Source organism: Peijinzhouia sedimentorum (assembly GCF_049340005.1).
In the GTDB taxonomy this organism is placed as follows: domain Bacteria; phylum Bacteroidota; class Bacteroidia; order Cytophagales; family Cyclobacteriaceae; genus CAXBDP01.
In genome coordinates, this window is sequence record NZ_JBMPIY010000014.1 from 1 (window position 1) to 101,505 (window position 101,505).

Consider the following 101,505-nt stretch of genomic DNA (forward strand, 5'->3'; position numbering starts at 1 on the left):
ACCGCCGTATACCGAACGGTACGTACGGTGGTGTGGGAGGTCGAAACGGGAACTAATCCCGTTTCTCCTACCCGATTTTTTTTTGGTTCAAATCCTCTAATCACTGAATTGTATAACTAACGATTTTTTTAAAAACTAAGATAATAATTGTATATTTCAAGTCATAATGACTTATCACTGATTACTTCATTTGGATTAATCCAATTCCTAATTTTTGATGGATGAAAAATATTTATTACCTAATTTTTATAATCTGTTCTTGTACACCTGAGCCAAGTGAAGTTAAAAGGCAAATCGAGATCGTGGATGCTCAATTCGAAATGCTTGAATTGCCTGTTGAGCCACCCTATATGAATTATTATTTTGAAGGGTATAAGACTACAACTATTGATAATATTGATTACTTGGTGGGATTAAACTTCATGAGAAATCAATTAGATTTTATTAATCTAACCAACCCTGGAGATAATTTTGGTATTCCAGTTAGAAGAGAGGGTCCAGATCAAGTAAAGTCTTATTTAACAAGTATTGAATTCAATGGCAATGAATTCGTAATAATTACTAGAAGTAATGTTTACTATGGTTTGGTCAATATAGCTGAAGAGAATTATAGAATAGTGAATGAATTTACGGTTTTGCCGGATTATCGGAATTCAGCAGTTTCCTCAAATATTCGTACTTTTCCTGCCTCTACTATTACTTGGTCTATGGATCAAGAAGATATATATATACCTATTTATCCAAATATTATAGTCACTGACAAGTCATTTGTGGATGGGAAGTCGCTTGTTAGAATTAATAAACGTTCAGGTGATTTTGAAATTATTGATATCGGGTTACCCAAATTATTGAGAGGAGAGGAAGGCTCTACCTTCCCATATTCCATACAAGCATATAATTATCAAAATTCGGAAAGAATTTTTATTTCTTACCCCTTCAATGATACAGTGTATGTCTATAATAAAAGCAATTACAGCTTAGCTGAAACATGGACAACTTCTCTTAAAGAATTTGAGAATCTTGTTGTGTTGCAGGATATTCCATATGAGAAATTGTACATGGGAGATCTTGACCAGCTTAGTGTATTTAGAAAATCAGGGATGTTTGGTCCTTTCAAGTATAATGAACAAAGTGAGGTGTATTATAGATTAGTAAAAGATCGCTATCCAATAGAAGGCTTAGAGACAAATGCCTACCAAATATCAAGATCTACCGCTAAGTGGTTAGTTGAGTATGACCTTGGTGGAGAGATATTAACTGTAAGAAAACTGCCCAAATCATTTGACTTAACCCCAGTCGTTGTGAATGGAGATTATTTGTTTCCTCTTATTGACGCCTTCAATAATAAAGAGGATACTATGCAATTAGCCAGAGTTAAAGGCTATTCAAAATAGGGATGGATGCTTAAGATTTTTTTGCTGCAAGAATTTAGATTTTAAAAAACATGAATAGCCAATCCAATTTATTTTGGATTGGTTACTCAGCTACACCAACCCAATTATTCCAGATAAATTTTCCTCAAATAGTTTGCCTTAAATTTGGGCTCTTTTCAGCCTTTGCTGAGCAAAGCCAAAAATTCCTCAATTCATTTATCTGAATATTTGGATATATTATTTTATTTAGGTTATTTCAAGTCCTTTTCCGTTCGGGCTAACCACCCGGCAGAACATTCTGAGTTTTTGACCTTAAGAATCCCGTTTAACCTGCGGGATTCTTTTTTTTTGCCAATTCTCAAAAAGATCAAATTTCAATCATGTTAGTATTTTAATTAAATAGATAATAAAGTAGGAACATAAGCAAAACTGTAATTAGCCCGATTAAATTAATTATTGCTGACTTCCCTGCTGGATTATCTTTTTCATTTATCTCCTACCAATTTAAAAAAATAGAATCAGAAGAATTATTAGAGCGAAAATTGCAGCAATAACCAGCTGAATTCTATATGCTTGTAAGAATTCATTATCATATTTATCTTTTTTCTCCATCCTTTTGATCTATTAAAATATTTTCTGTTATGTAAAATTTGCTTTCATTTCAGATCCCGCTCATTTACATTTTCATTAACAAATTCAAGCTCCAGCGGAGCGAAATATCCATAGCCCACGGTTTCAACCGTGGGATAAAGGAATAGCACAAATCATATTTACCGACCGAAGGTGAGCCTACCGCCTCAACCATCCAAAAATAGAATTAGCTCCCCATCAACTGCTCTCCAAACTCAACGACAACTCTTCTACATTCTCTTTTTTTGAATCATCTGCTTTCACCGTATTTGTCTGAACTGTGATTTTTGTGATTAAATGAATACTATGATTTCCAGCTCCAACGGAGCGAAACATCATTAACCCACGGTGCAGCCGTGGGATAAAGGAAAAGCACAAATCATTTTATCGACCGAAGGTGAGCCTCCCGCCTCAACCGCCCGAAAATAGAATTAGACCTCCATCAACTGCTCTCCAAATCCAACAACAGCTCTTCAACATTCTCTGCTTTTGAATTATCCAGCTTCACAGCATTTGTCTGAACTATGATTTTTGTGATTAAATGAATACGATGATTTCCACAGCTCATCGCAGAAACAGCCAGACCTTCAAGGTTTTCAAAACCTTGAAGGTCTTCGCAATAGACATCATTTATTTCTAACAAAATTCACCGCCTCTAATCAGCCGTCAACCCTTCTTCCTTCATCAACGTTTACTATATTCCGTTATTCAAAAATACGTCTCAATAAAACCTCAAAATCACCACCCAAAACAGTCCTGAATTTCCTTCAATTCCCAATGCCTAATCAGCTCATTATCCATGCACATTTTGCCCAGTTTCAGACCAAATTATGTCCAAATCAACCCACCTATTTGCAGAAAGTCACTTTTTCGGAAATATTCAAATACTATTATTTTGAATAAATATATTTAAAATATGAATTTTTTTCCACTCGATTTTAGCCCATTTTAGTGGGTGTTTACCTTAGGGTTTCCTTGTGCTTTCCTTGTCTTCCCATTGTGCTTTAATTGTACGGAACCTCGCAGAAAACGAATAAAGCGAATATTGCGCAGAAAGTAACATAAAACGAATATCACGAATATCACGAAAAATGTGCAATAAACGCATATTGCGAATAGAACGCACATTCATTTTTTTATCCCTAAAGGATTCACCAAATTAGTTCAAAGCCGAAGCAAACCACCCAAAATGGAGGGTGCAGCCAGGCCAAAAAAATACGATGATCATTAAGCGAAATTTGACTCAAAATCGCAAAATTTCGCCCAAAGATCAATGCCCAAAATATGTCCAATTTTTTTTAAAAAGACCCGCAAGGTTTTCGAAAACCTTGCGGGTCTCCCATCGCCACTGCAACTGTTCGACATTTGAAATGTCGTACTCCTGATATAGAGGATTTGCAATCCGACTTTCGATAATGAGAAAAGATCTACAGCAGCTGTAATTGTCCGAACCGGCCTGCTTGCCGAGGTAAGAATTTATAAAATTTCAGAATTATCAAAATTTTGAATCAACATCACAAGACCTAGAATGGGTCAAACGTTTATAGAAAAAGGATCCAAAATCAACATACGACCCTATATGGGTCGAACCAATACGCCATTAATAATGGCTATAAACATATGACCCTTTCTGGGTCGAAAAAAATATGATTCTAAGCTCCTACAGTGTCAACTCAAAACCCCTAATCCATCACTCATAACCTTCTTTCTCCAGCTCCAACGGAGCGAAATATCCATTGCCAATGTTCTCAACGTGGGATAATGGAAAAGCAAATGCTCAAAAATGATAATCCCAGCCTAAATTCAAGGTCATTAATGTAAATCTCGTGTCGATTTCAAAGCCTTGAGAAGGGATGGTGATTGAGCCTACATTCACCGCTGGGGTACGCAAATTAAAAGGTTCTGGCTTGGCCGTAAGGTACCTTGCTGTAAATCGAACTCCATGCCTGCCAACGAGTCCTTTTCTTACACCTACTTGCCCACCATATACGAATCCCATTCCTGTTTCGGAATTGATATCTGCAGAAAGTGGTCCCAAACTTACAGCAAGCTCAGGCGAATTGGCAATGACTAATCCCGCCAATGGTGATGCCGTAAACTGAAAATCATTGCCAAGCTCTTTTTGATATTGCAGACTCGCAAGTATCGAATGACTAGTCCATGCTCCAGAAGATAATGTAACACCGGGTACAAATACATTTAAGGATTCTAATTCCTCTTTATCAATAGGATTGCTGGCTAATTGATAAATAGCACCAACTCTAAAACTTTCATTGACTGGAATTAACAAACCTGCAGATATATTGTAGCCGGTAATTGCAAAGCCACCACCATCAACCAAATTGTCTGAGTAGCCTTGCATTGGGATAGCGGGTCCGAATTCCAGAAAAAATCTTTTCAAAGCCAAGCCATCGTCAACTTGTGCTTGACCTACAAAGCTCAGAGAGAAAAAAGAGAGAAGCAGTAAATATTTTTTCATCTTCTAATTTAAGCTTTTTTAAAGAAATTAGTTTACAGAATAGATCCTTAATGAATTGCCATCTACCAAATAGCCTCTTTGGTTGTGGATCACCGCTTGGGTGGCCTTTGATGGTAGAATAAGGCTCCTTTTTTCTAGGGAATATAGGTTTTGGAAAATAAGCGTATTAGCCATGAGATATTGGATTTCGTCCTTTTCAAAAGCTATCCAAGCTACACCTCCCGCTTCTATTTTTTGCTCGTAATTACCCATATTATCGAATATCAGAATACCTGAATTTTTATCTACCAAAAAAAGTCTGTTTTGATATTCTCTTAAAAATGTGAATTGATAATTTTCCAAATCCGCCATCAAATTCAAAGGCGTAATGATGGAAAACTCACCTGTATTGGGATTATATTTTTTTAAACTAAAATCACGGTCATCTACTAACCATATTTGCTGATCGGCACTGAGGCTCGCTATATTGACAAAACCGGCGGGAGGAATAATTTGCCGACGACCCGGCGTGGGTACTAGAAAGCGATCGAAAAGCTGATAAGCCTGAAATTCCTGATAGAAAGCAAATATTCGCTGAGTATTCCAGGCTTCTAATATCGATAGTTTGCCTTGGCGAGGAGGAGAGTAATAAACCTGTTCCAATCCAAGTGGACTGTATTGGTAAATATTTCCTTTTTGATCCGATAGATATAATTGCCCTTTACGGTCAAAACTCATCTTGTCCAAGCCTTCCAATCTTACTTCGGATTGAAGCATCCAAGTTTGTGCAAATGCATTGGAGCTTAGCAGAAGGAAGATAGCTATAGCGACCTTACGCTTGGAAATATTTAAGCTCCAGATTTTTTCCATCAAATTCGGCATAACTAAAGTTGGACAGCCATTCTCCTAAATTGATATAACGACTACCTTCTCCAACGGGCAAATCGAGCGGGAGGTGGCGGTGCCCAAAAATATAATAGTGATGTGGATCTTTTTTTTGTACACTCTTGCAATATTCCCAAAGCCATTCGTCATCACCTCTAAATTGCTGCTCTTGATTTTCAGATTTGCTACGGCTTTTTCCGGACCAGAATTTGGCCAATCCTATTCCAAAATTGGGATGTAATCTGGCAAATGCCCATTGGCAAATAGGGCTTTTGAATATCCTTTTGAGGAATTTGTAACTACGGTCTCCAGGTCCAAGTCCATCTCCATGTCCAATCAGAAATTTCTGATTATTGAGCATAAACGAAACAGGATTACGATAAACAGGGATACCAAGCTCTTTGGGAAAATAATCGAACATCCACATATCATGATTACCTGTAAACATGATAATTGGGATGCCACGGTCACGTAGCTCCGCCAATTTGCCTTGGAATCGAATAAAGCCTTTCGGAATGGCATGCTTGTATTCAAACCAAAAGTCAAATACATCGCCCATTAGAAAAATGGCTGCGGCTTCATCGGCAATTTGATCCAGCCAAGCAATAAGCTTCTTTTCCCTAATCAGACTTTTCTCTGCATTTGGAGCACCTAAATGAAAATCAGATGCGAAAAAGATTTTCTTTCCTGCTGCTAATTGTGGTGATAAATGAAAAGGATCTTGATTGGCCAATTTTTAAGATTTGCTGTAAAAATAAAAAGATCAAGCTTTTGGCCTGATCTTTTTACGAAATTAAAATTTTATTTACTTCTTGATAGACGATTCAGTATCCTCGTTTTTGGGCTTACCATTACTTGGTTTATCTTTAGAATCACTCTTGTTTTCAGCTTTAGCAGCATCTTTAGCTTTTTTCTCTTCAGCCATTTTCAAAGCCAAAGCTTTTTTAGCATCATCTGCTTCTTTTTCTTTTAGCTCTTTTGCTTCCGAGCGCTTAGTGTATGCCTCATAAGTAGTTTCTCTCTCAAAAGGCCTCTTACCAATCAATCTTTCCAAGTCAGATTGGAATATAATTTCCTTGTCCAAAAGTTCTTTAGCTAGAATCTCCAATTGAGGTCTTTTTTCAGTAAGCAAATCTTTAGCTCTTAAGTATGCAGAGGCAATTATTTTACGGACTTCCTCATCAATTGTCTTGGCAGTTTCTTCGGAATACGGTTTGTTAAAATTGTATTCCGATTGCTTAGAATCGTAGTAAGATATATTACCCAACTTCTCATTCATACCATAAACCGTTACTATACTGTAAGCCATTTTGGTAACTCTTTCCAAGTCACTCAATGCACCTGTAGATATTTTATTGAAGATGATTTCTTCAGCAGCTCTACCACCAAGTGTCATAGCCATTTCATCTATCAGTTGCTCTGTTTGATACAGGAATTGCTCTTTTGGCAAATACTGAGCATAGCCTAATGCAGCAACACCTCTTGGTACTATACTCACTTTCACCAATGGATCGGCATGTTCTAAGAACCAACCTGCCACTGCGTGACCAGCCTCGTGGTATGCAACAATTTCTTTTTCCTCCGGAGAGATGATTTTGTTTTTCTTTTCCAATCCACCAATCACTCTATCAATGGCATCTTGGAAATCATCTAAACCAATGGCTGATTTATTTCTTCTGGCTGCAATCAAGGCGGCTTCATTACAAACGTTGGCAATTTCAGCTCCGGCAAAGCCAGGAGTTTGAGCAGCAAGTTTTTTAGAATCTACATCGTCAGCTAATTTCAGTGGCTTAATATGCACTTTGAATATAGCCTCCCGCCCAGCAATATCAGGCTTGTCAATGCTAATCTGTCGATCGAAACGGCCTGCTCTGAGCAATGCACTGTCCAATACATCGGGACGGTTGGTCGCAGCAAGGATTATTACACCCGAGTCTGTGGCAAAACCATCCATTTCAACTAACAAGGAGTTAAGTGTATTCTCTCTTTCGTCATTGGAGCCCGGCATTTGGCCTTTGCCTCTAGAGCGACCAATTGCATCAATCTCATCTATAAATACGATACAAGGAGCTTTTTCTTTAGCCTGCTTAAACAAATCGCGCACACGAGCAGCACCTACACCCACAAACATTTCCACGAAATCGGAACCTGAAAGTGAGAAGAATGGAACGCCAGCTTCACCTGCTACTGCTTTTGCAAGCAAGGTTTTACCTGTACCTGGGGGGCCTATTAATAAGGCACCTTTAGGAATTTTACCGCCAAGCTTGGTGAATTTGCCGGGTGTTTTCAAGAATTCTACAATCTCAGCAACTTCTTCTTTGGCTTCATCCAATCCAGCTACATCGTTGAAAGTAATTTTTACTTTATTCTCTGCATCGAAAAGTGCAGCTTTAGATTTGCCAATATTGAAAATCTGACCGCCTGGGCCTCCGCCACCTGTCATACGACGCATCAAAATGAAGAAACCCAAAATAAGAAGGAAGAAAATACCCCAGCTGAAAAACACATTTGTGAAATCAGTACGCTCACTTACTTTCAGATCAATTTTAGCATCTTCTGGCATCTGAGTATTAAGCTCATTGATAAGCTTATCAAAGCCTTCAGGTGAAATTACTTTGAAAGCATAATGAGGACCACTGCTCAAGGCAAGTGGGTTGAAGCTTTCAAGTTCGTTTTTGTATTTGCTACGAGCTAATGCTTCGTTTGTCAGCGTGATTTCAACCAAATCTTGATTCTTGATAAAATCTACACGACGGACATCACCATCAAGCACCATTTGCTTGAATCTAGACTCACTTACATCTACCGTAGAACTTCTATTGAAAAAAGAAATTGCAAGGATTACAATCACTGCAGCGATAATCACCCAGAGTTGTATTCCAGGTTTTTGCGGCTTTTTAGGCAGCATGTTGTTTCCTCTTTTAGGATTCTTAATCGGATTTTCAGCCATTATATTTTAAGGGGGAATGTCAACAAATAATTGTCTGTAAAACGTTTTTAACCATAAGTAGTTCGATTCTACGAGAATCGTTTCTGTTCTGCGTCTCCCCACAAATCTTCAATAGCATAAAATTCCCTTTTATCCTTCTTGAAAACGTGAGCGACCACATCTACATAATCTATTAAAATCCACTCTTTGTTTCGTTTGCCTTCGTGGCTCCAGGGATTTTGCTTGGAGTTTTTAAAAACTTCCGCTTCTACAGATTCAGAAATAGCTTCCAACTGCGTGTCAGAGTTGCCAGAACAAATAATAAAAAAATCTGCAATTGCATTTTTAACCTTCCTCAAATCCAACATCACAATATCTGATGCTTTTTTTTCTTCCATACCTTGCACAACCAAGTTGGCTAACTCTTGTGAATTCATTCAATAAGTTTTTAATTGCGATGCTTTTATAAGCCCGCTAAATTACGAAATTTCTTTGCACAAATATTTCACCAATACACTATTTCTTGGAAAGGTGGCTCATTACATGCCATCTTGTCACTCCACCAACAGTTTGGTCATGGATTTTGTCCGTAATAGGCAGACGCATGAAGGCTTGGTCGTTTGGGCTGGACACCAAACGGCAGGTCGTGGGCAAATGGGAAATACGTGGGAAGATGCAGAAGGTAAAAACCTTTTGATATCTATTTTATTCAAGCCAATTTTTGTTCCAGTGATTGCTCAATTCCAACTTACAATGATGGTGTCATTGGCTGTTTATGACACGCTCTCGGCCTATCTGCCTGCGAATCCCGAAATCAAATGGCCTAATGATATTCTTTATTTTGGGCAGAAGGTGTGTGGAATATTAATTGAGAATACCATAAGTGGCGGGCAAATTGAAAACTCCATCGTGGGAATTGGTGTTAATGTAAATCAGCGTGATTTTTCCTTAGCAAAAGCGACTTCATTAGCAGAAATTTGTCAACAAGATTTTAAGATTGAAGAAATCGCTGAGTTCTTACTTATCAATTTGGAGAAAAGATATTTAGAGCTGAAGGCAGGGAAAATTAAATCGCTACAGGAAACTTATCATAGCAAATTGTACCAAAAAGACGAATGGCACAACTATGAAGAAAGCGGGAGGGTTTTCGCAGGAAAGCTAATTGGAGTATCGAGCGATGGTAAATTGAAGATGGAGCTAGAAGGAGGCTTGGAAAAAGAGTTTATTTTTAAGCAAATTTCCTTTCTTTAGTCAGATGCTTGATGTTCAACCACTTGTTTTTACTAGTCAAATGCGTAATTTTGCACATTATCCTATAAATTTTATAAAAAAATGATTGAAACACAGTTGAAGTACAAAGTAAAAGATATTTCACTCGCCGATTACGGGAGAAAAGAAATCAGACTTGCAGAAGCTGAAATGCCAGGTTTGATGGCTACAAGAGCTGAATTTGGCGAATCAAAGCCGCTAAAAGGAACTCGTATAGCAGGTTGTCTTCACATGACTATCCAAACGGCAGTACTTATCGAAACTTTAGTGGAGTTGGGAGCAGAAGTAAGTTGGTCGTCTTGCAATATATTCTCAACACAAGATCATGCTGCTGCTGCTATTGCTGCCGCTGGCATTCCGGTATTTGCTTGGAAAGGCCTAACTGAAGAAGAATATGAGTGGTGTATTGAGCAAACACTTTATGCATTTGAAGGTGGCAAACCTTTGAATATGATTTTAGATGATGGTGGTGACCTTACTAATGTGGTATTGGATAAATACCCTGAGATCGCTAAAGGCATCAAAGGTATTTCTGAAGAAACTACTACTGGGGTACTTCGCTTATACGAAAGAATGAAAAAAGGTACATTGCCTGTGCCTGCAATCAACGTAAATGATTCGGTTACAAAATCGAAATTTGATAATAAATATGGCTGTCGTGAGTCATTGGTAGATGCAATCCGTAGAGCTACCGATATCATGCTTGCTGGTAAAGTTGCAGTAGTAGCAGGTTATGGTGATGTGGGTAAAGGTTCTGCGCAGTCATTGCGTAGTGCTGGTGTTCGTGTTATTGTAACTGAAATTGATCCAATTTGTGCGCTTCAAGCTTCAATGGACGGTTATGAAGTAAAAAGAATGACAACTGCTATTCCAAGAGCAGACATTGTTGTGACAGCTACTGGTAACAAAGATATTATCCGTGCTGAGCATTTCAAATTGATGAGAGACAAGTCGATCCTTTGTAATATCGGTCACTTCGATAACGAAATCGATATGAAATGGCTAAACCAAAACTACGGACATACGAAAGACACGATCAAGCCTCAAGTGGACTTATACAATATCGAAGGAAACGAGATCATTGTATTAGCTGAAGGTCGTTTGGTAAACCTTGGTTGTGCAACGGGTCATCCATCTTTTGTGATGTCAAACTCATTTACAAACCAAGTAATGGCTCAAATGGAACTTTGGAACAATGCTGGTGAGTACGAAAATGCAGTTTATACATTGCCTAAGCATTTGGACGAAAAAGTTGCTGCTTTGCACCTTGATAAATTAGGTGTTGAGTTAGAAACTCTTTCAAACGATCAGGCAGAATATATTGGTGTGCCTGTTTCAGGTCCTTTCAAATCAGATCAATACAGATACTAATATTTCATATCATTGATATTAAAATAGCAGACCATTTGGCCTGCTATTTTTGTTTACGCTTGACTGAATACTGTAAAAGAAAAATCCCTATTCCAATTAATTTCAGAATAGGGATTTATTATTCATAAGAACAATTATTCTTAGCGTTGACCTCCCGCTGGTGCTGGAGTTGCTCTAGCTTTCATTTTATCCATATAGCTAATGCCGTCTGTGATCCATTTTGGAGCTGTTTTGCCAAGTACAAAATGATCAAACCATTCTTTAGTTTTGGTATAATAATCCATCTGATTCTCGCGTTTAGCTAAACCGTGGTTTTCTCCTTCATATACAAGCATTACATGTGGCTTTTCCATTCTACGCATTGTGCCGTACATCTCAATTCCTTGCTGCCAATCCACAGCACCATCTTTGTCGCCAAATGCTACAAGCAATGGAGTTTTGATATTTTGCGCTCCATATATGGGTGAGTTACGCTTATGCGCTTCGTACTGCTCATACCATGGGCCACTAAATCTACCTTGGCTTGTTTCAAAGATTTTCTGATCCGGCGTACCTGAGTTCCAGTATATGCTCAAGCTCATACTGATCATATCAGTAAGTGGAGCACCCGCAACCGCACCAGCAAAAAGATCAGTTTGGGTAATAAGGAAGCTGGTTTGGTAGGCACCCCATGAGTGTCCCATTAGCGCAACTTTATCCTTATCAATCATGCCTGTACCAATCATTTTTTCTACAGCTGGCACCACACATTTCACAGCCGACATTCCGGGATCATCAATGTCATACACAATGTCTGGCTTGAATACGAAGTAATCCTGCTGACTAAAATTAGTGGTATTGTATGCGCTACGCTCGCTCGGATTGCTATAGCCATGAACGGTATTCGAAAGAATTTCATAGATATAAACCACCATTGGATATTGCTTACCCGGCTCATAATTAGCAGGGTAGGTAAGTGCACCTTGCAATTCCTTGCCATCAGCATTGGTATATGTTACAAGCTCTGACTTGCCCCAGTTGTAGTTTTCTTGTTGCGGGTTAGTGCGAACTAATACACTTGGGTTGCTAAAACTATTGTCTGTTATATACATGGTTGGAGATACATCACCAGCCTGCTTTACAAATGTGAACTTATCAGCTTTTTTGGCTTTAGACAATCGTTGAATTGCCATGTTTTCATAAATAAGCTCAGAAACTCTTCCTCGTGAATCCATTCTGTAATAGCCGAAGTATTTCGTTCTGTCGCCATAAGCACTTAAATAAAGAGGTTGAGTGATATCGATATATGGCTCTTCATAATCTAATCTATTGATGCGAAATACTTTTTCGTCTGCTCTACCATCAGTTAATTTTCTACTTACTTTGCCATCGAGACTGATTGCATACACATCGAATTGATCATAGATCAAAATATCCTTATCATCTTTAGAAAATCCAGCCAATCCATATGGAGGAGGTGTGCCAGGACCATCGTAATTGATGTTGTAAAGTGGGAATTCTATATCCTCAGTTACATTTGTATGCATATTGGTGGCGATATTATAAACCCACCAGTTTTGATCTTTGAAGTAAGCAATAAACTTACCTGCAGCAGAGGTTCTTGCGCTATTGAAATTGCTTAACTGCTTATCAAGCATTTTTTTCTTCTCGCCAGTTGAGGTATTCACTACATAGTAATCTGCATAATCTTCTTTAAATGCAGGTTTGTAATCGTCAGGATTGTAAGCAACTGCATATTTATGATCTTCTGTAAGACTAGTGATTGGTTGAGCATTGTCTCCAATTCTTACAAATTTATTGTTTGCAGGCCACCATGCTGATAGATGAGTTCTGTTTTTATCTTGGTTGTAAGTTACTTTCTGGCGTGGCTGAATTTCTGTGTCTTCCCAATGCCATACATCTACACCCGGAAGTTTTTCATCCTTCTTTTTAGTCTTGGTAGTGTCCTTTGGCGTCCATTCTTGTAATCCAAAAAATACGGCATCCTCTGCTTTGGAGATGGCAATGTTAGAACTTGCCAATATGCGCATGTCCTTAGGGAAATTACTTATGGAAGTATGGTCAAAAGCTTTAAGGTTTGGAGTTCCATAAATGCCGGTATACAGCATTACTTGCTGAGATTCTTCATCGTAATCATCATGCTTCATTGTCTTGTAGAAAGCCAATGAACCGCCTTCTTTATGCCAAGTTAAATTAGAGAAACTCACAGTGTCACTAGCAATCACTAATTGGCTTTGGTTGGCCATGTTGATCATTTCCACAGATTTGAAAGCTTCATTCTCGGTGATAAATGCTAGACGATCGCCTTTTTTGTTGAAGCCATATTCGGTGACATTACCGATATTTCTTGTAGTGCCTTTTGCCAAATCTCTAAGCAATAAAGTACTGCCTTTTTCCTTGCTGTCTTTTGGTTTAGCTAGGTAGATCGCTAAGAATTTACCATCATCAGAAAAGCTAAATCTTGAAAGGCTATTGATAGTTTCAATATTGCCACTGTTCAAGTTCAATAAGCCGAGCTTGTATTCAATGGACTTTTTCTGTTCTTCTAGTTTTTGCGATTCGGCATAGGATACGCCAATTCTGTACGCATACCATTGATTGTCTGCAGAAAATGAACCGCCATTTGCAAATGGCAAACTATACATTTTGTCTGTACTTGTGTGTTTTACAAATACCGTATCGCTGTCTTCCTGACGGCTGATAGTGTAGGCATTCCAATTGCCATCATCAGAAAGGCTACTTCCGCCAAGGGAGTGCCATAATTTAAAATCTTCTGGCTGCAAGTTTTGCTTCTGTGCCATTGTGGGCATAGCCACGATCAGACAAAGAATTAAACTCAGCCAAATGCTTTGTTTACTGTTAGTCATCTTTAATAGTTAGAGTTTATTGTGATTTTACTTTAATGTTAGGAATTATAATTTTCCTAAACAAAAATTTTAGAATAGGGTGAGTTGGTCGGGTAATAGTTTGAAGCTCATTCGATGAATGGGCGATGGGCCAATTTCTGCAATTGCTTGTCTATGAGTACGGGTGGGGTAGCCGGCATTCTTTTCCCAGCCATAATGTGGAAATTGTTTTGCGTAATTTTCCATCAGTGCATCTCGGTGGGTTTTGGCCAGAATAGATGCTGCCGCAATGCTCAAGTATTTTCCATCACCTTTTATAATGCAGCAATGCTCAATCTCTTCATATCGGTTGAATCTATTGCCATCTACAAGAATGAAATTCGGTACTCTTTGCAACTGCTTCAATGCTCTATGCATAGCAAGGAATGAAGCATTTAAAATATTGATTTGATCAATTTCTTGTGGTTCCACTAAACCAATGGCCCAAGCAAGAGCAGTGGATTTGATTTTTGGGGCTAATTCCTCCCGCTTTTTCTTACTTAACTGCTTAGAGTCATTCAGGCCAATTAGCTCAATCTCGGGATTCCAGATTACTGCCGCAGCTACCACTGGGCCTGCTAAACATCCTCTGCCAGCCTCATCACACCCCGCTTCGATTTTCTCTTTATTCAAATAAGGTAATAGCATTCTTCACTCTTTTTTCAATTGGCAAATTAAGAAAAACAAGCTTCTCTATATTCAGTTCTGTTGCTATGAATTTCGATGATTATGTTATTGTATGGTTAAAGCGTGATTTGCGTTTGGTAGATCATGCTCCTTTTCGAGCGGCCATCGAGAGCGGCTACCCAATATTAATTATCTATATCCTAGAGGATTCCCTTGTTCAAGATCCTCATTATTCTGATCGCCATTGGCATTTCGTAGCAGATTCTTTGCTGGAAATGGACAATACATTAAAGTCGAAATTTGGAACAGGCTTAACTGTAATTCACTCGGAGGCTTTAGGTTTCTTTCAAAAGCTGAATGCTTGGAAAAAACCTAAGACAGTTTATTCTTATTGCGAAACGGGTTTGGGAATCACATTTAATAGAGATACGGCATTAGCTAAATTTTTTAATACGGAGACAATAGAATGGCTGGAATTTCAGCAAAATGGAGTGAAGCGTGGACTTGGAAACAGAAAAAACTGGCGGGAGGATTGGCATACATTTATGAAAATGTCTTTAGATACTCCCAATTGGGCCAAGTTTAAGGCTTTCTCGTTGCCAAAAGATGAGTTTGATGAAATGATTATTTCTGGCAAACTGCATTTGCAGAAGCGGAATTCAATTTTCCAAAAAGGAGGCGAATCTCAAGCTCAAAGGTATTTGCAGAGTTTTCTAAAAGATCGAGTAAGTCAATACAACAGCCATATTTCAAAGCCAGCTTTAAGTCGCAAAAGTTGTAGTCGATTATCTCCATATATTGCTTGGGGGAATTTGTCGATGCGTCAGGTTTTTCAGCAGATGGAACAATCAAAGCCTCAATCTCCATCACGTTGGCATTTAGCAAGTTTCGGTTCACGATTGCGTTGGCATTGCCACTTTATCCAAAAGTTCGAAATGGAATGCAGTATGGAATTCCAAAACATCAATAGCGGTTATGACACCATTCGCAAAGATTGGAATGACCCACATTTTGAAGCTTGGAAAAATGGCCAAACTGGTTATCCCTTAGTAGATGCTTCGATGCGCTGTGTCAGAGAAACAGGCTATTTGAATTTCCGAATGCGGGCAATGGTCGTATCATTTCTCACGCATCATTTGTGGCTGGATTGGCGCAAAGGCGCACAACATTTGGCTGCATGCTTTTTGGATTTCGAGCCCGGCATTCATTATCCGCAGTTTCAAATGCAATCAGGTGTAACGGGAATCAATACAGTGAGAATTTACAATCCTGTGAAGCAGTCGCTGGAAAATGATTCGGATGCGGTATTTATTAAGGAATGGGTTCCAGAAATAAGCCACCTCCCGCTGGTCTTCATTCATGAACCATGGAAAATGACCGATATGGAGCAAATGATTTACCATTGCCAATTAGCCGTTGATTATCCTCAGCGGATTGTCAATATTGAAGAAAGCGGGAGGAAAGCCAGAGATATTCTATTTTCTATGCAAAAGGAAGCTTCAGTCAAAGTAAGTAGTAATCGCATTTTGAAAAAGCATACTAATCCCAATAGAATGTCATGAGTAAAATGAAGAAAAAGGGCGACCTTCCAAGCAAGGTTTGCATAACTTGTGGAAGACCATTTACCTGGCGCAAAAAATGGGAAAAGGTATGGGACGAAGTAAAATATTGTAGCAAAAAATGCAGATCAGAAGCTAGATTTTAGCCTATGAATAACTCATTTATACACTCCAATAAAGAACAAGAGCCACAATAAGTAAAACAGCACATAAGAACAAAAAACGATTGCGTAGGCAACGGAAAGCTTCTTTTGTGCCGTCCAATGGATGCCATAAACGAGGATAAACCAATACGCAACTTCGAATAGATTGAGCGATTTAAGCGGATAAGCGTATTTCGGGTGAATAGACTCGTAATCGAAAAAGCTCATTAAGCTAAGTGGGTAGAAATTCTTGATATCCCAAATGGTGGCTTCAGCTTGAAAGAACATAAACCAAAATATTTTGAGGCCTTCTGCACCTAAGAATATTAGTTCAGCAAACATCACAATCTGCCAAACCTTATTGTAGTGAATGCGATAGCCAAACATAAAACTACCCACCCAAAGCGTAAAAGATATGCAGGTGAATTTGAGAAAATAGATAAGTGGAATACTCAAATATTGCAGCCCATTGATCAATTTGAATATGCCAAATTCCCCTCTTTCTTCCAGAATTTGAAATGCATAGGTTTCTGCTTCCACAAAATTCTTTTTGAGAAAAAGAACAAAAAAGGTAAGTAAACAAAGCACTACAAAAAAAAGTCTTTTGTCAACTTGGAACAATTCAGAAGCAGTACGCCTTATCCACATAGTTTTACTGGTATGACCTTTGCAATTTATTTCAAAACTTATTCATATACTCGCCTCGTTTAATAGAAGGCTAATAATTAGGATGGTCAATCAAATAGCAAGATTAAAAAATCTCACTCAGAATAATAGCTTGAAAAGCATTCGAATTTTCTCTCTAGCATTAATCTTTACAATAGGTAGTTTAAGCCATTCCTTGGCTCAAGGTAGTGGATATATTTATGCCGATAGTAGCAATAATAAAGAAATCTTGCTACTCAATGAATCGATTCAAATAGAGATTACCGAAGCTGTCAATAATATGTACAACTTCAAATTTCAAGATGCTGAGCGCGAATTTCGTTGGTTAAAATACCGCTATCCGAATCACCCCTTGCCAGATTTCCTCCTTGGCCTTAGTGAATGGTGGAAAATAATGCCCAATATAGAAAATGAGCAGTACGATAATAGATTCCTGATGTATATGGATTCGACCATTTACAAAGCCGAAAAGATGATGGATGTAAATGAGGAAGATAGAGAAGCTTCATTCTTTTTGGCAGGAGCTTATGGATTTAAAGGACGACTTTATAGTGAGCGTAAATCATGGCGAAAAGCGACCGTGGCTGGAAGCAGTGCTTTGAAATACCTTAACCTTAGCCGTGATGAAAATGCTGATTTCTTCAATCCTGAATTGATGTTCGGTGATGCACTTTACAATTACTACTCTGTCTGGATACCAGAAAATTACCCACTACTTAAGCCGATTTTAGTATTCTTCCGCAAAGGAGATAAGCAATTAGGGATAGACCAATTAAGAGAAGTTTCTCGAAATTCTTTCTACAGTCGTACTGAGGCGCAGTATTTCTTGATGAGAATTTTATATACCGAAGAAAAGGATATTGAAGGCGGCTATCAAATTGCAGAATATTTGTACGATACATATCCTGATAATGCCTATTTCCATCGCTACTTTACGATGCTTAACTATTTGAGGGGGAGAACAGCTGAAACTGAAAAACTGTCTCTCAGAATACTTGAAAATCTTGATGCTGGAATGCCAGGATATGAAGCAATAAGCGGGAGGTATGCGTCTTTTTTCCTAGGGCACATTAACGAAACGCGTAATAACAAGGTGAAGGCCATGGAGTATTATAGTAGAGCGATCAGTTTTGGAGAGGAGTCTGAATCGCAGGAATCAGGTTATTATATCTATTCGCTACTTAATTTGGGTAAAATACAAGCTGGGCTTGGCAATAGAAAAGAAGCTAAAAACTACTTCAGTCAAGTAAGAAAATTTGCAAAAAGAAAGCACCCAGCGCACAAGGAAGCAAGAGATTTTTTGAAGGAGAATAAACTTTGACAAAAAGGTAATAATACCTTTAAATAAAAATAATTTTTGTCGATAGGTAGAATTTTTAATAATCCTATTAACTTTGAACGAAATTTTATTTTGAATTAACATTAACTAGATGAGTGCCATAAAACTGGATAAAATAGATCGAAAGATTCTCGAGATTTTACAAGCAAACGCAAAAATTACAAACGCCCAATTATCGAAAGAAATTGGCCTTTCTCCAGCACCAACATTGGAGAGAGTGAAAAAATTAGAAGTTTCAGGCATTATAAAAAGTTATCATGCAAAGTTAGACCCCGCTGCTATTGGCTTGGGTGTGACAACTTTCGTACATGTAACCTTAATAGGCCACAATAAGCGCAATATTGAAGCTTTTCTGGAAGAGATTAATAAAGTAGATGAGATCATCGAATGTCATCATATAACAGGTTCAGGTGATTTCATTTTGAAAGTTATTGCCAAAGATATTACAGCTTATCAGAATTTGATGCTTGATAAGGTAAGTGAAATCAAAGAAGTAGATAATATGCAATCAATGGTGATTCTATCGACCTTCAAAGATTCTAAAGTGCTTCCGGTTCCTTAGGATTTGATTACCAAAACCTCAAAATCCCTTTCACAATTGATAGGGATTTTTCATTTATACCTCCCGCAGTTTGGCTATTGACTCGTTCGGGTTAATTTTGTTGATAATAAAGCCATCATCCATGAGCCTAGCACAAAACAAAATACTTGATAAGCTACAAATGCTGCAAAAAATCCGCAGGATCGCTTATCAGATTTATGAAAACCACTACCTCGAGCCGGCAATTTATATGGCTGGTATAGATGGCTCAGGCTACTTATTAGCCGAAATGATTTGCAAAGAACTAGAAACTATTTCGGCCAATGAGGTTCATCTAATAAAAATCTCAGTAGATAAGGATGCTTCTACCCAACCTAAAATAGACTTGGATATTGACCTTGCGAGCCTGAATGGAAAAGTTGTTATCATGGTAGATGATGTGCTAAATTCAGGTAGAACACTCGCATTTTCATTCCAACCATTTCTTTCACAATCAATCAAAAAATTAGAAGTAGCCGTCTTGGTCAATCGCAGTCACAAGAGATATCCTGTGAGCGTAGATTATACTGGATATGAACTTGCCACCACATTGAGTGAGCATATCCATGTAGTTCTCGATTCAGATAAAATGGCTGTATATCTTCAATAAACATATCTTATGTCAATTCACAAATCCAATATCAAGCTTATTACCACGCATCAATTGCAAGAGATGAAAACACGTGGAGAAAAAATTTCGATGCTTACTTCCTACGATTTTTCGATGGCGAGAATTTTAGATGAAGCTGGTGTAGATGTGATTTTAGTTGGCGATTCAGCTTCCAATGTAATGGCCGGACATGAAACGACTTTGCCTATTACTTTGGATCAAATGATCTACCATGCAAGTAGTGTGGTGCGAGCTGTGCAGAGAGCATTTGTTGTCGTGGATATTCCATTTGGTTCATACCAAGGCAATTCAAATGAAGCATTGCGTTCTGCGATTCGGATTATGAAAGAATCCGGGGCACATGGAGTGAAAATGGAAGGGGGAAGTGAAATAAAGGAATCAATCACTAGAGTACTAAGTGCTGGAGTACCTGTGATGGGCCATTTGGGCCTTACACCACAGTCGATTTACAAATTTGGTACTTACACCGTAAGAGCAAAGGAAAAAGACGAAGCAAATAAGTTGATTGAGGATGCACAGCTTTTAGAAGAGTGTGGTTGCTTCTCATTGGTCCTTGAGAAAATTCCAGCAGAATTGGCTAAAAAAGTGGCTGAAACAGTGAGTATTCCAGTAATTGGTATTGGAGCTGGTCCTGATGTAGATGGACAAGTGCTGGTAGTACATGATATGCTGGGTATTACCAAGGAATTTAAACCGCGCTTTTTGCGTAGATATGCAGACCTCGGAAGCATCATGGATGAAGCAGTCAAAAACTACATCAAAGATGTGAAAGGTCGTAACTTCCCAACAAGCGAAGAGAGTTATTAATAGAATATTAACATAAATAAATACATAATGACAGGAGAAAAAATTACGATTTCGAATGGAGTACTAAATGTACCGGATTTTCCAATTGTGCCATTTATCGAAGGAGATGGTACAGGTGTAGATATATGGCCAGCTGCCAAATTGGTGTTGGACGCAGCAGTTGAAAAAGCGTATAATGGCAGTAAGAAAATAGTTTGGAAAGAAGTATTGGCAGGCGAAAAGGCATTTAACCAAACTGGCGAATGGCTTCCAAAAGAAACACTTGATGTATTCAAGGAATATTTAGTTGGCATCAAAGGCCCATTGACAACTCCTGTTGGCGGTGGTATTAGATCGTTGAATGTGGCTCTACGTCAAGAATTAGATCTATACGCTTGCGTGCGTCCTGTAAGATGGTTCGAAGGTGTGCCATCTCCCGTAAAGGAGCCAGGTAATACAGATATGGTTATTTTCCGTGAGAATACAGAGGATATATACGCAGGTATAGAATTCCAAAACGGAACAGAAGAAGCTACAAAATTCTCGAAATTACTTCAGGATAATTTCCCGGATAAATTCAAGAAAGTACGATTCCCAAATACAGCTTCGTTTGGCATCAAGCCAGTTTCTAAAGAAGGAACTGAAAGACTCGTGAAAGCTGCCATTGACTATGCTTTTGCCCAGAAACGTGACTCAGTTACGCTTGTGCACAAAGGCAATATCATGAAATTCACAGAAGGCTCTTTTATGGAATGGGGGTATGCGCTTGCTAAAAATGAATACGGTGCAAAAGATTACCAAGGAGGACCTTGGCAGGTAATCGAGAAGGACGGACACAGCGTAATTATCAAAGATGTGATCGCTGATGCCTTCTTGCAACAAATTTTACTTCGCCCGGCAGAGTATTCTGTAATTGCTACGCTAAACTTAAATGGCGATTATATTTCTGATGCATTGGCAGCACAAGTTGGTGGTATTGGAATAGCACCTGGCGCGAATATCAACTACATCACCGGTACGGCTATATTTGAAGCTACTCATGGTACTGCTCCAAAATATGCTGGTCAAGATAAAGTGAACCCTGGTTCAGTGATTTTGTCCGGAGCAATGATGCTTGAGTTCTTCGGCTGGAACGAAGCTTCAGCTTTGATCTACAAGGGAATTGAAGCTTCAATTGATGCTAAACGAGTTACTTATGATTTCGAGCGCTTAATGGAAGGAGCAACACTATTGAAATGCTCTGAATTCGGCGAAGAGATTGTAAAAAATATGTAATCATAATTTATTTTCAGTAAAAGCCTTGCCCATCAGCAGGGCTTTTTCGTTATAATGATTTGTCTTAATTTGCTTTCAAATGCTCAAATCAAAAATTTCATTTCTTTTACTGGTATTAATTATTGCAGTATATGTTTCGAGCTGTAATAAAATTGAGCCTGAAGGCCCCAGTCAAACATTACTGGACTCATCATTAGTAGTCCCAGTGTCAACAATTACAATTCCAGTATCTTATGAAGTTCGAAATTTAGAAGACCTAGTAAATAAAAAATTAGAGGGGGTATTCTTTAAGAAATGGCTAAAGCTGAATAGTGGAGGTGATAGTCTATTTTTAGAGTTGGAGAGAACCTCTCGCGTTCAATTAAGCTGGGCAAATCAAGCCTTACAAATTGAGTTTCCAATCCATGTGTCTGGAAATTTCATCAAGAAGTTTATGGGAATGAGCTTGAAAAATCAAGCTCCTATAGAGGCAGAAATGGTTTTGCATCTTACGACAGGTGTCGAGGTAAATCCAGATTGGAGTTTAAATACCAATACTAAATTAGAAAAGATCGATTGGATCAAGAATCCAGAGCTAAAAATAGCAATGGTGAAATTGGATATAAAAGAACCGATCGAAGATCAGCTATTTGCAAATCAAGAAACTTTGCTTGAGGAATTGGATAAAGTGCTACGGGAGGAAATAAAAACACGGGATGAAGTAGCGAAAATTTGGAATGATATTCAAAAGGAAATTGTCATAAACAAAGAAGAACCCAGGATATACATGATTGCAGAAGGCGAGTCACTGGCTGCTAAATTTTTAAACGATGATCCTGCGTACTTAACATTACTTGTGCAAATGAAAGCTTTTGCAGAAACAAAAGAAGGTGAATCACCACCATTTGTTGAGAAACCATTGCCAACATATTCGGATCAGATTAATAATGATGATAGTGTCCAAATATTTGTATTGGCCAAACTGCCCTTTAGCCGTGCAAATGAGTTGCTAAGGAAGGAGCTTATTGATAAAAAAATCGCTTTCAATAATGTAGCACTTAATATAAAAGACTTGGATATCTATGCCACAGACCAAGGATTAGCAGTGAGATTAGATGTGAAAGGAGCTGTAAACGGGCATTTGTATTTGGTTGGAGAACCAGCTTTTGATGAAGCAACTAGTACTTTTTGGGTGGATAAACTTGAATATGATATTCAAACAGAAAATGTTATTGTCAATTCTATGGATGGAATGTTCCATGACAATTTCTTAGAATTCATTTCGGAGTACCTAACGTTCGACGCGGCTCCATTGATAAACGACTTACCTAATATGATTGAGACAGCGCTTGATAAAGGAAAAAGTGGTGAGAAAATAGATATAGAGATAAGCCACATGCACGCAAGACCTTACTCTATTGTACTAACTAGAAACGATATCCAAGTGATCCTTGAAACGCGAGCAAGTGCAGATTTGCAATTGAAAGGATTAAAGAGTTCAGCAAAACCAGTAAGAGTAAACTAATCACTGCTTTTTAGGTTTTATAAAAAAGAAAATTGACAAATGAAATTAGCTTTATTCCCACTAAACTTAGTTCCATTTCCAAAAGAAAAACTCAACCTACATATATTTGAGCCACGATATAAGCAGCTAATTGGTGAATGCTTAGACAAAGGTTTGAATTTTGGTATTCCCTCTTACATTGACAATAAAATTGAATATGGTACAGAAGTGCAAATTGCCAAAGTAGAGAAATTATATGACGACGGCCGTATGGATATTAGTGTAGAAGGCCTGCGCGTTTTTAAAGTTTTGTCATTTAATCCGCATGCTACGGAAAAATTGTATCCTTCAGGCATTGTTTCTTATTTGCACAATATCGAAGACACTTCCGCCGAATCACAAAAAGTTTTTTATAATGCATTATTGGAATTGTTTTCATTGATGAATCTTGAAGGCAAGGTTACGCTCCATGAAAATATAAAGTCCTTTGAGATTGCTCATAAAATGGGCTTAACTTTAAATCAAGAATATGAATTACTTTTGATCGAAAGTGAGCGTGAAAGGCAAGATTATCTATTGACTCATATTCGTGTGGCTCTGCCCATCCTTCAACAAATGCAAAGAGCGCAAGAGATAATTAAAATGAATGGGCATTTCCGATATTTTAACCCATTAAAACTGTAGAAATGGAAACACATTTATCCTCATTCGGAGCAGCTATAATTTTCATGATTGGTGGAGCCTTATTTGTAATTGCGGGTCTATTTACTTCGTCCCTTTTGAGGCCAAACCGCCCGAACGCAGAGAAATTAACAATTTACGAATCAGGTGAAGATACTATAGGCTCAGCTTGGGGGCAGTTCAATGCACGGTTTTATGTAATTGCACTCGTATTCATTTTATTCGATGTGGAGATCGTATTCCTTTTCCCTTGGGCAACCGTATTTGGCAATGCCGTTCTCAATAATGTAACTGATGGACTGTGGGGCAACATTGCCATTTTTGAGATGTTTCTTTTCCTAGTCATTTTGGTACTTGGCTTGGCGTATGTCTGGGCCAAAGGCTATCTGGATTGGGCATCTGACAAGGGAAATAAGGTGGCAACTGTAAAATCAGAAAGTGCTATTCCAATGGAGGCATACAGCAAATACTTAGACTAATGGGCGGATATTTAGATCAGAAATTTGGAGCGGGAGGTGTAATAATCACTCAGATAGATGAGCTGCTAAATTGGGCTAGACTCTCCAGCCTATGGCCTATGGGCTTCGGTATTGCCTGCTGTGCTATCGAATTTATGGGCTCCGTAAGTGCCGCTTACGATTTGGACAGAATGGGCTTGATTCCTCGTGCATCGCCACGCCAATCGGATGTGATGATTGTGGCTGGCACAGTTACCTTCAAAATGGCCGATAGAGTTCGCAGGTTGTATGAGCAAATGGCCGAACCACGCTATGTTATTTCCATGGGCTCATGTTCCAATTGCGGAGGCCCCTACTGGGAACACGGTTATCATGTGGTAAAAGGTGTAGATAGAATTATTCCAGTGGATGTATATGTGCCTGGATGCCCTCCAAGACCGGAAGCTCTTATTGGAGGTATAATAAAATTGCAAGAGAAGATTAGGGGAGAAAGTAGATTGAGCGAAAGTTTGCTGGAAAAGCTATTGGAAAAGAAAAAAGCGAAAGCATGAGCATAGACGAGATAAAGGAATTGATTAATAATCATCTGCCTGAAATGGTGCGGGAGGTTATTCAGAATACCACACCTACAACGCTTTTGGTAAATCCATCTCGAATAGTTGAGCTTTGTGCCTTTTTGCGAACCAATAAATCGCTGTATTTCGATTCTTTATCTTGCCTCACTGCCTTGGATAATGGGCCGGAAAGTGGAACAATGGAAGTTGTTTATACGCTCTATTCCATTCCTTACGATTATAAACTCAATATCCGCTGCGAGATTGACCGTAACCTCCCGCAAATTCCAAGTGTAGCAAACGTATGGCGAACTGCTGATTGGCACGAGCGAGAAGCTTTCGATTTATTTGGAATCAATTTTCTCAATCATCCAGATCTTAGAAGAATATTATTGCCTACAGATTGGGAAGGATTTCCGCTTTTGAAAGATTATAGCCAGCAAGAAAAGTATCACGGCATTACAGTTAAATACTAATGGCAAATCAGATTCAGTACATATATAGTGAGGCTCATCTTCGAAATTCCGAAGCCACCAAATACGGTGAAAAGGATTTGAAGACGGGTGAAATGATTATAAATATTGGACCGCAGCATCCATCAACCCACGGCGTATTAAGGTTGGAAGTAGTGACTGACGGAGAGATGATCGTAGATGTAGTGCCACACCTTGGCTATCTGCATCGCTGCTTCGAAAAGCATACTGAATCTTTGGCCTATAATCAGATAATCCCATACGTGGACAGGATGGATTATTTGGCGGCAATGAACTCTGAGCATGCTTATGCAATGGGAGTAGAGCGAATGCTGGGTATCGAAAAGGAAATTCCAAAACGCGTAGAATATATCAGAGTATTGGTGGCAGAGCTTAATCGGCTTGCTTCTCATTTTGTAGCGATTGGTACGTATGGGATGGATATTGGAGCGATGACCTCCTTCTTCTGGATGATGCGTGACAGAGAGCATATCCTACGCTTGCTAGAATGGGTTTGTGGCGCACGAATGCTTTACAATTACATTTGGGTCGGTGGACTTTACTACGATTTGCCTATTGGCTTCGAAGAGCGTTGTCGGGAGTTTATTAATTATCTGGAGCCAAAAGTTCGAGAAATGGATAAGCTGTTGATTGAAAATAAAATTTTTGTAGAGCGGACAGCGAATGTAGGTGTATTACCATTGGATGTAGCCATCAATTATGGGATTACCGGGCCGATATTGCGAGGATCCGGTTTGAAGTTCGATTTACGAAAAGTAGATGGTTATAGCGTGTATCCTGAGATTGATTTTGATGTTCCGGTAGGCAAGGGTGAAATGGGAACTAAAGGTGACTGCTGGGATAGAACCTATGTGCGTATGCAGGAATGCTACCAATCGATACGAATAGTGAGTCAATGTTTGGATCAGCTGCAAGGAGATCAGAAGCGTACCCGTGATTTTGATCCAAAAGCGATGGTTCCAAAGAAAATCCGTCCAAAGGCGCAAGATTTATATGTTCGAGCTGAAAATCCAAAAGGTGAGCTTGGCTATTATTTCAGAGCGGATGGCAGATCCGATCAGCCTTTTAGGTGCAAAGTTCGCCCTCCATCTTTCGTGAATTTATCTGTGATTTCTGAAATTGCAAAAGGAGGTTTGATTGCAGACTTGATTGCAATTATTGGTTCCATCGATTTAGTTTTAGGAGAAGTTGATAGGTAATTCCAACCATTTGCTTCCTCTCGCTGTCTTATAGACACAATGAGGAATAAAATGCGAAAATTATCTACTTTTTTGAGCTTTGCTGCAATCGCACTTGCTGCGATCCAATGCCAGCCCTCATCAGAGGATATTGAGCCTAATCTTCCTGATTTATCTCCCCTACAAACCATCGAATTGAATACTGTGCAAGGAGGAAATGATTTCTCCTTCGATCTTTTCAATAAAGTGGTACAATCCGAACCGACTAATACAAATGTATTTGTTTCGCCCTTTAGCGTGTCTATGGCTTTGGCTATGACGAGCAATGGCGCAAATTCAGAATTGAGAGCTACTATGGCAGCCATTTTAGGCTATAATGATTTGAGTCAAGCGGAAGTAAATAGTGCATTTAAGAGTTTGGAAAACAGAGTGAAGGAAATGGACAATCGAGTTCAATTCAACAATGCAAACTCAGTGTGGTATCGTAATGGGAAAGTGGTGAAAAATAGCTTTATAGAACCTGTTTACGAATATTTTAATGCCGAAATCCAAGGTGAAGATTTCCAAAATCCGCAAACAGTAAATAAGATTAACAACTGGGTGAGCAATAAAACGCAAGGCAAAATTCCTTTGATCATTGAGCAAATTAACCCTAATCATGTGATGTTCCTGATCAATGCACTGTACTTTAAAGCAGACTGGAAAGTGCCGTTTGATACGAAAGAGACGCAAAATAGAGGATTTCAGCTGGCTTCAAATGAAATGGTACAAGTGCCAACCATGATGACTAAAAATGCCAAGTATCGCTACTTATCTCATCGTGACGTGGAGCTGGTGGATATACCTTATGGCAATGGCCAATTTTCAATGACTGTGCTAATGCCAAATTCTGATCTTCCCTTGAATAGTTTTATTGAAAACTTGAGCGTGAATGCCTTGAATAATTGGCTCAATGCATCCGCCGAAGTTGGCTATGATTTGTATTTACCAAAATTCAAAGTAGAGTATGAAGTAACCCTAAATGGGATGCTTAGCGAAATGGGAATGGGTGAAGCTTTTAGTGGCAGTAATGGTGGATTTTCAGAGATTTTTGAAGATGATAGACTTCATATAATTGATGAAGTAAAACATAAAACTTTTGTAGAAGTAAACGAGCAAGGAACAGAAGCTGCTGCTGTAACTTCTGTAGGTATAGAAGTTACTTCTCTGCCACCTTCAGTTAGGGTAAACAAGCCCTTTGTATATGTAATCAGAGAAAAACATACGGATGCCATTCTTTTTATTGGTAAGATGGAAAATCCGCTTTTATAATATTACAACCAACCAATAATCACAGGATCGAAAACGGAGGACTAGACCACCTCCGTTTTTTTATTTTAGGCGGGAGGAGATTAAATAATCCTCAAACTATTCTCTCGTACAAATACTTCTTGGTCTTTCCAGCGGATTCTTACCCATACATCTTTCTTTCCAAGCACAGAAACCTTGTGACCCTTGCCAATGCCTTCGATCATGTCACTGCCGGCACTTGGGCCTTTCATAGCCATGGTGTAGTCTGTCTGTACTATTGCTTGCTTGGCAATACCCAGTTTATTGAAAACGATTGCTGATAATAATAGAAATATAACTATACCGGCGAAGAGTGGAGCTGGCTTTTCATTGAATTTTCTTTGGCGATAAAGAAAGAGTGAAAAAAGAAGAATAGCTAAGGCAAGTAATACCGCAGCGATTTCGATATGATAGCGACCGTAGAAATCGATAAACAAATTTGTGTCGCTGGTTTCATATCCGCGGAGGTTAAATTCTTGAGCTAATTCAGAAATTTTAAGAAGGGCGGCTTGGTCTTGACTGACTTTTTGATAGTGTTCGAGGTAAAAAAGTGCGTCTGCAGGCTCATCCATACCCTCACTTATGAATGCCATCTTCAAAAGCATGGCAGGACTTTGAAGTTTTTCTTCCGTAAATAGTCGCTCATAAATGGCTAAAGATTCCGTGTATTTTTTTGCAACAAAAAGAGAATCAGCCTGTTTAATTAAGGTGCTGTTATCTTGTGCAGTGGCAGTGAAACTGACCGCCACAATAAAGATGAAAAAGAATGTGAATAATTTGAATTTGTAGCTTTGCATTTTGAATGGTAAGGTTTACCTTTGCAACCGCAATTAAGGGAAACGCCTTTAATAAAGCAAAGCAAAAATGATTCCGTAGCTCAGCTGGTAGAGCAATACACTTTTAATGTATGGGTCCTGGGTTCGAGCCCCAGCGGGATCACAATAATAACAATAGCCTTCAAAGTCATTGATTTTGAAGGCTTTTTTGATTCAATTAAAAATTGAAAGTAAGTAAATTATTTTAAATAATTGATTATCAATGTCTTTTCGGGTCGAATCCTAAAAGATTACAACATAGATAGTTTAATGTGAATAGTACTTACCATACTTATTTCCATTTTATCCTTTCCCCATGCTTTTTCCCCATGCTTTTTCCCCATCGCTCCATAGCTTCCAGTACTTCGGTAATGCTATGGCAATATTCAGTAAGGGTATATTCAATTCTTGCAGGGTAATCATCATACACTTTACGGGAAACGAGTTCATTTTCCGCTAAGGGCCTTAATTCCTTGGACAACACCCGGTTTGTTATTTTCGGAATGGATGATAAAATTTCATTGAATCTATTGTTCTTATGGTAAATCGAAATGATAATAGGTAATTTCCACTTACCCCTCCAATTACATACTGTGTGGCCTGTACGAATTTAATTCTGTCTTCAAAATTCCATTTTTACTTTGTACTAATTTAAGTATCCTTTTGTATACAAGTATCAAATGTATATCTTTTTTCAGGTAACTTTGACCTGTACAATTAAAAATAGATTAAAAATGAAAAAAAACTGGTTTGTTACAGGGAGTTCTCGAGGCCTTGGCAGAAGCATTACAGTAGCCGTATTGGCTAAAGGTGATAATATAGCAGCTACGGCTAGAAATCCTAAGCAGTTAGCAGAATTTGTAACTCAATACCCCGATCAAATTATTGCATTACCGGTAGATGTAACAGATAGAGCACAAATTGATAAAGCCGTAAAAGATACTATTGAAAAATTTGGTCGAATTGATGTTTTGGTAAATAATGCAGGGGTGGGCATTACCGGGGCAATTGAGGAGTTTAGTGATGAACAAATGGATAGTCAGTTACACATTAACCTTAATGGTCCGATAGATGTTACCAGAGCTGTATTGCCTTATATGCGCAAACAACGTTCAGGAAGTATTTTGAATGTTAGTTCTGTAGGAGGAAGAGTGGGGTCGGCCGGTTTTTCTATGTATCAGGCCGCAAAATTCGGATTACAAGGATTTACTGAAGTTTTAAGTAAAGAAGTTGCTGCATTTGGCATCAAAGTTACTTCTATAGAACCGGGAGGAATCCGTACCGATTGGGCAAGCAATTCAATGACTTATGCCGAACCAATTGATGATTACAAAAATATCCTACAATCTCTTAAGGATTATATTAAAACCATTATCCCGTTAGGTAACCCGGATAAAGCAGCACAGGTAATTATCGATTTGGTAGATCATCCTGAACCACCTGTTCACTTGGTTTTGGGTTCAGATGCTGTTGCCATCTTAGAAGTGGTTGATGCTAATAGAAAAGCAGAATTTGAAAAATGGAAACCTATAAGCATTTCTACTGATTTTGATGATGTAGAAAACCCTTGGCTTTCAGAAGAGAGAAGACAGAATATTTTGAAAGTGAAATAAATTATTTATCAATAAAAATCGGAAAATGAGTAATCAAAAAGAACAAGTTTGGTTTATTACGGGAGCGTCAAAAGGTTTTGGGTTAGCCTTTGTAAAACAATTATTAGCACTTGGTCATAAAGTAGCTGCTACATCACGCAATAAAGAAAGTATTGAAAAAGAAATAGGTAATAATTCGAATTTATTGGCACTTACTGTTGATATTACCAGTGATGCCGAAGTAAAGAAAGGAATCGAACAAACTGTTACTACCTTTGGTAAAATTGATGTTGCTGTCAACAATGCAGGTTACATGCTCTTAGGTGCTTTGGAAGAAGTATCAGATAAAGAGTTTCGTCAATCTGTAAACGTCAATGTATTTGCTTTTCAAAATGTCATTCGTAATGTCATGCCATATTTCCGCAAGCAAGGAAGTGGACACTTTTTCAATTTTGCTTCGTCGGCAGGCTATTCAGCAGATCCATGTGCGGGAAGTTATAATGCTGTAAAACATGCTGTTATTGGTTTTTCTGAAGCATTAGCATTAGAAGTAAAACCTTTTAATATTAAAGTAACTATTGTTGCTCCTGGTCTTTTTAGAACAAATTTCTTAGGAGAATTTCCGGTGGCTCAAAACAAAATAGAAGGTTATCCAACACAATCATTGGTCGATGCCATGAGCCAATATGATGGACAACAACCTGGAGATCCTAGTAAACTGGTTAAGGTTTTAATTGATACTGCTGGCAAAGAAGATGCACCGTTGCATTTAGTAATGGGAAGAGATTCATACCAAAGAGCACTAAATTATTATCAATCTCAAATCGAAAAACTAGAAGAAATGAAAGAGTTGAGTGCTTCTACAGATTTTGAATAAAATTCTGTATTTGAATACAATTCCAAGAGATTCGGATACAATTGAATTTCATAAAGAAACCACCTTTGTTAATCATTATAAAATAAAGGTTATGAATAAGCAACAGGTATTAACTGTAGATGAAAAGCAGTTAACAGAAGGTAAAAACAGGGTTTACTTTATGAGTCAGGGGTATAAGCTGGCAGGAGATTTATACCTGCCAAAAGGATTTGATAGTACCCAAAAGTATCCTACTATTATATATACAAGGGTAGGTACACAAGTTAAGGAGCAAACCGGAGCTACCTATGGCAAAAAACTTTCGGCAAAAGGTTATGCCTTTTTTGTTTTCGATCCTAAGAATTTTGGAGATAGTGAGGGAGAAATCAGAAATTATGAATCTATGCATAATATGATTCCTAACACTACAGATGCCATAAGTTTTTTAAGAACATTGAAATTTGTTGATAGAGATCAATTTTACGGTCTCGGTGCCTGTGCCGGAGCCCCGTATATCTGCAATGTAGCCATTGGAGATGCCCGAATAAAAGCGGTAGCGACACTGGTAGGTAATTTTGATGCAGCCGCTAGTTTATTTGGTGCTTATCCTAAGGAGCTTTTAGATAAAATGCTACAAACCGCAGCAGAGGCTAAGCAAAAATATTACGAAACCAGTGAATATGAAACGGCACCTATTTTTGGAGGTATGCCTTTACCGCCACCAGAGAGTGCCTCTAAAGCAATGAAAGATGCTTACGGCTATTATTACTTAAGAGCCGGACAAGACAAATGCCCGAACTATTCTACGGATTATCCTACCGTTGGACTACCTGTAGATCCTGCCAGAGTATTTATGAATCAGGCTAAATTTTTTACTACTCCATTTTTAGTGATTGCAGGTAGCGAAGCCTTTACACATGATATGGACAGAGAAGTGTATGAAATGGCAGTCGGAGAAAAAGAATGGGCAGTTATTGAAGGAGCTTCACACATGGATCTGTATGACATCGATGAATATCTAGACCCTGCACTGGATAAGGTAGATGCGTTTTTTAAAAAATATTAATATTCAATATATATAAATCAGGATGGTTTCAATGAAATCACCCTGATTTTCTTTTATAATAATCAGATAAACTCATCATAATGAATATTCAAAAAATATGGTTCATCACAGGAGCTTCCAAAGGAATGGGGCTGTTGCTAACAAAGTTATTATTGCAAGAAGGATATAAAGTAGCCGCAACATCCAGAAATGTTGAGGCTTTACGGTTGAATGTGGGTACAGAAAGTGGTGATTTTCTTCCGATTGAATTGGATATTACCAACAGAGATGATGTTAAAGTGGCAATTGAACAAACAGTTAAACATTTCGGCAGATTGGATGTAGCGGTTAATAATGCCGGATTTTCATATATAGGAAGTTTGGAAGAACTATCAGATCAGGAATTCCGAAAGGCATTAGATGTAAATTTATTCGCAGCAGTAAATGTCATTAGGGCTTCTATGGCGCACTTCAGGAAACAACGTGCCGGCCGAATAATTAATATATCTTCTACTGCCGGATATATTGCAGGTCCTAATATCGGGAGTTATGTAGCCTCTAAATTTGCCATGGTAGGACTTACAGAGGCATTAGCTTTAGAAGCAAAACATCTCAATATCAAACCGACTGTAGTATTACCGGGTTCTTTCAGAACGAATTTCTTAAATGAGGATTCTTTACATTATGCAAACAACCCTATCCTGGATTATGAAAGTGGAAACACCTATAAAAGTTATGCAGACAGGGCAGGGCAACAACCCGGGGATCCAGAAAAATTAGTAAAGGAACTGCTAAACTTGGCAAATATGGAAAATCCTCCTGTGCACTTAATCTTAGGTGCTGATAGTTTTAAAATGATTATGGATAAGAGAGACAAAGACCTAGAAGAATTCGAAGCTTTTAAGGAGATATCATTATCCACCAATTTAGCGTAATTTAGGTACATCTATCTCATTACAGGTTTACACTATGAAAACAGAGAAACCCCATCATGTGAAATCCATATCCGAATATCATGCACTATTAGGAATCGGCAAACCCCTGCATCCATTGTTCAGCCTGATTAAGCATGAGGATATTAAAAATTACACTGACGAAAAACTTAAAAATAAAACGCATGGGTTTTACACTATAAGCAGAAAAATGGATTATAGTGGTACCATGAGATACGGGCAACACTATTATGATTTTCAGGAAGGTGCTATGGTATTTCATGGGCCTCATCAAATTATTGTATCCGAATTAGCAGCTAATGCTGAGCTAAAAGGATGGACTATTTTAATACATCCCGATTTTATAAGAACCTATACATTGGCTACCAAAATCACCGAATTTGGTTTCTTTTCGTATGCTGCGCACGAAGCCCTTCATTTTTCCGATCAGGAAGCTCAAATTATAGAAGAAGTGATGGATACCATTCGGAAGGAATATAATTCAAGGATAGATGTATATAGCCAGGATATATTGATCTCACAAATAGAGTTGTTATTGAATTACTGTAATCGTTTCTATAACCGACAATTTATCACAAGAAAAGCTATAAATAGCGAATTGCTCATCAAGTTTGAAAAACTCATCAATGCGTATTTTGAAGGAGATGAACTTTCTGTGGAAGGGATACCATCTGTACAATACTTTTCTTCAGCATTGAACATGTCTGCAAATTACCTGACCGATATGCTAAGAGCCCTTACAGGGCAAAGTACACAACAACACATTCAGGATAAACTCATTGAAAAAGCAAAACAATTGCTTTCCACTACCAATATGACGGTAAGTGAAATCGCTTACGAATTGGGATTTGAATATCCCCAATCCTTTAGTAAACTATTTAAGAATAAGGTACATGTAACTCCTTTAGAATTTAGGCAATCCTTTAATTGATAGGCATTATTTGCTTAGGCTACTATTAATTTTTAATACGAAACCTGAAAATTAATGGATTATTATTGAAGATACCCGTATTTTAATAAGTTGAATTTAAAATTTTTGCGTATTGGCTAATAAATTAGATGAATTATATAACCCTGAAAAATTTAAAGAATTTGGGGATGAATTGATAGCTTTAATTACAGCACATTTGAAAGCTTCTCATCATGAAGAAATAGAGGTAAATAAATGGTCTGCCCCTGAAGAACAACTAGCATACTGGCAGACGTATGAGTTAAAAAATGATAATCCCAATGCTCTTTTTAAAGCAATTATAGAAAGATCGATTCATGTTCACCATCCAAAATATATAGGGCATCAAATTTCACCAACCGCACCTCTAGCCGCACTGGCAGGCTTGTTAAGTGCTATTCTTAATAATGGAATGGCAGTCTATGAAATGGGAGCTGCTGCAACTGCCATAGAAAAAGTAGTCATTGATACGATTGCAGAAAAAATAGGCTATAATGAAAATGCTGATGGGTTTATTACCTCAGGAGGTTCATTGGCTAATCTAACGGCACTTTTAGCAGCAAAACAATCGTTGGAGCCTTCCATCCCGGTTGAAAAATTAGGGGTAATGGTATCTTCCGAAGCGCATTATAGTACAGAAAAAGCACTTCGTATTATGGGGATAAGGGATGAACAAATCATTAAAATTCCCATTAACGAGCAATTTCATATGCAGACGGAATTATTGGATTCCTATTATGAAAATGCAGTATCAAGAGGATTACACATTTTTGCGGTTATCGGTAGTGCTCCTTCAACATCTACCGGAATGCACGATGATTTACAGCAGATAGCTGCATTTTGTAGCAAGAAAAACATATGGTTTCATGTAGATGGCGCACATGGGGGTGCAGCAGTTTTTTCGAGTAAATATAAACCGCTGTTAAAAGGAATTGAATATGCTGATTCCATTACGATTGATGGTCATAAAATGCTGCTAATGCCTTCTATAATGAGTTTTTTGATGTTTAAGAATAGGCAACATTCGTATGCCGCATTTCAGCAAAAGGCAGTTTATTTGTGGGAAAAGGCAAATGAAGAAGATTGGTATGATTTGGCCAAAAGAACCTTTGAATGTACAAAGAGCATGATGAGCATACAATTTTATGTACTTCTAAAATACTATGGTGTTGAAATATTTGATCAGTTTGTCACTAGGTTATATGATTTGGGACGTATCTTTTCTGAAAAGATTAATTCAAGAAAAAAATTCCAACTCTTTCTTACACCTCAATCGAACATTGTTTGTTTCAGATATTTTTTAGATGAGGAAGATGATGTAAGGCTGAATCAATTGAATAATGAAATAAGAGCAGAATTATTGCATACCGGAAACTTCTATATTGTACAGACTACCTTAATAAATACAGTTTACTTAAGAGTTACCTTCATGAACCCTAAAACCAATGAGCAGACCATGGATGAATTGTTGGATGCCATAGAAACCATTGGAGCTTCAAAAAATAGGTGCTAATAAAAAATAAAGCACATTTACAATACTGATGTGTGCCAATTCGATTTTAATGGGGCAATACGGGTCCCAAAGGGGTCGTCAATTTGCTGATTTTCTGTAAAGTTTTATTTGTCAGCAAATTAAAGGGATCCCATTAGTTATTACGCAGCTAATATATCTGCCAAAAGCTTTAAATCTTCTATTAATTGGTTCGAGTTTTGTGCCATATCGTTCACATAAGCCTTCGAGAAATCGAGGGCTTTTTTTATGCCTTATTTTTCAGGCGTTTGAGTGGCTGTAAGTATAATACAGCCACATCTTCAACATTCGGATCAATTGCAGAGAATTGCGAATATTATTCTTCCTCTCCCTCTTCTATATTTTCGGCTTAAAGCTTTAGTAATTATATCTAAGAAATATGCCCAACGCTCAAAAGAAATATCGTAACAATGCTTAGAGTCCATTTTTAGGAAATGTTTTGATTGAAAGCCCGCATTAAATATGTAAGTTAATTGCCAGTAAAGGAGTAGTATCTTCCAATTAAATTGACTGTGAAAAAGCAGAATCGATATCTTTGGTGGAGTAGGTGATAAAACTGAAATAATGAATATGATGCGATTTTTACATACAGCTGATTGGCATATAGGTCAGCTATTTCATGAATACGACCGCAGCTATGAACATCAGCAATTTCTGAATTGGCTTTTGGATACGCTGGCTGCAGAGCAGATAGATGTTTTATTGATCAGTGGTGATGTATTTGACTTATCCAACCCCTCAGCCGCATCCATAAAAATGTTTTACTCTTTTCTGAATCAAGCAGTAAAGAAAAATCCGAATTTACAGATTGTCGTAACGGCCGGAAATCATGATTCTGCATCACGTTTGGAATCCCCCAAACCACTTTTAGAATCGTCTAACATTCATATTGTAGGGCTTGTCGAAAAGGATGAGTATGGGCTTGTGGATTATAGTAAAATTATCCTACCTCTAAAGGATAAAGAAAATAATACGAAAGTGTGGTGCATTGCAGCTCCATTTTTACGAATGGGAGATTATCCTTCAATGCCGGATTGTGCCAATCCTTATGCAGAAGGTGTTACCGCTTTTTATAAAGCGGCTTACGAGAAGGCGGATTCACAGAAAGAACCTGGACAGGCCATTATAGCTATGGGACATCTGCATGCTCAACAGGCTGAGGTGGGCGATGTAGATAAAACAGAAAGATTAATCATGGGTGGTGTAGAATGTATTTCGGCAGCGGCATTCGATAGCAACATCCGATATGTGGCATTAGGACATATTCATAAAGCCCAACGTATCGGTGGAAAAGAGCATATTCGCTACTGCGGTAGTCCATTACCAATGTCTTTTTCTGAAACCAATTACAAGCATCAGGTCATTGTATTTGATATTATTGAGGATAATATAATAGATCAGAAAACAATCGAAATTCCAGTTTCCGTACCTCTTAAGAGAATTCCAACAGTCCATAGTTCACTAATGGAAGTCCTTACTTCCTTGCGACAATTAAAGACATTTGAGGGGGACACCAATACGGCGCCCTATCTGGAAGTGCGCGTATTATTGGAAGGCCCGGAGCCAGGATTGCGACACAAGGTAGAGACCGCACTTTCCGGTAAAAATTACAAACTAGCAAAAATAGATGTACGCTATAATGCCTCAGTAGCGAAACCGGATGAAAATGCCATGACAAATCCCGAACAGCTTAATGAGCTAAAGCCACTGGAAGTGCTGCATAAAGTGTATCAAAGTAAATATAAGAATCCCATTCCCGAAGACTTGCAGAAGCTTTTTCAACAGGTTGCACAGGAAGTAAACGAATCGGAAGTATAAGTAATGAAGATACAAGCTATACGCATTCAAAATTTAGCCTCTCTGGATGGTCATACTGAGATTAATTTTAATCAGGAACCCCTTTATTCTGCAGGGATCTTCGCTATTACCGGGCCTACAGGAGCAGGGAAATCAACCGTGTTGGATGCTTTATGCCTAGCGCTTTATGCCAGAACGCCACGGTATAGGCTGGCAGAGAATGGGGTAGATATTGCGGATGTACAAGGAAGTACCATCAAACAAGACGATGTCCGGGGAATTCTAAGAGACGGCACGTCCAGTGGCTATGCCGAAGTAGATTTTGTTGGGGTTGACGGGCAGTTTTATCGAGCCAACTGGAGTGTACGAAGAGCAAGAAACAAAGCAGATGGCAATCTGCAAGCGTATGAGATGTCTTTGAAAAACATCACCACCCATCAAGATATACCCGGCAGAAAAACGGAGTTATTGTTAGAAATAGAGCGATTGGTGGGCTTGAATTTTGAACAATTTACCCGGTCTGTTTTATTGGCACAAGGAGATTTTACAGCCTTCCTGAAAGCAGGAAAAGATGAAAAATCATCCTTATTGGAAAAATTAACAGGGACCCATATTTATTCTGAAATCTCTAAAAAGGTGTTTGAGCACCATCGGGAGGAGCAACAACAACTCAGTGGACTGAATATACAGCGGGAGGGAATAATCACCCTTACAACTGAAGAATTAAGTGCCTTAGAAGAGCAGAAGCTTGCACTAAATGATGTCATCGAAACCGGCGAAAAGCAAATTACCGAACTAAATAGAGAGCTAAGCTGGCATGAACAATGGTTGAAAATACAAGAAAGCCTTGCGTCTGCTACTGAGAATCATCATCAGGCGATTGCAGCTAAAGAAGAAGCAAAAGACCGAGAACAAAAATTTCAACAAATAAATCGTATCCAATCTGCTAGGCCGATTATCAGTGCATTACAAGATACTCAGGAGCAAATTACGGATAAGTCTAAACAGACGGAGGAACTTTCTTCAAGCCTGACTTCTCTAAAAGAACAGAAGAAAATAGCTGATGCCGCTTTTGAGCAAGCAACCGAGGTATTAAATGCCAAGGTGCTGGAAGAAGAACAATCTCAGCCTTTGCTGAATTCGGCGAAAGCACTGGATGTGCAACTAACCGAAAAGGCAGAGCAGATAAAACAAGCGATAGAAGATTTTGCCACAGTTTGTAATAAGGAAGCGAGATTAAAAGAACAATTTTCCCAAGCTGATAAAGAGCTGGGCGATATAGAGAAGGAAATAGTCAAACTTGAGCAGTGGAAAGCCGACAACGAAGCTCACCAGCAGATTGCCGAGCAGGAAAGCCTGATTTTATCTAAGTTGCAAGATGCTGGCGAAATTTTAGAAAGACTGCAAAATTATTCCTCCCGCATCCACAATGCCGAAATAGATATCACAAAACTCCAACAAGAGAAACAATCTTTAGAGGAGCAACAAGGCACTATTCAAACTTCTTTGAAACAAAAGCAAAGCGAGTATCAATCATTGAACACCAGTTTAGCAGACATTTCCATACAGGATATTGAAAAGGAGAAGTCTTCTTTAGATACTTCTGTAGAAGATCTGATTGAGGCAACAGCTCATTGGAAATTAGTATATCAAGCTAAAAATGAAGAAAATACGCTACAGCAATCATTAGCGAAAAACAAAAATGAACTGGAGCAAAGCACGACTCAATTAGCTGAAGTCGAAAAGCTTCTGGAAATTACAAAATCAGAAAGAGCTGTTTCAATGAAAATACTTGAAAAAGCGAAATTAGTTGCAGCAGAAAGTGTGGAACGGCTTCGAAATCAACTAGTGCCGGCGGAGCCTTGCCCTGTATGTGGTAGCACTTCCCATCCTTATGCTTCGCATCATCCAGAACTTGATCTTGTCCTTTCCGAACTGGAAGCCGAACATGAACTAATTGAAAACACTTATAGCCAACAGCAGAATTCCCACACGAGTCTGAACCAACGCTGCATTGAATTAGGAAGGATCATTGGGGAATTGGAAGATAAAATCTCGCACAGCAATAAATCCTTAATAGACCTTGAAACAGAATGGTCGAAATTTCAGATTGCTAAAAATTGCAATGAGCATCCTTTTGAGGAAAGAGCCACTTGGCTACAGAACCAATTGCAGCAACAAAAAATAAGGCAGCAGCAATTGCTAGTACAAATACAGTCTTATGTCAAGCAAAAAGAACAACTGGACATTTATAAGACGCAAATTGCGGATCTGGATAAACAGTTCAATCATATAGATAACCAAATTAAGGATACAGAAAGGAAGCTGAATACACTGCTGGATCAGCAAAAGAATGACTCTGCAGAACAGGGAAATACCCGCAAAGAACTGGATAAGATCGCACAAGCCTTGGCTGTTTATTTTTCTTCAGAGCAGTGGTTTGAAAATTGGCAGGCGGATCCGAAAGCATTTGAATTACGTGTCCGGGAATTTGCCCATAAATGGAAAACCAATTTATCTTGGCTTGAAGAGCATATTCATAAAAAAGCTATATTGGTTGAAAATAGAAAGGGAATACAGGATCAGCTAAAGAGCATTCAGGAAGAAGTACAGGCCAATGAGCAAAAGCTATTCAAGCTGCAAGCATCTAAGAAAGAATTGTTTGATAAGAGAATGGCTTTGTTTAATGGGACTCCTGTTAAGGAAGTAGAAGCAAGGTTGAAGGCTGTGGTTAATTTGGCCAAAGAGGAAGTAGAGGAGCAAAGAAAGATAGCAGAAAAAGTACAGGGTGATATTACCCGAAGTCAAGCGCAATTTGAGCAGTTGGACAGGGATGCCATTCTTTTGCTAAAAAGGGAATCTGAACAAAAAGCCCAACTCAACGAATGGTTTATTGCCCATAAGCAAAAGTATGAAACGTCACTTAGCGTAGAGGAGCTATTGCCACTTTTGGCATTTACTCAGGATTGGATAGAAACAGAAGGAGCCAACTTGCGTGCTTTGGATGATGCTGTGATGCAGGCCAAATCTATTTTGGATGAACGAAGCAAAACATTGATAGCACATACTAAACAAAGGCCTTCGGAAAGGACTATGGAAGAGTTGATCGCATTACAAGCTGAAACGCAGGAATTGCTAAAGCAGCATTCTCAACAGGCTAATGAGATTGACTTTAAAGTAAAAGAAGATGCGACAAATAAGCGGCGAATTGGTTCACTTTTGCAGGCTATAGAAAAGCGGGAGGAAATAGTGGAAAATTGGGCAAAGCTCAATGACATTATCGGTTCGGCTGATGGTAAAAAATTCCGCCAGATTGCCCAAGAATATACATTGGATGTGCTGTTAAGCTATGCCAATGTTCATTTAGAAATGCTAAGTAAACGATATGTATTGCAGCGGATTCCCAATTCCCTGGGATTACAAGTCATTGATCAGGATATGGGTGATGAAGTGCGTACGGTGTATTCGCTCTCGGGCGGTGAATCATTTTTGGTCTCACTGGCACTAGCTTTAGGCTTGGCATCCCTTTCTTCCAGTCGTATGAAGGTGGAATCCTTATTTATAGACGAAGGCTTTGGTTCCTTGGATCCGGCCACGCTCAATATAGCTATGGATGCGCTGGAGCGATTACATAATCAAGGACGTAAAGTTGGTGTGATCTCTCATGTACAGGAAATGACCGAAAGAATTCCGGTGCAGATTAAAGTGAGTAAGTAGCAGAGTGGAAGGAGTAAGGTGGAAATATTTTAAATAGTACAATTATTTGCAATGATTCAGTTAGAATCGAGAATAATACTATTCACAAATTTTAGAATTGGTTAAATAGCATAAATCTATTTTCTTTTCAGAAGCATATTAAAGATAGAATAAGCAAAATGCCTATTTATTAGCAGATTAGATATCATAATGTAGATTAGTGAAAATAATAGTGGACAATGTTGTCTATTATAGAATTGAGTTTGTACCTTTGGATTATTAAAAATAGTTGAATGTTCTCAAAAGCCTGTGAATATGGAATGAAGGCAGCAATATTTATTGCTGATCAATCCCTTGTGAATAAAAGAGTGAGCTTAAAAGATATATCAAAAGCAATTGATTCTCCTGAGTTCTACACTTCAAAAATTTTGCAACAACTTTCAAGAAGTTTCATAATAAACTCAGATAAGGGTCCAACAGGTGGGTTTTCGATGGATGTACAACAACTTGAAAGAGTGCAACTAAGTGACATTGTTTCAGCTATTGATGGCGACAAAGTTTATTTAGGTTGTGGTTTAGGACTTAAAAACTGTAATGAAAAAAAGCCCTGTCCAGTTCATAATCATTTTAAGATAATTCGTGAAGAATTGAGAGAGATGCTTGAAACAACAACCGTGAAATCACTTGCAGAGGATTTGAAAGATGGATTAACCTTTTTAAAGCGGTAAAATTTTTTAATGCAATACTGGACAAAAATATCCGATTTAAAAAAATGGAAACCAGAGATATATTTAGCGAAACAGGAATTATTATCACCTTATTACTCATTGCCATACCAACACTAATCGCCTCTGTTTTGGTTGTAGTAAAGGCTCATGCACTCTTGAATAATTTCATAAAGAGAAAGGAGTTAAAAAGGTTTACCGAATATTTGAAAGGCTTAAGTCCTACGGAGGTAAGGAAATTAGAAGAAAGGCAGAAAGAGCTAGAATTTGCATTGGAAAACAATGAATTGGTTGGGAAAAATGCTCCACATGACGAAAGGGGGTTAATAGATAATATTAGCCATGCAGAGGAACTTCGTTTTATTGAAAAAAAGAAGAAAAACCGACCAAGTCTTAGTATTCAGCCTGACTTAACAAAGCTCATTTTATGGTATATAGGGTGTGCAACATTTTGGCTTCTGTTTGGGACTACTGTTGGTGAGTATTTAGGTATAAAATTCGTCGCTCCTGATATTGATCATTTTAGTTGGTTGAGTTTTGGACGATTACGACCAGTACATACTAATGCTGTGTTTTGGGGCTGGGCATCTCTAGCTATGGTGGGTCTTGCATATTATGTTGTCCCTCGTGTAAGCAATGTGCCAATCGCAAGTATAAGGATTGGGTATTGGTCACTTTACTTAATTAATTCCGCGGTTGTTTTAGGAAGTATTTTCTTGATGGCTGGTATTAATAATGGTGGAGGTGAATATCGAGAATATATCTGGCCAATAATGGCTTTGTTTGGTATAGGAGTTTTTATCTCCTTGATTAATTTCTTTAGAACAATCTCTAGGCGAACTGTAAAGGAAATCTATGTTTCCAATTGGTACATAATTTCAGCATTGATGTTTGTTTTGGTGATTGCCATTGTAGCATATTGGCCAAGTTGGCAAAATGGATTAGGTGAAACAATAGTGCAGGGATATTACATGCACCAGGGAGTTGGTATGTGGTTTATGCTGTTCACTTTAGGTCTTATGTATTACTTCCTCCCGCAAGAACTTAATAAACCCATATATTCTTACAGTTTGGGAATTTTAGCTTTTTGGTCACAAATTCTTTTTTACACTTTAATTGGAACTCACCACTTTATTTTTAGCGCGGTGCCTTGGTGGTTACAAACTGTAGCTATAGTGGGGAGTGTAGGAATGGTAATTCCAGTAGTTGCAGGTACAGCTAACTTCTTATTAACATTTAAAGGTGATTGGTATAAACTTTCAGGTAGCTACACTTTACCTTTTTATCTGATAGGTATCATTTTCTATTTCACAGGGTCTTTGCAGGGTACTGCCCAAGCTTTTCGTTTCACCAATTTAGTTTGGCACTTCACTGATTTCACAGTAGCACATTCTCACCTTACTATGTATGGTATTATCTGTTTTATGCTTTGGGGCTTCATTTATACTTTGATTCCTCGGCTTACAGGCAAAGAACCTCCTCAAATTTTAGTAGGGATGCATTTTTGGTTGGCTTTAATCGGTTTGCTTTTTTACACCTTTCCACTGATGTATGGATCAACATTACGAGGGTTGATGTGGATGGAAGGTGCTAAGTCATTTATAGAAAGTGTTGAGTTGATGGCCCCTTATTGGTTATGGCGTGCAATAGGAGGTACGCTGATGTGGGTTTCTCACATTTTGTTTGCTTATAATTTCTACGTGATGGTTAGAAAAACGGAGGTGATTGAGATACCTACATCACCCATTGAAATTCTTAAGGCGAAAAGAAATTTGGAAAGATAAACTGAAAATATTTAAGATATATAAAATGAATTTTTTCGATAATCATAAAAAACTATTTGGTACAGCATTAGCCTTGTTTATAGGGCTAACAATTTTTGTCGCGATCCTTCCTGCCTTAAATAACCAAAAAAACAATGCTACGCTACCTGATTTTGAGCCTCTGAGTGGCCAAGCGCTCTTAGGAAAGAGTAGTTTTATATCTAACGGATGTGTGGCTTGCCATACACAACAGGTCCGGAATATAGAAATGGATAAAGTTTGGGGAGCTAGGCCCGGAATTGCTGCGGATTATGCAGGAAATACCCGAACTGATTTTTGGAGGAATACGGCGACCTTAATGGGAACTGAAAGAACTGGTCCAGATCTAACAAATATTGGTCAGCGCCAACCTAGTATGGCTTGGAACTTATTACATCTATACCAACCGAGAGCCGTTGTTGAACAGTCTATAATGCCTGCCTACCCTTGGTTATTTGAAGTCAAAAATGAAGTAGGTGAAGATGATGTGGAAGTAAATGTGCCAGATCAATTTAGGGCTGGAGTGACAGGAAGAATAATTGCTTCGGAAGAAGCACTCAATCTTGTGGCTTATTTGCAAAGTTTAATTCAAACGCCACTGCCAGATGGTAAGCCCGCCATGGAGTTTTTGTACAAAAATGAAGAAGGAGATATAATAAGTAGTTCTGATGGAGGCTCTGCTGGTCTTCCTGATGGGCAAATCCTTTATACACAATACTGTGCGAGTTGTCATCAGGCTAATGGTGAAGGTCTAAAAGGTGCTTTCCCACCATTAAAAGGAAGCTCAATTGTGCAAGGTGATGACTTAGAATTATTTGTGAACATTATAATGCTTGGGTACGATGCGAAACCTGAATATGCGGTAATGAATGCTGTAGGAACGGACAACAATTTATCAGCAGAAGAAATTACCGCAATTATTAATCATGAAAAGTCTAGTTGGGGGAATAATGCCAAATTGGTAGGAGTTGAGGATGTTAAGAAAATCATAACGGCAATTGAAATAACCAATAAAAATTAATGGTATGAAGATTAAGTACTTGTTGTTTATATTATTCAGTTTGTCTTATCAGGTAGTTTTAGCTTGTCCTGTTTGCGAACAACAGCAGCCAGAAATTACACAAGGTTTGACTCATGGAGCTGGCCCACAAAGCAATTTTGACTGGGTAATTATTGCTATTATCACTGGTATCACATTGTTGACTTTAGTTTTTTCTCTAAAGTACTTACTTAAGCCAGGTGAGAAAAATGATGATCATATCAAGCAGATAATTTTAACTCAAGAATACTATGAGTGAAGAGAGAAGTAAAATATTCCTTTTTATCGATGATGAAAATCAGCCAATATCTGAATTATTCACACCGGTGCATTTTGAGCTTGATACTCGAAAATTGACTGATGGAGAACACACTTTAAAGATTGTAAGTAAATCACCAAACGGCAGAGAGGGCATAAGGAAAATAAAATTTATGGTGCGAAATGGGCCGGCTATATCGATTGAGGGAATTAGCGAAAACAGTGTAGTAGATGGGACTATTCCTTTGATGATCAATTCCTATGACAAGGGTAATCATAAAAACTTCATCATTGAGGGAAGTGAAACACCACAGAGTATTCCTAGTTGGCTGTGGATTTTGTTGATTAGTTTTTTCGGTTGGGCAATTTATTATTTGATTACAAATTTTAGTCTGTAAGAATTTATCAAATGAAAAAGGACATAAAAACTCTTGAAGATATTAAGATCATGGTCAATGCCTTTTATCAAAAAGTACGAGAGGATGATTTACTTTCAGAAGTATTCAATAGTAAAATTGAAGATCGATGGCCAGAACATCTTGAGAAAATGCATCGCTTTTGGCAAACTGTTTTATTGGAAGAGCATACCTATTATGGGAGCCCATTTTTACCTCATGCAAGCTTACCAGTATCGGGAGAACACTTTGAACGTTGGCTGAAACTATTTTATGAAACCATAGATGGCTTGTTTGAAGGCGAAAAAGCAAATCGAGCAAAATGGCAGGGAGAGCGAATGGCAACTATGTTTCATTCTAAAATAGGATATAATAGAAATAATTCTTTAATGCCTTTGTAATGGTAAGAATAAAGCACCCGATAGCCCTACTTTCTGCCTTCATTTGGATTGGCTTTGTAAGTGCAATCAGTTTTATGGAAGCATGGCTTAAATTTCAAGCACCTGGAGTTTCTCTACAAATTGGTTTAGGGATTGGGCGATTAGTATTTGATGCTCTTAATAAGGTAGAATGGGTTTTCGCACTTGCTGTTATTGTTAACTTGATTTTTGATAAAAGTAGACCCACGACAATGCAAATAGCGCTTTTTTCGATTCCAGTAATCCTGCTAAGCCTTCAAACTATATGGCTGCTTCCAATACTAGATGCAAGAGCCGAGTTAATCATACAAAATCAAATCCCACCTTCATCAAACGTACACTTTTATTATATAGGAATAGAGGTAATCAAAGTGGTTTGCTTGAGCTTATATGGAGTTTCACAATTTAAAAAATCGTAAAGATTAAAATCATGAACATGCAAGGAAATCAGATCATAGGAGAATTAGTTGCGAAGGACTACCGCGCAGCATCCGTATTCAAAAAGTATGGAATAGATTTCTGTTGTCAAGGCAACCGAACTATTCAAGAAGCTAGTGAAAAGAAGGGAGTTGAATTTATAAAAGTACTAGCAGATTTGGAGGAAGTTACTCAAGCAAACAGTAATAGTTTTTCAGATTATCAATCATGGCCCTTGGATTTATTGGCTGATTATATTGAAAAGAAACATCATCGGTACGTTCAAGATAAAACGTTAGAGATACAGCCATATTTAGATAAAATTTGTAAAGTACATGGACAAAATCATCCAGAACTTTTTGAAATCAGAAATGAATTTAATGAAAGCGCAGGAGAGCTTGCTGTTCATATGAAAAAGGAAGAACTGATTTTATTTCCTTTCATTCGAAAAATGGTAAAAGCGAAGCAAGGAGGAAATAGCATTGGAATTCCACATTTTGATACTGTTCAAAACCCCATAAAAATGATGGTGGAAGAGCATTCAGTAGAAGGAGAGCGATTCCGGAAGATTGATGAAATTAGTAATGGTTTCACTCCGCCACTAGATGCTTGTAATACCTACCAAGTGACCTTTGCTCTACTGAAAGAATTTGAACAAGATTTACATCTGCATATACATTTAGAAAATAATATTTTGTTTCCTAAAGCTATTGAATTAGAAAAACAAATTAGCTAATGCCTATTAAACGAAACGAATTCCTGCAAGCGATAAGTCGTGAACATCATCACGGCTTATTACTTTGTTGGAAAATTAGAGCTGGTATCAAAAAGAGAATTGAACCTAGCCGTATGAAAATGTATGTAGATTGGTTTTATCAAGACCATTTGTTGCCACATTTTGAGATCGAAGAAAAATTCATTTTTCCAATCCTAAGTAAAGAAGATGGACTTATTAAAAGGGCATTATTAGAACATCGTAGATTAAGGAGATTATTTGAGTCTACAAAAGAGATATTAAGAAACTTGAGTTTGATTGAAGAAGAGTTAGATAATCATATTAGATTTGAAGAGCGTGTTTTATTTAATGAAATTCAAGCTATCGCCACTCAAGATCAGTTGACTCAAATTCAATTTCATCATAAAGAAACCAAGTTTAAGGACAATTTATCAGATCCTTTTTGGGTTTAACTTTGATGATTATACCCAATCTATATTTTTCTCCAATTCAATAAAATTGATTATAATAAAAATCCCCAACCCTTAATACCCCGCAGCCTGTCCATCCTTCCTAGATTCTGAAGCACCGAAGTAGATTTTGCGAACGGGATCCCATTTTATGGCTTGGTATCCACCATATCCGCCAAAGCCCCAGCGTACTTGGTGGCCTTTGTCCATTAGTTGGCGAACTACATCCCAACCAAAACCATCTTCAAGAGTAATATAACCACCATTGAGCATGCGCTCGCCTGTGGGTTCTGATGAGCCCAAATGATCTATTCTAGGAGCATCGCCTGCTTCTTGAATATTCATACCAAAGTCTACCATATTCATTACGATTTGCACATGGCCTAATGGCTGAAAACTACCCCCCATTACTCCAAAACTCATCATCGGTTGACCATCCTTGGTAATGAAGGCCGGAATAATCGTTTGGAATGGACGTTTGCCGGGAGCATAGGTATTGAATTGCCCTTCATTCAGATCGAAAAGTTCGCCTCTATCTTGTAATACAAAGCCTAATCCATCGGGCACCATTCCAGAACCCATTCCTCTATAATTACTTTGGATAAGCGACACCATATTTCCGTCTTCATCGGCCACAGTCATATAAATAGTATCACCCTCCCGCAAGGCAGGGTTGCCGGCATCGTAAGTGCGAGCAGCTCGATCCGGATTAATTAATGCACGTCTTTCGGCTGCATAATCTTTGCTAATCAGCCAATCCAATGGAATATCTTGGAAGGCAGGATCTGCATAAAATTTAGCTCTATCCTCAAAAGCAAGTTTCTTAGCTTCCACAAACAAATGAATATGTTCAGGACTGCCGTAAGGAATTTCAGAGAAATCATACCCTTCGAGGATATTTAGCATTTGTAATGCGGCAACACCTTGACTATTTGGAGGTAATTCCCAAACATCATATCCGCGATAATTTACCAAAGCCGGTTCCACCCATTCCGAAGTATGCGATGCCAAATCCTCATAGCTCAAAAAGCCACCTTGTTTCTGAATAAAGTCGCTAATAGTCCTTGCGATGCTTCCTTTATAAAATTCATCCCTCCCGCCTTTTGCGATTTTCTCAAAAGTATTGGCAAGGTCAGGGTTGGTTTTAATATCTCCTGTTACAGGCTTTTTTCCATTTATACTGAAGGTCTCCATAAAGTTTGGATATTCACCCAAAATATCGATTCCTCTTGCCCAGTAATAGGCGATGTACTCGGGAATCGGAAAGCCATTTCGAGCATAGCCGATCGCAGGATCAAACAATTCTGCCCAAGGTTTAGAACCAAATTTCTGATGCATTTCCCACCAGCCATCCACAGCACCTGGTACGGATACGGGTAGCGGACCATAAGCGGGAATCCGAGTCATGCCTTTTTCCTTGAAATATTCTAGCGTAAGACTTTTTGGTGAGCGACCACTGGCATTAAGTCCATGCAATTTTTGGGTTTTAGCATCCCAAATAATCGCAAACAAATCGCCTCCCATACCATTTCCAGTAGGCTCTATCAAGCCCAATGTGGCATTTGCTGCGATGGCGGCGTCAATGGCATTTCCGCCAGATTTCAACACGTCTAATGCAACTTGAGTAGCCAATGGATGACTAGTAGCAGCCATTCCTTTTTGAGCAATTACCTCCGATCGGGTAGCGAAACTCTTGCCTACCACGCGATCTTGTGCCAATAATGCAAATGGTGTAGCTAATAGAATAGCCACTCCTATAAATATATTTCTAGTCATAATGATGTGTATTGTAAAGCTTTAATTTAACGGGTTTGAGATGAAACACCTACAAGAATTTTATAATAGGAGATTATTGGTCTAAATATGCAAATTGTTTCATTCAAATTGAGCCACCGTACCAATGGGTGTAATTGTGAAAAGCGGTAACTTATATTTTGAATCGTAGACTTTTTGTTGGAATATTATCTATCTGATTACCTATCAATTCTATTTGACTCATGAATTCCAAAAAGACCCGTCCTTGGCTAATATTATTTCTGATGGTTTCTGCGGCCAACCTAATAGGAACTGCGTTCGATCTAAATGCTTTGGCTAACCTCAGCAAACCAGGATTGATACTCATATTGGGTATTTACTTTTTCAATTCAGTCGAAAAAAGTACTCAACATGGCTTTGTTCGCACTGCCCTATTGGCACTTTTTTTCTCATGGCTTGGTGATGTGCTGCTAATCTTTGCAGATTTATTTCTTTTTGGGTTAGGAGCATTCTTGCTCGGACAATTGTTTTATGTATTCACCTATAAAAATGCAGTAGTGCCAGTAGCTAATAATCGAAGCACCTTGCTCCGCCGAGTATTTTGGTCGGTGACGATGATGTTTTTCGGTTTTCTGTTACTCTATATTATGTATCCGTTCTTAGGAGAATTATTAATTCCAGTCGTGTTTTACTGTATCGTTATTGTATTGATGGGTATAATGGCAGTGCAGCGAAATGGTAAAACGTCACAAGTAAGTTACAGCCTCACATTATTCGGAGCACTGCTATTTCTTACTTCAGATGCTATTTTAGGTTTAGGCAAATTTGTGGGCTCTATAGAGAATGGTCATTTCTATGTAATGCTTACTTATATCCTTGCGCAGTGGTTTATTATAGAAGGATTGATCAAACATTATCAATTTTTGCAAGAAGATTCGATTCCGGAGCCGGAAATAATTTAATAGAAAATTCTGCCTGATTTAGCTCAAACGGCATTTTATATTGATTAGCGGAATAAAATCCAATTAAAATTTGACTTTAAGTTTTATTTTCAGGATATTCAACTATTCTTAACCTAAACCAAAATGCTATGAAGACTACTGCTAAGCTCGAAGAAAACGCAGGTCTAGGCTTAACCATCCTAGGATTTTTAACAGCGACAGGTTCTTTTGTATATATTTTAATTGTCATTTTTCAATTAGTTGCTGCTTACACACAAGGTTCGGCCTTGCCGGAAAATATAGAGGGGTTGCTTCCGTAATTGGATTTTAAATTTGTTCAAAATGAAAAGGGCCACATTGTGACCCTTTTTTAATTATCTGTTATAAGGTAAAATTCGAGGAATTGGATAGATCTCCGTTTGCCTACCATCAATGTATCTGAATTTTCCATTTTCATCGAAGTAACCATCTTCTTCCAGCATTATTCGTATGGTCTTTTTCCATTCCGGAATCTCCACAGCCGCATTCAATTCAATGGAATAAGCTGTTCTATAGTTTAACGGATAGTCACCTGCACCTATCGTTCTTCCCTGATTGTCCCACATACCAATAGTTGGCCCAGAGGCATGACCATAATAGCCGATAGGGTGCGTGTAAATAGTGCCGTTGATTCCTTCAGCTTTAGCATTGGCAAGAGCTTTAGCAAGAATTTCATTTCCTGATAAGCCTTGTTTGAATTCATTGGTAAGCAAATCTTGCAAACGATTTCCCTTCTTGAATGCATCTTGCAAAAGCTTTGGAACTTCTGTTTCTCCTGGTTTCAGAATATAAGCATGCTGTTGTGTGTCCGTATTTAATCTCAAGTAAGTGATGCCAAAATCCACATGAATCAAGTCGCCTGGATAAATCACCTGCTCTTCGGGGCGGGAGGAAAAAGTCCTTAAGTGATCAAAGTTTTCCGGATCAGCTCTTTGCACATCGACTGATGGATGAAACCATGTGTCCAATCCAAGTTCTCTATTTCTATTGCGAAACCACCATACCAAATCATTGGTAGTCGTTACGCCCGGAGTAATTACTTTTTCTGAAAACCCTTCTTGAATAATCACATGTGCAATTCGGCAAATGTGCTGGTAAATAGCCATTTCATTGTCGGTGCGAGTTTCTAACCATGCTACACCCAAATTCTCAGCAGAAACCACTCTTTCTTGAAACTTAGGATCCAGTTCGGCCATAAACTCTTTATGCTCTGTATATGTGAGCCCGTCCACATGCGCGTAATTGGTGGAGAAATTAAGCGCAATTTTATTCGGATTCCGCTCATTTATTAAGCGAACCAAAGCTTTCCATTGGTCTGGCTGTGTAGCTTGATTCCAAGCTCCTTTAAATAAATTGCCCACATCGTATCGTGCTATAGCTAGTCTTTCTACACCTAGTTCCGGACCTCTATCGTACATCACCATAATGGTTCTGCGACGAGCAGAAATCCAAGTGGAAGGCAGCATCGTACGTAGCACGGGATCTTCATTATATTCTCTTGAAATGATAATCCACATATCAATACCATGTTTCCGCATCAGGTCGGGAAGCACCGTTTCGAAGCGTTCTTCTAATAATCTGTCAACAATAATGGAGCGTTCTTTCTCATCTAATATGGCAGGCATTTCCAATTGAAATTGTGCCATAGCAGGAAAGGCAAAAAGGGAAATAAAAAGTATGGATAAAATCCTCATTTGTGAATAGTTTAGAATTGATTCACAAAATAGCTAAAGAGGGTCTTATGGAAAAATTAAAATGAATATTTAGTAATGGAGTAGTTTTCTAAGAAATTTTAAAGTACATCCCTATTGCATCGCCTTTCTCAACTTCCTAGTCAATTGATCGAATCGGTAAAATAAAGTCACAGCGGTAATTCCCAGCCCAATAGACAAACCATACCAAACGCCTTTGATTCCATAGCCAAACTCAAATGCTAATAAATACCCAACTGGCAAACCGATAATCCAATAGGCTACAAAAGTGGCTAATGTAGGTACTTTCACATCTTGCAATCCACGGAGGATGCCTAAGCTCACAACTTGTACGCCATCGAATATTTGGAAGAATGCCGCTATTATCAATAAACTTGAAGCGGTTGCAATTACATCAGCATCTGTTATAAATAGTGTAGGCAAGAAATCGCGAAATACAATAAATAATACGCCACTCACAGCCATAAAAGCAACGATTAGTAAGAAATTACTAAAGCCAGCTACTCGTAAAGTTGGGATATCTTTTCTGCCTAATTGATTACCAATTCTGATGGTGGAAGCTGCAGAAACTCCCGATGCCATCATAAAAGTGATGGAGGCTAATGAAATACCAATCTGATGTGCAGCTAGAGCATCCGCACCCAGCCAACCTACCATTACTGCGGCAAGACTAAATGCACTCACTTCAAATAAAAACTGCATTCCTGATGGGATTCCCAATCCTAATAAGCGATTAAATCGCTCTCTATAAAACCTCTTGAACTGTAGTTTTTTGATATACGAAGCAAATCTCGGCGCGTAGGCTACAAATAGAAACATCGCCGTTGCCATTACCACCCGCGAAATTAGCGTGGCCCAGCCTGCACCATTCAAACCAAGCGCAGGGAATCCCCATTTACCAAAAATTAACAGATAGTTCAGAAAGACATTCAGTAAGTTACTCGCAATAGTAATGACCATCGCTTGTCTAGTTTGAGATAAACCTTCTGTAAACTGTCTGAACGTTTGAAAAACCATCAAAGGCACAATCGAAAAAGCAATAATGCCCATATATGGAATGGCCAATTCTACTACTTCAGGATCTTGCCCCATGTAGTGCAATAGTCCTGATCCTGATGCTATCAAAATGAAAATCATCAGTCCGGCGAATATATTTAGCACCAATCCGTGTCGTAGAATTTCGGAGATTTCTCTCGCTCTACCTTGCCCATCGGCTGCTGCAATTAGTGGCGTAATCGCATAAGAAATCCCAATAGCAAAAGCAATCATTATAAAGGTGATGCTATTGGCCAAGGAAGCTGCTGCCAGTGGAATGGAACCTGTCTGGCCCACCATGGCACTATCCACTACAGCTACCATTACTTGTCCCAATTGGCTAAGAACTACAGGGTAGGCAAGGGTGATGTTTCTGCGAAAATGCTCCCTATAGCTTAAACTATTTTTCATTTATGATCCTTCCAAATTCCTAAATGTTTAGCGGCTTTGAAAAGTCCGGCTAAACTCAAACTATCTGTTATTCTTCCATCCATTGCCATTTCCAATGCTTCTGTAAATGGCAAATGCATTATTTTCAAATCTTCCGTTTCTTCAAATTCAGTTTCGCCTTGGGTTAAATTTTCTGCAATGAAAACATAGCCAAGCTCATCTGTCACCGAATTGGATGTATGGATTTCCAATAGTGTAATCCATTTTGCAGCGCTTAAGCCGGTTTCCTCTTTCAGTTCACGTTTAGCGGCTTCCAAAGGCTCACTTTCGATCGACCCGCCACCCATTGGAATTTCCCAAGAGTAGGCATCCAAGGTGTAACGATACTGGCCAACCAGCCATGTATATCCATTTTCATCTATTGGAATTATCCCAATCGCTCGGTTTTTAAAGTGGACTTTTCCATAAATTCCTTTGCCACCATTTGGGTTAATCACTTGATGTTCTTCCACATGAATCCAAGGGTTATCGTAAACTTTACGTTTGGAAAGAGTTGTCCAGGGGTTGCGCTTTTCATCCATGGCGCAAAGGTAGCCATACTTTTTGTAGCGGGATGAAATTCCTATGAATGCTAATCTAAGAAATGGTAAATAATCGCAGCGATCTTAAAGTAAGCTAGCTTATTTTTCAGGCTGATATTTCTTATAAATTTCCATGACCTCTGAGACTGGCATTGCTTTTACAGTTCTCCCTCCACGTCCTGTCATATCTTCTGCCATAAATAAAGAATTGAGAATGGCTTCTTCAGTGGCTTCAATAGTTGCCATAAAGAGCAATGTCATATTATCGTTTCTTAGAAAAGAAGCGGGAGGATTTAGACTTTCTTTAGAATTATGAGCGATCCTTAATTCCGGTGCAGTGGAAGCAGCAATTACATAATCACCACTGCCATTCGATGCAATTCCACCTGTTTTGGCTAATCCCATCATGGCTCTTTTGGCCATTCTTTCTAGGTTACGTTCGTTCACAGGAGCGTCTGTCATGACTACAATCATGCAAGAACCGTCGGCACTTTCGTAGGCATTTCTGAGTATGTGGCGATTCATTTCTTTATCGATTGGCACACCATTCACTTGCAGTACGCCTCCGAAATTGCTTTGCACAATGACAACCTACCGTATATCCTCCCGCCGATTTTGGTAATACGCGGGAGGAAGTTCCAATTCCACCTTTCCAGCCAAATGCCACGGTGCCAGTGCCAGCACCTACATTTCCTTCTTCTACTTCGCCGGATTTAGCATTTTTTATTGCTTCCCAAACATGCTCCTTTTTCACATGCATTCCTCTAATGTCATTAAGGCCTCCATCATTGGTTTCGCCCACAACGGCATTTACGGAGCCTACATTTTCCATTCCTTCTAAGCCTAGCATATATTCTACCGTAGCTGAAATGGCAGTGCCTACACTGAGTGTATTTGTGAGGATTATAGGCGTTTCGATATTTCCCAATTCTTGCACTTGGGTGCTGCCAGCTAATTTGCCAAAACCATTGCCAACAAAAATTGCAGCAGGAACTTTTTGTAGAAAAATGTTTTCTCCGTGAGCAAGAATAGCTGTGACTCCAGTGCGAATATTTTCACCTTCGATGGTAGTGCTATGGCCAACTTTTACGCCAGGCACATCGGTAATTGCATTGAGTGCGCCTGTTCGCATTACACCCACTTCAATGCCAAGGTCTCGCACTCGACTTTTTTGAGCGCAGACAATACTTGGCAATAGAAAAATCAGAAGTAGTAAATTTTTCATAGCTCGAATTTTCTTCAAAATAGCGAAGCTAGATTAATTTCAAACCCGAAAAGGCTACATATTTAACCAATAGGTCATTTTAAGTACAAGTGCTCTATTTTTGGACATCCATTGATCCGGGAAGTAATTATCCGTGTACACAATAAAAAGATCCGAAACTGGTCTATATCTCCACTGAAAGCGGGTGTTGATATTCACATTGTCAATCTGGTTGTTGTATTGGACGAATGTGGTCCAGAATACACTACGTGAGAAAGTGAAATCGAATTTTGGTCCGATTAAGAATAGATCGGCATCATTATAAGGCTCTGGAAGACGGAGTTTGTTGTAATTGGCATCAAGTGAAATGGTGCCAGAATAGCCAAATCTCCAATTGATTGATCCTCTCAAATTATCTCTTGTTCCGTTAAAATAATCGCCTGTACTTGCATTAATATTATAGCTAAATGGAAGCCTTAAATTAGATCTGAAACCCACATTATACGTCCAATTGCGGTAATCTGTATCTGCGGCTAATTTCTCTCCACCAGTATTAGTTGGGTCGAATGAGGAAAATAGATAAGTATAAGTTTGCTTAGCACTTACAGAGAAATTTGCTAACGATTGAAATTGTACATTATAGTTGATAGAAAGGTCTTGATCGGTCATTCCATACTCTTGATTCCAGATAAAATCTAAATCTACTGTTGGGCCATGGCGATTAACCAAATTAGATTGTGGGAACCATTGATAGCCAATTCGAGGTGAAGCTTGACTATAATTGGTTCTAGGCGTATAACCCACTTCAGGGTTGTAATTTTCACCGATTTTGGTGTAAGTCAAACTTGCAGTCCAATTCAAATCATCGTATAAAAGACGGCCATGTGCAGCAAAGCTTTTGTCTGGATTTTCATGTTCAATAGATTTGTGAAAGAAGAATTTGCCCGACCATTTATTATCACTAGATGCGAGGTTGTAATCTAAACCAACTAGGCGATTATAGTTATTTGTAGTATTCAAGTCAAAGGATTCTTGATTCACTACGATCATACCAATATTGGATCTGCCAAATATTTTCCTTTGGACAGCAGCAACAGTGTAGTTTTTACTTTCGACTCCACTTTCTGGTATTTTATCGGTCTGCATATTGAGCAAACCTACCCGCCAATTATTATCTATTTTACCACTTATGCGGCCACCGAGGATAATTCTATTTTGGATGTTTTGTCCAGTATTTTCATCTCGATCTACACCGATTCGTCTAGAGAAAAATGGTCGTGCTCGTTGCATACCGAAATCGGAAAATAGATCAGCATTTTCCAAGAAAAATTGCCGCCTTTCGGGAAAGAAGATTTCGAAGCGATCGAGATTAGTTACTTGCTGATCTACCTCAACTTGGGAGAAATCCGGATTAAATGTTAAGTCCAAATTCAAAGCCGGGCCAATGGCAACTTTTGCATCACCACCTACACTGAAATTATGGTCTGTTTCTGTGCCTTCAAGGTGGTTTTTGGTAATTCCTCCCGCAGCATAGGGGATTAAAGCTATATTGGAGCCGGGGCTTCCAAGTGGCACCTCCCAAATAATTTCTCTTGCGAATGCAAGTGCAATCATGCTATAGTTTTTGGGTATAGGTGCCCAAGTAGATCGTTCATTATATTCACTATCAATGCGATAGAAGTTAGCATTCCATTTGGTAGAGCCTTCGCTGAATCGCAAAGTTTTTAGCGGAATCGCCATCTCCGCTATCCAATAGCCATCGTAAATTTTTGCTTCAGCAAACCATACATTATCCCAAGCTAAGCTCAAATCTCCTGAGCCTAACCCTCCATTTGCTACAAGCCCTTCACGCTGTACTCCGTAGGGATTTACTCCAAACTGATAGGCATTTGTTCTATCCAAAAATGTATCGAATGTTACCGTAAAGCCATCGTTTTGTTCGCCACGAAAATCACGCCTCAAAGAAGTACTTACATAGCTTCGAGGCCCTTTATTTTGCATAATGGCTCCTACATAAATGAAATTTTCATCGTAAGTAATCCGCACTTGAGTCTGCGCTTCGGCCATAGATGTGTCCGCTGGATAATACTGGAAGAATTGATCTGTAGGTAAAGCTAAATCCCAATCTGTCTCATCCAACACGCCATCAATTACTATCGCACCTCTTGCTTGTTTGGCTATTAGTGGGTCTAATTCAAGGCCATTTTGGCCGAAAGATTCTAGAGATAAAAAAAGTGATATCGCTAAAGCGAGTAGAAATAGATTTTTTTTCATGGTTTGGGCACCAATCAAATAGATTGTGGCTGATTTTTCAAGCCATTCAAAATATTTATTCTATTTTTTTGATGGTTTGGCCAAATATAGTTTTGAATGGTAACAAAAATGAGAGAGATTCTAAATCATGATTTGTTAGGTGCTATTTAAGCAAATTGGAATCGAGTAATTCAGTTACAGCAGTTTTGTAAACTTGGCCTACTGGAATTTTCTTGTTTTCGATAATTAATTCAGAAGCGTAATAACTATTGATTTTGGTATAGTTGATAATGAAGGAACGGTGCACGCGCATGAATTTATTTGGCGGGAGGACTTCCTCTAAATTTTTCATGGTTTGATGCTGAATGTAGCTTTTATCTGTGGTGTGAATTTTCACATAATCCTTCATTCCCTCAATAAAGGTGATGTCGTCAAGTGCGATTTTGTGGAATTGTCCCCCTTCCTTTATAAAATAGAATGTACTTTCCTTTGTATGCTTTTCTTTGAAGCGACGGATGGCTTGTAAAAATCTAGGGTAGGGAATAGGTTTGACTAAATAATCCAACACTTCCATGCTGAAGCCTTCTACTGCATGTTGTGAGTATGCAGTAGTGAAAATGACTTCGGTAGTTTTAGGGAGCATTTTGGCCATATCCAATCCTGTGATTTCGGGCATATTGATGTCCAAAAAAATTAAGGGAATAGAATGCTTACTAATATGTGTAAGCGCCTCTTCAGCATTGTCGAATTCAGTCACTGGGTCGAACTCCGGCAATTTGTTTAAGTAATTTCGGATTACCCTTCTTGCCAATGGCTCATCATCAATTATCAAGCAAGGGTATTTCATTGTAAGTAAAGGTTTAGTACCACTTTGAATTGTGCGTCTTCCTTATTGATAAACAAATCATAACGACCCGGATAAAGTCTTTCCAAACGTTTGCGCACATTGTTGATGCCCGTGCCTGTGCTTTCTTTCTTTATAGATGAGTTGAAATTGTTGATACAAGTGAACGTAATTTGCTTGGCTTTGCATTCCAAATTGATACGAACGACCCCCCCGCTTTTTAGCGTATTGATGCCATGCTTAAAAGCATTTTCAACAAAAGGAATCAACAATAGAGGCTCTACCATTTTGAAATCTGTTTCTCCATTTACTTCAAAACTAATTTCCGCCTTGTCTCCTGTTCGTAGCTTTTCCAGATCAAGATAATCACGCAGATAATTGACTTCCTCTTTGAGTAAAATTTTATCCTCGTGAGCTCTATCAACCATATAGCGCATGATTTGCGATAATTTCATGGTGATTTCAGGTGCACGATCATCTTTTTCCAGCGCCAAGCTATAGATGGAATTAAGGCTATTGAAGAGAAAATGTGGATTTACTTGTGCGCGAAGGAGTTTTACTTCAGAATCGAGTTGGGTGGCTTTGTTTTCCCATTGCACATAGTTCATAAAGTATTCTAGGATGAACTTGCCTATCAGCATCAGAAAGCTCAGAATGACGAAAAAGGCTAAATGGATACCAAAATGACGAGAATTGCGAACGTCAACATCGAATACCTCTAATAATCCCATAAAAAGGAGGGCTGCTAAAATGCAACTAATGGTATATGATAATGCCCAAATGATGTATCGGTTTTTGCTGAAAAAGCGTGGAACCAGCTTGCCATGATTGATATATACTACCATGGAAAGTAGTAAAGTAAGAAAGGCTGCACTCGCAAATGCATCCGAGAAATGGTTGGCTGATGAAGTAAATAAGAGAATGAGAAATAAGAAAAACCAACCAATCAGATGGAGAATGATATGCGCTCTCGGATCATTCAGTATTTCAATCCATTGGTTGCTTCCTTGTTTCAATTGTTGTGTGTTTGTGCTCATGTCGGTGATTGTTTGCTCGAAATAGCATTATCCTTTGCATGGAATAAATTTTATTCGAGCAACCACCTGATTTTTTCGACTAACTAATCTTCCGGATAAGGTACGAATATGAAATTGGTAAACTTAGCATCGATCACGAACAAGCAGCAAAACTCATCAGGATTTTTATATACCCTTTTGAAATTCTCTTCGTCCTCGATCAGTTTGCGTTGGATAAATTCATCCACATAGGTCATATAGTAATTCCATTCATTTTCCTGGCGACCTCTTTCAAAGAGCAAACTGCCAACTGGCTGCAATTGCTGGCACATTGGAAATATTGGATATTCAGAAAAACCACGTTCACGAATTTGTTGAGAAGCTTCCTTTATCGTATCACATACTTTCAGGAAATCTGTAGTGATTTTACCAATGTATTTGCCATCGAGTTCTACATCATTGTGAATAGTAGTCATAATTAACGTTTTTCTAGTAAAACAACATTTTCGACATGGGCAGTTTGTGGGAACATATCCACCGGTTGTACTGCTACTACTTTGTATGCAGCATCGAGCATTGCCAAATCTCTTGCCTGTGTAGCGGGGTTGCAACTTACATAAACAATGCGGGAGGTTTGGCTTTTGATTAAAACATCCACCACATCTGCATGCATTCCAGCTCTTGGAGGGTCGGTAATGATGACATCTGGTTTGCCATGCTCAAGGATAAAATCCTCATTGAGCATATCCTTCATATCACCTGCATAGAATACCGTATTGTCGATTTTATTTATTTCGGAATTCAGTTTAGCATCCTCAATTGCCTCGGGCACCGATTCAATCCCGATTACCTTTTTAGCCTTTTTGGCTACGAAATTCGCAATGGTTCCTGTGCCAGTATAGAGGTCATACACGATCTCGTCGCCTTTGAGCTGAGCAAAATCTCTTGCCACTTTGTATAACTCATAGGCCTGCAAGCTATTGGTTTGGTAAAATGACTTTGGACCTACCCTGAAAGTCAATCCTTCCATTTCTTCCTCTATGAATGGCGTACCACTATAACAAACCACTTCTTGGTCGTAATACGACTCATTCAATTTCTGATTGATGATGTAGTTCAAGGAAGTAATCTGCGGGAATGAATTTTTGATAAAGTCCATTATTGGCTCAAGCAGTTCGGGCATATCTCGAGCTACTTGTAATATCACCATTACTTGCCCATTGCTACTTTGGCGTAAAATCAAATTTCGCAAATAGCCACTATCTTGATTTTTGAGATTGTAAAATGGGATTTCGTTTTTGAGCGCAAAATCATAAACAGCTTGTCGGATGGTATTGGAAGGCTCGGGCATCAAATGGCAAGTATCAATTTGCAATACTTTGTCAAATGCATGGCGAATATGAAAGCCCAATGCATTGGATTCAAATTCTTTTCCACTACGAATTTCATCAATGGTGAGCCAGCGTTTGTCCGAAAAGGTGAAGTCTAGTTTATTGCGATATTCTCGATCTTGCTTACAAGCCAATATGGGCTTAATCTCCGGAAACTCAATTTTAGCAATGCGCTCCAATGCATCTTGCACTTGCTGACTTTTGTAATTTAGCTGTTCGCTATATCTGATATGCTGCCATTTGCAGCCTCCACAAGTTCCAAAATGGCTACAAAATGCTTCCTCCCGCAAGGGTGATTTTTCTTTGAAATTTACCACCTCAGCTTCTGCAAATTTGCTCCTCACTTTTTTCATCCGAAGATCAACCACATCACCCGGAGCTACATATTCTACAAATACCACCCGCCCATCAATACGGGCGATGCATTTGCCTTCAGCAGCCATTTTTTCAATGGTCACGTTTTCGACAATTGCATTTTTACTTTTTCTACTCAACATGCCACAAAAGTAGGGATTTTGAAGAAGATAATTTCCCTGTGTTGGAAAAGTAAAGGGCTTAGAAATGGTATGCGCAATTTTTAATTAGGATTGAATTCGATTTCCTAAAATTTTAGTAAATTTAAAATTCTACAAATTTAAAATCAATGATCAATTACATAAAGAAGAAGTTAGAGAAAAGGAAACTGAAGCGGACTTTCAGTGAATATGGTCATACAATGAAATCCTTTGATCTGGAGAAAACGGGAAAGGTCAATTATGCACAATGGAATCATCCTTTTGAAGGTGAAAAGGAGATAAGCCAAAAGCAGGTGGATTTCTTTTCGGAGTTATTAAAGGAAGGCGAATTCGGTATTGACATCGGTGCACATACTGGAGATACTACGGTACCCATGGCATTGGCTGCTGGGGCGGGAGGTTTAGTACTTGGACTTGAGCCAAATCCCTATGTGTTCAAAATATTGGAAGTAAATGCAGCCCAAAACAAGGATAAAAGCAATATTAAGCCTGTTTGCTACGCAGCAACCGACGAAGATGGCACCTTCACTTTTCAGTATTCTGATGCTTCATTTTGTAATGGCGGCTATTTAGATCATATCGAAAGTACTAATCATAGACACAATTTCACGCTGGATGTAAAAGGCAAAAATCTTGAGAATGTCTTGCGAAAAGAATATGCAAATGAGCTTCCCAAGTTGTCGCTCATCAAGATAGATGCAGAAGGCTACGACAAGGAAATTCTGAAAAGTCTGAAGGGAATAATTGCTGAATACAAGCCCAATTTGCTGGTAGAGTGTTATAAGCGCTTAACCGAAGCTGAGCGGGACGATTTGTACAATACCATCGTAGATATGGGCTACGATCTTTATTACATCGATGGATTTGAGGCCGGTAATACGCGTGAAAAACTAGCTAAATCAGATATGAGTAAACGTAAGCATTTTGAAATGATGGCAAAGCCTATTGAATAGATAGTAAACCTGCGAGAAACACCCTGCGAATAAAAATTTTATAAGGTTCCCGTTTTGGTAACTTTTTATTATCTTTGAGCGTTAGTAATCGAAATTAATGAGAGTAATTGCTAAAAAGATACTTCGGGACTTTTGGAAAAGTCATGCCGATTCAGAAGAGCAGTTAAAAACCTGGTACAAAGAAGCTTCCAAGGCAAACTGGAGAAGTCCTGTTGATATCAAGGCTGAATATGCACATGCGAGTGTTCTGAAGAGTGGGCGAGTTGTATTTAATATTTGTGGCAATAAGTATAGATTGATTGTAGACATCAATTATGTAAGGCAATCTATGCTTATTCGTTTCATTGGAACCCATAATGATTACGATAAGGTAGACGCAGATAAAATTTAAACTAATGGATATAAAGGCTATAAAAACCGAAGAAGATTACAACAAAGCCCTAAAGCGGCTTGAAAAGATATTCCATGCTCACCCTGACTCAACGGAAGGGGACGAGGCCGAAATATTATCAATTTTGATTGAGAAGTATGAAGATGAACATTATCCCATTAGTGCTCCAGACCCAATTGAAGCTATTAAGTTTAGAATGGAACAAATGGGAATGGATAATAAAGATTTAGCTGATATTATTGGATACAAGAGCAGGGTATCGGAGATTTTTAGCCGAAAAAGAAAACTTACGCTTAAGATGATCAGGAATATTCACGAGAAATTAAAAATACCCTATGAGTCATTGATTGCTGACTATTGAAACACAATTTGCCAACACTGTGTAGTTCCATGGCGATTGAAGTAGTGACGGAGAGTTTACTGCATATTGTTACCTTTAATACTGAAGGAAAGTGAAATGCATATATCAGGTGCAGCTACTATCCTCAAACGCTATACATGGTTCAATTAATCAAAAAGCACATTGACTATCTGTATTCTTCTAATATGGCTGCTAACTTTTGAAGATGATGGTCTTCTGTCGCATAATTGGTAATACAAGCCCGTAAAGCAAATAAGTCAGGTTTCAAAGCAATGGTGGAGATCCAAGCTTTACCGCTTTTCACCACCCGCCCACATAATGCTTGTAAGTATTCTGTGCTTTGTGTTTCGAGGGTTTTGCCTCTAAAGCAAACTACCGGAAATGGCGTGTCATTTACCACCTCCCAATTATGTTGGATGAGTAATGCCTTAAGTTTAGCTCCAATTTCAGCTTGGTGGCGAATTACTTTTTCATAGCCTTCCCAGCCGGCAACGAGCAAACTCATATATACTTTCAGCCCTGTAAATCTTCTTGACCATTGGATCGAATGAGAAAAAGGATCTACTATACCCAATTCTTTGCCTTCTTTTGGCATATAGTCCGCTGCGATGCTAAATGTGCGGCTTAGAATTTCTTGATGTTTGGTCAAATAAATACCTGCACCCATTGGCACCGAAAACCACTTATGCGCATCGAACGTGATGGAATCCGCTAATTCAATTCCGCCAATTGCTGTTTTCAATTCAGGTACTATGGCCGCAGCGCCACCCCATGCAGCATCTACATGAAACCATAATCCCTCAGCTTTACATATCTCAGCAATTTCAACTAACGGATCGATCACGCCAGCACCCGTTGTACCGGCAGTGCCAGCGATCATAAATGGAATATTGCCTGCTTTTCTGTCTTCTGCAATCAATCGCATGAGTGCGGTCAAATCCATTTTCAGATGATCATCAGATGGCACCATTCGAGTGGCCGAGGAACCTAAGCCAGATGTTCTCGCGGCTTTCATTAATGAGTGGTGACTTTGCTCTGAAGCATATAATATGGGTTGTCCTTTTAATGCTCTTGCGCCGTGCATAATATAATCAGGGAATTTTTGGCAAATCGCAGTGAGCACAGCCGTTTGGTTTGCCTCTGCACCTCCTGTACAAAATGTGCCATCAATACTGTTTTCAGCCATTCCAAATCTCTTCCCTATTTCCTGAATAAGATAATTCTCCACTTCCACAGCAAAGGGACTATGACTCCAAGCTGCCATTTGCGGGTTATATGCTGCCACCAATGCATCAGCAATTATACCCATTGCAGATGGGCGTGGATTGAACAAGCCATAATACATCGGATGTCCCAAATGCACTTGCCATTTATCTAGACCTTCCTTCACTTTTTGCAGTGCGAATGCTGGTTCGTTAGCTCTCTCCAAATCGAGCTCAGCAAGGAATTTCCGAATGGCCAAAGGATCCAGTTCCGGCGATACGGAAAATTTGTCACCATGTGCATAATAGTCTTCAACTATGTTGGAAAGTTTTTGCCAAAGGTCTTTTCTTTGCTCGGCATTCAAGTCTAAATCAGCTGGGAACATATAGAGATATTTAGACCTAAAATTAGCCTATTCTCTACTCTACACAAGTGGATATTATATCTAGCAAAAAGGAATTTCTATAAATCATCAATTGGATGCTTTTTCCGCCAATTTCTGAAAAATGCGTATTTGTATTGATGGAAAGCTTGCTCAGAATATATGCCAGAAAACCATGAAAATAAATAGGCAGTAAAACAGGCAATGCCAATAAATATTAAACCTTCGGCGCCAAAAAGCTCAAAGCCCATTACGGTACAAGCGATAGGTGTATTGGTCGCGCCGGAGAAAACAGCCACGAAACCCATTCCTGCTAAAAGAGCCATTGGTAATGGAATAAATATGGATAATGCGTTTCCCAAAGTAGCACCGATAAAAAAGAGTGGAGTTACTTCACCACCTTTAAAGCCAGCAGCAAGTGTAAAAGCTGTAATGGCAATTTTGATCAAAAAATCAGCGGGAGGTAGTGGGTTTTGAAATGCTTCCACAATGGTAGGAATTCCCAAGCCGATATATTTTGTAGTACCGATTGCAAAAACAAAAAGTGCAATAACAATTCCAGCTACAAAAGGTCGTAAGGGTGGATATTTAATGAGCTTCACAAATAGGCGAGTAAATAGCTTCACTGATTTAGAGAAAGTAAAGGCAGCCAAACCAAAAGCAGCACCCGCCAAAACTGACCACAGAATCAGCTCGAAATTGATATTGGGAATGAAAGGGATTTCATAATGGGTATGACCTACATTCCACCACAGGCAAGCAAAGTGAGCCACATAAGCGGTAATCAAACTTGGGATAATTATGGGATAGCGTATTCGTCCGATTATCAATACTTCGATGGCGAAAATTGCTCCTGCTAGTGGCGTTCCAAATACTGAGGCAAAACCGGCACTAATTCCAAGGATGAGCAACATGCGCCTTTCGCTTTTGCTCATTTTGAACCAAAGCGCAAATTGATCTGAAATGGCAGCTCCCATTTGTACGGCTGTACCTTCACGTCCTGCGGAGCCACCAAAAAAGTGAGTAGCAATAGTTCCAAATAGCACCAATGGAGCCATTTTAAACGGAATCACTTCCTTAGGATGATAATATTCCTCAATTATCTGATTGTTGCCTTTGACTACTTCTTTGCCATAATAATGGTAGATGAGACCAATCAGTAAGCCACCAAGCGGAAGCAGCCAAATAATCCAAATATTATCCTCCCGCCAGTTGGTAGCCCAATCGAGCGACAAAAGGAAAAAGGCCGAAGCAGAACCCACAAGCATCCCTACAACGGAAGAAATCAACAACCATTTTAGGGTGAATAAGAGTTTACTCCTTGATTGCTTATCTGATAAAAATTGAATTTGATTTTTTTCCATTGAGCTAATAATAAAAACCTACCAATTCCATTTGGGTGGATGAGTAGGCGCCATTAGCTCAAATCAAGAGCGGTTCCAGGCAGACACCATTGCCTTTGCTCAAAAGTAGATAAAATAATTGGAGGGAGAATTATCAAAAATAATTTTTGATGGAAATATGGATCAAATAGGCTAGATCAGGTACCTAATTCAATTTGCAGGTGGAGGGTTTCATCTACTTTAATTAAGCCGCCAAGTTTTTTGGGAGCCTTCAACTCAAGCTCATCAAAACTCAATGTGAGTTTGCCGGTAAGTTTTTGGTCAGATTTGGTCAGGTGGAAATTCTCAAATATCAATTCCTTGCCCACAATCTGAAGGCGTAGATGGCAGAAATAGCCATTTTCCTTTTTCACTAGATTACTCACTTGAACTTTGGCTGATGGATATTCATCAGATTTTAGTGTTTTGCGAAAATCCTTGTTTAACATAAAATTCCCGCATGAAAAATCATCAACGGGAATTGTGAATTGTAATGTGCCGCTTCTATTGGTGCGGTTAGAAATAAGCGTGTCCTTCATGTCATCGATGCAGTAGTCGCAAGTGAATTTCCCTATGGAAGTAACACCAGATACCTTTATTTGCTTTTCTGTGATTACCAGCATTTCGTTGGTAGGAGCAAAGCTGAAAAGTATTACTGCAATAATGAGATAAAGAACACGCATTTTAGATTTTAAACTTAGAAGGAAACTATACCTTCAATCATCAGGCCATTAAATTTACCACCATTACGGATGTCATTTGCTGCAAAGTCATTATAATTCTGGCTTACATATTCAAGTTTTGCAAGAACATTTCTGGTTACAAACCAACCTCCACCTATTTGAACTCTGTCGATAGAAGTTTCAAGACCGTCAGCCAATTCGCCACTTACTTTGTTGTAGCGAGCCGCTAAGTATAAGTTCTCAGTTGTACCAAATCTGTATACAACATCGCCAGCAATTTGATTCCATGTACGGTCTTCAGTTTCGTTAGCAGCTTTGCCTTTACTTGTCTCGAAGTTACCGAATACTTCTAAGCCTTTGTATTTCAAGAATGGGTTCAACACCATCGCTGTTACATTGTCTCTTTGTCCAGGGTTAAATCTACCAGAAGTAAACTGAGAAGAAGTAGATGCTAATGTATTTTCCATAGCTAAGTAGTATCTAGAACCTGAACGGTCGCCACCCCAAAGAGTGTTGCTTACAGAACCTGATGTAGTATAAATAGAGCCAGTTAAGCGCAATCTGAAATCATCATTCATTTGCTTGTCATAGCCAAGTTTGCCTATGTAAGCCATTTTACGACGATCTGGGTTGGTTACACCACCTTGGATTTCACCGCCAGTTGCAGAAGCTACAGCAAGGAAACCTTCATGTTGGAAAATCACCTCAGCACCAATTTCAGTTGTAAATGCATCCATTATATAATTACCTACAAATGGGTTGTAGAATGCATTACCATTATCTGATCTTCTAAAGTGAGCATCACCATAGTTGATTTCCATGTGACCTACTTTCAGTGTTACTTTTTCGAATACTTTGTTAAGCAATTCGCTATTCAAGAATTCAGCCTTATCGACCTGAATAAATCCACCTTTTACCCAAGTTTCTGGGTGGTGACGGGAGGATAGGTATGTTATCAAATTCAATCGTACACCATCTGCTAATGCTACATCGAAGTTCAAGTTTGCAGTTGCAAGGTTAAATCCACCGCCAAAATCAATTAACTCATTAAGATTGACGCCCGCAGCGTTAAGGTTTGGAGTAGCAGTATTTGAATGGCTAAGAGATTGGAATTGCTGTGTAAAAGCACCGCCTACACGTACTTTGATTCCATCATAAGCTACAGTATCTGCTTTGCCCGTTTCGAATACCCCTAAGCCTCTTTGGTCAGGGGAGCGCCAAAATTGCATATCGCGCTGTACGCCTTGAGCCATGGCTCCAAATACAAGCATTAAGCTTGTGAAAGAAAGTAAAATAAGCTTTTTCATGATTGGTAAATATTATTTAATTGGATTGAAAACTACATTAAAATGGATACTCATTTCATCACCAGTTTTGATGGTTCCCATCAATGCTGTTGGAGGATCTACATTGAAATCCGTAAGCTTGAATGAGTGCGAACCTTCGAAGCGATATCCATTACCTTCGCTTTTGGCAGTTACTGGAAAAGTAGCTGGTTTTTTCACACCTGCTATAGTGAAGTTGCCCTTAGCTGTCCAAGAGTTGCCTTCACCCTTCACTAGATTTTCAAGTTCAAAAAGCACTGTCTTGTGTTTTTTTGTTTCTAATGCACTGTAAGCATTTTTGTCCATGCCTCCTTTGCCACTTTTAATACTTTCGGCAGGCATTTCAATGCGTAATTTCTTTATATCTTTAAGAGTGTTGCCTTCTACAACAAATTGAGCTTCGCCACTAGCTTGCTCGGACACCATATCCCAGTCGTGCAAAGTAGATGTGCCAGAAACTTTAAGATTTGGCTTTTCGGCTAATTTGTAATTGCTCTGAGCTGATGCTCCGAAAACAAACAATAATAGTCCCAAAAGGATCGAAATACGCGTTTTGTAATGGGTGTTTTTCATGACTTTTATCGTTTAATTGATGAATCAAAGGTATGTAGGGAGAAATCCAAAAAACATGACATACATTAGCTTTTTAGGTGATTCTTGCTTTGAAAGCGGCTTAGATTGATTTGAGAAAAGGTGAATTGAGTACGTTGAATAGACTTTCCTACAATACCAGGTCCACCTTTCTTGGACGCCCGTGTCTAAAAATAAATATCACTCTTTGCAATGAATCCATATTAATAGCTTGTATATTTGATTAGTTTGAGAACGGAAAATGGCCATAATTCACCAAACTCCGTAATCAATTAAAACTGAATTAAACTCCTACAATTATGTCAAAAGACAAGGGTGCCAAAGAAAACGACAAGAAGAAGCCTGAAAAAAACTTGAAAGAGAAGCGGGCAGCGAAAAAAGCAAAACAAGGTGATAAGAATCGAGATTAATACATATTGTATTAATTGATTTTATTGAGTCGGCAAGGTTTGCTTAACCTTGCCGATTTTTTTATGTACAATTTGAAATGGATAATTTAACTAATATGGATTCAAAAGCTTTAGAAATGCTGTTTGAGAGAGATTTATTCAAATTGAAAGAGGAACTCTCTAGTTTTGAGAATGAAGAGAACCTCTGGAAAACAGCGGGAGGAATAAGCAATTCTTCGGGCAATTTGGCAATGCACCTCATAGGCAATCTCAATCATTTTATTGGAGCTACCTTGGGCAACACGGGTTATGTACGCAATCGAGAATTTGAATTTGCTGGAAAAAATGTAGCTAGAGAGCAAATATTGAAAAGCATTGACGAAACTATCGTAATGTTGAAGCAAGTGCTACCAAATATTGATTTCACCGAGTTGGCTAAAGATTTTCCCTTAACCTTCCTAGGTCAGCATCCAACAGGGCATTATCTGCTTCACTTTTATGGCCATTTCACCTATCACCTTGGGCAGATTAATTATTTGAGAAGGGTTTTGGAGGGGTGAGGCTGATTTGATCTATTAACATGCCGCCACGAAATTAATATTTCGGCTATTAACGAATCGCCACGCTGTTCTATTAATATGTCGCCACGCTGTGGCTATGAATATATCTCCGATCTATAATTTTTCAATAGCTCCATAGGAGTGAAATATTAATAGTCAATAAGGTTGGTGCATCGAAAGCTCCGTAGGAGCGACATATTTACGGCTATTATATTAAAGGTTGTAGAAAACAAACCCTCCCAAAAACACCCATTAAAGAGGATATCAATTAAGACTTTAATAATCTGTAAAAATGTATTCAGGATTAAAATCGATCTTATATGCTTTCAGGAATTCCATATATTCATCTTTGAAGGATTTAGATTGATGATGCTCTTCCTGCTTTTTGATGTAATCAATGATTTGGGGTAATTGAGATTGGCCAATTGTAAAACCTCCAAACCCTGATTGCCATTCAAATTTTCCTTCAACCAATTTTTTTTCATTAATCCATTTGGATGAATTGGCTTTGATATCTCTAACCAAATCTGAGAGCATACAATCGGGTTGCGTGCCAAGCAAAATATGAATATGGTTTTGAACGCCGTTGATTATCATCAATTTTTGATTTTTGTTGGCAACCAAACCTGATATGTATTTGTATAATTCATCTTTCCATATTTTGGATATTGCATTTTTCCTCCCTTTTACTGCGAATACTATATGGAAATACAATTGGGAGTATGTGTTTGCCATTTTTATTAGGTTTTTGGTTGTTCTATTAATATTTCGCCACGGTGTGGCTATGAATATATTGTCGATCTATGACTTTTGCAACAACTCCGTAGGAGCGTCATATTAATAGCATTTAGGAATTTGGCCTTCATCAGCTCCATAGGAGCGAAATATTAATAGCCGATGATTCAATAAAAACAATAATTTTGTTACCAACAAAAATCGCCATTATCAATCCAAACCCTAATTCCTCCCGCCATTTTCGAAACCAATTTCACTCTGGAGTGTTCTAATTATTGATTTTACGCGTATATGCTTTACAATTGATTTTTAATCTAATAAAACAATGAAAACTAATCTCTCCATTTTACTTTTAACTATTTTTCTATCAGCATCCATTTCTTGCCAGGCGCAGAACAAAAAGAGCGATGTAAGAGAAATTGAACTTGTAGCACCTGAAGGAAAAGCAATAGCTGTATTCGCTTCAGGATGTTTTTGGTGTGTAGAGCATATTTTTGAAGCTGTAGTAGGCGTCGATTCTGCCGTATCAGGATATGCGGGAGGAAATGTACCAAACCCAACCTATGAATTGGTAAATACCGAAACTACAGGCCATGCAGAAGCGGTGTTGGTGTATTACGATCCGAGTGTGATTGATTATGAGGAATTGACAAAAGTTTTCTTCACCTCCCATGATCCAACTACACCAAACCAACAAGGACCTGATATTGGATCGAGCTATAGATCTATTTTGTTTTATATGAATGCATTTGAAAAGGCTGTCGCAGAAAAGTCGATAAGAGAATATGACGCTTCGGGTATGTTCAAAAAGCCAATTGTTACAGAGGTAAGAATGGCAAATGCTTTCTATAGAGCAGAAGAATACCATCAGGATTTTATTGAGAAGAACCCTAATCAAAGCTATGTGAGAGGAGTTTCCATTCCTCGTTTCGAAGCATTCAAACGAACCTATAAAGGAAATTTAAAATAGTAAAAAAGGCCTCTGGATCAAATTCAGAGGCCTTTTTACTTATATTACAATATTCACAATCTTCTTTGGTACTACTATAATTTTTCGTGGTGTTTTGCCTTCCAGCCATTTTTGAAGGTCTGCAGAAGCTAATACAGCTTCTTCCACCTCTTTGGCTGGGGTGTCAGCAGCAAATTCCATTTTCATCCTCATTTTACCATTAATTGCAATTGGGTATTCGATGCTATCCTGCGCCATATATTTCTCATCCCAAGTAGGATAGGTAGCATCATTGATAGAATCCGTATGACCCAACTTAGACCAAATTTCCTCGCTTATGTGTGGAGCGAAAGGAGAAAGGGCAATGGTCAATGGCTCCAATATCTCTCGCTTATTACATTTCAATGCTGTAAGCTCGTTCACAGCAATCATAAAAGTAGAGACTGAAGTATTGAGTGAGAGTCTGTCTACATCCTCCTCAATCTTTTTCAGAGTTTTGTGAAGCACACGCATTTCGTCTTTGCTTGGAGCTTCATTACTTAATTGCAATTCGCCTTTGTCATCGATTAGCATTCGCCAGAATTTCCTTAAGAACTTATAAACGCCATCGATGCCGTTGGTATTCCAAGGCTTACTTTGCTCCAATGGACCCAAAAACATCTCATACATTCTTAGTGTATCTGCTCCATAGCTTTCGATGATGTCGTCAGGAGTTACCACATTGTATTTGGACTTGGACATTTTCTCCACTTCCGCACCGCAAATGTATTTCCCATCTTCGAGAATAAACTCAGCATTTGCCAAATCTGTTCTCCACATTTTGAAACCTTCAATATCAAGAATGTCATTATCGCATAGGGCTACATCCACATGCATTGAAGCGGTGTCGTATTGATCCTTTAAGCCATGACTTACAAAGGTATTTTGACCACTCACTCTGTACACATAATTGGATCTGCCTTGGATCATTCCCTGGTTCACCAACTTTTTAAATGGCTCTTCTTTTGGCGCAAAGCCTCTATCAAAAAGGAATTTTGCCCAGAATCGTGCATAAAGCAAATGCCCTGTAGCATGCTCCGAACCTCCAATATACAAATCAACATCTTGCCAATAGTCTAGTGCTTTCCTGTCTGCAAATGCGGTTTCATTTTGTGCATCCATGTAGCGATAGAAATACCAACTTGAGCCTGCCCATCCCGGCATTGTGCTCATTTCGATAGGATATCCTCCCGCTGTTTTCCAGTTTTTGGCTCGACCCAAAGGTGGAGCACCATCGGCAGTTGGTAAATAAGCATCTACTTCAGGCAATACAAGCGGCAATTCTTTTTCGTCCATTAAATGTGGAACGTCATTATCAAAATATACAGGAATTGGTTCGCCCCAATATCTCTGACGCGCAAAAATGGCATCTCTCATCCTGAATTGGATTTTGCCTCTGCCTATTTTTTTCTCATCTACAAAAGCGATTGCCTTCTGAATGGCTTCTTTTACTTCCAATCCATTGAGGAAATCAGAATTAATGACTTTACCTTCTTTGGCATCAAAAGCTTCTTCTTCCAAATTCCCGCCTTCTACTACTGGACGAATTTCTAAGCCAAAGTGCTTTGCAAACGCATAGTCACGGCTGTCATGCGCAGGTACGGCCATCACGGCGCCGGTACCATAACCAGCCAAAACATAATCGGCTACCCAAATTTGGATTTTCTCGCCGTTGAATGGATTGATTGCATAAGCTCCCGTAAATACACCGGAAACCGTTTTGACATCGCTCATTCTGTCACGTTCGGAGCGATTAACAGCTTTTTCTACATAAGCTTTTACTTCTTCTCGTTGAGCTTCGGTGGTGATAATATCCACCATTTCACTTTCAGGCGCCAAGGCCATGTATGTCACACCAAAGATGGTATCGATGCGGGTGGTAAAAACTTTGATTTCTAAATCATGATCCGCCACATCGAATTTCAATTCGGCTCCATAAGATCGGCCAATCCAGTTTCGCTGCATATCCTTAAGCGGCTCCGGCCAATCAATTGTATCAAGGCCTTCCAACAATCTGTTTGCATAAGCAGTGATACGCATCATCCATTGCATCATCTTTTTCTTTTCTACCGGATGTCCGCCTCTTTCTGAAAAACCGTCTTTCACCTCATCGTTAGAAAGTACTGTACCTAATGCAGGACACCAATTTACCGTCATTTCAGCCAAATAGGCCAAACGGTACTTTAGTAGAAATTCGATTTTTTCATTTTCAGAAAAGGCTGCCCAATCTGAAGCAGAGATACTTGGAGTTTCTTCATCACAAGCTGTAGTAAGCTTATCGTTCCCACTTTTCTCTAAATAGGCGATCAAGCTTTCTATTGGTTCAGCTTTGTCGGTGGAGGTATTGTACCAGCTATTGAAAAGCTGCATAAATATCCATTGAGTCCATTTGTAGTAGGATGGATCGCAGGTTTGTACTTCTCTATCCCAATCGAAACAGAAGCCAATTTTCTTAAGTTGCTCCTTGTATCTGGCTATGTTTTGCTCAGTAGTAATGGCAGGATGCTGCCCGGTTTGTATAGCATATTGCTCGGCTGGCAAGCCAAATGCATCGAAACCCATTGGGTGCAATACATTGAAGCCTTTGAGACGCTTGAAACGAGAAACAATATCCGAAGCAATATACCCAAGCGGATGACCAACGTGCAAGCCTGCTCCCGAAGGATATGGAAACATATCGAGGGAATAAAATTTAGGTTTATCTTCCTTTATTTCAGTTTTGTAGGTGCCATTTTGCGCCCATTTTTGTTGCCACTTTTTCTCGACTTCTCTAAAGTTATATTCTGCCATTACGCTTTGCTCAATTATAGTCCGGCGCAAAATTAAGTATTTGATTGTATAATAGGGCAAGTAAAGGGAAAGATAAAAGGCTGCTTTTTGATAAAAGGAATTGGCCAGAGCAAAGAATTACCGTGATATCATAGATTTCCATTGATAAACCGTTCCTCCCGCTGTATTTTTGTAGATACAACCCAAAACCAATTTAAAATGAAGAACTTATTAAGCGTCTTAACGCTATTTATGGTGCCTCTTTTGATTTTCACATCATGTGGGCCAAAAGAGGAGCCTGCCGACACCATTATTTTTGGTGGAAATATTTATACGGTAGATGAAAATAACCCTGCGGTAGAAGCTGTTGCAGTAAGAGGAGATAGGATAGTATTTGCTGGAGATATGGCTGATGCTGAAAAATTTAAAGGTGATGCAACCGAAATGTTAGATTTGGAAGGTCGCACTATGACTCCTGGCTGGATTGAAGGTCACGGTCACTTTTTCGGAATGGGTCAATCGAAGCTAAATCTAGACCTTTCTCAGGTGAAAAACTATGACGAAATGATTGCAATGGTAAAGGAAGCTGCAGAAAATGCGGCTCCAGGAACGTGGATTTTAGGTCGTGGCTGGCACCAAAGCAAATGGGACGAAGAACCTGAAGAGGTAGTAAATGGATTCCAAACGCATAACAAAATGAGTGAAGTTACTCCAGACAATCCTGTTTGGTTGACTCACGCAAGTGGTCACGCGGCATTTGGTAATGCCAAAGCCATGGAAATTGCTGGCGTTACCAGCGAAACTGCCAATCCGGAAGGTGGAGAAATCATTAAAAATGAATTAGGCAATCCAACAGGTATTTTCAATGAAAGAGCAATGGGCTTGGTAAGTCGTAACGTACCTTACAATAACGAGGGCGACGATAAAAGAGCCATGGCATTGGCCATTCAAGAATGCTTGACTAATGGAATTACTACTTTTCACGATGCTGGATCAGGAAGAGAAACCATTGATTTGATGAAGAATTTCCTTGACAGCGGTGCAATGAAAGTACGCCTGTATGTGATGCTTACAGGTAGAGATCGTGATTTGCTGCAAGAATATTATGCCAAAGGACCTGAAATTGGATTAGGCAATAATCATTTGACTATCCGCTCTGTTAAATTGAATACTGATGGCGCATTGGGAAGTCGTGGAGCTTGGCTGCTAAGACCATATACAGATAGACCTGAAACGGCGGGATTGGAAACGCAGCCAATGGACTACGTATTGCAAGTGGCCAAAGAGGGTTTGGAGCATGGTTTCCAAGTTTGCGCACACGCAATTGGTGACAGAGCAAACCAAGAAGTATTGGATAGGTTTGAACAAGCAATCAAAGAAAATCCAAGCAAGGCAGAAGATCACCGTTTTAGAATCGAGCATGCACAACATTTGGCGGCTTCAGATATTCCAAGATTTGGAGAGCTGGGTGTGATAGCATCAATGCAAGCTGTGCACATGTCTAGTGATAGACCTTGGGCAATTACAAGACTAGGGGAAGAGAGAATAAAAGAAGGTGCTTATGTATGGAGAAAATTATTTGACACGGGAGCTGTAATCATGAATGGTACAGATGTGCCGGTAGAACCGATCAATCCAATTGCTTCATTTTATGCATCTGTAACTAGACAAACCTTGGATGGCACACCTCCAGGTGGTTTCGAACCCGACCAAAAAATGACGCGGGAGGAAGGTCTCCACTCTTACACTCTTGCAGGAGCTTATGGTGGATTTGAGGAAGATATCAAAGGCTCTATCGAAGTAGGTAAATTGGCTGATTTCACTGTTCTTTCTCAAGATATTATGACTGTGCCAGACAATGAAATATTAGACACAAAAGTAGATATGACTATTGTAGGTGGTAAAGTGCTTTACACTAGAAATTAAGATTTAATACACCTTTTGGTGAAATACAGAATCCCATGAATTATTTAAATTCATGGGATTTTTTATTGCTAATTGATCTGTAAAACAGATTCAATATCAGGTTGTTGGAAGTCGAATATTAAGTTGTGAAGAAGTCTAGGATATTGCCGAGGGTAGTCCCTTTCGGTTTTTTAAATAACTCGGTATATCCACATTTATCGCAACTCATTGTTAAGAACCTGCGATTCTGAATGTCGAAAATTCTAGTAAGTGCGCCGCCTGTGGTAGCCATTTCGTCTGTGGTAAAATGGCGATGTTCGCATTTTGGGCATTGGTAATTTTTGTGTTCCATCTTATTCTTGGTTTGGTTGGTTTTTCTTAAGTCTTCCAGCATCTTTTAATGCCTTATTAATAATATATTCCAGTTGTCCATTGATACTACGGAATTCATCAGCCGCCCATTTTTCTAGCGCAGCCATTGTATTCTCGTCCATGCGTAGTACAAATGGTTTTTTCTTTGACATAACTAATATTCCGTTTTATCCTCATACAGCTTTTGCAAAGCCAATTTCAATTCCTCAGGTTTCTGCGTACCTAGCAATAACTTTTTTCCATCATTCAATTCCATGTCAAGTCCCATATTGCCACGCACATTCAGTGCTTTACCATGTTTGCTAATTCTATACCCCCAGCCTCCATATTCCTTTAATGGACTGTATTTTCTTACTTTGTGGCTTTTGAGTTCTTTTTTAGAAATTTGTTTCCACTTATTAATAATCGGAGGAAATCGGTAATGAATACCATCGTTTTCCACCCGCGTGTATAGTCTGATACTTAGCAATAGCCAGTAAATAGCAACATTGATGATGAAAGTAAATACCAAAGCATAAATAAGCGCTTGCACATCAGTTTCAGTATTCACATTTTCATTTCCTGTCAGATTAATGATGCTGGCGTAAATTAACCCTCCCAGAGTAAGGACGGTAATTCCAATCATCAGAATCCAAATCCATGGCTGATTAAACCGCTGGTTTTCTTCAAAGTATACTCTAGCCATATTATTGAGCGTTGGAGTTATTGCTGTGTGAAATTATTTTAAAATCGTTCATTTAAGCAGATTCCTAGTGGTTGAGTGTGCCAGTGTTCACCACGGGACTTGCAGATTTATCGGAGCAAAGCACCACCATCAAGTTGGTTACCATTGCCGCTTTTTTCTCTTCATCCAAGTCCACTATTTGCTTATGGTTTAGCTGCTCTAAAGCCATTTCTACCATGCTCACTGCTCCTTCTACAATTTTATGTCTGGCAGCGACTATCGCAGTAGCTTGCTGTCTTTGAAGCATTGCACTGGCAATTTCTTGCGCATAAGCCAAGTAGCCTATTCTTGCTTCAATTACTTCGATACCCGCGATGTCCAGTCTTTCAGTCAGCTCATTTTCTAGGTTGTGATTTACTTCTTCCAAGCCACTACGCAGCGTCACCTCAGCTTCATCATCTTCGAAATTGTCGTAAGGGTACATACCTGCAAGCTTTCTTACTGCGGCATCACTTTGCACTTTTACAAAGTCCGTGTAATTGTCTACCTCGAAACTTGCTCTAAAAGTATCCTTTACTTTCCAAACGAGGATCACACCAATCAATATAGGATTACCTACTTTATCATTCACCTTGACTCTTTCGCTATCAAAATTTCTCGCACGAAGGGAAATTGGCTTTTTCATAAAGAATGGGTTTACCCAATAAAAGCCGTGTTCTTTTACCGTGCCTTTGTACTTCCCAAATAGTACTAATACTCTTGAGTTGTTTGGCGTAATAAAAAACAAGCCGGGCATCAAGATTATTGCTAATAGAGTTACTAGTAATAAAATAGGCATTGTCAAATAAATAGCTGCCCAAATACTACCTCCTAACATTGCGAGCAGTAAAAATAGCATTGGGTACCCTGAGATGGGTTTTGTCGATTTTTCTTGTGTCTCTGTCATGGTTATTGATTTAATATTAAAGTGATATCATATTAAATCAAATAACGGAAATACTTTTCAAAAGGTTGTGGCTCAGTAGAAAAATAATTCGATAAAGTGATTTGATAATTTTAAATTCACATATACTGTCTAATTTGCAATCATGAGGGTAATTAAGAAAATTTTAAGAGGACTATTGATTTTGATGGTTTTGTTGTTCGCAGTTTATTTTTTGGGACCAACGCCAAGTCCAACTAATTTGAATTATGAAATGCCTCCCGCTTTTGCGTCCGTTTATGAAGCTGAGAGTTTTGTAACCCAACAAGAATCAGATTTACAAAGTGTAATCAGGACAGACAACGAAGCTAGAATTATTTGGGCAAATGATAGTTTGAAACAGAAAACCAATTACTCGATTGTTTATTTACATGGATTTGGCGCAAGCCAAGGTGAAGGGTATCCAGTTCATCAATGGTTATCCAAGACATTCAATGCTAATTTATTTCTTGCAAGATTGCCCGGTCATGGACGGAGTGACAGTACTGCAATGGAAGGATTGCGTGCAGGAGATCTGATGGAAGGAACCTTGGAAGCGCTAAGAGTGGCTGCTGCCATTGGCGATAGTGTAATTGTGATTGGCACGTCTACGGGTGGAGCCTTGGCGCTTTGGGCTGCGCCAAAAATTGAGACTGTTGCATCGGTAGTACTTTATTCGCCTATAATCAGACCCTATTCAGAATCCACTTCAAAGCAATTGATTCGGCCTTGGGGTAAAGTAATAATGGCACAGTTGGCGGGAGGTAAATTTATTAACCAAAATCGAGGTGATGGAGAAGTGGCTCAATATTGGACTAGCAAATACCATGTGGATGCCTATGAAGCTTTAATGCAATTTGTATATGCTGAAATGGATGAAGAAAAGTTGAAGGATTTCAACCTCCCGCTTTTTCTAGGCTATTATTACAAAAATGAGCAAGAGCAGGATATGGTTGTTTCCGTACTGGCAATGAAAGAAATGCTCACTTGGATTTCTACCTCAGATCAAAAGTTGACTGAAAAAGCTTTCCCCGAAAGTGGCAACCATGTAATTGCTTCAGAATATAGAAGTGAAGACTATAAAGGAGTATTTTTAGAAACCACAAGGTTCCTAGCCAATCTTGGAATTGCTGTGCAAGACTCTACCTATTTGAAAAATTAATTGATGATAATTCAGAAATTATGAAAAAGATATTCTTCTCAATGTTGATATTGTTTGCGATGAATGCATCAGCCCAACAGTATGATTTTGACTTGCAAGGTCATAGAGGAGCCCGTGGTTTGGCTCCTGAAAATTCTATTCCAGCATTTTTGAAAGCTCTAGAATATGAGGTTACCACTTTGGAACTAGATGTGGTCATCACCAAAGATATGCAAGTAGTAGTTTCACATGAGCCTTGGCTAAATGCCGATATTTGTTTGGATGCAAATGGCAATAGAATTCCAGCTGAAAAGCAAAAGGAGTATAACATTTTTGAAATGACCTTAGAGGAATTGCAGAAGTGTGATTGTGGTAGTATTGGCCATCCCGGTTTTCCAGAGCAAGTTTCAGAGCCTGTTGTGAAGCCCTTATTATCTCAGGTTTTTGAAATTGCAGAGCGATATGTAGCTGAAAATGGACTGGCGCCAATCTATTATAACATCGAAATTAAAAGCACTGTGGAAGATGAGGAGGGAGGGTTACAGCCAGATATAGAGACATTTGCTCATTTGGTGTTTGAAGAGTTTGAGAAGAGTGGAATTGAGCCTTCACGGATTATCATGCAATCCTTTGACTTCCGGGTGTTGCAATTGTGGAATGAGAAAACTGATAAATATCCGCTTGCAGCCTTAGTCGCTAATGCCAAAACATGGCAAGATAACATTGCCGATTTGGGTTTTACACCGACAGTTTACAGCCCATACTACAAGCTCCTAACAGCAGCCACTATCAAAGAAATACAGACAGCGGGTATGGTTGTAATCCCATGGACAGTAAACACCACCGAAGAAATGCGCGAATTACTCGAATGGGGTGTCGATGGTATTATTACTGATTCTCCAGATAGAGCTGTAGGGTTGCGGAGGTAAATTATTTGTTCAGTAACTCCTTTAGATAAGCCGCATTAGCTTTAGCAGCCTCCAAAGGCTCTGCTACTGGATAGCGCTCTTGTTCAATAATGATGTGTATTAGACCAGCATTTTCGGCTTCTTTTAATACTTCGGGTATGTTCATAATTCCTTTGCCCAATTCAATACTAGCATCTTCTTGATTGAGAGGCAGGTTTTCTCTGTCTTTAAGATGACAATGAGTGAAGCGATTGGGATACTTCTGTAACCACTGTATTGGATCTTCTCCAGCTGATAGCACCCAATACAGATCCATTTCGAAATCAACCAATTGAGCATCTGTGTTTTGCATCAGGATTTCTTGTGGATATTGTCCTTCTAAGAGCTTGAATGAATAGCCATGATTGTGATAGCCAAATCGAATTCCGGCTTGCTGGCAAATTTCTCCACATTCGTTGAATTTATCGGCAAAGTTGCGGTAATAATCTAAGATGTTTCCGCCATCAATAGAAGGGCAAATAAGATGCATTAATCCTGCTTTGGCGGCTTCTTCAACTTTGGCTTCGAAGTCAATATTGATATCTACATGAGAGGCGATTAGTTTCATACCCACATTTTCAACCTCCCGCTTAAATTCCATATTGGACATGCCCCAATACATTCCTAAGTCACTTTCGAAACTTTCGATTGTTTTGTACCCATATTCTGAAAGCTTTAACAACACTTCAAAAGGACTTTTCAACATTTCATCTTTAATAGAATACAGTTGTATTCCAAATTCTTTGATCTTGAAGGAATAATTATCACTCATATTTTTACATGAAATAAGACTCGAAGCTAAGGAACCAAGGCCCAAGGAAGCGCCTATGACTGCTGAATTTTTTATAAAAGTTCTTCTTTGCATATCCCATAAATGAAGATTGACTTAATACACCCAAGCTTTGTCTCCAGGATTGTATGGGATGCAGGCGTCGAATCGACCAGGGATAGGAGCATATCTTCTGGCTTGCGTTACCCCTATTTCGGAGGTGAAATAACCTAGAAGGGTCAATTCTTTCATCATTCTGAAATAATGAGGAGGTTCCTCCCTTAATTTACTTTTGGTATATTCTTCCTGCTCAACATCTAATTGCTCCAGCATTTCAAACTTTTCATCATCTTTCAATTTGATGAATGGCTTTTCATAAGTCATTTTTGCACGGTCGTTCAATAAATGCATACCATCCAAAAATGCTGTTTGGTTTTTAGCTTCATAGGTATCGTTGACCATACGCATCATAAACTCACCTACATTGGCAGCTTTGGCACCGGGTGTATCTGTATCGGGGATGATTACATTGGCAATCTCATTGAGAAAGGAGATTTCATCAGTTGAGAATACGAGATCTTTGCCCGTGTCACTTTTGCAACCTGTGATAAATGCAGAACCACCTACAATGGCAGTTCCGCCCATGAGCATAGTTATGAATTTTACTGCTTCTCTTCTTTCCATTTTCTTAGAGATTTAGGCTGTATCCTTCCGGATATTCGCGTTTTACAAACTGATTTACCATATCGAAATTGCTCACTTTCATATTGTCATTGTCCCACACAAGTTTGATGTTTCTGCCGGGATAGTCAAAGCCATTTCCATTTTCTCGCGGCACTCTAATATCATGCGCACGAATAGCCAAATTGGCCATCAAAAGTGATTCCGTAAGTGGGCCGGCTATTTCGAAAGGAGAACTTACTTCCATTTTACCATGGCCTGCAATGCATGCTTCTACCCATTGATTATAATGACCATTTGAGCCTTCAGGCACTCTAGCAATCTTTTGAGGTACATTTGCTTGTGCTGTTCTGCTGGTTGGCAACAATTGTGGATTTAGACTATAGGTTCCGCACATCATTTTGCCTTTGGTGCCGATGAATAATGCGCCATTTCCTCCATCGCCAAAAGTCTCGTTAGGGCCAAGTTCTTCAGGTCTTTCTGGCTGTATGCCGCCATCCATCCAATGCACTTTTACAGGCCCGCTGGTTTTGTTGGTTTTAGGAAAATTTAATATCACATGACTCGATGGAGGGCAACTTTCAGGGAAATAGCCTCTGCGGAATTCATCCACATAAACTGAGCCTACGCTTGCTTGTACCTCATTAGCATATTGTAATCCAAGCACTCTAAATGCCGGCTCCATAATATGACATCCCATATCACCTAATGCCCCAGTTCCATAATCCCACCAGCCTCGCCAGTTGAAAGGGACTAGTTTTTCCACATAACCTTTCTTTGGAGCAGTGCCAAGCCATAAGTCCCAATCCAATCCGGCCGGTATAGGGGCAGCTGTACTTGGCCAAGGAATTCCTTGTGGCCAAACAGGTCTATCTGTCCAGCAATAAATGGTGTGTACATCTCCAATAAGCCCAGCATCATACCACTCAGTAAGTTGTCTTACACCATCTCCTGATGAGCCTTGGTTGCCCATTTGAGTTACAACTTTATATTTTTCTGCAGCTTGAGTTAATACACGCGCTTCGTAAATATCATGAGTGATGGGTTTTTGAACATATACATGCTTGCCTAATTGCATAGCAGCCAATGCTGGCGCTGCATGATTATGATCTGGAGTAGAAACGGAAACAGCATCAATATTTTTCGATTCCTTTTCTAAGAGTTCTCTCCAATCTTTGTAATACTTTGCTTTTGGAAATTCCTCCCGCGTACCTTTTGCTCTATTATCATCGACATCGCACAAAAAGGCAATTTCTGCTTTTCCGGTTTTATAAATTCCTCTCACATCGCTTCCACCCATACCGCCTACGCCTATGCTTGCGACCATCAATTTATCGCTTGGAGCCACAAAGCCTTTTCCACCCAATACATGACGAGGGAGGATATAAAACCCTGAGGCAATAATGGCTGAGCTTTTTAGAAAATTTCTTCGTGAATTAATGTTCTCATTTTTCTTTTTCATGATGTTAAGGTTTAGAGGTTTCCTTTGTTGAGCTCACTTACCGCAAAATCAACCGCTCTTGCGGTAAGAGCCATATAAGTAAGCGAAGGATTTACTGCTGCTGAGGAGGTCATGCAAGAGCCATCGGTTACGAATACATTTTTAGCATCCCATACCTGATTATTTTTATTCAGTACTGAAGTTTTTGGGTCTTTGCCCATTCTAGCTGTACCCATTTCGTGAATTCCCATCGCCATATAATATGCGCTGTCGAAGCCTCGAACGTTTTTAATACCTGCTGCTTCGAGCATTTCTACGGCATCTTGCATCATGTCTTTTCTCATTTCCTTTTCATTTTCCTTGAGTTCAGCATCTACGGAGATTACTGGAAGTCCCCAAGCATCCTTTTTCTCTGGGTCAAGGAAAATTCTATTTTCATGATATGGTAAAACTTCACCAAATCCATTAATGCCCATCGTCCAATCACCTGGCTCAGTCATTACTTTTTTGAGTTGAGGCCCAATGCTCAATTCAGCCACTTTCTGGCTCCAATCCCCACGGCTGGCACTACCTTGATAGCCAAAGCCTCGGAGGTAATTTCGCTTATCTCCAAATAAATTGCGGTAGCGTGGAATGTAAATACCATTGGGTCTAGCGCCATAATAGTATTTGTCTTCAAATCCTTCTGCACGCCCATTGGCACCCACTCTGAAGTGATGATCCATCAGATTGTGGCCGAGCTCTCCACTGCTACTTCCTAATCCTCCTGGCCATACGTCTGTAGCAGAATTCATTAGCAGCCACGTGGAATTAATAGTCGAGGCACATACAAATACTACTTTTGCAAAGTACTCATAAGTTTGATTCGTTTCTGAATCGATAATTTCTACACCTTTGGCTTTTTTAGAGTCCTTATCATAAATGATTTTGGTAACTATGGAAAAAGGCCTTAGTGTAAGATTGCCGGTTTTCATAGCAGCTGGTAGGGTAGAAGATTGGGTGCTGAAATATGCTCCGTAAGGACAGCCTAGCCAGCATTTGTTTCTGTATTGGCAATTGCCTCGGCCATCTAACTGATTGGTTAGATTAGCAGTCCTGCCAATTATCATTCTACGCTGATCATTGTAATGACTTCTGATCCGCTCTGCAACATCTTTTTCCACACAATTCATTTCCATGGCAGGTTGGAATAAGCTGTCTGGTAATTGCGGGAGGTTTTCTGTACTGCCGCTTATTCCAGCATGTTGTTCCACATACCTATACCAAGGCTCGATGTCTTTGTATCTAATAGGCCAATCTACAGCTACACCTTCTTTGACATTTGCTTCAAAGTCAAAGTCGCTCCAGCGATAGCTTTGCCTTCCCCAAAGCAATGATCTGCCACCAACTTGATAGCCTCTATACCAATCGAATCTTTTTACTTCTGTGTAGGGATTTTTTTCTTCATTCGCCCACCATTCCAAGTTCTTTTCATTAAGTGGGTAGTCTCTACGCAGTACAGGGTATTTCTGAATCATCTCTTGTGTTCTGCCTCCCGCATGAGGAAACTCCCAAGGATGTTTATTTGCACTATTATAATCTTTCACATGCTTTACGTCTTTTCCTCGTTCCAGCATGATGGTTTTCAAACCCTTTTCCGTGAGTTCTTTTGCTGCCCAGCCTCCAGTGATTCCAGAGCCTATTACAATTGCATCATAGGTATTATCAGCCATAGTTTAATTGGGTTGGTTTTATACATCGCATATCTCAATTGCTTTTTTCAAAGCGTCTATTTTTGCTTCAGATGATTTTCCTGTTGGAATAAATTCTTGGGCTACATAACCTTGATAGCCGGTATCTACAATTGCTTTCATTATTGCGGAATAATTAAGCTCCTGAGTTTGGTCAATTTCGTTTCGACCAGGCACTCCAGCAGTATGATAATGACCAAAGTATTGATGATTATCTCGTATGGTTCGGATTATATCTCCCTCACTTATTTGCATATGATAGATATCGTAGAGCAATTTGAAGTTGCCGGAACCCAGCCTTTTGCAAAGTTCCACTCCCCAAGTGCTATTATCGCACATATAATCTGGGTGATCTACCTTGGAATTGAAAAGCTCCATTTGAATGACTACACCGCGCTTTTCTGCATGACTCATTATTTGCTTTAGGCCTTTCACACAATTATTGAGACCTGTCTCATCGTCCATTCCATTTCTATTGCCACTAAAGCAGATTAGATTTTTATATCCAGCATCAGCCACCAAATCAATATGTTTGAGATATCTTTCTACCAATTGGCTATGATATTGAGGGTTGTTCCAGCCTGTGACTAGGCTTATTTCTGCTCCATTGCACATGGATGAGTCTAGTCCATACTTTTTTAGTGTAGGCCAATCTTTTGGGCCAATGAGATCTATGGCTTTAAGACCAATCTCATTTGAAAGAGTACACAACTCCTCCAGCGATAAAAAGGAATAAGTCCACTGGCAAACAGCGTGGTTGATATTGCCTTTTAAGAAGAAAGGTTCTGGTTTTGAGGAGCTAAATCTATTTTGACTTATTGCAGAACTACTTGCCAAAGCTGCACCGCTTAAAAGAATCTTTTTAATGGCTGATCGACGATGCTGAGTTGGACTCATATTTAGCATTGGTAATTATTTACAATTAGTTTAATGTGATAAAGCTTGAGCCTTTTCTCCTTTCCAGCCTCTCATAAAAATAACTAAGCCCAAAAAGGCAACGATCAATATGATAGGGATGAAAAGGGTTGTATTAATGATTTCTGGACCTGCTTTCACCTTTGCTTCTAATAATGCAGCAGCCATTTCGCTATTTTCAATTGCATTCAAATATTCGTCTAGCTGAGCGCCGGGAGGAAGCATTTTTAATAGAAGTTTATCATAGTAGCCACCCATAAAAATCAAATAAAGTGAAACGGCTAGCATTCCGGCTCCACCCATAAGATTGATACCGACAGCTCCGGTTTTGGGAAGGTTTTCTGCGACAAACCCAATCATTGTTGGCCAGAAGTAGCACACACCAATGCCAAAAACAAATGCTCCAACGAAAAGCATTTCACCACTTGAATTGCCCAATATGTACAAGCCAATAGCTGAGAAAATTGCAGAAAGTAGCAAAACCATTTGCGATGAGAATTTGCCTAAAATCGGTGATGCTACTCCACGTCCAAATACCATCACACCAGTAGTGATTGTTAAAATGAGAATAGCATTATCTGTGATATTAGAAAGGAGTACGTCAATCCACTGTCCGGTAAATAGCTCGGTAATTGCCGTGCCGAACATACAAATGAGCATAAATATAAATAATGGATGCAGTAGCGATTTATACATTTCACCAGTAGAAACACCTGCGGCTACTCGTTCGGTAACAGGAAAACGGAGTCTACTAAAAAGAAAGCCATAAATAAGCGTTGGAATGATCATCACAGCCACTTCTACTTGCTTTACCCAATATGCACCTCCAAGCCAATTGTTGAATGCAAAAACGATAAGCGTTCCAATAAATATCCCACCGGGAAACCATAAGTGAAAGTGATTGAGCTTAATGGATTTTTTCTCAGGATATAGTGCTGTTACCAAAGGATTACAGGCTGCTTCTACAGTTCCATTTGCCATCCCAATAAGCAATGTGGATATAAAAAGCGTCCAATATCCACCCGCAAAAATGGTCATCGTAATGCCAATAAGGTGGAAGAGGAAAGCAACTATTAGGAGCTTTTTCATACCAATAATATCCACCAACATGCCTCCAATTATTACTGCAATCGGAAAACCCCAAAAAGCAGTAGCGACAATGGTTCCAAGTTCTTTTGCCGTTAGACTGAATTCTTCTCCTTGACTGAGTAAAACACCTGCTCGAATGCCGAAAGTGAGGGAAGTAACTAATAATGCGAGGCAACTTGCCACAAAAAGACGATTCCTGTCAATCTGATTCATGGTTTTTTGAAGAGGTTTATGGTCTGTCTTTTAAATGTAGTATTATTATATGAAATTTCTAATAGACCACTTATTAAGTTTTGCTAATTTGGCTTTTATAAAATTTTTATTCTTATAAATGTGTCTTTTGAGAAATTATATGCATTGATATGTAAGATTAAATTTTGAGCGCTAAATTCCAAAAAATATACATTTGAAAATTTACAGGTAGATGAATAGAAAATTGAGAATGGGCATGTTAGGTGGTGGAGAAGGAGCTTTTATAGGAGCGATTCACCGATTTGCAGCTCAAGCAGATGGCCAAATCGAGTTGGTTTGTGGAGCATTTAGTTCTGATCCGGCCAAATCCTTGCAGAGCGGGAGGAAGTTACACTTGATGGACAATAGGATTTATCCGAGCTATCGCGAAATGATCGTGCAAGAAAGTAAGCTTCCGGAAGATGAGCGTATGGATTTTTTGTCTATTGTCACCCCTAATCATATGCATTTCGAGCCGGCCATGTTGGCACTGGATAAAGGATTCCATGTGCTTATTGAAAAGCCCATTACCTTAAGTTTACATGAAGCAGAGCAACTGCAGACCAAATTGGAAGAAACTGGTTTACTATTAGCGCTTGCTCACACTTACACTGGCTACCCAATGGTAAAGGAAGCCAAAAGCATTATTGAAAATGGCGTATTGGGTAAAATCAGAAAAGTGTTTGTGAATTATCATCAAGGTTGGCTGAGTACTTTGCTTGAGGAGGAGGGAAATAAGCAAGCAGCTTGGCGTACCGATCCCGGCAAATCTGGAATATGCGGAGCTATGGGCGATATTGGAGTGCATGCATTCAACCTTGCAGAATACATTTCAGGACTGAAAGTGAGCCATATTTCTGCGCAATTGAATACAGTAGTTGATGGCAGACGGCTAGATGATGATGGTATGGTAATGCTAAAGTTTGGAAATGGGGCTAGTGGCATACTAACGGCTTGTCAAGTAGCAGCTGGTGAAGAAAATAATTTGTCAATCAAAATATATGGTGAAAAGGGAGGCTTGGAATGGCATCAAATGGAGCCAAATACGCTTTTGTTGAAATTTGCTGATAAGCCGATGCAAGTATTGCGAGCAGGGCAGGCCTATCTGTCGCCTGTAGCTACACAAAATAGCCGAACTCCAGCCGGGCATCCAGAGGGATATTTAGAGGCATTCGGAAATATTTATTTGAATTTTGCTGCGGTAATTTCCTCCCGCTTAAATCATGCAGACCAGAAGATTAGCAAACCGGAGTTTGAAGGAATTGATGCGGGCTTGCGTGGAATGCTTTTTATTGAGAAAGTTGTCGAGAGTCATTACAGTGAATTGAAATGGATTCGACTTTCAACCTAAGCAAATGAGTTTTTTCATCTACGAAATGGAAATAGAGATTATCAATAAACTATCTTAAATGAATCAAATGAAAGGACCGGCTATATTTCTTGCGCAATTTATGGGTGATCAAGAGCCATTTAACAACCTAAAAAATATATGTAAATGGGCGAAGAGTTTAGGCTATAAAGGTGTGCAAATTCCTTCTTGGGATGCTCGCTGCATCGACCTGAAAAAGGCTGCTGAAAATAAAAGTTATGCAGATGAAATTAAAGGAATTGTAAATGATGCCGGATTGCAAATAACGGAATTGTCAGCGCATCTGCAGGGACAATTGGTGGCGGTTCATCCGGCTTATGATACCTTATTCGATGCATTTGCTCCAGATGAATTGAAAGGAAAACCAAAAGAAAGGCAGCAATGGGCGATTGAGCAATTGATGTTTGCGGCTAAAGCTTCCCAAAATCTTGGTTTGAATGCATGTGCTACTTTTAGTGGAGCATTGCTTTGGCCAACCGTTTATCCATGGCCACAGCGCCCACAAGGTTTGGTAGAGACTGGTTTTGCAGAATTGGCCAAACGGTGGAGACCAATTTTAGATGAATTTGACAAATGCGGTGTGGATTTGTGTTACGAATTGCATCCGGGAGAAGATCTACATGATGGTGAAAGCTATGAAATGTTTTTGGATGCATTGGGTCATCATCCAAGGGCTTGTATACTTTATGATCCATCGCATTTGCTTTTGCAGTGCATGGATTATGTATCATTTATAGATCATTTTCGTGAAAATATAAAGATGTTCCATGTAAAAGATGCAGAATTTAATCCAACAGCCAAGCAAGGCGTATATGGAGGCTACCAATCCTGGATAAATAGAGCAGGCCGTTTTAGGTCTTTAGGAGATGGGCAAGTTGACTTTAAGGCAATTTTCAGCAAACTCACACAATACGGCTTTGAAGGATGGGCAGTATTGGAATGGGAATGTGCCATAAAACATCCTGAACAAGGAGCTGCGGAAGGTGCTCCATTTATTGAAAATTGTATGATTAGAAAAACAGATAAGGCATTCGACGATTTTGCAGGACAAGAAATTAGTGAGACGGTAAATCGGAGAATTCTAGGATTAGATGAATAGACATATTGAAGGAAAAAACCTCTTAAAAATAAGCTTAACCAAAAATCAATTAACATGAAAAATTTTAAATTAACATTAGCTACAGTATTGATAGCAATGATTGCAATTGCTTGCCAAACTGAAAATAGTAATGAAACAGAAGAAGTTGAATTGGAGCCTGTTCTTAAACTTGATGAAGTGGAGGTAGATTGGCTTTCGCTATTCGATGGAGAGACTACTAAAGGCTGGACCAATTATGGCTCTGATCTTATTGGACCTGCTTGGCAGGTAGAAGACAGTATTCTTTTTCTTGATGCGAGTCGAGATGAAGATGGAAAAAGACTCTTTGAAGGTGGTGATATTGTAACCACTGCCGAATTCGAAGACTTCCATTTGAAATTGGAATGGAAGATTTCGGAGAATGGAAATAGTGGCATTATGTTCTATGTGCAAGAGGATACCACAAAATATCCTTACCCATGGAGTACAGGGCCTGAAATGCAAATATTAGATAATGATGGGCATGCTGATGGCCAAATTGAAAGCCATAGAACTGGTGATTTGTATGACTTGGTGAAGTCAAGCTCCGAGCCTGTAAGACCGGTGGGAGAGTGGAATGAAGTAGATATTATCAGCCAAGATTCTACTTTAACATTCAAATTGAATGGTGTAACTATCGTCGAAACAAGTCTTTGGGATGAATCTTGGCAACAATTAATTGCTGATAGCAAATTTAAAGACATGCCAGATTTTGGCACTTTCAAAAGTGGCAAAATTTCCTTGCAGGATCATGGAGACAATGTTTGGTTCAGAAACATCAAGATCAAAAGACTTTAATTGATTTCGATAGATTTTGAAGTAGAATGCTTGGGGTTAGTAATTAAACCTCAAGCATTTTTCATTTTATCAAAAGCTTGTTGCAAATCAGCAATTAATTCGTCCTTATCATCTAACCCTACATAGAAGCGGATCATATTGATTGGCAGATCTTTGGTTTGATAGTTTTCGGAGCTGTATAATGTAATGGCAGGAAAGATAAGCGATTCGAAGCCACCCCAAGAACATGCCATAAGAAATAGCTCTAAGCTATTACAGAAGGTCTCAATTTGTTTCGGATCTTCAGTTTTTAGGGTAATGGAAAATTGTCCTCCCGGATTTTTAATGAGCTTTTTAGCCAATTCGTATTGTGGATGGGAAGGAATGAACGGATAGAATACTTTGTCCACCATAGGGTGATTTTCTAAAAACTCAACTACAGGCATTGTATTTTCTGCCACCTGCTTCAATCGAATGGGTAAGGTTCTCAATCCACGCAAAAGCATGGATGAATTGAATGGAGAAATTACTCCACCCAGCGTCATAAATTCAGTCGCGAAAATCTTCAGATACATCTCCTTGCTACAACATAATATGCCGGCTACTACATCGCTATGTCCACTAATATATTTTGTAGCACTATGGCAAATAATGTCTATTCCATAATCAGCAGGCTTATGATTGATGGGAGTGCAATAGCTATTGTCCATAATGGTAGTGATGCCGTGCTTTTTGGCAATTGCAGCAACGGCAGGTACATCTTGTAATTCGAAAGTCCAGCTATTTGGGCTTTCCAGAATGATCAATTTTGTATTGGGCTGAATGGCAGCTTCAAAGTTCTCAGCTCGGGTACCATCTACCATTGTAGCAGAAACGCCAAAACGCGGGAGGTAAAGGTTTAATAACTTATTGGTCCAGCTATAAGGCTTTTTCACACAAATGATATGATCACCTTGCTGCACATTCGCCATAACTGCCGCGGAAACTGCTGCGCTTCCTGACGCAAAAACAAGACATTCCTCGGTGCCTTCCAATGCAGCCATTTTCTTCTGAAGCACATTGGTTGTAGGGTTATTCCCACGCGTGTAAAAAGGAATTTCGGATTCATGTGCTAAACCCTCCCGCATTTCATCTACTGTATGGAAACAAAAATTAGCCGATGCTACGATGGGAGGCGTGGCTGCCATGTAATATTCTTCTCTATTTTCTCCGAGGTGATTGATAATGCGAGACGTTTCCATAGAATGATTTTTGCGGTAAATGTAATGTTGTTATCTAGCTTTTTCTACTTTTATACATTCAGTATTTACAAAGCAATGAAGAATTTCGAGAATAAGGTAATAATTGTAACAGGAGCTACATCAGGAATTGGGCTTGCGCTTGTAAAAGCATTTGCTAAAGAAGGTGCAATTGTTTGCTATACAGGGCGTAATGAAAAAAAACTTGAGGCTGCAGCAAAGGAAATTGACGCAATCACTGATGAGCATTTTCCCATTTTGGCAGATGTGGCTTCGGAACTAGACAATTATGCAATGGCCAAAGCCGTATTGGCTAAGTTTGGAAGAATAGATGTACTTGTAAACAATGCCGGGATCAGTATGCGTGCTCTTTTTGAGGATTTGAGCTTGGATGTATTTCGCCAAGTGATGGATACCAACTTGTATGGAGCCGTGTATGCCACCAAATTTTGTTTGCCTTCAATTATCGAAAATAAGGGCGCAATTGTGGCCATATCATCAATAAATGGATATAGAGGAACACCGGCTCGTACGGCCTATACTGCATCTAAATTTGCTATGAATGGCTTTATGGAATCACTACGCACAGAGGTTATGAATAGAGGAGTAGAAACTTTGGTAGTTTGCCCGGGCTTTACTGAATCGAACATCAGAAATGCAGCATTGAATGCAAAAGGTAAATCCCAAGGCGAATCGCCGCGGGAGGAAACAAAAATGATGAGTGCTGAGGAAGTTGCTGAATATACACTTAATGCCATGCGTAAGAATAAACGCGAAATCGTGCTGACAACCCAAGGCAAATTGGCGGTATTCCTCAATAAATGGATGCCAGGCCGAATGGATAAAATCGTGTATAATGTGATGAAGAATGAAAAGGATAGCCCTTTGAAATAGCTTGATTGCTTATTGCGTGTTCATTTTTTGGAGCTTTTCTAATTCTCCATTCTGGCTCATGATTATTATATAAACAATGGCGAAAATGATTACCAGGATAATGTAGATCAATAAAGCAACTCCAATAAAAACTAAGGTTTTTATAAAAATTTGCTTGTAGCTGAGATCGAAAACCCTTCTTAAAGCGAATATATGATAGCCAATCATCATTGGATATAGTAAAATACTAACGAGAAAGAAATCCTGTGTGATGAATAAGACCACAATACCTAATAGGGCACCTATTATGGAAGTTTGTGAATAGGTATAAAAGTAAATTACTAAATGCTCTATGTAATTGTATTTCTTAAACTTCCAGAAAACTATTTTGGAAATAAGGGCTACAATTGGAAGCGTTAGAAAAGCTACAAATGAATAATAATCAAAGATTGTATTTAGAGTAGATTCCATAGCGAAGGGATTTCCTTCTTGAGTAAGATTTTCGAATCCGTAGTCAATCTCTCCCAAATAGCCCTGACGCAACAAAAAAATCTGAATACCTGAAATAGAAACTGCAATAAAAAAATAAGTGATCGCATTAATATATTTCACTCTCATACCCTTGATGTAGCCATTGATGACATCTTCGGGTCTGTAGAATAACATTAAGAAAGTCAGAACGAACTTATTGTCCCAGCTAAAATAGCGAATAAAAATCTCATTAAACAAAGCTCGCATAGTGAGCCTTCTTGTAATAACTGGGCCGCCACATGCAGAGCAAAATCTATTATCAATCCCTAAAGCTTTTTCACAGTTAATGCAGTTCATTGAAAACCATTTATTAATACGCCACTATTTGGCATAAATAAAGGAATTTTTTTCTACAATTGGTACGACTTACAATGATAATTGTGGGAGGTAATAAATTTATTTAGGCTCAGCCTTTTCTACCCTTAAGCCAACGCTATAAACATCTTTTAAATTGGGTACTCTCATAAATTGCTCCAATTGAATGGAGAATTTACCAGTATAAGGAAATTGAAAGCCTTCTACAAAAGCCTTTTGATTTGTGCTAATACTTCCAATTCCTTTATTCAATGGCTTGCCTGTTCTGGCATCAAAAAGGTCAATATTTTGCAGACCAGTATCTATTGTATTTCCAAGGCTATCAGCTACTTGCCATTGTAAATAAAGATTCTGATAAGGATAGTCAAGTCCATTTCTAATATTTGCAATCAGATTATAATCCAACGTGCTATCATCAATCATAACCTCAAACTGAACTGGGTTTTGTTCGGACCAGTTCAGCTCAGTCATCTCTTGATTTTCTTCGAAATGTCTGTTGGCATCACAAGAGAAAAAGGTAAATAAGCAAAGGGTTAATATCAGATAAATTCCCTTATTCATTGCTTGAGTTATTGTTTTTTCTTGGACCTCTATACTTGTTTTTCGGTCTTCTCGATTTATTCGAAGGCGTTTTTGTAGAGCCTTCAGCATTGGGTGCTGTATTCTGTGGAGGGTTCGGTTTTGGATTTCCAGTATTTGCAGGAGCTTGCCCACCGATTCCAGCTGGTTTTTTCTTTTTCTTCTTTCTTTTCTTTTTTGCAGGTCCTTGATACTTCTTGTCAAGTTGATCCAAATCGCTGTTAATTTTATTTCCTTCAGGTAAGTTTATGTGAAGTTTATCTTCAAACAAGGTGTCAGGAGTTTTACCAGCTTTATTCAGTTCTATAATTTCTGCCACACGAGAAGTATCTACAGGATACCAATTGTTATCACCAGCAAATCCAAACCACATAATCTTACGGAAAATATCTGTTTTTTGCAGACGAGCTTCACCTTTAGCAGTTCTCAGACTAGCGTCCACATTTGGGATATCCTTAAGAGCATCCATATAAGTGTCCAATTCATAATTAAGGCAACATTTTAACCTCCCGCATTGTCCACTTAGCTTGGAAGGATTGAGGCTTAAATTTTGGTAACGAGCGGCACTTGTTCCCACACTTTTGAAATCGCTCAACCAAGTAGAGCAACAAAGTTCTCTACCGCAAGATCCAATTCCACCTAGTCTTCCTGCCTCTTGTCTTAGGCTTATTTGGCGCATTTCTACGCGTATTTTAAATTCACCTGCCAAGGTTTTTATCAGCTCACGAAAATCAACTCTATCATCCGCAGAATAGTAAAAAGTAGCTTTGCTCAAATCTGACTGATATTCGATATCAGAAAGCTTCATATTCAATTTAAGCTCTTGGATTAGCTCGCGGCTTCTATAAAGCGTATTTGCTTCACGGTTTTTTGCTTCCTGAGCTTTTTCAATATCTTTTTGGTGGGCAATTCTAAGGACTTTTAGAATTTCATCATTATCTCGCAGTTTTTTCTTCTGCATTTGTAATCTTACCAGCTCGCCCATCAGCGAAACGTGACCTAAATGCACGCCAGAGGGCATTTCTACAACTATGGCATCGCCTGTTGTGAGATCAATTCTGTTACTATTGCGAAAATAATCTTTTTTACCACCCTTAAATCGTACTTCCACTATATCGTATCTATCCACCATGGGAATATCCATGCCCGATAGCCAATCAAAAACATTCATTTTGTTGCAACCACTCGTGCCACAGGTTCCATTGCTTTTGCAGCCGGAAACTTCTCCTTCACTTGTATTACTGGTTCCGCAACTATTGCATCCACTCATAATCTTTCCTTTAATCAATCGACCAAATTAGTCAATTTTCTAAACATTCCGTGTTTGAGTGCTCCAGCTTAGAGCAAATCTTTTCCTATGTCTTTACGGAAATTCATTCCTTGGTAACGAATCTTATTTATGCTTGCGTAGGCAATTTCTAAAGCTTCATTTATGTCATTTCCCAATCCTGTGATTCCTAATACTCTGCCACCACTTGTTAGCACATCAGTCTCAGATGCTTTGGTACCTGCATGGAAAATCAAGGCTTTGTGTTCTTCATCAAGTCCTGATATTTTTCGACCTTTGGGATAACTGCCTGGGTAGCCTTCCGAAACTAATACTACAGTAGCGGCAGTTTTCTCAGACACATTCATTTGATAATTTGCCAATCTGTCTTCAGCGCATGCAAGAAGCAAATCCACCAAATCATTATCAATTCGCGCTATAACAGATTGCGTTTCAGGATCGCCCATTCGTACATTATATTCGATTACCCAAGGCTCGCCGTTCATATTCATCAAGCCAATAAAGATGAAGCCTTTGTACGGGATATCATCTTTCTGTAAGCCTGCGATGGTTGGCTTGATTACTTTTTCATCCACTTTACGTATAAATTCTGCATCGGCAAATGGGACAGGTGATATAGAACCCATTCCACCTGTATTTAGTCCAGTATCGCCTTCGCCTATTCTTTTGTAATCTTTTGCTTCCGGCAAGATCACATAATCTTTGCCATCGGTTAGTACAAAAACAGAAAGCTCAATGCCTTTCAAAAACTGCTCTACCACTACTTTTGCACTTGCTTCGCCAAATTGCTTGTCCAGTAACATAGCTTTTATTGTTGCAATGGCATCTTCATGCGTCTCGCTAATTACTACGCCCTTGCCAGCGGCAAGTCCATCAGCTTTAAGCACAATTGGCAACGAGTGATTTTGTAGGTAAGCCAATGCTTCATCTATTTGCGAAGCATCGAATGTCTGTGAAGAAGCAGTTGGGACTCCATGTCTTTGCATGAAGGCTTTCGAGAAATCTTTACTTCCTTCCAGCGTTGCCCCTTCTTTGCCAGGGCCTATTATTTTGAGTGTACTTAGCGATGGAATTGCTTCCAAAAACTCGCGAATTCCATTAACTAGAGGTTCTTCTGGACCTACTACAAGTAAGTCAATTAGATTACTTAAACAGAAATTTGCAATACCATCAAAATCAGTAACCTGCAAATCAATATTCTCACCAACTGCCTTTGTTCCAGCATTTCCTGGCGCTATATATAAATTTTTACAAAGTGGGCTTTGGCATATTTTCCAAGCAAGCGTATGCTCTCTTCCGCCGGAGCCTAATATTAAAATGTTCATGATTGTTAGTTAGCGTATTCAGAAAGGAACTTGATGCGCATTAATCGTAAGTCCTCTTCTGTGTAATCATCGTCTCCCAGTTCTGCTAGTGCATCACTTATTTTGTCTGAAGTAGCACTTAAGAAGTAATCAAAAACTTCTTCTTGTTTTTCTTCATCCAAAACCTCGTTGATATAATAATCCAGATTGAGTTTGGTGCCAGAATAGCAGATGTGCTCGATTTCTTGAATCAACTCATCCATCGACATGCCTTTGGAATCAGCAATTTCATCTAAATCTACTTTTCGGTCAATTTGTTGTATGATGAATATCTTGTTTTTAGATCTGTTAGATGAGCTTTTTACCACCACATCGGAGATGGTGATGATGTCATTTTCATCTACATACTTCTTGATCAAATCGAGAAAAGGAGTGCCAAACTTAGAAACCTTACCCATACCTACTCCATTTACTTGAGCAAGATCATCTTTGGTAGTTGGATAAATAGTTGCCATTTCTTCCAAAGATGGATCTTGGAATAATACGTAAGGCGGGAGGTTTTTCTCTTTGGCTAATCTTTTTCGAAGTGCCTTAAGCATTTCGAAGAGTTTTTCATCATGAGCCTTTGTTTGCATAGGCTCCTTATTAGTGTCCTCTTCTTCTTCGTCAGGTAGGTTCGAAAAATCTTGATCTCTATAGTAAGTGACTGCATGGCTGGACTCCAAAAAATCCCTCCCGCGATCAGTAATCTTCACTATTTCTATATTATCGATGTCTTTTTGTAAATATCCGATAATCATCGATTGACGAATAAATGACTGCCAGAAAATAACATCAAACTCTTTTCCTACTCCGAATATTTTTAATTTATCGTGCCCATAGCTGCTGATATAATCATCCGTTTCGCCAGCGAGAACTTTTGCTAAATGTGGTATAGCAAATCTTTCTTTGGTTTCATCTACTACTTGAATCACTTGCTTCAAGTATTCTTCACCTTCATATTTTTCTCTTGGCTTCAAGCAGTTATCACAAAATCCGCAATCACTTCCTAAATATTCGCCAAAGTAATGGAGTAATTGCCTTCTGCGACAAACAGTAGATGTAGCATAGGATTCCATTTCATTCAATAGAATTCTCGCATTTTCTCTTTCTGTTACAGGCTTGTCCTTATTGAACTTGTCTAGTTTCGAAATATCCTTGTGACTGAAGAACATGATACAGTTTCCTTCCAATCCATCGCGACCTCCTCTACCAGTCTCTTGGTAGTACCCTTCCAGTGACTTTGGTGTATCATAGTGAATCACAAATCGTACATCTGGCTTATCGATTCCCATACCGAAAGCAATTGTCGCAACGATTACGTCCACTTCTTCATTAAGAAAATCATCCTGATTTTTGACTCTTACATCTGGATCCAGACCCGCATGATAAGGTGCTGCTTTCACACCATTTACTTTCAGCAAATGTGCAATTTCTTCGGTCTTTTTCCTACTCAGGCAATAGACAATCCCAGCCTTATTTGGATGGGTTTTTACATATCGAATCAGCTGTTTTTTGGTATTCGTTTTTGGTCTTACTTCATAGTATAGGTTATGCCTATTAAAGGAAGACTTGAAAATATCAGCGTCTTCCATCTGGAGATTTCGCTGTATATCCACCTGAACCTTAGGTGTAGCCGTTGCAGTGAGTGCAATGATCGGCATATCGCCCAATTGCCCAATTATGGTTTTTATTCTTCGGTATTCTGGACGAAAATCATGGCCCCATTCAGAAATACAGTGCGCCTCATCTATCGCTACAAATGATACATTTGCTCTGCGCAGAAACTCTACCGTTTCATCTTTGGTAAGTGATTCAGGAGCTACATATAATAGCTTACATTGCTCAGCCAATACTTCTTTTCGCACCCGATTCATCTCCGCTTTGGTAAGGGTGGAGTTATAAAACTGGGCATTTACTCCTACTGCATTCAGCTGATCCACCTGATTTTTCATCAATGCAATCAAAGGTGAAATTACTACTGCTGTACCCGGTCTTACAATGGCTGGCAATTGGTAGCACATGGATTTTCCCGCACCAGTCGGCATAATTACAAAGGTGTTTTTCCCTGCAAGTATATTTCTGATGATGAGTTCTTGATTCCCACGGAACTTCCCGTAGCCAAATACATCTTTTAATGATTTTTTAATATCCTCCACAAACGTTCTACTTATTTCAATTTAAAACTTCAAATTTCGGTATTGTTGTATCTTTGAGCAAACAAAATTATTGATACCTTGGACTATTTGAAGTTAAGAAAAAATATAATAGAAACCGCCAAAAGTGTTTTACAAAATGAAGCTGAAGCGATAAATGAAGCTTCTTTGAGGATAAACGGTAGCATGGTTTCTATTGTTGAGGAGATTTTGGCTGGTTCTGGCAGGGTTGTAATTACTGGAATTGGCAAAAGCGCCATCATTGCACAGAAAATTGTGGCTACTTTGAACTCCACAGGCACACCATCTTTGTTTATGCATGCTGCCGACGCCATTCATGGCGACCTTGGTATGATACAGGAAAAGGACATTGTGATATGCATTTCCAAAAGTGGAAATACGCCTGAAATTAAAGTTTTGGTGCCATTACTAAAGCAAAGAGGGGCAAAACTAATTGCCTTGGTTAGTAATATTGATTCTTATCTAGCCAAACAAGCTGATTTCATAATGGACGCCACTATTAAAGAGGAGGCATGTCCAAATAATTTGGCTCCTACAACAAGTACTACTTTGCATTTGGCTCTTGGCGATGCATTAGCAGTGTGTTTGCTTGAGTCACGCGGATTTACCTCAGAAGATTTTGCCAAATACCATCCTGGTGGCGCATTGGGTAAACAATTATATATGCGAGTAAATGATATTTACCAAAAGGATCAATTGCCAATAGTTAAAGAAAATGATTCGATACGAGAAGTAATTATTGAAATAAGTACCAAAAGATTAGGGGCGACAGCTGTTTTAGGTGAAAATGGTATCCTTACTGGAATTATTACAGATGGAGATTTAAGAAGAATGTTGCAAAAGCACTTGTCTATTGAGAATTTGATAGCCAAAGATATAATGACTGAAAATCCACAAAGTATAGATGAAGAGGAATATGCGGTAAGAGCATTAAATAGAATGAAGGAAAAGAATATTACCCAATTGGTTGTAAAGAGCGAAGGTAAGATCGCCGGATTTATCCACCTGCATGATCTATTGCGGGAGGGAATTGTATAATTCGATATTAAAAAACCACTAAACATATAGTGCATATTTAACTTATATTTATTTAATTGAGGTCGAATTGTAAATTATAATTTTATCGACCTTAATTATGAGAATTTTAGTCCTTCTATATTTTTTGGCTTTCCTTTTTGCTTGTGATTCTGGTTCTATAGAAATTTCTAATGTTGAAGTAAATGATGGCAATATTGAGCTTCAAGTCGTAGATTCCTTAATTATACAAACACTTCCTAGTGAAACTTACATACAGGATATCCATCCCATAAATGGAAATATCCTGCTAATGCAGCGCAAGGGGAGAGGCCAAATATTAATGGAGGTAGATGCTAAGGGTACTGTCCTCCAAACTTTTGAGCAGCCATCGGAAGGGCCACAAAGAGTCGGTTCTACTCTCTTATCTGCTTGTTATTATGAGCAAGGTTTTGCCCTAATGGGGAGCTTCGGTTATCTGCTAATTACAGACAATCGTTTTGAGCCAATAACTAGGAATAGAATTCCGATGGGCTATAATTTGGTGGCTTATCCGGGTTTCCGCCATCTGCAAGTTCTCAATATTAGAGGCAAGTCATTGCTTGTTATGTTTTATGGCCCACATACAGAAATTAACAATACTGAAGCTGCATATTATCAAGAATATGACCTATTAAGCATTTATGACCCTGAAACCGAAGAGTTTTCACCCTTAGGGAGCTTATCGGAAACAAGCGTATTCCGAAATGGTAAGGCTCATTATTTCTTAGATACCCGATTTCAGGTAGTTGGCGAGCAAGTTAAAGCTGTCATTAGTAGTGAAGATTTACTTTACACCCTTGAGGCCATCAATGGGGAAGTAAGCGTTCATCAAATTCCATTCGATGAATTTGTTCTCAAAGATGGCTATAGTCTAGGCGATCAAGGCTTGGACGAGCAAGAGGAAATTCGAGAAATCAGTGGTGCAATTCGTAGTTTTCTGCAAGTCGATGACAAACAGGTTTTTATTTATTCTTCTGGCCTCCCGCTTAGTACTAGACAAGCGATTGCAGGCAATGGAAAAGATGAAGAAGCATGGGTAAAGCTCCGAAAAACAATGCCCAATAAATATTTGATTACACAAGATGATAAGGCTATTAGTGAGATTATTCCTTTCCCTGAGAGAATTGGATACTTGGCAGCGGTAGATGCGGGAGGTAATATTTGGGCTTCACAGAATGTCGAAGCCTTAGATCAAGAACCTGAAGTGATCACACTATACAAATTAAGGATTATTGAGAATTGATAAACCTATTTATAATGAAAGCTAACTTTTTCTTTCTTGCTGTTACTATAGCGTTTTTATACTCCTGCGACAAGCAAGACCAAACTTTTACTCATTCAGGTAAGTACAGTCTTGAAATTATTGATTCTGTGCAAATTGATAGGATTATTGGTTCTCATTCGATTGTAGCAGCACATCCAGAAAATGGAAACTTGCTATTATTAACTAAAAAAGGCGACTATCAAATGGTCCTTGTAATGTCGCAAGAAGGAGAAATCATTAAGGAGTTTGAACACTTAAGTGAAGGTCCATTAAGTGCAGGCATTATTTTAATATCCGCCACATTTTTTGAAGATGGATATGCATTGATGGGTGTTGGAAATATTGTTACTTACGATGCGAATTTTAATGTGAAGAAGAGAATAAATGTCCCGCTTAGTTTGGGCGGAATACTTGCCTCAAGAAGTAAGTTCCTAAGAGTAATAGAAAAGGATATTAGACCCCATTTTTTAATATTTTATGGTCCGAAGACCGAAAAAAAATCTACTGAAGCAGAGTATTACAATGAGTATAACCTCCTTTCCTTAGTAGATCCGGAAAATGAGACTATTGAACCTTATGGCTATTTCCATGATGGGAGTATGTTCAAGTCAGGTAAAGAGCTTTTCATTTTATCAGAACCTTGTTTGAACCCATTGCGGCGAAACAAAAGCTATAGTAGTAAATGACACTACTCTCTACACTTTTGATGCTTCGGGTAATGAGATAGATAAAGTCACTATCCCTTACGACGATTATGTATTGCTAAAAGGATTTTCCTTGGGTGAATTGGGTTTAGAAGAGCAAATGAAAATGCGAGAAGTGCCTGGGGCGCCATTAGGTTTACTTCATACAAATGGATTGGATATTATCTCTTATAGATCAGGAATCCCTGAGCAAAAAGCAATTGATTTGTTCGGCTCAAACCGTGAAAACTATGACAAGGAAGTGTATGAAAAGGTAAACCCTCGAAAAGTAATCATCCTAAAAGATGGGAGGCTAGTTAGTGATGTATTACCCATTCCACAGAAGCTTACTGATTTGGAAATAGTCGATCCATTTGGGAATATTTGGGCTTCGCAAAATGTGAATATTCTTGATGAAGAACCAGAGGTGGTTACAATCTACAAACTGAGAATAGTAGAGAATTAATTATTGATTTCTCATTCCTTTATTTTATGAAATTCATTTCCTCTCACTATTAAAACTAAGATAGGGTTACTCATTTAGGTCACTAAACATTGTATATCAATATATTAAATAGTATATTAGAGGATAAAATCACGCTTA

General features: G+C 38.8%; 95 protein-coding genes, 1 tRNA gene, 2 pseudogenes and 1 riboswitch. Of the genes and pseudogenes, 53 read left to right on the forward strand and 45 right to left on the reverse strand.

All coding sequences use genetic code 11. The features are described 5' to 3' along the window. The first annotated feature begins 221 nt into the window (after window positions 1–221). Window positions 222–1,394 (forward strand): DUF4221 family protein, encoded by a 1,173-nt coding sequence (locus ACOXY8_RS15265; protein WP_458332478.1) that lies wholly within the window; start codon window positions 222–224, stop codon window positions 1,392–1,394. Window positions 1,395–2,445: 1,051 nt separating this feature from the next. Here ACOXY8_RS15265 and ACOXY8_RS15270 read toward each other — a convergent pair. The 6 genes from ACOXY8_RS15270 to rsfS all read right to left on the reverse strand — a co-directional run bounded on the left by ACOXY8_RS15270 (window position 2,446) and on the right by rsfS (window position 8,712). Continuing rightward, a complete protein-coding gene (locus tag ACOXY8_RS15270) occupies window positions 2,446–2,646 on the reverse strand; it encodes a hypothetical protein (RefSeq protein WP_458332479.1) in 201 nt (66 codons plus the stop codon). 1,134 nt (window positions 2,647–3,780) lie between these two features. Further along, window positions 3,781–4,482: a hypothetical protein gene (locus ACOXY8_RS15275; protein ID WP_458332480.1), complete on the reverse strand. Its 702-nt coding sequence runs from the start codon at window positions 4,480–4,482 to the stop codon at window positions 3,781–3,783. A gap of 27 nt (window positions 4,483–4,509) precedes the next feature. Continuing rightward, entirely contained in the window at window positions 4,510–5,331 is an 822-nt protein-coding gene (locus ACOXY8_RS15280) for a hypothetical protein (protein ID WP_458332481.1), read from the reverse strand. Next, window positions 5,294–6,079, reverse strand: coding sequence for a UDP-2,3-diacylglucosamine diphosphatase (locus tag ACOXY8_RS15285; protein ID WP_458332482.1), 786 nt, complete (start codon window positions 6,077–6,079; stop codon window positions 5,294–5,296). The genes ACOXY8_RS15280 and ACOXY8_RS15285 overlap by 38 nt, the downstream gene beginning before the upstream one ends. 72 nt (window positions 6,080–6,151) lie before the next feature. Next, window positions 6,152–8,296, reverse strand: a complete 2,145-nt coding sequence (gene ftsH, locus ACOXY8_RS15290; protein ID WP_458332483.1) for an ATP-dependent zinc metalloprotease FtsH — start codon at window positions 8,294–8,296, stop codon at window positions 6,152–6,154. 68 nt (window positions 8,297–8,364) lie between these two features. Then, a complete protein-coding gene (rsfS, locus tag ACOXY8_RS15295; protein WP_458332484.1) occupies window positions 8,365–8,712 on the reverse strand; it encodes a ribosome silencing factor in 348 nt (115 codons plus the stop codon). A 55-nt stretch (window positions 8,713–8,767) separates the two neighbouring features. Here rsfS and ACOXY8_RS15300 point away from each other — a divergent pair, with 55 nt between their 5' ends. Beyond that, window positions 8,768–9,526: a biotin--[acetyl-CoA-carboxylase] ligase gene (locus ACOXY8_RS15300; protein ID WP_458332485.1), complete on the forward strand. Its 759-nt coding sequence runs from the start codon at window positions 8,768–8,770 to the stop codon at window positions 9,524–9,526. Between the two features lie 81 nt (window positions 9,527–9,607). Then, a complete protein-coding gene (ahcY, locus tag ACOXY8_RS15305) occupies window positions 9,608–10,915 on the forward strand; it encodes an adenosylhomocysteinase (RefSeq protein WP_458332486.1) in 1,308 nt (435 codons plus the stop codon). A 140-nt stretch (window positions 10,916–11,055) separates the two neighbouring features. Here the strand turns inward: ahcY and ACOXY8_RS15310 are convergent, their stop codons facing one another. Together ACOXY8_RS15310 and ACOXY8_RS15315 are read right to left on the reverse strand one after the other, a co-directional pair. Beyond that, window positions 11,056–13,782, reverse strand: a complete 2,727-nt coding sequence (locus ACOXY8_RS15310; protein WP_458332487.1) for an alpha/beta hydrolase family protein — start codon at window positions 13,780–13,782, stop codon at window positions 11,056–11,058. A gap of 69 nt (window positions 13,783–13,851) precedes the next feature. Further along, entirely contained in the window at window positions 13,852–14,448 is a 597-nt protein-coding gene (locus ACOXY8_RS15315) for a ribonuclease HII (protein ID WP_458332488.1), read from the reverse strand. Between the two features lie 65 nt (window positions 14,449–14,513). Here ACOXY8_RS15315 and ACOXY8_RS15320 point away from each other — a divergent pair, with 65 nt between their 5' ends. Then, the gene (locus ACOXY8_RS15320; protein WP_458332489.1) at window positions 14,514–15,989 is read left to right on the forward strand and encodes an FAD-binding domain-containing protein; all 1,476 of its coding nucleotides are present in this window, start codon (window positions 14,514–14,516) and stop codon (window positions 15,987–15,989) included. Next, window positions 15,986–16,132, forward strand: coding sequence for a DUF2256 domain-containing protein (locus ACOXY8_RS15325; RefSeq protein WP_458332490.1), 147 nt, complete (start codon window positions 15,986–15,988; stop codon window positions 16,130–16,132). The genes ACOXY8_RS15320 and ACOXY8_RS15325 overlap by 4 nt, the downstream gene beginning before the upstream one ends. 12 nt (window positions 16,133–16,144) lie before the next feature. On the opposite strand, the gene ACOXY8_RS15330 is transcribed toward ACOXY8_RS15325, so the two are convergent. Further along, entirely contained in the window at window positions 16,145–16,777 is a 633-nt protein-coding gene (locus ACOXY8_RS15330) for a hypothetical protein (RefSeq protein WP_458332491.1), read from the reverse strand. 82 nt (window positions 16,778–16,859) lie between these two features. Between ACOXY8_RS15330 and ACOXY8_RS15335 the strand changes: the two genes are divergently transcribed. The 12 genes from ACOXY8_RS15335 (at window position 16,860) to ACOXY8_RS15390 (ending at window position 27,565) form a co-directional block, all read left to right on the forward strand. After that, window positions 16,860–18,116 (forward strand): tetratricopeptide repeat protein, encoded by a 1,257-nt coding sequence (locus ACOXY8_RS15335; RefSeq protein WP_458332492.1) that lies wholly within the window; start codon window positions 16,860–16,862, stop codon window positions 18,114–18,116. Between the two features lie 109 nt (window positions 18,117–18,225). Continuing rightward, window positions 18,226–18,696 (forward strand): Lrp/AsnC family transcriptional regulator, encoded by a 471-nt coding sequence (locus ACOXY8_RS15340; protein ID WP_458332493.1) that lies wholly within the window; start codon window positions 18,226–18,228, stop codon window positions 18,694–18,696. 121 nt (window positions 18,697–18,817) lie between these two features. Continuing rightward, the gene (locus ACOXY8_RS15345; protein WP_458332494.1) at window positions 18,818–19,324 is read left to right on the forward strand and encodes a phosphoribosyltransferase family protein; all 507 of its coding nucleotides are present in this window, start codon (window positions 18,818–18,820) and stop codon (window positions 19,322–19,324) included. 9 nt (window positions 19,325–19,333) lie between these two features. Further along, window positions 19,334–20,152, forward strand: a complete 819-nt coding sequence (gene panB / locus ACOXY8_RS15350) for a 3-methyl-2-oxobutanoate hydroxymethyltransferase (RefSeq protein WP_458332495.1) — start codon at window positions 19,334–19,336, stop codon at window positions 20,150–20,152. A 27-nt stretch (window positions 20,153–20,179) separates the two neighbouring features. Continuing rightward, window positions 20,180–21,406 (forward strand): NADP-dependent isocitrate dehydrogenase, encoded by a 1,227-nt coding sequence (icd, locus tag ACOXY8_RS15355; protein WP_458332496.1) that lies wholly within the window; start codon window positions 20,180–20,182, stop codon window positions 21,404–21,406. A 79-nt stretch (window positions 21,407–21,485) separates the two neighbouring features. Further along, complete coding sequence (locus tag ACOXY8_RS15360; RefSeq protein ID WP_458332497.1) at window positions 21,486–22,910, forward strand: DUF4403 family protein; 1,425 nt, start codon at window positions 21,486–21,488, stop codon at window positions 22,908–22,910. A gap of 39 nt (window positions 22,911–22,949) precedes the next feature. Then, window positions 22,950–23,573 (forward strand): LON peptidase substrate-binding domain-containing protein, encoded by a 624-nt coding sequence (locus tag ACOXY8_RS15365; protein ID WP_458332498.1) that lies wholly within the window; start codon window positions 22,950–22,952, stop codon window positions 23,571–23,573. A 2-nt stretch (window positions 23,574–23,575) separates the two neighbouring features. Then, window positions 23,576–24,049 (forward strand): NADH-quinone oxidoreductase subunit A, encoded by a 474-nt coding sequence (locus ACOXY8_RS15370; protein ID WP_458332499.1) that lies wholly within the window; start codon window positions 23,576–23,578, stop codon window positions 24,047–24,049. Then, window positions 24,049–24,579 carry an NADH-quinone oxidoreductase subunit NuoB gene (nuoB, locus tag ACOXY8_RS15375; protein WP_458332500.1) on the forward strand — a complete coding sequence of 177 codons (531 nt, stop codon included), beginning with the start codon at window positions 24,049–24,051 and terminating at the stop codon, window positions 24,577–24,579. The genes ACOXY8_RS15370 and nuoB overlap by 1 nt, the downstream gene beginning before the upstream one ends. Continuing rightward, window positions 24,576–25,058, forward strand: a complete 483-nt coding sequence (locus tag ACOXY8_RS15380; RefSeq protein ID WP_458332501.1) for an NADH-quinone oxidoreductase subunit C — start codon at window positions 24,576–24,578, stop codon at window positions 25,056–25,058. Before nuoB ends, ACOXY8_RS15380 begins: the two co-directional genes overlap by 4 nt. After that, window positions 25,058–26,275, forward strand: a complete 1,218-nt coding sequence (locus tag ACOXY8_RS15385; protein ID WP_458332502.1) for an NADH-quinone oxidoreductase subunit D — start codon at window positions 25,058–25,060, stop codon at window positions 26,273–26,275. The genes ACOXY8_RS15380 and ACOXY8_RS15385 overlap by 1 nt, the downstream gene beginning before the upstream one ends. Before the next feature lie 51 nt (window positions 26,276–26,326). Next, window positions 26,327–27,565, forward strand: a complete 1,239-nt coding sequence (locus tag ACOXY8_RS15390) for a serpin family protein (RefSeq protein WP_458332503.1) — start codon at window positions 26,327–26,329, stop codon at window positions 27,563–27,565. Window positions 27,566–27,645: 80 nt separating this feature from the next. On the opposite strand, the gene ACOXY8_RS15395 is transcribed toward ACOXY8_RS15390, so the two are convergent. After that, a complete protein-coding gene (locus ACOXY8_RS15395) occupies window positions 27,646–28,380 on the reverse strand; it encodes a hypothetical protein (protein WP_458332504.1) in 735 nt (244 codons plus the stop codon). Window positions 28,381–28,449: 69 nt separating this feature from the next. On the opposite strand from ACOXY8_RS15395, the gene ACOXY8_RS15400 reads away from it, so the two are divergent. Further along, window positions 28,450–28,522: transfer RNA gene (locus ACOXY8_RS15400), tRNA-Lys, on the forward strand. A 168-nt stretch (window positions 28,523–28,690) separates the two neighbouring features. On the opposite strand, the gene ACOXY8_RS15405 is transcribed toward ACOXY8_RS15400, so the two are convergent. After that, window positions 28,691–29,008 carry a winged helix-turn-helix transcriptional regulator gene (locus ACOXY8_RS15405; RefSeq protein ID WP_458332570.1) on the reverse strand — a complete coding sequence of 106 codons (318 nt, stop codon included), beginning with the start codon at window positions 29,006–29,008 and terminating at the stop codon, window positions 28,691–28,693. 124 nt (window positions 29,009–29,132) lie between these two features. Between ACOXY8_RS15405 and ACOXY8_RS15410 the strand changes: the two genes are divergently transcribed. From ACOXY8_RS15410 to ACOXY8_RS15490, 17 genes are all read left to right on the forward strand, one after another. Further along, complete coding sequence (locus ACOXY8_RS15410) at window positions 29,133–30,011, forward strand: oxidoreductase (protein WP_458332505.1); 879 nt, start codon at window positions 29,133–29,135, stop codon at window positions 30,009–30,011. A 25-nt stretch (window positions 30,012–30,036) separates the two neighbouring features. After that, window positions 30,037–30,867, forward strand: coding sequence for an SDR family oxidoreductase (locus ACOXY8_RS15415; protein WP_458332506.1), 831 nt, complete (start codon window positions 30,037–30,039; stop codon window positions 30,865–30,867). A gap of 91 nt (window positions 30,868–30,958) precedes the next feature. Beyond that, window positions 30,959–31,912, forward strand: coding sequence for an alpha/beta hydrolase (locus ACOXY8_RS15420; RefSeq protein ID WP_458332507.1), 954 nt, complete (start codon window positions 30,959–30,961; stop codon window positions 31,910–31,912). Between the two features lie 80 nt (window positions 31,913–31,992). After that, entirely contained in the window at window positions 31,993–32,826 is an 834-nt protein-coding gene (locus ACOXY8_RS15425; protein ID WP_458332508.1) for an SDR family NAD(P)-dependent oxidoreductase, read from the forward strand. Between the two features lie 34 nt (window positions 32,827–32,860). Next, a complete protein-coding gene (locus tag ACOXY8_RS15430) occupies window positions 32,861–33,775 on the forward strand; it encodes a helix-turn-helix domain-containing protein (RefSeq protein ID WP_458332509.1) in 915 nt (304 codons plus the stop codon). Window positions 33,776–33,887: 112 nt separating this feature from the next. Continuing rightward, window positions 33,888–35,306 (forward strand): pyridoxal phosphate-dependent decarboxylase family protein, encoded by a 1,419-nt coding sequence (locus ACOXY8_RS15435; RefSeq protein WP_458332510.1) that lies wholly within the window; start codon window positions 33,888–33,890, stop codon window positions 35,304–35,306. A gap of 588 nt (window positions 35,307–35,894) precedes the next feature. After that, the gene (locus ACOXY8_RS15440; RefSeq protein ID WP_458332511.1) at window positions 35,895–37,142 is read left to right on the forward strand and encodes an exonuclease SbcCD subunit D; all 1,248 of its coding nucleotides are present in this window, start codon (window positions 35,895–35,897) and stop codon (window positions 37,140–37,142) included. A gap of 3 nt (window positions 37,143–37,145) precedes the next feature. Continuing rightward, window positions 37,146–40,838, forward strand: coding sequence for an SbcC/MukB-like Walker B domain-containing protein (locus ACOXY8_RS15445; protein WP_458332512.1), 3,693 nt, complete (start codon window positions 37,146–37,148; stop codon window positions 40,836–40,838). 272 nt (window positions 40,839–41,110) lie between these two features. Beyond that, window positions 41,111–41,545, forward strand: coding sequence for an RrF2 family transcriptional regulator (locus ACOXY8_RS15450; protein ID WP_458332513.1), 435 nt, complete (start codon window positions 41,111–41,113; stop codon window positions 41,543–41,545). A 44-nt stretch (window positions 41,546–41,589) separates the two neighbouring features. Continuing rightward, window positions 41,590–43,326 (forward strand): cbb3-type cytochrome c oxidase subunit I, encoded by a 1,737-nt coding sequence (locus ACOXY8_RS15455; RefSeq protein WP_458332514.1) that lies wholly within the window; start codon window positions 41,590–41,592, stop codon window positions 43,324–43,326. A 25-nt stretch (window positions 43,327–43,351) separates the two neighbouring features. Then, complete coding sequence (locus ACOXY8_RS15460; protein WP_458332515.1) at window positions 43,352–44,365, forward strand: cbb3-type cytochrome c oxidase subunit II; 1,014 nt, start codon at window positions 43,352–43,354, stop codon at window positions 44,363–44,365. 4 nt (window positions 44,366–44,369) lie between these two features. Then, entirely contained in the window at window positions 44,370–44,642 is a 273-nt protein-coding gene (locus tag ACOXY8_RS15465; RefSeq protein ID WP_458332516.1) for a hypothetical protein, read from the forward strand. Beyond that, window positions 44,635–45,039, forward strand: a complete 405-nt coding sequence (locus ACOXY8_RS15470; protein WP_458332517.1) for a cytochrome C — start codon at window positions 44,635–44,637, stop codon at window positions 45,037–45,039. The genes ACOXY8_RS15465 and ACOXY8_RS15470 overlap by 8 nt, the downstream gene beginning before the upstream one ends. An 11-nt stretch (window positions 45,040–45,050) precedes the next feature. Beyond that, window positions 45,051–45,437, forward strand: coding sequence for a group III truncated hemoglobin (locus tag ACOXY8_RS15475; RefSeq protein WP_458332518.1), 387 nt, complete (start codon window positions 45,051–45,053; stop codon window positions 45,435–45,437). Continuing rightward, the gene (locus ACOXY8_RS15480; RefSeq protein WP_458332519.1) at window positions 45,437–45,874 is read left to right on the forward strand and encodes a hypothetical protein; all 438 of its coding nucleotides are present in this window, start codon (window positions 45,437–45,439) and stop codon (window positions 45,872–45,874) included. The genes ACOXY8_RS15475 and ACOXY8_RS15480 overlap by 1 nt, the downstream gene beginning before the upstream one ends. A 17-nt stretch (window positions 45,875–45,891) precedes the next feature. Then, window positions 45,892–46,608: an iron-sulfur cluster repair di-iron protein gene (ric, locus tag ACOXY8_RS15485; RefSeq protein WP_458332520.1), complete on the forward strand. Its 717-nt coding sequence runs from the start codon at window positions 45,892–45,894 to the stop codon at window positions 46,606–46,608. Further along, window positions 46,608–47,060: a hemerythrin domain-containing protein gene (locus tag ACOXY8_RS15490; protein ID WP_458332521.1), complete on the forward strand. Its 453-nt coding sequence runs from the start codon at window positions 46,608–46,610 to the stop codon at window positions 47,058–47,060. Before ric ends, ACOXY8_RS15490 begins: the two co-directional genes overlap by 1 nt. 72 nt (window positions 47,061–47,132) lie before the next feature. Here ACOXY8_RS15490 and ggt read toward each other — a convergent pair whose 3' ends face one another. Further along, complete coding sequence (gene ggt, locus ACOXY8_RS15495; protein WP_458332522.1) at window positions 47,133–48,833, reverse strand: gamma-glutamyltransferase; 1,701 nt, start codon at window positions 48,831–48,833, stop codon at window positions 47,133–47,135. Between the two features lie 221 nt (window positions 48,834–49,054). Here ggt and ACOXY8_RS15500 point away from each other — a divergent pair, with 221 nt between their 5' ends. After that, window positions 49,055–49,774, forward strand: coding sequence for a lysoplasmalogenase (locus ACOXY8_RS15500; protein ID WP_458332523.1), 720 nt, complete (start codon window positions 49,055–49,057; stop codon window positions 49,772–49,774). A 128-nt stretch (window positions 49,775–49,902) separates the two neighbouring features. Beyond that, window positions 49,903–50,073 (forward strand): hypothetical protein, encoded by a 171-nt coding sequence (locus ACOXY8_RS15505; RefSeq protein ID WP_458332524.1) that lies wholly within the window; start codon window positions 49,903–49,905, stop codon window positions 50,071–50,073. 54 nt (window positions 50,074–50,127) lie between these two features. On the opposite strand, the gene ACOXY8_RS15510 is transcribed toward ACOXY8_RS15505, so the two are convergent. From ACOXY8_RS15510 to rlmD, 9 genes and pseudogenes are all read right to left on the reverse strand, one after another. Beyond that, a complete protein-coding gene (locus ACOXY8_RS15510; protein WP_458332525.1) occupies window positions 50,128–51,486 on the reverse strand; it encodes a M24 family metallopeptidase in 1,359 nt (452 codons plus the stop codon). Window positions 51,487–51,597: 111 nt separating this feature from the next. Then, complete coding sequence (locus ACOXY8_RS15515) at window positions 51,598–52,950, reverse strand: MATE family efflux transporter (protein WP_458332526.1); 1,353 nt, start codon at window positions 52,948–52,950, stop codon at window positions 51,598–51,600. Further along, window positions 52,947–53,510 carry an NUDIX domain-containing protein gene (locus ACOXY8_RS15520; protein ID WP_458332527.1) on the reverse strand — a complete coding sequence of 188 codons (564 nt, stop codon included), beginning with the start codon at window positions 53,508–53,510 and terminating at the stop codon, window positions 52,947–52,949. Before ACOXY8_RS15520 ends, ACOXY8_RS15515 begins: the two co-directional genes overlap by 4 nt. Window positions 53,511–53,609: 99 nt before the next feature. Beyond that, window positions 53,610–54,735: pseudogene (locus ACOXY8_RS15525) on the reverse strand (DmpA family aminopeptidase). A 54-nt stretch (window positions 54,736–54,789) separates the two neighbouring features. Then, on the reverse strand, window positions 54,790–56,988 hold the full coding sequence (locus ACOXY8_RS15530; RefSeq protein ID WP_458332528.1) for a DUF5916 domain-containing protein: 2,199 nt from the start codon (window positions 56,986–56,988) through the stop codon (window positions 54,790–54,792). A gap of 142 nt (window positions 56,989–57,130) precedes the next feature. Next, window positions 57,131–57,814: a LytR/AlgR family response regulator transcription factor gene (locus tag ACOXY8_RS15535; RefSeq protein WP_458332529.1), complete on the reverse strand. Its 684-nt coding sequence runs from the start codon at window positions 57,812–57,814 to the stop codon at window positions 57,131–57,133. Then, a complete protein-coding gene (locus tag ACOXY8_RS15540) occupies window positions 57,811–58,848 on the reverse strand; it encodes a sensor histidine kinase (protein ID WP_458332530.1) in 1,038 nt (345 codons plus the stop codon). The genes ACOXY8_RS15535 and ACOXY8_RS15540 overlap by 4 nt, the downstream gene beginning before the upstream one ends. An 83-nt stretch (window positions 58,849–58,931) precedes the next feature. After that, a complete protein-coding gene (locus tag ACOXY8_RS15545) occupies window positions 58,932–59,303 on the reverse strand; it encodes a hypothetical protein (RefSeq protein ID WP_458332531.1) in 372 nt (123 codons plus the stop codon). A gap of 2 nt (window positions 59,304–59,305) precedes the next feature. Next, entirely contained in the window at window positions 59,306–60,712 is a 1,407-nt protein-coding gene (gene rlmD / locus ACOXY8_RS15550) for a 23S rRNA (uracil(1939)-C(5))-methyltransferase RlmD (protein ID WP_458332571.1), read from the reverse strand. 149 nt (window positions 60,713–60,861) lie between these two features. On the opposite strand from rlmD, the gene ACOXY8_RS15555 reads away from it, so the two are divergent. The 3 genes from ACOXY8_RS15555 to ACOXY8_RS15565 all read left to right on the forward strand — a co-directional run bounded on the left by ACOXY8_RS15555 (window position 60,862) and on the right by ACOXY8_RS15565 (window position 62,438). Further along, window positions 60,862–61,686, forward strand: a complete 825-nt coding sequence (locus ACOXY8_RS15555; protein WP_458332532.1) for an FkbM family methyltransferase — start codon at window positions 60,862–60,864, stop codon at window positions 61,684–61,686. Between the two features lie 97 nt (window positions 61,687–61,783). After that, window positions 61,784–62,077, forward strand: a complete 294-nt coding sequence (locus tag ACOXY8_RS15560; protein ID WP_458332533.1) for a type II toxin-antitoxin system HigB family toxin — start codon at window positions 61,784–61,786, stop codon at window positions 62,075–62,077. Between the two features lie 4 nt (window positions 62,078–62,081). After that, complete coding sequence (locus ACOXY8_RS15565; protein WP_458332534.1) at window positions 62,082–62,438, forward strand: helix-turn-helix domain-containing protein; 357 nt, start codon at window positions 62,082–62,084, stop codon at window positions 62,436–62,438. A gap of 166 nt (window positions 62,439–62,604) precedes the next feature. On the opposite strand, the gene ACOXY8_RS15570 is transcribed toward ACOXY8_RS15565, so the two are convergent. The 5 genes from ACOXY8_RS15570 to ACOXY8_RS15590 all read right to left on the reverse strand — a co-directional run bounded on the left by ACOXY8_RS15570 (window position 62,605) and on the right by ACOXY8_RS15590 (window position 67,986). Continuing rightward, window positions 62,605–64,026 carry a pyridoxal phosphate-dependent decarboxylase family protein gene (locus ACOXY8_RS15570; protein ID WP_458332535.1) on the reverse strand — a complete coding sequence of 474 codons (1,422 nt, stop codon included), beginning with the start codon at window positions 64,024–64,026 and terminating at the stop codon, window positions 62,605–62,607. Between the two features lie 77 nt (window positions 64,027–64,103). Further along, window positions 64,104–65,387: a voltage-gated chloride channel family protein gene (locus ACOXY8_RS15575; protein WP_458332536.1), complete on the reverse strand. Its 1,284-nt coding sequence runs from the start codon at window positions 65,385–65,387 to the stop codon at window positions 64,104–64,106. A 37-nt stretch (window positions 65,388–65,424) separates the two neighbouring features. Continuing rightward, window positions 65,425–65,490: riboswitch (Fluoride riboswitch) on the reverse strand. Window positions 65,491–65,563: 73 nt separating this feature from the next. After that, complete coding sequence (locus ACOXY8_RS15580) at window positions 65,564–66,088, reverse strand: hypothetical protein (protein WP_458332537.1); 525 nt, start codon at window positions 66,086–66,088, stop codon at window positions 65,564–65,566. A gap of 14 nt (window positions 66,089–66,102) precedes the next feature. After that, window positions 66,103–67,395 (reverse strand): hypothetical protein, encoded by a 1,293-nt coding sequence (locus tag ACOXY8_RS15585; protein WP_458332538.1) that lies wholly within the window; start codon window positions 67,393–67,395, stop codon window positions 66,103–66,105. A 12-nt stretch (window positions 67,396–67,407) separates the two neighbouring features. Then, on the reverse strand, window positions 67,408–67,986 hold the full coding sequence (locus tag ACOXY8_RS15590; RefSeq protein ID WP_458332539.1) for a YceI family protein: 579 nt from the start codon (window positions 67,984–67,986) through the stop codon (window positions 67,408–67,410). A gap of 523 nt (window positions 67,987–68,509) precedes the next feature. Here ACOXY8_RS15590 and ACOXY8_RS15595 point away from each other — a divergent pair. Further along, window positions 68,510–68,953 (forward strand): DinB family protein, encoded by a 444-nt coding sequence (locus ACOXY8_RS15595; RefSeq protein ID WP_458332540.1) that lies wholly within the window; start codon window positions 68,510–68,512, stop codon window positions 68,951–68,953. A 276-nt stretch (window positions 68,954–69,229) separates the two neighbouring features. On the opposite strand, the gene tnpA is transcribed toward ACOXY8_RS15595, so the two are convergent. Beyond that, on the reverse strand, window positions 69,230–69,688 hold the full coding sequence (tnpA, locus tag ACOXY8_RS15600) for an IS200/IS605 family transposase (protein ID WP_458332541.1): 459 nt from the start codon (window positions 69,686–69,688) through the stop codon (window positions 69,230–69,232). A 325-nt stretch (window positions 69,689–70,013) separates the two neighbouring features. Between tnpA and msrA the strand changes: the two genes are divergently transcribed. Further along, window positions 70,014–70,658 carry a peptide-methionine (S)-S-oxide reductase MsrA gene (msrA, locus tag ACOXY8_RS15605; protein ID WP_458332542.1) on the forward strand — a complete coding sequence of 215 codons (645 nt, stop codon included), beginning with the start codon at window positions 70,014–70,016 and terminating at the stop codon, window positions 70,656–70,658. A gap of 39 nt (window positions 70,659–70,697) precedes the next feature. Here msrA and leuS read toward each other — a convergent pair whose 3' ends face one another. Next, window positions 70,698–73,466, reverse strand: a complete 2,769-nt coding sequence (leuS, locus tag ACOXY8_RS15610; protein WP_458332543.1) for a leucine--tRNA ligase — start codon at window positions 73,464–73,466, stop codon at window positions 70,698–70,700. 198 nt (window positions 73,467–73,664) lie between these two features. Between leuS and ACOXY8_RS15615 the strand changes: the two genes are divergently transcribed. Continuing rightward, complete coding sequence (locus ACOXY8_RS15615; protein WP_458332544.1) at window positions 73,665–75,371, forward strand: amidohydrolase; 1,707 nt, start codon at window positions 73,665–73,667, stop codon at window positions 75,369–75,371. Window positions 75,372–75,489: 118 nt separating this feature from the next. Here ACOXY8_RS15615 and ACOXY8_RS15620 read toward each other — a convergent pair whose 3' ends face one another. The 4 genes from ACOXY8_RS15620 to ACOXY8_RS15635 form a co-directional block, all read right to left on the reverse strand. Further along, complete coding sequence (locus ACOXY8_RS15620) at window positions 75,490–75,702, reverse strand: zinc ribbon domain-containing protein (RefSeq protein WP_458332545.1); 213 nt, start codon at window positions 75,700–75,702, stop codon at window positions 75,490–75,492. 1 nt (window position 75,703) lies between these two features. Next, window positions 75,704–75,874 carry an Arc family DNA-binding protein gene (locus ACOXY8_RS15625; protein ID WP_458332546.1) on the reverse strand — a complete coding sequence of 57 codons (171 nt, stop codon included), beginning with the start codon at window positions 75,872–75,874 and terminating at the stop codon, window positions 75,704–75,706. Between the two features lie 2 nt (window positions 75,875–75,876). Beyond that, entirely contained in the window at window positions 75,877–76,407 is a 531-nt protein-coding gene (locus ACOXY8_RS15630) for a DUF6141 family protein (RefSeq protein WP_458332547.1), read from the reverse strand. Window positions 76,408–76,471: 64 nt separating this feature from the next. After that, entirely contained in the window at window positions 76,472–77,332 is an 861-nt protein-coding gene (locus ACOXY8_RS15635; RefSeq protein ID WP_458332548.1) for an SPFH domain-containing protein, read from the reverse strand. A 142-nt stretch (window positions 77,333–77,474) separates the two neighbouring features. Here ACOXY8_RS15635 and ACOXY8_RS15640 point away from each other — a divergent pair, with 142 nt between their 5' ends. Continuing rightward, window positions 77,475–78,509, forward strand: coding sequence for an alpha/beta hydrolase (locus tag ACOXY8_RS15640; RefSeq protein ID WP_458332549.1), 1,035 nt, complete (start codon window positions 77,475–77,477; stop codon window positions 78,507–78,509). 20 nt (window positions 78,510–78,529) lie between these two features. After that, complete coding sequence (locus ACOXY8_RS15645; RefSeq protein WP_458332550.1) at window positions 78,530–79,417, forward strand: glycerophosphodiester phosphodiesterase family protein; 888 nt, start codon at window positions 78,530–78,532, stop codon at window positions 79,415–79,417. A gap of 1 nt (window position 79,418) precedes the next feature. Here ACOXY8_RS15645 and ACOXY8_RS15650 read toward each other — a convergent pair whose 3' ends face one another. The 7 genes and pseudogenes from ACOXY8_RS15650 to ACOXY8_RS15680 form a co-directional block, all read right to left on the reverse strand. Beyond that, the gene (locus tag ACOXY8_RS15650; protein WP_458332572.1) at window positions 79,419–80,207 is read right to left on the reverse strand and encodes a sugar phosphate isomerase/epimerase family protein; all 789 of its coding nucleotides are present in this window, start codon (window positions 80,205–80,207) and stop codon (window positions 79,419–79,421) included. 27 nt (window positions 80,208–80,234) lie between these two features. Then, a pseudogene (locus tag ACOXY8_RS15655) lies at window positions 80,235–80,300 on the reverse strand (twin-arginine translocation signal domain-containing protein); the annotation flags it as partial. A gap of 21 nt (window positions 80,301–80,321) precedes the next feature. Further along, on the reverse strand, window positions 80,322–80,888 hold the full coding sequence (locus tag ACOXY8_RS15660) for a gluconate 2-dehydrogenase subunit 3 family protein (protein ID WP_458332551.1): 567 nt from the start codon (window positions 80,886–80,888) through the stop codon (window positions 80,322–80,324). Window positions 80,889–80,892: 4 nt separating this feature from the next. Beyond that, the gene (locus ACOXY8_RS15665) at window positions 80,893–82,347 is read right to left on the reverse strand and encodes a Gfo/Idh/MocA family protein (RefSeq protein WP_458332552.1); all 1,455 of its coding nucleotides are present in this window, start codon (window positions 82,345–82,347) and stop codon (window positions 80,893–80,895) included. 11 nt (window positions 82,348–82,358) lie between these two features. After that, window positions 82,359–84,038, reverse strand: a complete 1,680-nt coding sequence (locus ACOXY8_RS15670; RefSeq protein WP_458332553.1) for a GMC oxidoreductase — start codon at window positions 84,036–84,038, stop codon at window positions 82,359–82,361. Window positions 84,039–84,056: 18 nt separating this feature from the next. Next, window positions 84,057–84,953, reverse strand: coding sequence for a hydroxypyruvate isomerase family protein (locus tag ACOXY8_RS15675; protein ID WP_458332554.1), 897 nt, complete (start codon window positions 84,951–84,953; stop codon window positions 84,057–84,059). 30 nt (window positions 84,954–84,983) lie between these two features. Then, window positions 84,984–86,273, reverse strand: coding sequence for an MFS transporter (locus tag ACOXY8_RS15680; protein WP_458332555.1), 1,290 nt, complete (start codon window positions 86,271–86,273; stop codon window positions 84,984–84,986). A 211-nt stretch (window positions 86,274–86,484) separates the two neighbouring features. Here ACOXY8_RS15680 and ACOXY8_RS15685 point away from each other — a divergent pair, with 211 nt between their 5' ends. Genes ACOXY8_RS15685 through ACOXY8_RS15695 form a run of 3 tightly spaced genes read left to right on the forward strand, consistent with a single transcriptional unit; the run spans window position 86,485 to window position 89,575 of the window. Then, window positions 86,485–87,642, forward strand: coding sequence for a Gfo/Idh/MocA family protein (locus tag ACOXY8_RS15685; RefSeq protein ID WP_458332556.1), 1,158 nt, complete (start codon window positions 86,485–86,487; stop codon window positions 87,640–87,642). A gap of 58 nt (window positions 87,643–87,700) precedes the next feature. Further along, entirely contained in the window at window positions 87,701–88,759 is a 1,059-nt protein-coding gene (locus ACOXY8_RS15690) for a sugar phosphate isomerase/epimerase family protein (protein WP_458332557.1), read from the forward strand. Window positions 88,760–88,813: 54 nt separating this feature from the next. After that, complete coding sequence (locus tag ACOXY8_RS15695; RefSeq protein ID WP_458332558.1) at window positions 88,814–89,575, forward strand: 3-keto-disaccharide hydrolase; 762 nt, start codon at window positions 88,814–88,816, stop codon at window positions 89,573–89,575. Window positions 89,576–89,625: 50 nt separating this feature from the next. Here the strand turns inward: ACOXY8_RS15695 and ACOXY8_RS15700 are convergent, their stop codons facing one another. Beyond that, a complete protein-coding gene (locus ACOXY8_RS15700) occupies window positions 89,626–90,795 on the reverse strand; it encodes a trans-sulfuration enzyme family protein (protein ID WP_458332559.1) in 1,170 nt (389 codons plus the stop codon). Between the two features lie 75 nt (window positions 90,796–90,870). Here ACOXY8_RS15700 and ACOXY8_RS15705 point away from each other — a divergent pair, with 75 nt between their 5' ends. Then, window positions 90,871–91,686, forward strand: a complete 816-nt coding sequence (locus ACOXY8_RS15705; RefSeq protein WP_458332560.1) for an SDR family oxidoreductase — start codon at window positions 90,871–90,873, stop codon at window positions 91,684–91,686. A gap of 9 nt (window positions 91,687–91,695) precedes the next feature. Here ACOXY8_RS15705 and ACOXY8_RS15710 read toward each other — a convergent pair whose 3' ends face one another. The 5 genes from ACOXY8_RS15710 to recQ all read right to left on the reverse strand — a co-directional run bounded on the left by ACOXY8_RS15710 (window position 91,696) and on the right by recQ (window position 97,880). Continuing rightward, window positions 91,696–92,493 carry a DUF3667 domain-containing protein gene (locus ACOXY8_RS15710; RefSeq protein WP_458332561.1) on the reverse strand — a complete coding sequence of 266 codons (798 nt, stop codon included), beginning with the start codon at window positions 92,491–92,493 and terminating at the stop codon, window positions 91,696–91,698. A gap of 99 nt (window positions 92,494–92,592) precedes the next feature. Next, window positions 92,593–93,072: a gliding motility lipoprotein GldH gene (locus tag ACOXY8_RS15715; protein ID WP_458332562.1), complete on the reverse strand. Its 480-nt coding sequence runs from the start codon at window positions 93,070–93,072 to the stop codon at window positions 92,593–92,595. Then, window positions 93,065–94,360 (reverse strand): PSP1 domain-containing protein, encoded by a 1,296-nt coding sequence (locus ACOXY8_RS15720; RefSeq protein ID WP_458332563.1) that lies wholly within the window; start codon window positions 94,358–94,360, stop codon window positions 93,065–93,067. The genes ACOXY8_RS15715 and ACOXY8_RS15720 overlap by 8 nt, the downstream gene beginning before the upstream one ends. A gap of 68 nt (window positions 94,361–94,428) precedes the next feature. Next, window positions 94,429–95,703: a phosphoribosylamine--glycine ligase gene (gene purD / locus ACOXY8_RS15725; protein WP_458332564.1), complete on the reverse strand. Its 1,275-nt coding sequence runs from the start codon at window positions 95,701–95,703 to the stop codon at window positions 94,429–94,431. Between the two features lie 5 nt (window positions 95,704–95,708). Further along, the gene (gene recQ / locus ACOXY8_RS15730) at window positions 95,709–97,880 is read right to left on the reverse strand and encodes a DNA helicase RecQ (protein ID WP_458332565.1); all 2,172 of its coding nucleotides are present in this window, start codon (window positions 97,878–97,880) and stop codon (window positions 95,709–95,711) included. A gap of 87 nt (window positions 97,881–97,967) precedes the next feature. On the opposite strand from recQ, the gene ACOXY8_RS15735 reads away from it, so the two are divergent. The 4 genes from ACOXY8_RS15735 (at window position 97,968) to ACOXY8_RS15750 (ending at window position 101,367) form a co-directional block, all read left to right on the forward strand. Then, window positions 97,968–98,936 carry a KpsF/GutQ family sugar-phosphate isomerase gene (locus ACOXY8_RS15735; protein ID WP_458332566.1) on the forward strand — a complete coding sequence of 323 codons (969 nt, stop codon included), beginning with the start codon at window positions 97,968–97,970 and terminating at the stop codon, window positions 98,934–98,936. A gap of 97 nt (window positions 98,937–99,033) precedes the next feature. Beyond that, window positions 99,034–100,197: a hypothetical protein gene (locus ACOXY8_RS15740; RefSeq protein WP_458332567.1), complete on the forward strand. Its 1,164-nt coding sequence runs from the start codon at window positions 99,034–99,036 to the stop codon at window positions 100,195–100,197. A 14-nt stretch (window positions 100,198–100,211) separates the two neighbouring features. After that, entirely contained in the window at window positions 100,212–100,904 is a 693-nt protein-coding gene (locus ACOXY8_RS15745; protein ID WP_458332568.1) for a hypothetical protein, read from the forward strand. A gap of 73 nt (window positions 100,905–100,977) precedes the next feature. Then, window positions 100,978–101,367, forward strand: coding sequence for a hypothetical protein (locus tag ACOXY8_RS15750; protein ID WP_458332569.1), 390 nt, complete (start codon window positions 100,978–100,980; stop codon window positions 101,365–101,367). Window positions 101,368–101,505: the final 138 nt, after the last annotated feature.

Excerpts from the sequence above, each read along its gene's own strand:
- ACOXY8_RS15265 (WP_458332478.1), top strand. The coding sequence starts at position 222 with ATGAAAAATATTTATTACCTAATTTTTATAATCTGTTCTTGTACACCT.
- ACOXY8_RS15275 (WP_458332480.1), bottom strand. The coding sequence starts at position 4,482 with ATGAAAAAATATTTACTGCTTCTCTCTTTTTTCTCTCTGAGCTTTGTA.
- ACOXY8_RS15280 (WP_458332481.1), bottom strand. The coding sequence starts at position 5,331 with ATGGAAAAAATCTGGAGCTTAAATATTTCCAAGCGTAAGGTCGCTATA.
- ftsH (WP_458332483.1), bottom strand. The coding sequence starts at position 8,296 with ATGGCTGAAAATCCGATTAAGAATCCTAAAAGAGGAAACAACATGCTG.
- rsfS (WP_458332484.1), bottom strand. The coding sequence starts at position 8,712 with ATGAATTCACAAGAGTTAGCCAACTTGGTTGTGCAAGGTATGGAAGAA.
- ahcY (WP_458332486.1), top strand. The coding sequence starts at position 9,608 with ATGATTGAAACACAGTTGAAGTACAAAGTAAAAGATATTTCACTCGCC.
- ACOXY8_RS15310 (WP_458332487.1), bottom strand. The coding sequence starts at position 13,782 with ATGACTAACAGTAAACAAAGCATTTGGCTGAGTTTAATTCTTTGTCTG.
- ACOXY8_RS15315 (WP_458332488.1), bottom strand. The coding sequence starts at position 14,448 with ATGCTATTACCTTATTTGAATAAAGAGAAAATCGAAGCGGGGTGTGAT.
- ACOXY8_RS15320 (WP_458332489.1), top strand. The coding sequence starts at position 14,514 with ATGAATTTCGATGATTATGTTATTGTATGGTTAAAGCGTGATTTGCGT.
- ACOXY8_RS15325 (WP_458332490.1), top strand. The coding sequence starts at position 15,986 with ATGAGTAAAATGAAGAAAAAGGGCGACCTTCCAAGCAAGGTTTGCATA.
- ACOXY8_RS15330 (WP_458332491.1), bottom strand. The coding sequence starts at position 16,777 with ATGTGGATAAGGCGTACTGCTTCTGAATTGTTCCAAGTTGACAAAAGA.
- ACOXY8_RS15335 (WP_458332492.1), top strand. The coding sequence starts at position 16,860 with ATGGTCAATCAAATAGCAAGATTAAAAAATCTCACTCAGAATAATAGC.
- ACOXY8_RS15340 (WP_458332493.1), top strand. The coding sequence starts at position 18,226 with ATGAGTGCCATAAAACTGGATAAAATAGATCGAAAGATTCTCGAGATT.
- ACOXY8_RS15345 (WP_458332494.1), top strand. The coding sequence starts at position 18,818 with ATGAGCCTAGCACAAAACAAAATACTTGATAAGCTACAAATGCTGCAA.
- panB (WP_458332495.1), top strand. The coding sequence starts at position 19,334 with ATGTCAATTCACAAATCCAATATCAAGCTTATTACCACGCATCAATTG.
- icd (WP_458332496.1), top strand. The coding sequence starts at position 20,180 with ATGACAGGAGAAAAAATTACGATTTCGAATGGAGTACTAAATGTACCG.
- ACOXY8_RS15360 (WP_458332497.1), top strand. The coding sequence starts at position 21,486 with ATGCTCAAATCAAAAATTTCATTTCTTTTACTGGTATTAATTATTGCA.
- ACOXY8_RS15365 (WP_458332498.1), top strand. The coding sequence starts at position 22,950 with ATGAAATTAGCTTTATTCCCACTAAACTTAGTTCCATTTCCAAAAGAA.
- ACOXY8_RS15370 (WP_458332499.1), top strand. The coding sequence starts at position 23,576 with ATGGAAACACATTTATCCTCATTCGGAGCAGCTATAATTTTCATGATT.
- nuoB (WP_458332500.1), top strand. The coding sequence starts at position 24,049 with ATGGGCGGATATTTAGATCAGAAATTTGGAGCGGGAGGTGTAATAATC.
- ACOXY8_RS15380 (WP_458332501.1), top strand. The coding sequence starts at position 24,576 with ATGAGCATAGACGAGATAAAGGAATTGATTAATAATCATCTGCCTGAA.
- ACOXY8_RS15385 (WP_458332502.1), top strand. The coding sequence starts at position 25,058 with ATGGCAAATCAGATTCAGTACATATATAGTGAGGCTCATCTTCGAAAT.
- ACOXY8_RS15390 (WP_458332503.1), top strand. The coding sequence starts at position 26,327 with ATGCGAAAATTATCTACTTTTTTGAGCTTTGCTGCAATCGCACTTGCT.
- ACOXY8_RS15395 (WP_458332504.1), bottom strand. The coding sequence starts at position 28,380 with ATGCAAAGCTACAAATTCAAATTATTCACATTCTTTTTCATCTTTATT.
- ACOXY8_RS15410 (WP_458332505.1), top strand. The coding sequence starts at position 29,133 with ATGAAAAAAAACTGGTTTGTTACAGGGAGTTCTCGAGGCCTTGGCAGA.
- ACOXY8_RS15415 (WP_458332506.1), top strand. The coding sequence starts at position 30,037 with ATGAGTAATCAAAAAGAACAAGTTTGGTTTATTACGGGAGCGTCAAAA.
- ACOXY8_RS15420 (WP_458332507.1), top strand. The coding sequence starts at position 30,959 with ATGAATAAGCAACAGGTATTAACTGTAGATGAAAAGCAGTTAACAGAA.
- ACOXY8_RS15425 (WP_458332508.1), top strand. The coding sequence starts at position 31,993 with ATGAATATTCAAAAAATATGGTTCATCACAGGAGCTTCCAAAGGAATG.
- ACOXY8_RS15430 (WP_458332509.1), top strand. The coding sequence starts at position 32,861 with ATGAAAACAGAGAAACCCCATCATGTGAAATCCATATCCGAATATCAT.
- ACOXY8_RS15440 (WP_458332511.1), top strand. The coding sequence starts at position 35,895 with ATGATGCGATTTTTACATACAGCTGATTGGCATATAGGTCAGCTATTT.
- ACOXY8_RS15445 (WP_458332512.1), top strand. The coding sequence starts at position 37,146 with ATGAAGATACAAGCTATACGCATTCAAAATTTAGCCTCTCTGGATGGT.
- ACOXY8_RS15450 (WP_458332513.1), top strand. The coding sequence starts at position 41,111 with ATGTTCTCAAAAGCCTGTGAATATGGAATGAAGGCAGCAATATTTATT.
- ACOXY8_RS15455 (WP_458332514.1), top strand. The coding sequence starts at position 41,590 with ATGGAAACCAGAGATATATTTAGCGAAACAGGAATTATTATCACCTTA.
- ACOXY8_RS15460 (WP_458332515.1), top strand. The coding sequence starts at position 43,352 with ATGAATTTTTTCGATAATCATAAAAAACTATTTGGTACAGCATTAGCC.
- ACOXY8_RS15465 (WP_458332516.1), top strand. The coding sequence starts at position 44,370 with ATGAAGATTAAGTACTTGTTGTTTATATTATTCAGTTTGTCTTATCAG.
- ACOXY8_RS15470 (WP_458332517.1), top strand. The coding sequence starts at position 44,635 with ATGAGTGAAGAGAGAAGTAAAATATTCCTTTTTATCGATGATGAAAAT.
- ACOXY8_RS15475 (WP_458332518.1), top strand. The coding sequence starts at position 45,051 with ATGAAAAAGGACATAAAAACTCTTGAAGATATTAAGATCATGGTCAAT.
- ACOXY8_RS15480 (WP_458332519.1), top strand. The coding sequence starts at position 45,437 with ATGGTAAGAATAAAGCACCCGATAGCCCTACTTTCTGCCTTCATTTGG.
- ric (WP_458332520.1), top strand. The coding sequence starts at position 45,892 with ATGCAAGGAAATCAGATCATAGGAGAATTAGTTGCGAAGGACTACCGC.
- ACOXY8_RS15490 (WP_458332521.1), top strand. The coding sequence starts at position 46,608 with ATGCCTATTAAACGAAACGAATTCCTGCAAGCGATAAGTCGTGAACAT.
- ggt (WP_458332522.1), bottom strand. The coding sequence starts at position 48,833 with ATGACTAGAAATATATTTATAGGAGTGGCTATTCTATTAGCTACACCA.
- ACOXY8_RS15500 (WP_458332523.1), top strand. The coding sequence starts at position 49,055 with ATGAATTCCAAAAAGACCCGTCCTTGGCTAATATTATTTCTGATGGTT.
- ACOXY8_RS15505 (WP_458332524.1), top strand. The coding sequence starts at position 49,903 with ATGAAGACTACTGCTAAGCTCGAAGAAAACGCAGGTCTAGGCTTAACC.
- ACOXY8_RS15510 (WP_458332525.1), bottom strand. The coding sequence starts at position 51,486 with ATGAGGATTTTATCCATACTTTTTATTTCCCTTTTTGCCTTTCCTGCT.
- ACOXY8_RS15515 (WP_458332526.1), bottom strand. The coding sequence starts at position 52,950 with ATGAAAAATAGTTTAAGCTATAGGGAGCATTTTCGCAGAAACATCACC.
- ACOXY8_RS15520 (WP_458332527.1), bottom strand. The coding sequence starts at position 53,510 with ATGGATGAAAAGCGCAACCCCTGGACAACTCTTTCCAAACGTAAAGTT.
- ACOXY8_RS15530 (WP_458332528.1), bottom strand. The coding sequence starts at position 56,988 with ATGAAAAAAAATCTATTTCTACTCGCTTTAGCGATATCACTTTTTTTA.
- ACOXY8_RS15535 (WP_458332529.1), bottom strand. The coding sequence starts at position 57,814 with ATGAAATACCCTTGCTTGATAATTGATGATGAGCCATTGGCAAGAAGG.
- ACOXY8_RS15540 (WP_458332530.1), bottom strand. The coding sequence starts at position 58,848 with ATGAGCACAAACACACAACAATTGAAACAAGGAAGCAACCAATGGATT.
- ACOXY8_RS15545 (WP_458332531.1), bottom strand. The coding sequence starts at position 59,303 with ATGACTACTATTCACAATGATGTAGAACTCGATGGCAAATACATTGGT.
- ACOXY8_RS15555 (WP_458332532.1), top strand. The coding sequence starts at position 60,862 with ATGATCAATTACATAAAGAAGAAGTTAGAGAAAAGGAAACTGAAGCGG.
- ACOXY8_RS15560 (WP_458332533.1), top strand. The coding sequence starts at position 61,784 with ATGAGAGTAATTGCTAAAAAGATACTTCGGGACTTTTGGAAAAGTCAT.
- ACOXY8_RS15565 (WP_458332534.1), top strand. The coding sequence starts at position 62,082 with ATGGATATAAAGGCTATAAAAACCGAAGAAGATTACAACAAAGCCCTA.
- ACOXY8_RS15570 (WP_458332535.1), bottom strand. The coding sequence starts at position 64,026 with ATGTTCCCAGCTGATTTAGACTTGAATGCCGAGCAAAGAAAAGACCTT.
- ACOXY8_RS15575 (WP_458332536.1), bottom strand. The coding sequence starts at position 65,387 with ATGGAAAAAAATCAAATTCAATTTTTATCAGATAAGCAATCAAGGAGT.
- ACOXY8_RS15580 (WP_458332537.1), bottom strand. The coding sequence starts at position 66,088 with ATGCGTGTTCTTTATCTCATTATTGCAGTAATACTTTTCAGCTTTGCT.
- ACOXY8_RS15585 (WP_458332538.1), bottom strand. The coding sequence starts at position 67,395 with ATGAAAAAGCTTATTTTACTTTCTTTCACAAGCTTAATGCTTGTATTT.
- ACOXY8_RS15590 (WP_458332539.1), bottom strand. The coding sequence starts at position 67,986 with ATGAAAAACACCCATTACAAAACGCGTATTTCGATCCTTTTGGGACTA.
- ACOXY8_RS15595 (WP_458332540.1), top strand. The coding sequence starts at position 68,510 with ATGGATTCAAAAGCTTTAGAAATGCTGTTTGAGAGAGATTTATTCAAA.
- tnpA (WP_458332541.1), bottom strand. The coding sequence starts at position 69,688 with ATGGCAAACACATACTCCCAATTGTATTTCCATATAGTATTCGCAGTA.
- msrA (WP_458332542.1), top strand. The coding sequence starts at position 70,014 with ATGAAAACTAATCTCTCCATTTTACTTTTAACTATTTTTCTATCAGCA.
- leuS (WP_458332543.1), bottom strand. The coding sequence starts at position 73,466 with ATGGCAGAATATAACTTTAGAGAAGTCGAGAAAAAGTGGCAACAAAAA.
- ACOXY8_RS15615 (WP_458332544.1), top strand. The coding sequence starts at position 73,665 with ATGAAGAACTTATTAAGCGTCTTAACGCTATTTATGGTGCCTCTTTTG.
- ACOXY8_RS15620 (WP_458332545.1), bottom strand. The coding sequence starts at position 75,702 with ATGGAACACAAAAATTACCAATGCCCAAAATGCGAACATCGCCATTTT.
- ACOXY8_RS15625 (WP_458332546.1), bottom strand. The coding sequence starts at position 75,874 with ATGTCAAAGAAAAAACCATTTGTACTACGCATGGACGAGAATACAATG.
- ACOXY8_RS15630 (WP_458332547.1), bottom strand. The coding sequence starts at position 76,407 with ATGGCTAGAGTATACTTTGAAGAAAACCAGCGGTTTAATCAGCCATGG.
- ACOXY8_RS15635 (WP_458332548.1), bottom strand. The coding sequence starts at position 77,332 with ATGACAGAGACACAAGAAAAATCGACAAAACCCATCTCAGGGTACCCA.
- ACOXY8_RS15640 (WP_458332549.1), top strand. The coding sequence starts at position 77,475 with ATGAGGGTAATTAAGAAAATTTTAAGAGGACTATTGATTTTGATGGTT.
- ACOXY8_RS15645 (WP_458332550.1), top strand. The coding sequence starts at position 78,530 with ATGAAAAAGATATTCTTCTCAATGTTGATATTGTTTGCGATGAATGCA.
- ACOXY8_RS15650 (WP_458332572.1), bottom strand. The coding sequence starts at position 80,207 with ATGAGTGATAATTATTCCTTCAAGATCAAAGAATTTGGAATACAACTG.
- ACOXY8_RS15660 (WP_458332551.1), bottom strand. The coding sequence starts at position 80,888 with ATGGAAAGAAGAGAAGCAGTAAAATTCATAACTATGCTCATGGGCGGA.
- ACOXY8_RS15665 (WP_458332552.1), bottom strand. The coding sequence starts at position 82,347 with ATGAAAAAGAAAAATGAGAACATTAATTCACGAAGAAATTTTCTAAAA.
- ACOXY8_RS15670 (WP_458332553.1), bottom strand. The coding sequence starts at position 84,038 with ATGGCTGATAATACCTATGATGCAATTGTAATAGGCTCTGGAATCACT.
- ACOXY8_RS15675 (WP_458332554.1), bottom strand. The coding sequence starts at position 84,953 with ATGAGTCCAACTCAGCATCGTCGATCAGCCATTAAAAAGATTCTTTTA.
- ACOXY8_RS15680 (WP_458332555.1), bottom strand. The coding sequence starts at position 86,273 with ATGAATCAGATTGACAGGAATCGTCTTTTTGTGGCAAGTTGCCTCGCA.
- ACOXY8_RS15685 (WP_458332556.1), top strand. The coding sequence starts at position 86,485 with ATGAATAGAAAATTGAGAATGGGCATGTTAGGTGGTGGAGAAGGAGCT.
- ACOXY8_RS15690 (WP_458332557.1), top strand. The coding sequence starts at position 87,701 with ATGAATCAAATGAAAGGACCGGCTATATTTCTTGCGCAATTTATGGGT.
- ACOXY8_RS15695 (WP_458332558.1), top strand. The coding sequence starts at position 88,814 with ATGAAAAATTTTAAATTAACATTAGCTACAGTATTGATAGCAATGATT.
- ACOXY8_RS15700 (WP_458332559.1), bottom strand. The coding sequence starts at position 90,795 with ATGGAAACGTCTCGCATTATCAATCACCTCGGAGAAAATAGAGAAGAA.
- ACOXY8_RS15705 (WP_458332560.1), top strand. The coding sequence starts at position 90,871 with ATGAAGAATTTCGAGAATAAGGTAATAATTGTAACAGGAGCTACATCA.
- ACOXY8_RS15710 (WP_458332561.1), bottom strand. The coding sequence starts at position 92,493 with ATGAACTGCATTAACTGTGAAAAAGCTTTAGGGATTGATAATAGATTT.
- ACOXY8_RS15715 (WP_458332562.1), bottom strand. The coding sequence starts at position 93,072 with ATGAATAAGGGAATTTATCTGATATTAACCCTTTGCTTATTTACCTTT.
- ACOXY8_RS15720 (WP_458332563.1), bottom strand. The coding sequence starts at position 94,360 with ATGAGTGGATGCAATAGTTGCGGAACCAGTAATACAAGTGAAGGAGAA.
- purD (WP_458332564.1), bottom strand. The coding sequence starts at position 95,703 with ATGAACATTTTAATATTAGGCTCCGGCGGAAGAGAGCATACGCTTGCT.
- ACOXY8_RS15740 (WP_458332567.1), top strand. The coding sequence starts at position 99,034 with ATGAGAATTTTAGTCCTTCTATATTTTTTGGCTTTCCTTTTTGCTTGT.
- ACOXY8_RS15745 (WP_458332568.1), top strand. The coding sequence starts at position 100,212 with ATGAAAGCTAACTTTTTCTTTCTTGCTGTTACTATAGCGTTTTTATAC.